General features: G+C 72.5%; 98 protein-coding genes, 2 tRNA genes and 1 pseudogene (2 of these 101 only partly in view). 53 read left to right on the top strand and 48 right to left on the bottom strand.

The genetic code is table 11. The annotated features are described in order from the left end of the window. The 3 genes from J7W19_RS10940 to J7W19_RS10950 all read left to right on the top strand — a co-directional run. Positions 1-308: the 3' end of a VWA domain-containing protein gene (locus tag J7W19_RS10940; protein ID WP_004950111.1), read on the top strand. The gene continues 1,015 nt to the left of window position 1, outside the view; the window shows 308 of its 1,323 coding nt (coding positions 1,016-1,323); the start codon falls outside the window, past its left edge; its stop codon occupies positions 306-308. A gap of 70 nt (positions 309-378) precedes the next feature. Beyond that, on the top strand, positions 379-1,275 hold the full coding sequence (locus tag J7W19_RS10945) for an FHA domain-containing protein (protein ID WP_004950112.1): 897 nt from the start codon (positions 379-381) through the stop codon (positions 1,273-1,275). 79 nt (positions 1,276-1,354) lie between these two features. After that, complete coding sequence (locus J7W19_RS10950) at positions 1,355-1,759, top strand: globin (RefSeq protein ID WP_004950114.1); 405 nt, start codon at positions 1,355-1,357, stop codon at positions 1,757-1,759. A gap of 109 nt (positions 1,760-1,868) precedes the next feature. Here the strand turns inward: J7W19_RS10950 and J7W19_RS10955 are convergent, their stop codons facing one another. The 7 genes from J7W19_RS10955 to J7W19_RS32855 all read right to left on the bottom strand — a co-directional run bounded on the left by J7W19_RS10955 (position 1,869) and on the right by J7W19_RS32855 (position 11,201). Then, a complete protein-coding gene (locus tag J7W19_RS10955; RefSeq protein WP_004950116.1) occupies positions 1,869-2,567 on the bottom strand; it encodes a hypothetical protein in 699 nt (232 codons plus the stop codon). Between the two features lie 47 nt (positions 2,568-2,614). Continuing rightward, positions 2,615-3,070 (bottom strand): acyl-CoA thioesterase, encoded by a 456-nt coding sequence (locus J7W19_RS10960; protein ID WP_004950118.1) that lies wholly within the window; start codon positions 3,068-3,070, stop codon positions 2,615-2,617. Between the two features lies 1 nt (position 3,071). After that, a complete protein-coding gene (ettA, locus tag J7W19_RS10965) occupies positions 3,072-4,736 on the bottom strand; it encodes an energy-dependent translational throttle protein EttA (protein ID WP_004950119.1) in 1,665 nt (554 codons plus the stop codon). Between the two features lie 178 nt (positions 4,737-4,914). Then, complete coding sequence (locus J7W19_RS10970) at positions 4,915-6,429, bottom strand: thioester domain-containing protein (RefSeq protein WP_004950122.1); 1,515 nt, start codon at positions 6,427-6,429, stop codon at positions 4,915-4,917. 223 nt (positions 6,430-6,652) lie between these two features. Continuing rightward, complete coding sequence (locus tag J7W19_RS10975; RefSeq protein ID WP_004950123.1) at positions 6,653-7,222, bottom strand: single-stranded DNA-binding protein; 570 nt, start codon at positions 7,220-7,222, stop codon at positions 6,653-6,655. 308 nt (positions 7,223-7,530) lie between these two features. Further along, the gene (locus tag J7W19_RS10980; RefSeq protein ID WP_004950125.1) at positions 7,531-9,546 is read right to left on the bottom strand and encodes a GTPase; all 2,016 of its coding nucleotides are present in this window, start codon (positions 9,544-9,546) and stop codon (positions 7,531-7,533) included. Further along, the gene (locus tag J7W19_RS32855) at positions 9,543-11,201 is read right to left on the bottom strand and encodes an ATP-binding protein (RefSeq protein WP_004950127.1); all 1,659 of its coding nucleotides are present in this window, start codon (positions 11,199-11,201) and stop codon (positions 9,543-9,545) included. Before J7W19_RS32855 ends, J7W19_RS10980 begins: the two co-directional genes overlap by 4 nt. A gap of 308 nt (positions 11,202-11,509) precedes the next feature. Here J7W19_RS32855 and J7W19_RS10985 point away from each other — a divergent pair. Both J7W19_RS10985 and J7W19_RS10990 read left to right on the top strand, forming a co-directional pair. After that, positions 11,510-11,582, top strand: a tRNA-Arg gene (locus tag J7W19_RS10985). A gap of 147 nt (positions 11,583-11,729) precedes the next feature. Then, positions 11,730-11,951 carry a hypothetical protein gene (locus tag J7W19_RS10990; protein WP_040891400.1) on the top strand — a complete coding sequence of 74 codons (222 nt, stop codon included), beginning with the start codon at positions 11,730-11,732 and terminating at the stop codon, positions 11,949-11,951. 366 nt (positions 11,952-12,317) lie between these two features. Here J7W19_RS10990 and rfbB read toward each other — a convergent pair whose 3' ends face one another. Further along, a complete protein-coding gene (rfbB, locus tag J7W19_RS10995) occupies positions 12,318-13,370 on the bottom strand; it encodes a dTDP-glucose 4,6-dehydratase (protein WP_004950131.1) in 1,053 nt (350 codons plus the stop codon). A 584-nt stretch (positions 13,371-13,954) separates the two neighbouring features. Between rfbB and J7W19_RS33465 the strand changes: the two genes are divergently transcribed. Further along, entirely contained in the window at positions 13,955-17,278 is a 3,324-nt protein-coding gene (locus J7W19_RS33465) for a DEAD/DEAH box helicase (RefSeq protein ID WP_210455322.1), read from the top strand. After that, positions 17,275-18,123 (top strand): SWIM zinc finger family protein, encoded by an 849-nt coding sequence (locus J7W19_RS11005; RefSeq protein ID WP_004954927.1) that lies wholly within the window; start codon positions 17,275-17,277, stop codon positions 18,121-18,123. The genes J7W19_RS33465 and J7W19_RS11005 overlap by 4 nt, the downstream gene beginning before the upstream one ends. Positions 18,124-18,144: 21 nt before the next feature. Here J7W19_RS11005 and J7W19_RS11010 read toward each other — a convergent pair whose 3' ends face one another. After that, positions 18,145-19,956, bottom strand: a complete 1,812-nt coding sequence (locus J7W19_RS11010) for a serine/threonine-protein kinase (protein WP_063825831.1) — start codon at positions 19,954-19,956, stop codon at positions 18,145-18,147. 311 nt (positions 19,957-20,267) lie between these two features. Between J7W19_RS11010 and J7W19_RS11015 the strand changes: the two genes are divergently transcribed. Together J7W19_RS11015 and J7W19_RS11020 are read left to right on the top strand one after the other, a co-directional pair. Further along, positions 20,268-21,164, top strand: coding sequence for a metallophosphoesterase family protein (locus tag J7W19_RS11015; protein WP_004954933.1), 897 nt, complete (start codon positions 20,268-20,270; stop codon positions 21,162-21,164). Beyond that, entirely contained in the window at positions 21,161-21,901 is a 741-nt protein-coding gene (locus J7W19_RS11020; protein WP_004954939.1) for a 4'-phosphopantetheinyl transferase family protein, read from the top strand. The genes J7W19_RS11015 and J7W19_RS11020 overlap by 4 nt, the downstream gene beginning before the upstream one ends. Positions 21,902-22,034: 133 nt before the next feature. Here the strand turns inward: J7W19_RS11020 and J7W19_RS11025 are convergent, their stop codons facing one another. Continuing rightward, positions 22,035-22,274, bottom strand: a complete 240-nt coding sequence (locus J7W19_RS11025) for a chaplin (protein WP_004954941.1) — start codon at positions 22,272-22,274, stop codon at positions 22,035-22,037. 251 nt (positions 22,275-22,525) lie between these two features. Here J7W19_RS11025 and J7W19_RS11030 point away from each other — a divergent pair, with 251 nt between their 5' ends. The 4 genes from J7W19_RS11030 (at position 22,526) to crcB (J7W19_RS11045) (ending at position 24,970) form a co-directional block, all read left to right on the top strand. Next, the gene (locus tag J7W19_RS11030) at positions 22,526-23,782 is read left to right on the top strand and encodes a styrene monooxygenase/indole monooxygenase family protein (RefSeq protein ID WP_004954954.1); all 1,257 of its coding nucleotides are present in this window, start codon (positions 22,526-22,528) and stop codon (positions 23,780-23,782) included. Positions 23,783-23,850: 68 nt separating this feature from the next. After that, on the top strand, positions 23,851-24,291 hold the full coding sequence (gene crcB / locus J7W19_RS11035; protein WP_004954956.1) for a fluoride efflux transporter CrcB: 441 nt from the start codon (positions 23,851-23,853) through the stop codon (positions 24,289-24,291). Then, positions 24,288-24,620 (top strand): DUF190 domain-containing protein, encoded by a 333-nt coding sequence (locus J7W19_RS11040; protein ID WP_004954959.1) that lies wholly within the window; start codon positions 24,288-24,290, stop codon positions 24,618-24,620. The genes crcB (J7W19_RS11035) and J7W19_RS11040 overlap by 4 nt, the downstream gene beginning before the upstream one ends. Further along, positions 24,617-24,970, top strand: coding sequence for a fluoride efflux transporter CrcB (gene crcB / locus J7W19_RS11045; protein ID WP_004954964.1), 354 nt, complete (start codon positions 24,617-24,619; stop codon positions 24,968-24,970). Before J7W19_RS11040 ends, crcB (J7W19_RS11045) begins: the two co-directional genes overlap by 4 nt. 2 nt (positions 24,971-24,972) lie before the next feature. Here crcB (J7W19_RS11045) and J7W19_RS11050 read toward each other — a convergent pair whose 3' ends face one another. Beyond that, positions 24,973-25,863, bottom strand: coding sequence for a LysR substrate-binding domain-containing protein (locus J7W19_RS11050; RefSeq protein ID WP_210455323.1), 891 nt, complete (start codon positions 25,861-25,863; stop codon positions 24,973-24,975). Between the two features lie 87 nt (positions 25,864-25,950). On the opposite strand from J7W19_RS11050, the gene J7W19_RS11055 reads away from it, so the two are divergent. The 5 genes from J7W19_RS11055 (at position 25,951) to J7W19_RS11075 (ending at position 31,170) form a co-directional block, all read left to right on the top strand. Next, entirely contained in the window at positions 25,951-26,688 is a 738-nt protein-coding gene (locus tag J7W19_RS11055; RefSeq protein ID WP_004942942.1) for a succinate dehydrogenase cytochrome b subunit, read from the top strand. 1 nt (position 26,689) lies between these two features. After that, the gene (locus J7W19_RS11060; protein WP_004942944.1) at positions 26,690-28,675 is read left to right on the top strand and encodes a fumarate reductase/succinate dehydrogenase flavoprotein subunit; all 1,986 of its coding nucleotides are present in this window, start codon (positions 26,690-26,692) and stop codon (positions 28,673-28,675) included. Then, a complete protein-coding gene (locus J7W19_RS11065) occupies positions 28,672-29,421 on the top strand; it encodes a succinate dehydrogenase/fumarate reductase iron-sulfur subunit (RefSeq protein ID WP_004942946.1) in 750 nt (249 codons plus the stop codon). Before J7W19_RS11060 ends, J7W19_RS11065 begins: the two co-directional genes overlap by 4 nt. Positions 29,422-29,554: 133 nt before the next feature. After that, entirely contained in the window at positions 29,555-30,157 is a 603-nt protein-coding gene (locus J7W19_RS11070) for a DUF1707 SHOCT-like domain-containing protein (RefSeq protein WP_004942948.1), read from the top strand. 185 nt (positions 30,158-30,342) lie between these two features. Next, a complete protein-coding gene (locus J7W19_RS11075; RefSeq protein WP_040889226.1) occupies positions 30,343-31,170 on the top strand; it encodes a DJ-1/PfpI family protein in 828 nt (275 codons plus the stop codon). 16 nt (positions 31,171-31,186) lie between these two features. Here the strand turns inward: J7W19_RS11075 and J7W19_RS11080 are convergent, their stop codons facing one another. Then, positions 31,187-31,522 carry a hydrophobin family protein gene (locus J7W19_RS11080; RefSeq protein ID WP_004942951.1) on the bottom strand — a complete coding sequence of 112 codons (336 nt, stop codon included), beginning with the start codon at positions 31,520-31,522 and terminating at the stop codon, positions 31,187-31,189. A gap of 254 nt (positions 31,523-31,776) precedes the next feature. Here J7W19_RS11080 and J7W19_RS11085 point away from each other — a divergent pair, with 254 nt between their 5' ends. Then, positions 31,777-33,006: a glycosyltransferase gene (locus J7W19_RS11085; RefSeq protein ID WP_004942952.1), complete on the top strand. Its 1,230-nt coding sequence runs from the start codon at positions 31,777-31,779 to the stop codon at positions 33,004-33,006. Between the two features lie 80 nt (positions 33,007-33,086). After that, the gene (locus J7W19_RS11090) at positions 33,087-34,379 is read left to right on the top strand and encodes an RICIN domain-containing protein (protein WP_004942954.1); all 1,293 of its coding nucleotides are present in this window, start codon (positions 33,087-33,089) and stop codon (positions 34,377-34,379) included. On the opposite strand, the gene J7W19_RS33810 is transcribed toward J7W19_RS11090, so the two are convergent. Beyond that, positions 34,345-34,641, bottom strand: a complete 297-nt coding sequence (locus J7W19_RS33810) for a DUF6255 family natural product biosynthesis protein (RefSeq protein ID WP_358620041.1) — start codon at positions 34,639-34,641, stop codon at positions 34,345-34,347. The genes J7W19_RS11090 and J7W19_RS33810 overlap by 35 nt on opposite strands. Next, positions 34,641-34,808 carry a hypothetical protein gene (locus J7W19_RS11095; RefSeq protein WP_158688761.1) on the bottom strand — a complete coding sequence of 56 codons (168 nt, stop codon included), beginning with the start codon at positions 34,806-34,808 and terminating at the stop codon, positions 34,641-34,643. Before J7W19_RS11095 ends, J7W19_RS33810 begins: the two co-directional genes overlap by 1 nt. Positions 34,809-34,930: 122 nt before the next feature. On the opposite strand from J7W19_RS11095, the gene J7W19_RS11100 reads away from it, so the two are divergent. The 5 genes and pseudogenes from J7W19_RS11100 to J7W19_RS11115 all read left to right on the top strand — a co-directional run bounded on the left by J7W19_RS11100 (position 34,931) and on the right by J7W19_RS11115 (position 41,487). Then, positions 34,931-35,752, top strand: a complete 822-nt coding sequence (locus tag J7W19_RS11100) for a helix-turn-helix domain-containing protein (protein WP_004942955.1) — start codon at positions 34,931-34,933, stop codon at positions 35,750-35,752. Continuing rightward, a pseudogene (locus J7W19_RS33645) lies at positions 35,749-35,805 on the top strand (DUF397 domain-containing protein); the annotation flags it as partial. The gene J7W19_RS11100 and the pseudogene J7W19_RS33645, both read left to right, overlap by 4 nt. A 21-nt stretch (positions 35,806-35,826) precedes the next feature. Beyond that, positions 35,827-36,030 (top strand): DUF397 domain-containing protein, encoded by a 204-nt coding sequence (locus J7W19_RS11105; RefSeq protein ID WP_411848856.1) that lies wholly within the window; start codon positions 35,827-35,829, stop codon positions 36,028-36,030. 157 nt (positions 36,031-36,187) lie between these two features. Beyond that, positions 36,188-40,924 (top strand): DUF6531 domain-containing protein, encoded by a 4,737-nt coding sequence (locus J7W19_RS11110; protein ID WP_078587929.1) that lies wholly within the window; start codon positions 36,188-36,190, stop codon positions 40,922-40,924. A gap of 23 nt (positions 40,925-40,947) precedes the next feature. Continuing rightward, complete coding sequence (locus J7W19_RS11115) at positions 40,948-41,487, top strand: SMI1/KNR4 family protein (protein WP_040889233.1); 540 nt, start codon at positions 40,948-40,950, stop codon at positions 41,485-41,487. A gap of 318 nt (positions 41,488-41,805) precedes the next feature. On the opposite strand, the gene J7W19_RS11120 is transcribed toward J7W19_RS11115, so the two are convergent. From J7W19_RS11120 to J7W19_RS11150, 7 genes are all read right to left on the bottom strand, one after another. After that, complete coding sequence (locus J7W19_RS11120) at positions 41,806-42,603, bottom strand: alpha/beta fold hydrolase (protein ID WP_004942966.1); 798 nt, start codon at positions 42,601-42,603, stop codon at positions 41,806-41,808. A 29-nt stretch (positions 42,604-42,632) separates the two neighbouring features. Next, positions 42,633-43,871 carry an MFS transporter gene (locus tag J7W19_RS11125; RefSeq protein WP_078587926.1) on the bottom strand — a complete coding sequence of 413 codons (1,239 nt, stop codon included), beginning with the start codon at positions 43,869-43,871 and terminating at the stop codon, positions 42,633-42,635. Between the two features lie 420 nt (positions 43,872-44,291). Next, the gene (locus J7W19_RS11130; RefSeq protein ID WP_004942969.1) at positions 44,292-44,678 is read right to left on the bottom strand and encodes a hypothetical protein; all 387 of its coding nucleotides are present in this window, start codon (positions 44,676-44,678) and stop codon (positions 44,292-44,294) included. A gap of 518 nt (positions 44,679-45,196) precedes the next feature. After that, positions 45,197-47,101 (bottom strand): sigma-70 family RNA polymerase sigma factor, encoded by a 1,905-nt coding sequence (locus J7W19_RS11135; RefSeq protein ID WP_004942971.1) that lies wholly within the window; start codon positions 47,099-47,101, stop codon positions 45,197-45,199. Between the two features lie 141 nt (positions 47,102-47,242). After that, positions 47,243-47,590 carry a VOC family protein gene (locus J7W19_RS11140; RefSeq protein WP_004942974.1) on the bottom strand — a complete coding sequence of 116 codons (348 nt, stop codon included), beginning with the start codon at positions 47,588-47,590 and terminating at the stop codon, positions 47,243-47,245. 94 nt (positions 47,591-47,684) lie between these two features. Beyond that, complete coding sequence (locus tag J7W19_RS11145; RefSeq protein ID WP_004942976.1) at positions 47,685-49,319, bottom strand: PH domain-containing protein; 1,635 nt, start codon at positions 49,317-49,319, stop codon at positions 47,685-47,687. After that, the gene (locus J7W19_RS11150) at positions 49,316-49,852 is read right to left on the bottom strand and encodes a PH domain-containing protein (RefSeq protein ID WP_004942978.1); all 537 of its coding nucleotides are present in this window, start codon (positions 49,850-49,852) and stop codon (positions 49,316-49,318) included. Before J7W19_RS11150 ends, J7W19_RS11145 begins: the two co-directional genes overlap by 4 nt. A gap of 100 nt (positions 49,853-49,952) precedes the next feature. Between J7W19_RS11150 and J7W19_RS11155 the strand changes: the two genes are divergently transcribed. Both J7W19_RS11155 and J7W19_RS11160 read left to right on the top strand, forming a co-directional pair. After that, on the top strand, positions 49,953-50,600 hold the full coding sequence (locus J7W19_RS11155) for a TetR/AcrR family transcriptional regulator (protein ID WP_004942980.1): 648 nt from the start codon (positions 49,953-49,955) through the stop codon (positions 50,598-50,600). A 195-nt stretch (positions 50,601-50,795) separates the two neighbouring features. Continuing rightward, positions 50,796-51,785, top strand: a complete 990-nt coding sequence (locus J7W19_RS11160; protein ID WP_004942982.1) for a serine/threonine dehydratase — start codon at positions 50,796-50,798, stop codon at positions 51,783-51,785. Positions 51,786-52,257: 472 nt separating this feature from the next. Here the strand turns inward: J7W19_RS11160 and J7W19_RS11165 are convergent, their stop codons facing one another. Beyond that, on the bottom strand, positions 52,258-54,381 hold the full coding sequence (locus J7W19_RS11165) for an FUSC family protein (RefSeq protein WP_004942984.1): 2,124 nt from the start codon (positions 54,379-54,381) through the stop codon (positions 52,258-52,260). A 76-nt stretch (positions 54,382-54,457) separates the two neighbouring features. Then, complete coding sequence (locus J7W19_RS11170; RefSeq protein WP_004942986.1) at positions 54,458-55,672, bottom strand: PucR family transcriptional regulator; 1,215 nt, start codon at positions 55,670-55,672, stop codon at positions 54,458-54,460. Positions 55,673-55,885: 213 nt separating this feature from the next. Between J7W19_RS11170 and J7W19_RS32865 the strand changes: the two genes are divergently transcribed. Genes J7W19_RS32865 through J7W19_RS11185 form a run of 3 tightly spaced genes read left to right on the top strand, consistent with a single transcriptional unit; the run spans position 55,886 to position 58,649 of the window. Then, positions 55,886-56,638, top strand: a complete 753-nt coding sequence (locus J7W19_RS32865) for a hypothetical protein (RefSeq protein WP_233478089.1) — start codon at positions 55,886-55,888, stop codon at positions 56,636-56,638. Between the two features lie 23 nt (positions 56,639-56,661). Then, positions 56,662-57,966: a sensor histidine kinase gene (locus tag J7W19_RS11180; protein ID WP_004942989.1), complete on the top strand. Its 1,305-nt coding sequence runs from the start codon at positions 56,662-56,664 to the stop codon at positions 57,964-57,966. Beyond that, positions 57,963-58,649: a response regulator gene (locus tag J7W19_RS11185; protein WP_004942992.1), complete on the top strand. Its 687-nt coding sequence runs from the start codon at positions 57,963-57,965 to the stop codon at positions 58,647-58,649. Before J7W19_RS11180 ends, J7W19_RS11185 begins: the two co-directional genes overlap by 4 nt. Here J7W19_RS11185 and J7W19_RS33815 read toward each other — a convergent pair. Further along, positions 58,618-59,124 carry a helix-turn-helix transcriptional regulator gene (locus J7W19_RS33815; protein WP_411848832.1) on the bottom strand — a complete coding sequence of 169 codons (507 nt, stop codon included), beginning with the start codon at positions 59,122-59,124 and terminating at the stop codon, positions 58,618-58,620. The two genes, J7W19_RS11185 and J7W19_RS33815, sit on opposite strands and share 32 nt — an antisense overlap. A gap of 379 nt (positions 59,125-59,503) precedes the next feature. Here J7W19_RS33815 and J7W19_RS11195 point away from each other — a divergent pair, with 379 nt between their 5' ends. Beyond that, positions 59,504-60,205 carry an esterase/lipase family protein gene (locus tag J7W19_RS11195; protein ID WP_004942995.1) on the top strand — a complete coding sequence of 234 codons (702 nt, stop codon included), beginning with the start codon at positions 59,504-59,506 and terminating at the stop codon, positions 60,203-60,205. Between the two features lie 62 nt (positions 60,206-60,267). Here the strand turns inward: J7W19_RS11195 and J7W19_RS11200 are convergent, their stop codons facing one another. The 5 genes from J7W19_RS11200 to iolC all read right to left on the bottom strand — a co-directional run bounded on the left by J7W19_RS11200 (position 60,268) and on the right by iolC (position 67,009). Continuing rightward, a complete protein-coding gene (locus J7W19_RS11200) occupies positions 60,268-61,773 on the bottom strand; it encodes a CoA-acylating methylmalonate-semialdehyde dehydrogenase (protein WP_004942997.1) in 1,506 nt (501 codons plus the stop codon). Positions 61,774-61,840: 67 nt separating this feature from the next. Continuing rightward, entirely contained in the window at positions 61,841-63,724 is a 1,884-nt protein-coding gene (iolD, locus tag J7W19_RS11205) for a 3D-(3,5/4)-trihydroxycyclohexane-1,2-dione acylhydrolase (decyclizing) (protein WP_004943000.1), read from the bottom strand. Next, the gene (gene iolB / locus J7W19_RS11210; protein WP_004943001.1) at positions 63,721-64,596 is read right to left on the bottom strand and encodes a 5-deoxy-glucuronate isomerase; all 876 of its coding nucleotides are present in this window, start codon (positions 64,594-64,596) and stop codon (positions 63,721-63,723) included. Before iolB ends, iolD begins: the two co-directional genes overlap by 4 nt. A gap of 314 nt (positions 64,597-64,910) precedes the next feature. Then, complete coding sequence (locus J7W19_RS11215) at positions 64,911-65,816, bottom strand: Cgl0159 family (beta/alpha)8-fold protein (RefSeq protein ID WP_004943003.1); 906 nt, start codon at positions 65,814-65,816, stop codon at positions 64,911-64,913. Further along, the gene (gene iolC / locus J7W19_RS11220) at positions 65,813-67,009 is read right to left on the bottom strand and encodes a 5-dehydro-2-deoxygluconokinase (protein ID WP_004943004.1); all 1,197 of its coding nucleotides are present in this window, start codon (positions 67,007-67,009) and stop codon (positions 65,813-65,815) included. The genes J7W19_RS11215 and iolC overlap by 4 nt, the downstream gene beginning before the upstream one ends. Positions 67,010-67,196: 187 nt before the next feature. Here iolC and J7W19_RS11225 point away from each other — a divergent pair, with 187 nt between their 5' ends. The 4 genes from J7W19_RS11225 to J7W19_RS11240 all read left to right on the top strand — a co-directional run bounded on the left by J7W19_RS11225 (position 67,197) and on the right by J7W19_RS11240 (position 70,086). Beyond that, a complete protein-coding gene (locus tag J7W19_RS11225) occupies positions 67,197-68,090 on the top strand; it encodes a sugar phosphate isomerase/epimerase family protein (RefSeq protein WP_004943007.1) in 894 nt (297 codons plus the stop codon). A 218-nt stretch (positions 68,091-68,308) separates the two neighbouring features. Then, a complete protein-coding gene (locus J7W19_RS11230; protein ID WP_004943008.1) occupies positions 68,309-69,334 on the top strand; it encodes a Gfo/Idh/MocA family protein in 1,026 nt (341 codons plus the stop codon). Between the two features lie 214 nt (positions 69,335-69,548). Next, positions 69,549-69,755, top strand: a complete 207-nt coding sequence (locus J7W19_RS11235; RefSeq protein WP_004943009.1) for a MerR family DNA-binding transcriptional regulator — start codon at positions 69,549-69,551, stop codon at positions 69,753-69,755. 97 nt (positions 69,756-69,852) lie between these two features. Then, entirely contained in the window at positions 69,853-70,086 is a 234-nt protein-coding gene (locus tag J7W19_RS11240) for a heavy-metal-associated domain-containing protein (protein WP_004943011.1), read from the top strand. 615 nt (positions 70,087-70,701) lie between these two features. On the opposite strand, the gene J7W19_RS11245 is transcribed toward J7W19_RS11240, so the two are convergent. Together J7W19_RS11245 and recD2 are read right to left on the bottom strand one after the other, a co-directional pair. Then, entirely contained in the window at positions 70,702-71,991 is a 1,290-nt protein-coding gene (locus J7W19_RS11245; RefSeq protein ID WP_004943013.1) for a citrate synthase, read from the bottom strand. 168 nt (positions 71,992-72,159) lie between these two features. After that, entirely contained in the window at positions 72,160-74,382 is a 2,223-nt protein-coding gene (gene recD2, locus J7W19_RS11250; protein ID WP_040889239.1) for an SF1B family DNA helicase RecD2, read from the bottom strand. A gap of 293 nt (positions 74,383-74,675) precedes the next feature. Between recD2 and J7W19_RS11255 the strand changes: the two genes are divergently transcribed. Then, complete coding sequence (locus J7W19_RS11255) at positions 74,676-75,473, top strand: sugar phosphate isomerase/epimerase family protein (RefSeq protein WP_004943017.1); 798 nt, start codon at positions 74,676-74,678, stop codon at positions 75,471-75,473. A gap of 7 nt (positions 75,474-75,480) precedes the next feature. Here J7W19_RS11255 and J7W19_RS11260 read toward each other — a convergent pair whose 3' ends face one another. Continuing rightward, positions 75,481-76,104: a LysE family translocator gene (locus J7W19_RS11260; RefSeq protein ID WP_004943019.1), complete on the bottom strand. Its 624-nt coding sequence runs from the start codon at positions 76,102-76,104 to the stop codon at positions 75,481-75,483. Between the two features lie 33 nt (positions 76,105-76,137). After that, on the bottom strand, positions 76,138-77,067 hold the full coding sequence (locus tag J7W19_RS11265) for an EamA family transporter (RefSeq protein ID WP_004943021.1): 930 nt from the start codon (positions 77,065-77,067) through the stop codon (positions 76,138-76,140). Between the two features lie 92 nt (positions 77,068-77,159). Here J7W19_RS11265 and J7W19_RS11270 point away from each other — a divergent pair, with 92 nt between their 5' ends. After that, positions 77,160-78,059 (top strand): LysR family transcriptional regulator, encoded by a 900-nt coding sequence (locus tag J7W19_RS11270; protein WP_040889278.1) that lies wholly within the window; start codon positions 77,160-77,162, stop codon positions 78,057-78,059. Positions 78,060-78,335: 276 nt separating this feature from the next. On the opposite strand, the gene J7W19_RS11275 is transcribed toward J7W19_RS11270, so the two are convergent. From J7W19_RS11275 to J7W19_RS11290, 5 genes are all read right to left on the bottom strand, one after another. Continuing rightward, complete coding sequence (locus tag J7W19_RS11275; RefSeq protein ID WP_004943027.1) at positions 78,336-79,769, bottom strand: prolyl tri/tetrapeptidyl aminopeptidase; 1,434 nt, start codon at positions 79,767-79,769, stop codon at positions 78,336-78,338. Positions 79,770-79,880: 111 nt separating this feature from the next. Then, entirely contained in the window at positions 79,881-81,044 is a 1,164-nt protein-coding gene (locus J7W19_RS11280) for a methyltransferase domain-containing protein (protein WP_004943029.1), read from the bottom strand. A gap of 15 nt (positions 81,045-81,059) precedes the next feature. After that, entirely contained in the window at positions 81,060-81,191 is a 132-nt protein-coding gene (locus J7W19_RS33470; protein ID WP_267939136.1) for a hypothetical protein, read from the bottom strand. 305 nt (positions 81,192-81,496) lie between these two features. Then, positions 81,497-81,721 carry a hypothetical protein gene (locus J7W19_RS11285; protein WP_004943030.1) on the bottom strand — a complete coding sequence of 75 codons (225 nt, stop codon included), beginning with the start codon at positions 81,719-81,721 and terminating at the stop codon, positions 81,497-81,499. Continuing rightward, positions 81,714-81,899, bottom strand: a complete 186-nt coding sequence (locus tag J7W19_RS11290) for a hypothetical protein (protein WP_106429586.1) — start codon at positions 81,897-81,899, stop codon at positions 81,714-81,716. Before J7W19_RS11290 ends, J7W19_RS11285 begins: the two co-directional genes overlap by 8 nt. A 202-nt stretch (positions 81,900-82,101) precedes the next feature. Between J7W19_RS11290 and J7W19_RS11295 the strand changes: the two genes are divergently transcribed. Both J7W19_RS11295 and J7W19_RS11300 read left to right on the top strand, forming a co-directional pair. Further along, positions 82,102-83,298, top strand: a complete 1,197-nt coding sequence (locus J7W19_RS11295; RefSeq protein ID WP_040889245.1) for a helix-turn-helix domain-containing protein — start codon at positions 82,102-82,104, stop codon at positions 83,296-83,298. 102 nt (positions 83,299-83,400) lie between these two features. Then, positions 83,401-83,943, top strand: a complete 543-nt coding sequence (locus tag J7W19_RS11300; protein ID WP_004943037.1) for a DUF5753 domain-containing protein — start codon at positions 83,401-83,403, stop codon at positions 83,941-83,943. 209 nt (positions 83,944-84,152) lie between these two features. On the opposite strand, the gene J7W19_RS11305 is transcribed toward J7W19_RS11300, so the two are convergent. The 5 genes from J7W19_RS11305 to speB form a co-directional block, all read right to left on the bottom strand. Further along, a complete protein-coding gene (locus tag J7W19_RS11305; RefSeq protein WP_210455324.1) occupies positions 84,153-86,774 on the bottom strand; it encodes a fibronectin type III domain-containing protein in 2,622 nt (873 codons plus the stop codon). A gap of 335 nt (positions 86,775-87,109) precedes the next feature. Next, positions 87,110-87,745, bottom strand: a complete 636-nt coding sequence (locus tag J7W19_RS11310) for a hypothetical protein (RefSeq protein WP_051072556.1) — start codon at positions 87,743-87,745, stop codon at positions 87,110-87,112. Positions 87,746-87,804: 59 nt separating this feature from the next. Continuing rightward, positions 87,805-91,563 carry an ABC transporter ATP-binding protein gene (locus J7W19_RS11315; RefSeq protein WP_210455442.1) on the bottom strand — a complete coding sequence of 1,253 codons (3,759 nt, stop codon included), beginning with the start codon at positions 91,561-91,563 and terminating at the stop codon, positions 87,805-87,807. A gap of 157 nt (positions 91,564-91,720) precedes the next feature. Continuing rightward, the gene (kdpB, locus tag J7W19_RS11320; RefSeq protein ID WP_040892585.1) at positions 91,721-93,862 is read right to left on the bottom strand and encodes a potassium-transporting ATPase subunit KdpB; all 2,142 of its coding nucleotides are present in this window, start codon (positions 93,860-93,862) and stop codon (positions 91,721-91,723) included. Between the two features lie 251 nt (positions 93,863-94,113). Further along, positions 94,114-95,091: an agmatinase gene (gene speB / locus J7W19_RS11325; RefSeq protein ID WP_004954642.1), complete on the bottom strand. Its 978-nt coding sequence runs from the start codon at positions 95,089-95,091 to the stop codon at positions 94,114-94,116. A gap of 161 nt (positions 95,092-95,252) precedes the next feature. Here speB and J7W19_RS11330 point away from each other — a divergent pair, with 161 nt between their 5' ends. After that, on the top strand, positions 95,253-96,050 hold the full coding sequence (locus J7W19_RS11330) for a phosphatase (RefSeq protein ID WP_004954638.1): 798 nt from the start codon (positions 95,253-95,255) through the stop codon (positions 96,048-96,050). 71 nt (positions 96,051-96,121) lie between these two features. Here the strand turns inward: J7W19_RS11330 and J7W19_RS11335 are convergent, their stop codons facing one another. The 4 genes from J7W19_RS11335 to J7W19_RS11350 form a co-directional block, all read right to left on the bottom strand. Further along, positions 96,122-96,325: a hypothetical protein gene (locus J7W19_RS11335; RefSeq protein WP_004954636.1), complete on the bottom strand. Its 204-nt coding sequence runs from the start codon at positions 96,323-96,325 to the stop codon at positions 96,122-96,124. Positions 96,326-96,374: 49 nt separating this feature from the next. Then, positions 96,375-97,277 carry an acyl-CoA thioesterase gene (locus tag J7W19_RS11340; RefSeq protein WP_004954634.1) on the bottom strand — a complete coding sequence of 301 codons (903 nt, stop codon included), beginning with the start codon at positions 97,275-97,277 and terminating at the stop codon, positions 96,375-96,377. 27 nt (positions 97,278-97,304) lie between these two features. Next, positions 97,305-98,462 (bottom strand): acyl-CoA dehydrogenase family protein, encoded by a 1,158-nt coding sequence (locus J7W19_RS11345; RefSeq protein WP_004954631.1) that lies wholly within the window; start codon positions 98,460-98,462, stop codon positions 97,305-97,307. Between the two features lie 133 nt (positions 98,463-98,595). Continuing rightward, positions 98,596-99,225, bottom strand: a complete 630-nt coding sequence (locus J7W19_RS11350) for an SACE_7040 family transcriptional regulator (RefSeq protein WP_004954629.1) — start codon at positions 99,223-99,225, stop codon at positions 98,596-98,598. 128 nt (positions 99,226-99,353) lie between these two features. On the opposite strand from J7W19_RS11350, the gene J7W19_RS11355 reads away from it, so the two are divergent. The 7 genes from J7W19_RS11355 (at position 99,354) to glmS (ending at position 108,834) form a co-directional block, all read left to right on the top strand. Beyond that, complete coding sequence (locus tag J7W19_RS11355; RefSeq protein WP_004954627.1) at positions 99,354-100,985, top strand: carboxyl transferase domain-containing protein; 1,632 nt, start codon at positions 99,354-99,356, stop codon at positions 100,983-100,985. 14 nt (positions 100,986-100,999) lie between these two features. Beyond that, positions 101,000-103,456 (top strand): acetyl/propionyl/methylcrotonyl-CoA carboxylase subunit alpha, encoded by a 2,457-nt coding sequence (locus J7W19_RS11360; protein WP_233478092.1) that lies wholly within the window; start codon positions 101,000-101,002, stop codon positions 103,454-103,456. Then, complete coding sequence (locus tag J7W19_RS11370) at positions 103,453-104,403, top strand: hydroxymethylglutaryl-CoA lyase (protein WP_004953572.1); 951 nt, start codon at positions 103,453-103,455, stop codon at positions 104,401-104,403. Before J7W19_RS11360 ends, J7W19_RS11370 begins: the two co-directional genes overlap by 4 nt. Positions 104,404-104,409: 6 nt before the next feature. Then, positions 104,410-105,570, top strand: a complete 1,161-nt coding sequence (locus J7W19_RS11375; protein ID WP_040892320.1) for an acyl-CoA dehydrogenase family protein — start codon at positions 104,410-104,412, stop codon at positions 105,568-105,570. 84 nt (positions 105,571-105,654) lie between these two features. Beyond that, positions 105,655-106,554 (top strand): DUF4429 domain-containing protein, encoded by a 900-nt coding sequence (locus J7W19_RS11380; RefSeq protein ID WP_004953566.1) that lies wholly within the window; start codon positions 105,655-105,657, stop codon positions 106,552-106,554. An 87-nt stretch (positions 106,555-106,641) separates the two neighbouring features. After that, positions 106,642-106,917, top strand: a complete 276-nt coding sequence (locus J7W19_RS11385; RefSeq protein WP_040892316.1) for a hypothetical protein — start codon at positions 106,642-106,644, stop codon at positions 106,915-106,917. A gap of 96 nt (positions 106,918-107,013) precedes the next feature. Next, entirely contained in the window at positions 107,014-108,834 is a 1,821-nt protein-coding gene (glmS, locus tag J7W19_RS11390; protein WP_004953559.1) for a glutamine--fructose-6-phosphate transaminase (isomerizing), read from the top strand. Between the two features lie 368 nt (positions 108,835-109,202). Here glmS and J7W19_RS11395 read toward each other — a convergent pair whose 3' ends face one another. Continuing rightward, positions 109,203-109,724, bottom strand: a complete 522-nt coding sequence (locus J7W19_RS11395; RefSeq protein WP_004953555.1) for a universal stress protein — start codon at positions 109,722-109,724, stop codon at positions 109,203-109,205. 462 nt (positions 109,725-110,186) lie between these two features. Between J7W19_RS11395 and J7W19_RS11400 the strand changes: the two genes are divergently transcribed. From J7W19_RS11400 to J7W19_RS11425, 6 genes are all read left to right on the top strand, one after another. After that, positions 110,187-110,630, top strand: a complete 444-nt coding sequence (locus tag J7W19_RS11400) for a hypothetical protein (protein WP_004953552.1) — start codon at positions 110,187-110,189, stop codon at positions 110,628-110,630. A 367-nt stretch (positions 110,631-110,997) separates the two neighbouring features. Beyond that, positions 110,998-112,377 (top strand): GlxA family transcriptional regulator, encoded by a 1,380-nt coding sequence (locus J7W19_RS11405; RefSeq protein WP_004953549.1) that lies wholly within the window; start codon positions 110,998-111,000, stop codon positions 112,375-112,377. A gap of 5 nt (positions 112,378-112,382) precedes the next feature. Next, positions 112,383-112,988 (top strand): oligoribonuclease, encoded by a 606-nt coding sequence (orn, locus tag J7W19_RS11410; RefSeq protein WP_004953545.1) that lies wholly within the window; start codon positions 112,383-112,385, stop codon positions 112,986-112,988. 174 nt (positions 112,989-113,162) lie between these two features. Further along, positions 113,163-113,235, top strand: a tRNA-His gene (locus J7W19_RS11415). 284 nt (positions 113,236-113,519) lie between these two features. After that, positions 113,520-114,833, top strand: a complete 1,314-nt coding sequence (locus tag J7W19_RS11420) for an ABC transporter substrate-binding protein (protein ID WP_004953536.1) — start codon at positions 113,520-113,522, stop codon at positions 114,831-114,833. Further along, on the top strand, positions 114,830-115,343 hold the 5' portion of the coding sequence (locus tag J7W19_RS11425; protein WP_004953534.1) for a carbohydrate ABC transporter permease. Its footprint extends 494 nt past the window's final position; only the first 514 of its 1,008 coding nucleotides appear in the window; it begins with the start codon at positions 114,830-114,832; the stop codon falls past the right edge of the window. The genes J7W19_RS11420 and J7W19_RS11425 overlap by 4 nt, the downstream gene beginning before the upstream one ends.

Below are 115,343 nucleotides of genomic sequence, written 5' to 3' on the forward strand. Positions count from 1 at the left end.
TCGCCGCCTCCACGACCATCAACCCGCAGGTCGCCCATTACACCGGCCAGGCCGAGCTGGCGCAGGCCATCCAACAGGGCCTGGAACTGCGCAAGTCCGGCGACCTGGACGGCGCCACGGCCAAGCTCGGCCGGGCCGTGCAGCTCGCCAGCCGCTCCGGCAACGAGGACACCGCGAAACTGCTGGCCAAGGTGGTGGACGTGGTGGACGCCGTGAACGGTACTGTGCGGCTGAAGGCCAAGGTCTCGGCCGAGGCGGAGAAGACATTGGAGACACGCTCGACCAAAACGGTCCGCGTGAAGAAGTAGCACGCCGGCCGGGCGAACACCGCAAGGTCATGGGAACACCGGAAACGGCGCAAGAGGGGGAACGACCGACATGCCGACCTGCCCGAACGGTCACCAGTCGGTGGCCGACGACTGGTGCGAGGTGTGCGGCCACCGGATGACCGGGGTCTCCGCGCCCACGGGTGCCGTCCCTCCGCCACCGCCCGCACCGCCTTCCTACCCGGGAGGCACGGCCGAGGCCACCATGCAGGCGGAACTCTGCCCGCAGTGCCGCACACCCCGCGAGGCCCAGGCGCCGTTCTGCGAGGAGTGCGCGTACAACTTCCTGACCGGGACCGCCTCGCCGTACGTGACCCCGCCGCAGCCGCACGGGTTCCAGTCGGCCCCTCCCCCGCCACCGCAGCCCACCCCGCCGCACAGCTTCGACTACCACGGCTCCCGCCCGTCGCGGATCAACCGCGCGGCGGAACCGCTGACCCCGCAGCACACGTCGGCGGGGCCGGCCGGTGACGACGACTGGATGCTGCCCCCGCCGGCCCCCGCGCCGGACAACCCGTACGCCTACGAGCCGCCGGCGCCGCCGGCCGGCTGGGTCGCGGTGATAGCTCCCGACCGCGACTACTTCCGGTCGATGATGAACCGCAGCGGCCCCGAGGCGGCGGGCCTCAACCTGCCCGCCTACTCACCCGAGCAGCAGTGCCGCCTCACCGGCCCCCAGGTCACCATCGGCCGCCGCCGGCACAGCACGGGCGAGTCCCCCGACATCGACCTCTCCCGCCCGCCGGAGGACCCGGGCGTCTCCCACCAGCACGCCGTGCTGGTGGAGCAGCCGGACGGCGGCTGGGCCGTGGTCGACCAGGACTCCACCAACGGCACGACGATCAACGGCTCCGAGGAGCCGATTCAGCCCTACGTCCCGGTCCCGCTGCACGACGGCGACCGGGTCCACGTGGGCGCCTGGACGACGATCACCGTCCGCCGCGGCTGAGCCGGCACCGGCCGCCCGCTTCCGGCCGAGGAGTCCTACGACGGGAGTCCTCGGCCGGGCCGTCTGCGACCATGGAGGGGTGAAAGAGATTCCGCGCGGCACGCTTCAGGAGCAGACCTTCTACGAGCAGGTCGGCGGCGAGGAGACCTTCCGGCGCCTGGCCCACCGCTTTTACGAGGGAGTGGCCGAGGACCCCCTGCTCCGGCCCATGTACCCCGAAGGCGACCTCGGTCCCGCCGAGGAGCGCATGGCCCTCTTCCTCATGCAGTACTGGGGCGGCCCCCGCACCTACAGCGAAAACCGCGGCCACCCCCGCCTCCGCATGCGCCACGCCCCCTTCACCGTGGACCGAGCCGCCCACGACGCCTGGCTCCGCCACATGCGGGACGCGGTGGACTCCCTGGACCTTTCGGAGGCGCACCGGGACGAGCTGTGGCGCTATTTGACGTACGCGGCGGCGTCGATGATCAACACCCCCGACTAGCCCGTCCGGCGTTTGAGGACAGCGCCCGCAGGGCGCTTCGGGGGTGCGGGGGCGCAGCCCCCGCAGGAAACGGTGAAAGGGCGGGACAGGGGCACCTCTCACAAACCCGTCACGCAGGCGTGACGGTCAACCCCCCGACCCCACCGGTCCGCACCACAACGGACCCGTAAGGCGTCCGCAACCGCAACCACCCGCCAACGGCGAAAAGCGCCAACGCCTCAGGCGCACCGGGATCCTCGACGCCCGCCGCGACAGCGACCCGCACAGGCCGCAAAAACCCGAGCGCCTGAGCCGCGTGCACAGCACGCAGCGGCACCCCCGTCTCCCCAAGCGTCCGCGACCAGATCTCCCGCCCGATGCGATCCCGCTCGGCCCGGTTCCGCCGCTGCGCGGGCAGCGCCTCGTCGCGCGCCCGGAACTCCCCGACGGCCGCGGCGACGACCCCGCGCACCTCTTCGACCGAGGGCAGCCCGGGCACCCGGCGCCAGCCGCCGCGCGGCGGCAGCACGCCGGCCCACGGCGGCCCGGTGACGGTCTCGGGGACGGCGACGTCGAGCCCGCCCCCGACCGGGACACCGGCATCGATCTCGTCGGCCAGCCGCCCGGCGGAGACGGTCACATCAAGCGTGCCCTCGTCGCCCAGCCGGGCCGTGCGGATGGCCAGCACCTCGAAGGACGGCGGGCGCCCGAAGACACCGAGCACCCCGCCGCCCACCTGCAGCCGCACCGCGGCCGCCCGGTCGTAGTGGATCAACCGGGCCAGGAAGGCGGCCAGGTCGGCGGCCTCCCGGGCGTCGGCGAACCGCAACCGCGGCCCCCGCGAAGAGGGGGCCGGAGGCGGAACCGGGGACGCCGTCATACGGCGACGGCCCCCTCGACGGCGTCGGCCTGGTCAGCGGCCGGCTCGTCGTCCCGGTACGCGGCCAGCAGCTCCCGCTCCTCGTCGGAGATCCGCCGAGGCCGCCCGGTCTCCCGGTCGATCGGCACGACGACCGTGGAGGCCCGGGCGTACACCCGCTCCTCGTCCTTGATCTCGTAGGAGACGGTCAGCGAGGCGCGGGAGACGTGCGTCACCCAGCTCTCGATGACCACCGGCTCGGGCCGGTGGACGAGCGGCCGGAGGTAGTCGATCTCGTGACGGGCCACGACGGACCCGTCGGAGAACGAGTGGTTCCCCTTGCCGAACTCGGAGCCGAAGAGGAAGTCGATCCGCGCTTCCTCCAGGTAGCGGAGGAAGACCGCGTTGTTGACATGGCCGAAGGCGTCCATGTCCGACCAGCGCAGCGGGCAGGCGTAGATGTGGCGTGCCACGTCAGCCCCGGGTGAGCTTCTTGTAGGAGGCGCGGTGCGGACGCGCGGCGTCCGGACCGAGCCGCTCGATCTTGTTCTTCTCGTAGGACTCGAAGTTGCCCTCGAACCAGAACCACTTGGAGTCGCCCTCGTACGCCAGGATGTGGGTGGCCACACGGTCGAGGAACCAGCGGTCGTGGGAGACGACCACGGCCGCGCCGGGGAAGTCCAGCAGCGCGTTCTCCAGGGAGGACAGGGTCTCGACGTCGAGGTCGTTGGTCGGCTCGTCGAGGAGCAGCAGGTTGCCGCCCTGCTTGAGGGTGAGCGCCAGGTTGAGGCGGTTGCGCTCACCGCCCGAGAGCACACCGGCCGGCTTCTGCTGGTCCGGGCCCTTGAAGCCGAACGCCGAGACGTAGGCGCGCGAGGGCATCTCGACCTGGCCGACGTTGATGTAGTCCAGCTCGTCGGAGACGACGGCCCACAGCGTCTTCTTGGGGTCGATGTTGGCGCGGCTCTGGTCGACGTAGGAGATCTTGACGGTCTCGCCGACCTTGATGGTGCCGGAGTCCGGCTTCTCCAGGCCCTGGATCATCTTGAACAGGGTCGTCTTGCCGGCGCCGTTCGGGCCGATGACGCCGACGATGCCGTTGCGCGGCAGCGTGAAGGACAGGTCGTCGATGAGGACCTTGTCGCCGAACGCCTTGGAGAGGTTGCTGACCTCGACGACGACGCTGCCCAGGCGGGGGCCCGGCGGGATCTGGATCTCCTCGAAGTCCAGCTTCCGCATCTTGTCGGCCTCGGCGGCCATCTCCTCGTAGCGGGCCAGACGCGCCTTCGACTTGGCCTGGCGGCCCTTGGCGTTGGAGCGGACCCACTCCAGCTCTTCCTTGAGCCGCTTCTGGCGCTTGGCGTCCTTCTGGCCCTCGACCTTCAGACGGGCGGCCTTGTTCTCCAGGTAGGTGGAGTAGTTGCCCTCATAGGGGTGGGCGCGACCGCGGTCGAGCTCCAGGATCCACTCGGCGACGTTGTCGAGGAAGTACCGGTCGTGGGTGATCGCCACGACGGTGCCCGCGTACTTGGCGAGGTGCTGCTCCAGCCAGTTCACGGACTCGGCGTCGAGGTGGTTGGTGGGCTCGTCGAGGAGCAGCAGGTCGGGGGCCTCCAGCAGCAGCTTGCAGAGGGCCACGCGGCGCTTCTCGCCACCGGAGAGGTTGGTGACCGGCCAGTCGCCGGGGGGGCAGCCCAGGGCGTCCATGGCCTGCTCCAGCTGGGCGTCGAGGTCCCAGGCGTTGGCGTGGTCCAGCTCCTCCTGGAGCTTGCCCATCTCCTCCAGCAGCGCGTCGGAGTAGTCGGTGGCCATCAGCTCGGCGATCTCGTTGAACCGGTCGAGCTTGCCCTTGGTCTCGGCGACGCCGTCCTGGACGTTCTCCAGCACCGTCTTGGCCTCGTCGAGCTCCGGCTCCTGCATGAGGATGCCGACGCTGTAGCCGGGCGACAGGAAGGCATCGCCGTTGGAGGGCTGCTCCAGACCGGCCATGATCTTCAGGACGGTGGACTTACCGGCGCCGTTCGGGCCGACCACACCGATCTTCGCACCGGGCAGGAAGCTCAGCGTCACGTCATCGAGGATGACCTTGTCGCCGTGCGCCTTGCGCGTCTTGCGCATGGTGTAGATGTACTCAGCCAAGAGAAACCGTCCGGCATTCGAGAAGGGCCAATGTGCGGCTCCGCCGCGTGAGGGCAGACACACCCATCTTGCCGTACCGGCGGCCCGGGGCGAAAACGCGATTCGCCGCGGGCGGGGGCGGCACGCGGCCCCGCCACACCGGGAGGCGCGGCCGGTGCCCGCCCGCGCCCGCCCGGCGTCACTCGTCGGCGGCTCCCGCGGCGGCGTTCCTGCGGCGCCGCAGCAGGAAGACGGTCGCACCGCCGACCACCACCAGGCCCGCCCCGACGCCCACCGCCGTCGGCGTGCTGCCGCTGCCGCCGGTGCTCGCGAGATCGCGGTCCGCGGCGGGCCCGCCGGGGCCACCGCTCCCGGGCCCTGATCCGCCGCTCGACGCACCCGGCGCGGCCGTCGTGCCCGGCGTACCCGACGTGCCGGACGGGGAGGGCGGCAGGCCGGCGGCCGTGGCGTCCTTCGTCCCCAGGCCGTCCCGGCCGGCGGAGTCGCCGGTCCGGCAGTCGAACACCCCCGAGACGGTGGTAGAGGACCCGTCGGGTCCGTCGACGGCGATCCGGTACGCCTGGTCCTCGGCGACCTTGACCAGGACCGTCTCGGACGCGTTCGGCTTCACCGTGTGCGGCGCGCCGGCTATCCGGAAGGCGTAGGGCGCGTCGCCCCGGTTGGTGACGGTGATCTCGACGCCGCCCTTGGCGCAGTTCTTCCGGGCGGACACCGCGGGGGCGGCGCCCTTGTCCGCCCACACGGCGACGGCGCCGGCGGTGGCGGTGCTCCGGCTGGAACCGGCCAGGATCATGGTCTGCGTGCGGACCCGGTCGCCGGTGAACACCCGCCCGACGGGGACCTGCGTGTTGGCGGTGGCGGTGACCCCGGCCGCCCCGGCCCGGGCGCCGGCGGGCACCCCGAAGTAGAGCTGTCCGCCGTTGCCCAGCGTGGTGAGGGGTTTACCCGCCTTGTCCACGATGCGTATGTTCCGGGCCACCGCCTCCGCGGTGGGCGTGAGGGTGACGCTGTCCGCGGTGGTCCGGACGGTGACCGGACCGATCCGGCCGCCGGACCGGCCCGACACGGCGAGCGTGTCCAGGGAGAGGGACGCCTTGGGCTCCGCCAGGTCCTCGGCGTTCTTGTAGAGGTAGTCGGCGAGCTTCGCGGCGGCGGGATGGTCGGCGGTGACGTCGGTTCCGCCCGAGTAGCGCCAGATGGCGACCTGGGTGCCGGCGGCGGCGAGCCCGGGGTCGAGGGTGCCGGTCCCGGCCTTCTCGGCGAGCGCGGCGAGGTCGTCGACCTGGGGGTAGGAGTTCTGCAGGATCCACCGGATCCGGCCCGCGTTCCGGTTGCGCTGCAGCGAGGACTCGCTCCAGCTCACCTCCCGGTACTTGGCCCCGTTGACGGTCGCCGCCTCGGCGTCGACGCAGTAGGTCTGCACCGTTCCGCCGCCGTCGACCTTCATCTCGTAGAGCCCGGCCGTGACGGGGGTCGACGTGCCGCCCTTCTTGAGGTGCGCCCCGGATCTGGCGGGCATCTCGCCGCCCAGCACCGCGCTGACGCCCCCCGAGTGCTGCGGCGCCTCCGCCGCCACCGCCGCGTCGGCCGCGGACGCAGCGCCGGCCGCCGACACCGCACCGGCCAGGGCGAGGACCCAGGCCAGGACGGCCGCGGCGGAGCGCGCGGGCCACCGCCTCGTTTCAGAGCTCATGGACTTCCTTTCGGGCGCGCGCGAGCCGTCGCGGGGCTTCACGCGACACGCCGGGCCATTCAAAAGCGGCAGCCCCCGTTGGTACGTGTGGGGGATCCTATGAAGCGCCCACGACGCGAACGCCGCACACGCCTGCCGGGCGGACGATCCGAATCGGAATCGTTATCGGGACCAGGTTTTCGGTCCGGGTTTATCGACAAATCACCGGGGCAAACCCCGCACTTCAAGGGGCGCTTGGCACCAACGAGCCATCACGACTTCCCGCGCTCCCGGGTTCCGAGACACCGTCAGGAGGCCCAACGGCCTTCACCGCCCCGACCGGCAGCGCCTCCACCCCGCCCACGACCGCGCTCATCCGCGCCGCCTCCACGTCCGCGGCCACCTTCCCCATGGCACCCGCCAGGCGCACCGGTTCGACCGGCAGCGGCCGGGCCGGCGACACCCTGCGGAACGCCGATGTCCCGCGCGCGAGATCGTGCCCGATCGCCACCGCGTCGATGTCCGCGGACGTCCACCGTCTCCCGTCCCGCTCCTGGGTGTTGATGCGCAACCTCCCCTGGACGAGCACCGGTTCGCCGATCGTCACCGAGGCGACCACGTTGTTCGCCAGCGAGCGCCACGCCCATACCGAGTAGAAGCTCGTGTAGGCGTCGGCCCACTCCTCCCGCCCGCGGTCCCAGCGGCGCACCGTCGCGGCGAGCCGGAACCGGGCGAGGGCCGCTCCGTTGGCGGCCTCCCGGAAGTCGGGCTGAGTCGCCACATTGCCCACGACCGTCACCAGTGTCTCGTTCATCGCGCTGCCTCCCCCGTCTCCACGACAGCCAGGACCGTGCGCGCGGCACGGCACGCCCCCAGCACGGGCGGTGAAGCCGCCCGTGACCTCATCGTGCACGCGGCGGGGAAGCCCCGTCGGGGCCTGTGGACAACGAGCAAGCGCGCGGAAGAAACCCGTCACTCACAGGAGCGCACAGCCGCCCCTCTGCTCGCTCCCCTCCCCATGAAGCTCGCATCGACGGGCTTTTCCACAAGTCAGGCCACGTGGGCGCACCGCTCGAACCCATAACGCCGTCCGGGTCCCCCGGACCGACCACACCCCCGACCTCACCCCTCCCCCGCCGCCACCACGTACTGCCCCCGCAGTTCCCGATACCGCAGCAACTCCGCCGCGACCGGCTCCAGCACCCGTTCCCGACCGCAGGCCGCCGCGGCGTTCCGCAGCCGGCGCTCCGTCTCCAGCCCGTACCCCCGAGCCGGCCCACGGGCGGCCATCCGGCAGCCCCAGGACAGCAGCGGCGCCCCCGCCGCAGCACCCGCCGTCAGCCCGCCGGGGACCCACAAGGGCACCTCCGTGCCGCCGCAGAGCGCCGTCGCCAGCCACACCAGTCCACCCAGTTGCAGCAGCACCAGCATCACCTGGACAGCCGTGGCCAGGGCCCACCACCGGGGCCGCACCAGCCGGGGCGCGCCGCCACCGCGCGTCCGCCCGACACCCGTACGCCGTCCTCCGGTCCGCCGGCCCCCGGTCCGCCGGTCGCCGGTCCGCCCGCCGCCGGTGCCCCACCCGCCCGCGCCCTCGCTCGTCCCCCCGCCGGAAGCGCGCCGTCCGCCCGTCCTCGTCCCCTCCGCCCCGCCGGGGGAGGCGCCTCCCGCCCGTCGCCCGCCCGTCCACCGGACGCCGGACGCGCCCCGGCGCGCGGTGGGCAGGGAGGCCGCCGCACCGGCCTCGTCCAGGGCCTCGGGCAGCCCTTCGGCACCGTTGACAGCGGCCTCGCGGACGGCCAGGGCCCATGGTTCCGGCAGCCCGGCGGACGCCTCGTGCACCAGCGTGCGCACCGCCTGTTCGACGAGTGGCCGGGAGGCCGTACGCCGCTGCGGCGGCGCCACGTCCGTACCACTGCTCGCACCGGCCTCACCCGTCCGCGCCTCCCGGGTCTTCCGGTAGTGCCGCCAGGCGTGGCCCCAGACCGTCCCGCAGGCGCGTTCGGCGCCGCGCAGCCAGGTCCGTTCGGCGCGCAGCCCGGACGCGCGGGCGCCGACGGCCTCCGCCAGCCGGTCCTCGAAGTCCAGCCGCGCCCCGTCCGTCAGCCCGGGCCGGCCCTCGGCGACGTAGACGGGGCGCAGCCGTGCCGAGGCGCCGTCGACGTCGGCGGTGAGGCGCAGTTCGGCGGCCTTCCTGCGGGTGACGAACTGGCCGAGGACTTCACGCAGTTCGCCGAGGCCCTCGCCGGTCAGCGCGGACAGGGCCAGGACCGCCGCCCCGGGTTCGCCGTGCTCGCCGAGGGCCAGGCCGTCCTCGTCGAGGAGCCGCCGCAGGTCGTCCAGGACCTGGTCGGCGGCGTCCCCGGAGAGCCGGTCGAGCTGGTTGAGGACGACGAAGGTGACCTCCGCGTAGCCGGCCAGCGGGCGGAGGTAGCGCTCGTGCAGCACCGCGTCGGCGTACTTCTCCGGGTCGACCACCCAGATCACCGCGTCCACCAGCGCCAGCAGCCGGTCGACCTGCTCGCGGTGGCCGGCCGCCGCCGAGTCGTGGTCCGGGAGGTCGAGGAGGACGAGTCCGCCGAACGCGGGATCGCGGGGGCGCGGCGGCCTGCGGCGCGCGCCCTCCGGGATCCCCAGCCGGTCCAGCAGCCCGTCCGCGCGGTCGGTCCAGGCGCAGGCCACGGGCGCGGAGGTGGTGGGCCGGCGCACCCCGGCCTCGGAGAGCTGGGCGCGGGCGAGGGCGTTGAAGAGGGTGGACTTGCCGCTTCCGGTCGATCCGGCGATGGCCACGACCGTCAGGTCGAGCGGGTGCCGCTGCCGGACGGCGGCCTCCTCCAGCACGCGTCCGGCCTCGTCGAGCGTTCTGCCGTCGAGCCGGGCCCGGGAGAGTCCGACCAGTTCGCGGAGGGCGTCGAGGCGGGTGAGGAGGGGGCCGCCGAGGACGGTGGCGACGTTCGGCGCCGGGCGCGCGGGGGCCGCCGCGCGCTCCCGCTGTTCCTGACGCGCCTTGTCCGGTTGCGCACGCTCCGGGCGCGCGCGGCGGGCGATGAGTCCGTCGTCCCAGGAACGGTCGACGGCGTCGGACGCGGGCGGCCTCCCCGGCCCGCGGCGGCTGTCGGCTGAGTGCACCGCGGTCACCTTTCCTTCTGCAACACGGACAGCGCGGCGATGAGTTCGACCTGGTGGTCGGGGGTCACGTCGAGGGCTTCCAGGGGGGCGGTCCGACGGTCGCGCTCCGTCTCCAGGACGCGCTCCACACACGCGTCGAGCAGCGCGCCACCGCGGTCGCGCAACCGGAGCGCGCTCCGGGCGCCGAGCGCCTCGGCGAGCGCCTCGCTCGCGGACTGCGCCCGCCGCCCGCCCAGCAGCGCGGCGGCGAGCAGCGCCGTCACCCGGTCCGCGTCGGGAAGACCACCGCGTTCGGAACCCGGTGCATGCCCGGCCCGCCGCACCTCCCGTGCCCCGCGAACCTCACGCACCTCCTCCTCCGCGTGCTCCTCCAGGCAGCGGCGCCAGTAGCGCACGGCCACCCCGATCCGGGCGGCGGCGCCTTCCGCGTCGCGCGGTGCCAGTGCGGTGGCGGCGGCCGGGTCGCCGGCGCAGGCGGTGGCGATCTCCTCGTCGGCGGCGTCGACGGCGCAGGTCAGCAGGGCGATGAAGGCGTTGGTGAGGGCGGTCAGCAGTTCGTCGGAGGTGCTGTCGCGCGGGTGGCCGCGCCAGTGCGTGAGCGCGTCGCCGGCCAGCGCCTCACCACCGGCCGCGTCCCGCCGGACCCGGTCCGCGGCCCGGGCGTACGCGTCCTCGACCCGCTGGAGCAGCCGCACCGCCGCCGAGTGCTGCCCCGCCGCCGCCCCTGCCAGCCCCGGCAGCCGCGAACCGAGCGACGCCAGCACGCCGTTGGCGGTACGGGCCCGGGCCACCGTCCGCGAGGCGGGGTCCTGGGCCCGCTGGATCAGCCAGGCCCGCAGCCCCGCCACGGCCGTGACCGGCAGCAGCCCGCTCCCGCCGGCCACCGACTCGGGCAGCTCGGGAATGGTGAACCGGGGGACGTCCCCCAGCCCCGCCGCCTCCAGCAGCGCCCCGAACTGCCGCGCCACCTCCCCCGTCACCTGGTGCGGCACCCGGTCCACGACGGTGACCAGCGTGACGTCGTACTCCTTGGCCGCCCGCAGCAGGTGCCACGGCACCGCGTCCGCGTACCGGGTGGCCGTGGTGACCAACACCCACACGTCCGCCGCGCAGATCAGCTGCGCGGCCAGTTCCCGGTTGCGCTCCACGAGGGAGTCGATGTCGGGCGCGTCCAGCAGCGCCAGTCCGCGCGGCAGCGCCCGGTCGGTCTCCAGCCGCAGCCCGGGCCGGTCGTCGTCCTCGTCACCCGTAGGGGTCACCTCTACGGGTACGTCGTCCAGCAGTCCGTCGCGCCCGGGCACCCAGACCCTCCGCAGCGCCGGCAGCACCCGCGGTCCCGCGAACCAGTGGTGATCGTCCGGATTGCAGACGAGCACCGGCACCCGCGTCGTCGGCCGCAGCACCCCCGCCTCCGTCACCCGCCGCCCCACCAGCGAGTTCACCAGCGTGGACTTCCCCGCCCCGGTGGATCCCCCGACCACCGCCAGCAGCGGCGCTTCAGGGGCGCACAACCGGGGCACGAGGTAGTCGTCAAGCTGCGCCAGGAGCTCGACCCGGTTGCGACGGGCGCGAACGGCGCCGGGAAGGGGGAGCGGAAACCGAGCGGCCTCGACGCGGTCCCGCAGTGCGGACAGCGCGTCGATCAGCCGGGGCCGTACGTCCAAGGTCGCCACATGTGCAGAATGCCCAATTCTGAGGCGTTTTTGAAGCGTATAGACCATGCCGCGCGGGGCGTGGCGAGTGGGGCCCGGGCATAACGAGTACACAACACCCGCCGCAGGAGGCGTCAAAAACGGTGCACGATTCGCACTCGCCTGCGATTATCAGGACCGCTTCACCGAACCTCCACATCGTGTCACGGAGGTGAAGCAACCGGGACGAGGTACGCGGAGCCCTATCCTTGTCCCCGGCAAGGTCACGGCACCACCGAGCCCGGGGCTTCAGCCGTCCGCGATACCGCCGTACCACACCGGCCCCCGTAGCTCAGTGGATAGAGCAGGCGCCTTCTAAGCGCTTGGCCGCAGGTTCGAGTCCTGCCGGGGGCGCATGGCGAGACCCTCCCGATGGGAGGGTCTTTTTGCTGGTCAGGGCTGGGGTGGCCGGGGGGCGGGGCGGCTGGGGTTTGTGGTCTGTGTCGGATTCGACGTGGATGGCGGACCCCAGGGGGCGGTCGCGGGCGCATACTGGGGGCAATGACAAAGCCTGCTGCACTGAAGCGTCATCTGCCCACCAGCCCCTTCGCGGCCAAGGCCACGCCGGCTCCCAAAGACTTCGCCCTGGGCGACCAGGTAACTCATGACATGTACGGACTCGGCCGGGTGATCGGTGTCGAGGACGGGATCGCGGTGCTCGTGGATTTCGGTTCCACGGAAGAGCGGATCCTGAGCCCGTACGCCAAGATGACCAAACTCTAGGCCGCTGTGCCGTGTTGCGGCACGCCGGCCCCCGGTGGGTCGGCAACGCAAAGGGAGATCTCTCATCGACTCGACCTCGCTGTTCTCCGCCCCCGAGGGGGCGGCCCGTCGCTCGGGCCTCGAACCGCCGCCTCCGACGACGCATCCCTTCCAGGCCCCGGACTTCGGGGAGGACGAGGCCGTCGCGCCCGACGATCCGTTCGCGAGCGCGCCGCTCTGACGTCCAGCCCCTTCTTCCGGCCTCACGCCCCTTCTTCGGCTTCTTCGACAGGAGGGGCGTTTCTTGTGAGGCGGACGAGCATGGGGGGGACCGTGCCCGTGAAGCCTCCCGCCCCTTCTCCGAGAGCGGGAGGCTTCCGGGATAGGTCAGGTGGTGTGTGGCAGCAGGGCTGCTCGTTGTTTGAGTGGCTCCCACCAGGCGCGGTTGTCCCGGTACCAGGCGACCGTCTCCGCCAGCGCCTCCTCGAAGTCGCGGACCGGCCGGTACCCCAGTTCGTCGCGGATCTTGCTCCAGTCGAGGGAGTAGCGGCGGTCGTGGGCCTTGCGGTCCTCGACGTGCCGGACGAGTGACGGCTTCGCGCCGACCGCCTCCACCAGCATGTCGGTGAGCTCCCGGTTGGTCAGTTCGGCGCCGCCGCCGATGTGGTAGATCTCGCCGGCCCGGCCGCGGGTGCGGACGAGCTCGATGCCGCGGATGTGGTCGTCGATGTGCAGCCAGTCGCGGACGTTGCGCCCGTCCCCGTAGAGCGGCACCTCCAGGCCGTCCATCAGGTTGGTGACGAACAGTGGTATCAGCTTCTCGGGGAAGTGGTGGTGGCCGTAGTTGTTGGAGCAGCGCGTGACGCGGACGTCGAGGTCGTGGGTGCGGTGGCAGGCGAGGGCGAACAGGTCGCTGGACGCCTTGGCCGCCGCGTAGGGCGAGTTGGGGGACAGCGGCGCGTCCTCGGTCCAGGAGCCGTGGTCGATGGAGCCGTAGACCTCGTCGGTGGAGATGTGCACGAAGACCCGGACACCGTTGTGCAGCGCCGCGTCGAGGAGTCTCTGGGTGCCCAGGACGTTGGTACGGACGAAGGCGTCCGCCTCCCGTACGGAACGGTCGACGTGGGACTCGGCGGCGAAGTGGACGATCTGGTCGTGCTCGGCGGCCAGCCGGTCGACCAGGTCGGTGTCGCAGATGTCGCCCTGGATGAAACGGAAGCGGTCGGAGTGGCGGACGGGGTCGAGGTTGGCCGGGACGCCGGCGTAGGTGAGCTTGTCGAGGACGGTGAGGTACGGGCGCTCCGGTCCGTCCCCCGCCAGCAGGGTGCGGACGTAGTGGGAGCCGATGAACCCGGCGCCGCCGGTGACGAGGATCCTGGGAGCGGCGGCGGTCTTCTGCGCGTCGGTGCGCGTCTCCGTGGTGCGCGTCTCAGTGCTCATGGGACACCTCTACCGTGCCGTGATCGCCCAGTACCAGGCGGTGGGCGGGCGGAGAATCGGGGCCGGTGCCTCCGGATCGCGGCGGTGATCTTCGATTTCACCGCACGGGAGAGGCGCTCGCGGCGATCGGGGAGGGGAAGTCCGGCGCGCTTGACGAAGCGCTGAATTCATGTCCCGGGAATTATCGCCCAAGCCATTTGACATCGCGGAGAAATTCGCTCTCGGAATGCCTTCGGATAAATTGCGGCCGAAAAGGGGCGGGATGGCCGGATTTCGACGACCGGCGCCTCCAGGCGTCTCCAGGTGTCTCCAGGCGTCTTCCGGCGACTCCATGCGTCTTCCGGCCTCTTCCCGGCGCCCCAAGGGCGCTGTCCTGCGCGGTCCATGCGGGGTGGGGCGGTCGCCGGCCATTCCGTCCGGCGACCCTCAGGGAGATCCCGACTGGCTACTGCGGACGCGCGGGAACGCGCCTTGAAACATCTTCCGGAATATGCCCATGATCGACCTCATGTGAAATTCCTGCATGGCGTGGTTATGCTGTCCGCTTCCTGAAGTCCGTATTACCGAACAGAGGGGACCGTTGTATGGGCACGCCGGAGTTTCCCGGCCGCTTGCAGGCGACGTTCGTTCCGGACACCGACGCGCCGGGGTGCGGGGCCATGGCCTTCTGGGGCACCCCCGACCCCGTGGCGGAGGCGGCGACCCTCGGTCTCCCGGCCGCCGCCGGCACCGCGGGCCCCCGGCTCCCGGCTCTCGCCACTCTTCCCACCCTCCTGCCGCACCGCGGCTCCCTGGTGGACGTGGACGTTCCCGCGCTGCTGGTCCCGGTCGGCGAGGCGGTCGGCGCCCTGGCCGCCCTGGCAACAGGAACCACAACGGGAATCGCCACGGGCACCACAACCGGAACCGGAACCGAGGACGACGCCGAGAACGCGGCGGAAGTCTCCGCCCCCGACCGTCCCTTGGGCCACTCCGTCCACGCCTGGGCCGTCGCCGCCCGGCTCGCCCTGGAGCACGTCACCGCCGGCCACCTCGTCCCCGTCCTGCGTGAGGCCGGCGAGGGCCTGGTCCGCGCCCACTGGCGGGCCGCGACCGACGGCGACCCCCGGCTGGCGGCCCTCGCCGCGGCGCTGCCCGCCGCCGCCCACGCCCTGCGCGTCCACGCGCCGGCCCCCATGGACCCACCAAGCGCACCCGCTCCGGCCGGTACCGACGCACCGACCGCCCCCGTACCACCCCGCCTCGACGCACCGCGCACCCCCGCACCCACCGCCGTCGACGCACCGCGCACCCCCGCGCCCTCCCGCACGGCCCCGCCGAGCACCCCCACTCCGGCCCGCATCAACACCCCGCGCACCCCCACCCCCACCGGCATCGACGCACCCCCCACCCCCACCCGAGTCTGGTCTGCCCCAGCCCTCCTCAGCGCCTTCTGCGACGCCGTGGCCGACGCCTGCGCCCGCGCCGCCGCTCCCACCGCCGCCGCTCCCACCGCCGCCCCGCCCACCTGGACAACCGCCCTCGTCACCGCCTCCGCCTCCCCCGCACTCCCCACCCCTACCGCCCCCGCCCCCGGTCTGCTCGCCGACTGGGCCCTGGCGGGCAGCGGCGACCGGGCCGCCGTTCGGCTCCTCCTCCGCCTCGGCACGCCCGCCGGGCCGGACGCGCTCTGGCCGCTGTCCTTCCACCTGGAGGCGGTGGACGAGCCGGGCGCCCTCGTCTCCGCCCACCGCGTCTGGGAGACCGGCTCGGCTCCCCTCTCCCTCGGCGGCCGGGTCCTGGACGGTCCGCAGGAGGCGCTGGTCGAGGGGCTGGGCCGCGCGGCCCGGGTGTTCCGGCCCCTCGCCGCCTGCCTGGAGGAGAGCCGGCCCACCCGGGTCCTGCTCAACCCCTTCCAGGCGGCCCGGCTGTTCGGCGACACCGCGACCGCCCTGCGCACCGCGGGCATCGGCCTCACCGTCCCGGACGAGCTGAGCGGCGACGAGCCGGACAGCAAGGACCCCACGGACCGCAAGAGCGGCAACGCCCTCCTCCCCCGCCTCCGCGTCGGCACCCGCCGGACCACACGAGGGAAGAGCGGCAAAAGCACCACCCCCCACCCCCGCACCGTCACCTACCGCTGGGAGGCCGTCGTCGGCGACGAGGTGGTGACCCCCGACGAGGTCGCCCTCCTCGCCTCCCGCGGTGAACCCCTCGCCCCCTGGCGGAACACCTGGGTCCGCCTCGATCCCGACCGGATCGGCGAACTGGCCGCCCTCGTCGGCACGTCGGGGCGGCTCTCGACCGCCGAGGCGCTGGCCATCGCGCTGTGCGGACGCCACCACACCGAGGAGTTCGGCGAGGTGGCGGCGGTGGCCGACGGCTCGGTCGCCGACCTCGTCGGCCGGCTGCGCGAGGCGGGCGGGCGCACCGAGCCCGATCTCACCGGCGTACGCGCCGACCTCCGCGACTACCAGCGGCGCGGCGTCGCCTGGCTGCAGTCCCTCACCGACCTGGGCTTCGGCGCGCTGCTCGCCGACGACATGGGTCTCGGCAAGACCCTCCAGACCATCGCGCTGCTCGCCGGCCGCACCGGCGACCGGCCCCGCCTCGTCGTCTGCCCGACCTCCGTCGTGAGCAACTGGGAGCGCGAACTGGCCCGGTTCGCGCCCGGTCTCACCGTGGTCCGCCACCACGGCGCACGGCGCGCCACCGAGCCGGCCGCGTTCCCGCCGGGCGCGGTCGTCGTCACGAGCTACGCCCTGCTGCGGCTGGACACCGAGTTGCTCGCCTCCGTCGGCTGGGACCTCGTCGTCCTGGACGAGGCGCAGCAGATCAAGAACCACACGGCGCAGACGGCCCGCGCGGCCCTGCGCCTGGAGGCCAGGGCCCGGGTCGCGCTGACCGGCACCCCGGTCGAGAACCGGCTGTCGGAGCTGTGGTCCATCGCGCACTTCGCCAACCCCGGTCTGCTGGGCTCGCACCGGCGGTTCAGGGAGCGGTTCGCCGGGCCGATCGAGCGCGACGGCGACCGGGAGGCGGCCGAGCGGCTGCGCGCCGTCGTCTCGCCGTTCGTGCTGCGGCGGATGAAGAGCGCGGTGGTGGACGAGCTGCCGGCCAAGCTGGAGACCACGGTCCCCTGCGACCTCACCGCCGAGCAGACCCGGCTCTACCGGGCCGCCGTCGCGGACGCGCTCGACGGCGACGACGGGCTCGGCACCGGCGTCCGGCGGCAGGGCAACGTCCTGCGGCTGCTCACCCACCTCAAGCAGATCTGCAACCACCCGGTCCAGTACCTGGGCGAGGACCCGGCGTCCGACAACGCGCTGGCGGGCCGCTCCGGGAAGCTGATGCGGGCGACCGAGATGCTGGGCGAGGCCGTCGCGGCGGGCGACCGGGCCCTCGTCTTCACCCAGTACCGCGTCATGGGGGAGCTGCTGGCCCGCCACCTCGCCGCCGAACTCGGCCTGGACGACGTACCGTTCCTGCACGGCGGCACCCCGGCCGAGCGGCGCGACGCGATGGTGGACGCGTTCCAGCACGACGACACGGCGTCCCCGCTGCTCATCGTCAGCCTCAAGGCGGGCGGCTTCGGCCTCAACCTCACCCGCGCCTCGCACGTCCTGCACTACGACCGCTGGTGGAACCCCGCCGTCGAGGACCAGGCCACCGACCGCGCCCACCGCATCGGCCAGACCAAGACCGTGCACGTGCACAAGCTGGTCACCGCCGACACCTTCGAGGAACGCATCGACGCGCTCCTGGAGAGCAAGCGCTCGCTCGCTGATTCCGTCGTCGGCACGAGCGAGACCTGGCTGTCCGAACTCGACGACGACGCCCTGCGCGCCCTCGTCCGCCTCGCCGACTCGGAGGAGTCCACGAGCGCGGGCGCCCCGACCCCTCCCGCAGCCACAGGAGAGACGGTATGACCAGCACCGCGACCCGCCGCGCCACGGCTCCCCGCCGGACAGCCTCCACCCGCCGGAAGCAGCCCGCCCCGGACAGCACCTGGTGGAGCAGGCGCTGGACCCGCGCCCTGGAGTCGCTGGGCGCCACCTACCCCAACCCCCGCCTCCCGCGCGGCCGTACGCTGGCCCGGCAGGGCGCGGTCCAGGGCCTGACGGTCCGTCCGGGCGAGGTCATCGCCCGGGTGGAACTGGCCAAGACCGGCTACGACGTGACGCTACGACTGCCGGTCTTCGACGACGACGAGTGGTCGGCCGGCGTCCGGGTGCTGGCCGGGCAGCTCCGGCACGCGGCGTCCCTGCTGGAGGGCCGGATGCCGGAGGACATCGACGACACCCTCGGCAAGGCCGGGCTCGCCCTCTTCCCCCGGCGCGGCGAACTCTCCTCCCACTGCGACTGCCGGGACGGCGGTTACCCCTGTTCCCACGGTGCGGCCGTCCACTACGCCTTCGCCGACGCCCTCCAGGACAACCCCTTCCTGCTGCCCGCCCTGCGCGGACGCAGCGGGGAGCGGCTGCTGGCCGAGCTGCGGGCCGCCCGTTCCGGCGGCTCCGCCGACGCGTCCACCGACGCCTCCACCGCGCCGGAGACCGTCACCGCCTCGGAACTCCCCGCCTCCGCCACCTACTTCACCGGCGGCGACCTCTCCACCGTCCCCCTGCACCCCCAGCCGCCCGCCGACCCGGCCCGTCGGCTGCGCCGGCTCGGCCCGCCGCCGGGCGGCTCTCCGGCCGACGCCGAGCTGCTGGCCGCGGCGGTGGAACGGGCCGCCGCCCACGCGTGGCGCACGGCGGAAGGGAGCGCCTGAACGCACGCGGAAGCCCCGGCCTCACTTCTCCTTCAGCTTGAGGTACCGCAGCACTTCCTTGTACAGCTTGTCGCCGTCCGCCCGCGCCTTGCCCTTCTCCGGCATCGTCACCTCCAGGTACCAGGCGGTGTCCTTCGCCTTGTCGACGATGACGCGGGTGCGGCGGACGGCCTTGGGGTCGTCGTCGCCGGAGCCGGACTTCCGGTAGACGGTCGTCATCTCCACCGACTCGCGGCCGTCGAAGGAGGGCGCGGAGCCGATCGACACCCTGGCGTCGGCGACCCCGGAGATGTCGCCCTTCTCCAGCCGCGTCTTGCGCTTGGCGGCCTGGGTGCGGGCCGACTCGACCTGCTTGTCCTTGTCGGACGCGTCGGACGAGCCGGCGGGCGGGTCGTTGTGGGTGAACAGGGAGACCTTGTAGACCCCGCCGGGGTCGTTGAAGAGCACCAGATGCTCGTCGGGCTTGATCTCCTTGACGTAGTCCTCCGGCACCGCCAGCGACGCCTTGACGACCTCAGGCTCGTCGACGACCTTCCAGTGCAGCGGCGTCGCCGGCCCGTACCCGAACGGGTTGATGGCGAACAGCGCCACGGCCGCGCCCACCACGACGGTCCCGACGCCCAGGGACCACTGCGTCTTCCGCTTGTGGTGCAGCACCGGCGGGATCCACCGGCTGCCGGTGACCGCCGGCGTCGGTGCCGTGTTCACCGGCGCCACGGGCGCCGGGCGCGCCACCTCCTCGAGGACCGCGCGGATCCGGGACGTCGTCGGCCGGGCGGACGGCTCCTTCCGCAGCAGCCCCATCACGAGGTCCGCGTACGCCGCCGGGCCCCGGGTCGGACGCGGCGGTTCCGCGGAGAGGACGGCCTGCATCGTCGCCTGCGTGTTGGAGCGGCGGAACGGGGACATGCCCTCGACGGCCGCGTACAGCACGACGCCCAGCGACCACAGGTCGGACGCGGGCCCGGGCCGCTGCCCCAACGCCCGTTCCGGCGCCACGAACTCGGGCGAGCCGATGAAGCCGCCGGTCTCCGTGAGGCCCTGCTCGCCCTCGATCTGCGCGATGCCGAAGTCGGTGAGCACCACCCGGTCGTGCCGCCCGAGCAGGACGTTGTCCGGCTTGACGTCCCGGTGCAGCACCCCGGCCTCGTGCGCCGCCTCCAGCGCGCCCAGCACCGCGAGACCGACGCGGGCGGCCTCGCGGGCGTCCAGCGTCCCCTCGTTCAGCCGGGCGCCCAGCGACTGCCCCTTGACCAGCTCCATGACGATCCAGGGCCGGCCCTCCTCCACCACCACGTCGTGCACGGCGACGACGGAGGGGTGCGCGACGCGGGCCGCGGCGCGGGCCTCGCGCTGCATCCGCAGGTGGATGTTCTGCCGCATGGAATCCGGCAGGTGGTCCGGGACGCGCGGCTCCTTCACGGCGACCTCGCGGTCCACGACCTCGTCGTGCGCCCGCCACACCGTGCCCATGCCGCCGTGGCCCAGCCGCGACCGGAGCAGGTACCGGCCGCCCACCCGCCGTCCGGCGCCCGGCTCCCCGGCAGCCGTCCCCGAACCCGCGGCCGCACCCGATCCCGTAGCCATCCCCGAACCCGCGGACGCCCCCGGCCCCCCGACCGGTCCCGTCCCGCCGGACGCCACGCCAGGCATCGCGCCGGACGCCACGCCAGGCATCACACCGGGAGCCGCTCCGGGCGCGACGGCCATCGCGGCCGGATCCTGGGTCACCGGCGCCGCCGCCGGGTCCGCGTACGGGTTCGGCCAGGCCGGGGCCGGCGGCCGCAGGTCGTAACTGGTGGGCTGATGCGCCCTTCCCCCGTCGTTGGTCATGCCCCCATCATCGGCCACGCGCGCCGAGCCCCGTAATCACCCGTGTATTACCCCTCGGCGCACCCTCACCGTCCGCCTCCGCCCCGGGACCACACGCCCCCGAGCCTCGCGCCCCACCCGCCCCTACCGTCCCGAACAGGGGTTCCGTCCGGCCGGACCGCCGTATTAGCGTGAGGGGCCGGGCGCGGGACGCGGGCCTGGAACGACGGAACGGCCGCCACCGGCCGGAAACCGGCGAGCAGTTCACGAGTACGACGGAACCCACGAGTACGACGGACGACGGACGAGCGAAGAGCGAAAAGGACCCAACCGTGCCCCACCCGCAAGCCGCACCCCCCTCGCAACCCGCGCCCCACCCGGCCGGAAGGCTGCTCGCCGTCAGCGACCTCCACATCGCCCACGCCGAGAACCGCGCCCTCACCGAGACCCTCCGCCCCACCCACGACGACGACTGGCTGATCGTCGCCGGCGACGTCGCCGAGCGGTACGACGACGTCGAGTGGGCCCTGCGGCTGCTCGCCGGCCGGTTCGCCAAGGTGATCTGGGCACCCGGCAACCACGAGCTGTGGACCCCGCCCAAGGACCCCTGCGACCTGCGCGGCGAGAAGCGCTACCTGCGCCTGGTGGAGCTCTGCCGCGAACTCGGCGTCGCCACGCCCGAGGACCCCTATCCGGTGTGGGAGGGCGACGGCGGCCCGGTGGCCGTCGCGCCGCTGTTCACCCTCTACGACTACACGTTCCGCGTCCCCGGCGCCGACACCAAGGAGGAGTCGCTGCGCCGGGCCTACGAGGCGGGCGTGGTCTGCACCGACGAGCACTTCCTGCACCCCGACCCGTACCCCACCCGTGACGACTGGTGCCGGGCGCGCGTCGCCTACACCGAGCGCCGGCTGGCGGAGCTCGACCCCGGCCTGCGGACGGTCCTCGTCAGCCACTGGCCCCTGGTCCGCGAACCCACCCGGATCCTGCGCTACCCGGACTTCGCCCAGTGGTGCGGCACCGAGCTCACCGCCGACTGGCACGTCCGCTTCCGGGCCGCCGCCGCGGTCTACGGGCATCTGCACATCCCCCGCGTGACCCGGTACGACGGCGTCCGCTTCGAGGAGGTGTCGGTCGGCTACCCGCGCGAGTGGCGGCCCCGGCCGCCCCGCGAGCCGCTCCGGCAGATCCTGCCCCAGCCCGTCGACGAGCCGGGAGCCCTCTGGTGATCGCCGCCCTCCTGCCCTCCTGGGCCGTCACCGAACACGCCTTCACCGACGCCCCGGACGACCCGGTGAGCCTCCTCTTCCCCGAGGAGGCCGCCCACGTCGCCCGCGCCGTCCCCAAGCGCCTGCACGAGTTCGCCACCGTCCGGGTGTGCGCCCGCGCCGCCCTCGGCCGGCTGGGCCTCCCGCCCGGTCCGCTGCTGCCCGGCCGACGGGGCGCGCCGAGCTGGCCGGACGGGGTGGTGGGGAGCATGACGCACTGTCAGGGCTTCCGGGGCGCCGCGGTCGCCCGGGCCGCCGACGCCGCGTCGCTCGGGATAGACGCCGAGCCGAACGGGCCGCTCCCGGACGGCGTCCTCGCCATGGTCTCGCTGCCGTCCGAGCGCGAGTGGCTCGCCGGACTGGCGGCCCGCCGGCCGGACGTGCACTGGGACCGGCTGCTGTTCAGCGCCAAGGAGAGCGTCTTCAAGGCGTGGTACCCGCTGACCGGCCTGGAGCTGGACTTCGACGAGGCCGAGCTGGCCGTCGATCCGGACGCCGGGACGTTCACGGCCCGGCTGCTGGTGCCGGGACCGGTGGTCGGCGGCCGTCGGCTGGACGGGTTCGAGGGGCGCTGGGCGGCGGGCGAGGGCCTCGTCGTCACGGCCATCGCCGTCGCGGCGCCGGCCGGTACCGCGGAGGAATCGGCGGAAGGGGCCGGGAAGGAAGCGACTGCGGACGACCGGACCGCCGTCCCGTAAACCGCCCCGAACACCGGCGTGGCGCCCGCCGACCGTGTCGGGGGCGCCACGAACGGGCGCCGGCCCGGCGGGCCCTCCGCCGTGCGGAGCGGAGGCCCGGCGCGGACGCGCCCGGTGTCGTCGGATACGTGCGTCAGTCGGCGACGCAGACGTTGCCGTTGGTCGAGTTGAGCAGCCCGACGATGTCGATGGTGTTGCCGCAGAGGTTGATGGGGATGTGGACGGGGATCTGGATGACGTTGCCCGAGACGACGCCCGGGGAGCCGACGGCCGCCCCCTTGGCGTTCGAGTCGGCGAGGGCGGTGCCGGAGACGCCGGCGAGCGCCGTGCCCACGGTGGCGGTGAGGGCCGCTGCCTTGGCGATTCGTGACATGGGGTGACACCTTCGTTCGGTCTGACAGGGTCGAGCTCACGGCCTCTGACGGCCGGGAGCCCGGATCAACGCCCGATCACCCCGAAGGTTTCGAATCGTGCGGCGGACGGGTGACCGGCGGCCGAACGGCCTCGCCGGGCCCCCGGAAGGTGCCATGACGTCCGTGCGCCATCTGTACAGCCCGGTCCCGCGCCGCGTACAAGGGACGGACGGACGGCCGGTGGACGGACGACCGGCGGGGAGGGGAGGCCATGAGCCGGATCGCGATCGTCGGGGCGGGTCAGGCCGGACTGCATCTGGCGCTGGGGCTGCTGGGGACGGGGAGCGGCTCTTCCCGTCACGAGGTGCTGCTCGTGTCCGACGGGACGCCGGACGAGATCCGCGCCGGGCGGGTGCGGTCGACGCAGCAGATGTTCGGCCCGGCCCGGGCCCTGGAGCGGGCGGCCGGACTGAATCTGTGGGACGCCGAGGCGCCCTGGATCACCGGCGCCCGACTGACCACCGCCGAGCCCCCGGGCACGGTCCTCCGGGCGTTCGGCGGGACGCTGGACGAGCCCGCGCAGTCGGTGGACCTGCGGCTGAAGACCGCCCGCTGGCTGGAGCTGTTCGAGGAGCGCGGCGGGCGGGTCGAGTACCGCTCGCTGTCCGCCGCCGACCTCCCGGACCTCGCCGCCGCCCACGACCTGACCCTGCTCGCCTCCGGCCGCGGCGGGCTCGGGTCCGTCCTCGGCCGCGACGCCGGGCACAGCCCCCACGACCGGCCGCGGCGCGCCCTCGCCGTCGTCTACCTGCACGGCGTCGCCCCGCACCCGGAGGAGCCGGGCCGGCTGCGGATGACGACCGTGCCGGGCGTCGGCGAGCTGTTCGCGCTCCCGGCCCTCACCCTCTCGGGACCCTGCACGATCCTGATGTGGGAGGCACTGCCGGGCGGCCCGTTCGACCGCTGGCGGGACTCCCCCGGCCCGGCGGAGCTCCTCGCCCGTTCGCTGGAGCTGATGCGCGAATACGTCCCGTGGGAGTACGAACTGTGCGCCGACGCCGAACCGACGGACGCGGGCGCCGCGCTGACCGGCGCGGTCACCCCCGTCGTCCGGCACCCGGTGGCGGAGGTGGCGCCCGGGGCGTACGTACTGGGCATGGCGGACGCCGTGGTGCTCAACGACCCACTGGCGGGGCAGGGTTGCAACAGCGCCGCGCACTGCGCCGACCGGTACCTGCGGGCGATCGAAGACCGCGGCGACCGGCCGTTCGACCACGCCTGGATGTACGGGGCGTTCGCCTCCTGGTGGGAGCACGCGCGGCACGCCGTCGCGTTCGGCAACCTGGTGCTCGACCCGTTCCCGGACCACGTGCGGCGCGTCGTCCACGCGGCGGCGGAGCACCCGGAGGTCGCGCACCGCTACGTCAACGGCTTCGCCGACCCGGCCGGCTACCGCGACTGGCTGCTGGACGCCGACCGGGCGGACGCGTACCTGGCGGCGGTCCTGGGCCGGCCGGCCCGGGACTGACCGGTGGGTCCGGCCGGTGGCGGCGGTCCCGGCGGGTGGCCGTCCGGCCCGTGCGTTAGCGTGACCGGGTGAGCACGACACCGGCCGCCCCGGCCACCGCACGGCACCGCCCCGGCCAGGGGCCCGTCGTCGCCGCGGTCTCCCTCGGCGGCGGGCTGGGCGCGGCGGCCCGCTACGGGGCCGGCCTCCTGTGGCCGACGCCGGACGGCGCCTTCCCCTGGACGACGTTCCTGGTCAACGCGACCGGCTGCGCGCTGATCGGCGTCCTGCTGGTGACCATCGCCGAACGGGGTTCCCCGCACCGGCTGCTGCGCCCCTTCCTCGGCACCGGAGTGCTCGGCGGCTACACGACGTTCTCCACCTACGCCGTCGACGTCCGGCACCTCCTGGCGGACGGCCGGACGGCGACCGCGCTGCTCTACCTGGCCGCGACGCCGCTCGCCGCGCTCGCCGCGGTGTGGGCCGCGTCCGCCGCGACGCGCCGGCTGGCACGGGGAGGCCGACGGTGATCCCGCGCGGTCCGGCGCTCCGGCTGACGGTGTACCTCGGCGAGTCCGACACCGCGCACGGCCGGCCGCTCGCCTCCGAACTCGTCCACCGCGCCCACCGGGCCGGGCTGGCGGGCGCCAGCGTGTTCCGGGGCGTCGAGGGCTACGGCGCCTCGTCCCGCGTGCACACCGCGCGGCTGCTGTCGCTGAGCGAGGACCTGCCGGTGGCGGTGGTGATCGTGGACGTGCCGGAGCGGGTACGGGCGTTCCTGCCCGTCGTCGACGAGCTGCTGGACGAGGGGTCCGGCGGGCTCGTCACCCTGGACGAGGTCGAGGTCCACCGGGGGTGACCTGGCTGTTCGTCGTCGCCGGCGCCATGGTCGGCGCTCCGCTGCGCTACCTCGCCGACCGGGCCGTCCAGGCGCGGCACGACTCGGTGTTCCCCTGGGGGACGTTCACGGTCAACGTCGTCGGCTGCCTGGTGCTGGGGGTGGTGACCGCCGTCGCCCCGGAGGACGTCCGGCTGGGGCTGGGCACCGGGCTGTGCGGGGCGCTCACCACGTACTCGACGTTCTCGTACGAGACGCTGCGGCTGGCGGAGGACGGGGCGCGGGGGCTGGCGGCGCTCAACGTGCTGGGGAGCGTGGCGGCGGGGCTGGGCGCGGCGTACGCGGGGGTGTGGCTGGGCGGGGCCGTCTGAGGTCATCCCGCCTCCCCCAGGTGCTCCAGCAGTACCCCCCACAACTCCCGTGCCGCGCGCGGCGGGGGCGTGTCCTTGCGGTGGGCCACCGCGACCGTCCGCCGCATCCGGTCGCCCTCGAACGGGGTGACGCGCAGCCCCGAGCGGGCGGCGACCATGCCGGGGACGACGGCGACGCCCAGCCCGGCGCGGACGAAGCCCAGGACGGCGTCCATCTCGCCACCCTCCACCGTGAACGACGGTTCGAAGCCGGCCGCCCGGCAGGCCGCGATGGTCATCTCCCGCAGGTCGTAGCCCCGCCGGAACATCGCCATCGGCAGCCCGCGCAGATCCTCGATCCGGATCCGGGCCCGGCGGACCGGCGGCGGGGCGGACGGGGACGAGACGACGACCAGGTCCTCGTGGAGCAGTTCGGTGGTGGTCAGGGCGGGGGCGCCGACGCCCAGCGGGGTGATGATCAGGGCCAGGTCGAGGGCGCCGGCGGCCAGGTCGCGGACCAGGTCGCGGGAGCCGCCCTCGTCGATGAACAGCTCGATCCCCGGGTAGCGCGCGTGGTAGGCCCGCAGCACGTCCGGGACCAGGCTGGCGCACAGGCTCGGCGGCGCGCCGAGCCGTACCCGGCCGCGCCGCAGCTGGGCGACCTCCTGGACCTCGCGCCGCGCGGTGTCGGTGTCGGCGAGGATGCGCCGGGCGAGGGGCAGCAGCGCCTCGCCCGCGTCGGTCAGCGTGATGTTGCCGCGCGCCCGGTGGAACAGGTCGGCGCCCAGCTCCCGTTCGAGCGCCCGGATCTGCTGGGAGAGCGACGGCTGGGCGACGTGGAGGGCCTCGGCGGCGCGGGTGAAGTGACGTACTTCGGCGACCGTCGCGAAGTAGCGGAGCTGCTGGAGTTGCACGCCGATCAGGATAGATAGGCGCCGCCTATGGAAACCAGGTCTGCCATGTCTTGGACGCATGAATCTTGCCGACCTACTGTCGGCGGCATGGCACTGGCGACCCGGACGGAGCGATCCCCGTCCCCCACCGAGCCGCCCACCGGGCGTTCCCCGTCCCTCCTGGGCCTCCTGTGGCGCTCGACCGTCGGCAAGAAGGCGGTCATGGCGACCACCGGGCTGATCATGCTGGCGTTCCTGGTCGGCCACATGATGGGCAACCTCAAGGTCTTCTTCGGCCCCGGGGAGTTCAACCACTACGGGCACTGGATCCGCACCATCGGCGAGCCCTTCCTGCACCGCACCTGGTTCCTGTGGCTGCTCCGGGTGGTGCTCACGGCGTCCGTGGTGCTGCACGGCGTGGCCGCCTACCAGTTGAGCCGCCGGGACCTGGCCGCCCGCCCGGCGAAGTACGAGCGGAGGCGGGCCCGGGCGAGCTACGCCACCCGGACCATGCGCTGGGGCGGGGTGATCCTCGGATTGTTCATCGTCTGGCACATCCTCGACCTCACCACCCTCACCGTGAACCCCAACGCCGAGGAGGGACACCCGTACCAGAACCTGGTGGCGTCCTTCGACCGCTGGTACGTGAGCGCCTTCTACATCGCCGCGATGCTCGCCCTCGGCCTGCACATCCGGCACGGCTTCTGGAGCGCCGCCCAGACGCTGGGCGCCAACTCGCCGCGCCGGGACCGGGTGTTCAAGGCGCTCGCCAACGGGCTGGCCGCCCTGCTGACCCTCGGCTTCCTCGCCGTCCCGATCGGCGTGCTGACAGGAATCGTGAGCTGACATGTCCCACCACGAGGACCACGGCGTCCGTCGGACCACCGGCGACGTCCACGCCCGCTGGACCACCGGCGACCCGATCGCCGACACCAAGGCCCCCGACGGGCCGATAGCCGAGCGCTGGGACCGCCGCCGGTTCGAGGCCAGGCTCGTCAACCCGGCCAACCGCCGCAAGCAGACCGTCATCGTCGTCGGCACCGGCCTGGCGGGCGGCGCGGCCGGCGCCACCCTCGCCGAACAGGGCTACCACGTCGTCCAGTTCTGCTACCAGGACTCGCCGCGCCGGGCGCACTCCATCGCCGCCCAGGGCGGCATCAACGCGGCGAAGAACTACCGCAACGACGGCGACTCCGTCCACCGCCTCTTCTACGACACCGTCAAGGGCGGCGACTTCCGGGCCCGCGAGTCCAACGTGCACCGCCTCGCCCAGGTCTCCGTCGAGATCATCGACCAGTGCGTGGCCCAGGGCGTGCCGTTCGCCCGCGAGTACGGCGGCCTGCTCGACACCCGCTCGTTCGGCGGCGTCCAGGTGTCGCGGACGTTCTACGCCCGCGGCCAGACGGGCCAGCAGCTGCTGCTCGGCGCGTACCAGGCGCTGTCCCGGCAGATCACGGCCGGGAACGTCGAGATGCACCCGCGCACGGAGATGCTCGACCTGATCGTCGTGGACGGGCGGGCGCGCGGCATCGTCGCCCGCGACCTGATCACGGGCGCGGTGCGCACGTACTCCGCCGACGCCGTGGTCCTGGCCACCGGCGGCTACGGCAACGTCTTCCACCTCTCGACGAACGCCAAGAACTCCAACGCCACGGCCATCTGGCGGGCGCACCGGCGCGGCGCGTACTTCGCCAACCCCTGCTTCACCCAGATCCACCCCACCTGCATCCCGCGCTCCGGCGACCACCAGTCCAAGCTGACGCTGATGAGCGAGTCGCTGCGCAACGACGGCCGGATCTGGGTGCCGAAGGCGAAGGGCGACACGCGCCCGCCGGCGGAGATCCCGGAGGACGAGCGCGACTACTACCTGGAGCGGATCTACCCGTCCTTCGGCAACCTCGTCCCGCGCGACATCGCCTCGCGCGCCGCGAAGAACGTCTGCGACGAGGGGCGCGGCGTCGGCCCGGGCGGGCAGGGCGTCTACCTGGACTTCGCGGACGCGATCCGGCGGATGGGCCGGAAGGCGGTGGAGGCGAAGTACGGCAACCTCTTCGAGATGTACGAGCGGATCACCGCCGAGGACCCGTACGAGGTGCCGATGCGCATCTACCCGGCGATCCATTACACGATGGGCGGTCTGTGGGTCGATTACGACCTCCAGACGACCGTTCCGGGGCTGTTCGCGATCGGCGAGGCCAACTTCTCGGACCACGGCGCCAACCGGCTCGGCGCGTCCGCCCTGATGCAGGGCCTGGCCGACGGCTACTTCGTCCTGCCGTCGACGATCAACGACTACCTGGCCCGGCACCCGCACGCCCCCGTCCCCGAGGACCACCCGGCGGTGACGGAGGCGGTGGGCGAGGCGACGGACCGCCTGGCCCGCCTCCTGTCCGTCGACGGCGACCGCACTCCGGACTCGTTCCACCGCGAGCTGGGCGAACTGCTGTGGGACGAGTGCGGCATGGCGCGCACGGAGAGCGGCCTGCGCAAGGCGCTGGACCGCATCCCCTCGCTGCGGGAGGAGTTCTGGCGCCGGATCAAGGTCCCCGGCACGGGCGAGGAGCTCAACCAGTCCCTGGAGAAGGCCAACCGGATCGTCGACTACCTGGAACTGGCCGAGCTGATGTGCCTGGACGCGCTGCACCGCACCGAGTCCTGCGGCGGCCACTTCCGCGAGGAGAGCCAGACGCCAGAGGGGGAGGCCGCGCGCAGGGACGACGAGTTCTCGTACGCGGCCGCCTGGGAGTTCACCGGGACGGGTGCCCCGCCGGTGCTCCACAAGGAAGAGCTGACCTTCGAATACGTCCACCCCACCCAGCGGAGCTACGCGTGAACCTCACCCTGCGCATCTGGCGCCAGCGCACCCCCGAGGAGCCGGGCGCCATGCGGACCTACGAGGTGAAGGGCATCAGCGAGGACATGTCCTTCCTGGAGATGCTCGACCACCTCAACGAGGAGCTGATCCTCGCCGGCGACGAACCCGTCGCCTTCGACCACGACTGCCGCGAGGGCATCTGCGGCGCCTGCGGCATGGTCATCAACGGCGCGGCGCACGGCCCGGAGCGCACCACGACCTGCCAGCTCCACATGCGCCACTTCTCCGACGGCGACACCATCGACGTCGAGCCGTGGCGGGCCGCCGCCTTCCCGGTCGTGAAGGACCTGGTCGTCGACCGCTCGGCGTTCGACCGCATCATCGGCGCCGGCGGCTACGTCTCCGTCCCCACCGGCTCCGCCCCCGAGGCCCACGCCACCCCCGTCCCCAAGCCGACCGCCGACCTCGCCTTCGAACACGCCGAGTGCATAGGCTGCGGCGCCTGCGTCGCCGCCTGCCCCAACGGCTCCGCCATGCTCTTCACCTCCGCGAAGGTCGTCCACCTCAACGTCCTCCCCCAGGGCGCCCCGGAGCGGGAGTCCCGCGTCCTCGACATGGTCGACACCATGGACGCCCAGGGCTTCGGCGGCTGCACCAACACCGGCGAATGCGCCACGGCCTGCCCCAAGGGCATCCCCCTGACGGCGATCGGCCGCATGAACCGCGAGTACTTGCGGGCTTCGGTGAAGGGGCGGGGGAGGTAGGGGGGAGCGGTAGGGGGCGGCGCCGGGTGGGCGAAACGGCCGCCGTGGCGCGGGTCCGTCCGACGGGCTTCCGGGATGCGAACCGGTTCGTTCGCCTCTTAGGGCGGCGGTGTGGGTCGCTTAGCATGGGTGTATGAGTGAGCTGCCGCCGGTCTCCGGCGATGACGGGTCCGTGCGTGCCTCCCACCGTGAGCGGGACGCGGTCGTGGAGCGGTTGAACGAGGCGGCGGCCGAAGGGCGGTTGGACTTCGCCGAGCTGGCCGAGCGGGTGGAGCGGGCACTCGGCGCGCGGACGCACGGCGAACTCGCCGCGCTCACCGCCGACCTGCCCGTCCTGCCGGGTGCCGACCCCGCCAGGCCGCTGACGCTCAAGGGCGGTCTCCACGGCGCCAAGCGCGAAGGGCGCTGGCAGGTGCCCGCGCGGATCGTCGCCCACGGCGGCATGGGCGGCGTCGTCCTCGACTTCACCGCGGCCGAGTGCCGGCTGCCGGAGGTCGCGGTGGAGGCGGAAGGCGGCATGGGCGGCGTCGTGCTCATCGTCCCCGAGGGCTGGGGCGTGAACACCGACGGCATGGAGGGCGGGGTCAAGGACAAGACCGCGACCACCCCTCGCCTTCCCGGGACCCCGCTGATCCGCGTCAGCGGGACGCCGGGCATGGCGGGCGTCGTCGTCCGCCACCCCAAGCGGCGCGAACTGCGGCGGAGCAAGCGGCGCGCGGAGCTTGCGCAAGGGTGAGGCCGCGCACGGTGCGCGGAGTGCTTCCCGTGACCGTGACCCTGACCGGGTGAGCTATGGCGTCGGCTCCGTGGCGCCTTCGGGGCCGGGTGATTCCCCAGCGGCCGGTGGGCCGGGCCGGGAACCCGGGGCCTTCCCCGCACGACTCCCTTGAAGTCCACTGATCGTCAAGGGGGTTGGTTCGGATGACTTCGGCAGTACAGCCGACGCGTCGCGGGGTGCTGGGGGCGGCGGGCGCGGGGGCCCTCGCCGTGGGGCTCACCGGGGCGGGCGGGTCGGCCGCGGCCGTCTCGTCGTACCGGGGGAACCGGGGCGACCGGAGCGACCGCGGCGATGGCCGTCCGGCGGACGGCGGCCGAGGCAGAACGGTCGCGATCCTGCTCTACGACGGCTTCACCGCGCTGGACGCGGTCGGCCCCTACGAGATGCTCTGCCGCCTGCCCGGCGTCCGTGTCGTCACCGTCGCCCACCGCCCGGGTCCCGTGCGCACGGACACCGGGCAGCTCGCCCTGACCGCCGAGCGGGCCCTCGCGGACGTACGCCGCGCCGACGTCCTCCTCGTCCCCGGCGGCGGCAACCGCGGCACCGTCGCCACCATGGAGGACCGGGCGGTCCTGAACTGGGTCCGCCTCCTGCACCGCCGTACGACGTGGACCACCTCCGTCTGCACCGGCTCGCTGATCCTCGGCTCCGCCGGGCTGCTGAAGGGGCTGCCCGCGACGACGTACTGGGCCTCGCGCCCCTACCTGGCGAAGCTCGGCGCCGTCTGGACGCCCGGCCGCTTCGTCGAGGCGGGCCGGATCATCACGGCGGCCGGCGTCTCGGCCGGTCTCGACATGGGCCTCCACCTCGCCGCCCGCCTCTGCGGCGACGCCACCGCCCGGGCCACGCAGCTCGCCGTCGAGTACGACCCGCACCCGCCGTTCGACTCCGGCAGCCCGGAGAAGGCGGACGAGACGACGCGGCGGCTCGCGCTCAAGCTGATCGACGACGCGGTGGTCCCGGCGGCCTGACCGGGGCATGGGCGCCTCAGGGGCAGGTGTGGCCCATGGGGCGGCGGCCGATGACGGCGATGCCGTGGACCGGGTCCTTGCCCGCGCAGAAGTTGACGTCGGGACCGCCGTTGCGGGTGGGAGTGCACGACAGGCCGACCGGAGTGTCCGGGTTCTGCAGGTGGACGCCGAGGGGCTGGAGGACGGACGCCACGTCGGCGTCCCGCGCGGTGCCGACGCTCCGGCAGCGCATGGGCGTCGTGGAACCGTCGGCCGCGAGCGCCTGCCCGGCGACGAGCGGGTGCAGGAGGAGTGCGGTGGCGGCCGAAAGGCCGGCGAGGCGGCCTGCGGTCATCTTCTTCTTCAGGTCCACGGGAGTCCTTCGAGCGGCGGCTGGGGGGGGTGACGCGTTCCTCGTTCAACCGTTGCTCCGCCGACAGGCAAACAACCCGCCCGTACGCGGGAACCACTCGATGGGGTAAACCCGGGGCTTCCGGACCGCCTCCCCGCATTTCCACCATAGGGCCGGAAGGGGGAGTTGCCGCAAGGCCCGGGCCGTACCGCACAATCGGCCGTCCGGCCACGTCCGTCGGCCGGAACCTGACCGAGCGACGGGGGGGCATCGCGATGCGCGTACTGCTGTCGACCATCGGGACGCGGGGCGAGGTGCAGCCGATGGTGGCGCTGGCCACCGCGCTCCGGGCGCTCGGCGCGGAGGCGCGCCTGTGCGTGCCGCCGGACTTCCGGGAGTGGGTGGAGGGGCTGGGGTTCCCCGTGGTGCCCATCGGTCCCGCGTTGCGCGGCACCGCCTCCGGCCACGGCTTCCGCCCCACGCCGGAACGGTTGCGGGAGCTGGCGGAGGGCACGGTCGTCACGCAGTTCGCCACGCTGCCGGAGGCGGCGCGGGGCTGCGACGCCGTCGTGGCGGGCGGGGGTCTGCAGTTCGCCGCCCGCTCGGTGGCGGAAGCGGCCGGCGTCCGCTACGTCCACGTCTCGTACTGTCCGGTGACCCTCCCCTCCCCGCACCACGCCCCTCCCCCGCTGGCCCTCCAGGGCAGGCCGCTCGCCCCGGACACCGCCGACCGCCGCGCCCTCTGGGCCGAGGACGCCGACCACGTCAACGCCACCTTCCGCAAGGCCCTCGACTCCGGCCGGGCGGAGGCGTTCGGCCTGCCGCCGGTCGGCGACGTACGCGGGCACACGCTCGGCGACCAGCCGTGGCTCGCCGCCGATCCGGTGCTGGGGCCGTGGCCCGGCGGGGACGTCCTGGGTACGGCGGGCCCGCCCTGGCAGCCGGGCGCCTGGCTGCTCCCCGACGACACCCCGCTCTCCCCCGCCCTGGAGGACTTCCTCGCCGCCGGCGAACCACCCGTCTATTTCGGCTTCGGCAGCATCCGCGCCACCCCCGGCCTCCCCGAGGCGATGATCGGCGCGGCCCGCGCGGTCGGCCGGCGGGCGCTCGTGTCGCGCGGCTGGGCCGGGTTGTCCCTCGTGGACGACGCCGAGGACTGCTTCCTCGTCGGCGACGTCAACCAGCGCGCCCTGTTCCCCCGCGTCGCGGCCGTCGTCCACCACGGCGGCGCGGGGACGACCACGGCCGCCGCGTCGGCCGGGGCGCCCCAGGTCGTCGCCCCGCAGATGTACGACCAGCACTACTGGGCCCGTCGCGTCCACGAACTCGGCGTCGGCGCCGCGCACCCGCCCGCCCCGCCGACCGCCGGCTCCCTCGCCGCCGCCCTCCGGCACGCCCTCCACCCGGACACGGCCGCCCGCGCCCGTACCGTCGCCGCCGCGGTCCGCGCGGACGGCGCCCGGCGCGCGGCGGAATGCCTGCTGGCGGGGGCGGAAGGGGAGTGAGGGGAGTGAGGGGCACGGGGTGCCGACTTCGGCCCGTTCCTCCCTTCCCCGGCTGAGACCGTGCCGGAAAGATTCACGGCATGTCCGTGACATTCTCCGAGAGAACCCCGGCCCTCCTCGCGCGCCGCCTCGGCGCCCTCCTGCTGGCCGGGATCCTCGCCTGCGCGCTGCTCCTCACCGGCGGCGGCCCCGCGGCCGCCGCCGACCCCGACACCCACCGCCTGGCCACCTGGAACATGCAGGTGGGCAGCGACCGTTGGAACGGTGTACGGACGCTCGCGCGCACCTTCGACGTCGTCGCCCTCCAGGAGGTGCCCGGCAGCGCACCCGGCGGTTCGCGCCTGATCAGCCGGAACGGCAACCTCCACTCGTACCGGTGGGACCTCGGCCGCGGGCAGGTCCGCTACCTGCACATCCTCATCCAGGGCTCCCGCAACCTCGGCCTCGTCACCTCGTTCTACCCGGACTCCGTCCGGGAGCTGAGCGGCGGCTACCGCTCGGCGCTCGCCGCCGTACGCCGTGAGGACCGGACGGTCTTCGCCTCCGTCCACGCCGCGTCCAACGGCGGACGGCCCAACGACGCGGCCTCCCTCATCCGCCGCGTCGCCGGGTACGCGTCCGGCAACGGCATCGCGAACTGGGTCGTGCTCGGCGACTTCAACCGCTCCCCGCAGGCCGTCGCCAACGACGGCGTCCCGCTGAACACCCGCATCTACAACAGCGGCCAGGCCACCCAGCAGAGCGGCAACGAACTCGACTTCGCCGCCTCCAACGTCAACACCCAGAACTGGCACGCCGCCGTCAACCCCAACTACGGCAGCGACCACTGGCCGGTCGGCTTCTCCGCCCTGCGGGCGTCGGGAAGCCCGCGCGACCTGACGATCCACGCGGACAACAGCGACCGCCTCCTGGACGTCTACAACGGCCAGAACGCCAACGGCAGCCACGTGATCATCTACCACGCCAACGGCGGCGCCAACCAGCGCTGGCGCCTGCTGCCCGTCGGACGGCCCGGCGACTCCGGACAGCCGCTCTACCGCCTCCAGAGCCTCAGCAGCGGCAAGTGCCTGGACGTCAACCGGGGCCAGAAGAGCGGCAACGGCGACTTCCTGAACATCTGGGACTGCCACGGCCCCAACGGCGAACCCGACCCGGGCGGCTACCAGCACGACACCCAGAACTTCACGCTGGAGCACCCGAACTGGCGCTTCCCCAACCTCACCGTGCTGCGCGACAACGGCACCCACCAGTTCGTGAACGTCGACCACAACCGCACCGGCGACGGCACCTGGCTGATCCAGTGGCCGTACCAGCGGAACCCCAACGGCACGCCGGTCATCAACGAGACGTTCTACTTCCACCCGCGCTTCTGAGCGGGGGTCGTCCCGTGGGCAAGGGGGAGGCGCCGGCCGCGAGGGAGCGGCCGGCGCCTCCCCCGCCGCCGTCCCGCCGGGCCCGCAGCACGCCCGTCCCTCGCGCGGACGCCGTCGGTCCGGACACCGCCCGGCCCGGCACCTCGCGCCACAGCGCCGCGTACGCGGTGAACCGCCGCACCCCGCAACGGCAGCAGGTCGCGACCCCGCTCCGGGCCACCACCCACTCGGCGGCCGGATGCCCGCACCCCGTCGCCGCCATCAGTGCACCCACCGGTGGTGCCGCCCCATCGCGACGATCCACCCCTGCGCGGCGCCCCGGTCCCCCTGCCGCGAAGCGGCGTAGTACGCCTCCCGGATCCGCCGGCATTCGGCACAGGGCACCGGGCGGCGCGAGGCGGGCGGTGGGGGGACGGCGGTTTCGGGCATGGGGTACCCCTTCCGGAGGCCAATTACCTGGTGTGCTTTCAGGGTTGCGCTCCGCGAGTACGCTCCGGAAGAGGAGCGGCCATAACTCCGCGAGAGTTATGCACGAAGGGGATATATCGGGCATGACCACAGAAGACGACTCCCTGCCGGACCCGACTTCGTCGATGCTCGCCTTCTTCGGCTCCGAACTGAACCGGATCCGCAGGAAGGCGGGGAAGTCGCAGACCCAGGCAGCCGAAATGGCCCACACGACGCAGGCGATGATCAGCTACGTCGAGCGGGCCAAGCGGGTGCCGTCGGAGCCGCTGGCGCACGATCTCGACTCGGCGTTCGGGACGGACGGGCACTTCGGGCGGCTGCATCCGCTGGTGATCAAGTTCGCTTATCCGAGCTGGTTCCTGCCGTACGTGGAGATGGAGCGCGAGGCCGTCAGGCTGGACATTTTCAACAACCAGCTGATCCCCGGTCTGTTGCAGACCGAGGAGTACGCCAGGGCCGTGCTGGCCGGAGGGAGGCCGGACAGCCTGGAAGACCTGGTAGCGGCTCGCATGACCCGCCAGGACATCTTCGAGAAGGCAACGCCGCCGCACGCCTGGTTCGTGCTGGACGAATACGCGCTCGCTCGGCCATACCCGGGGCCCGCCGCCATGAGGGAGCAATTGCAGCACTTGCTGACGGCCGGGGAGCGCCCACGCACTGTCATCCAGGTCATCCCCCGGGATGCCCCGCCGCATCCCGGCCTGGACGGATCGTTCGACATCCTGAGTTTCGAAACCGGGGCCAACATCCTGCACGTCGATGGCGTCTGCCAAGGCCACATGACCGCCGACCCGGTCCAGGTGCTCGCCGCTTCCCGCTCCTATGATCTGATCAGGGCAGTTGCGCTCTCACCGCGGGAATCCGCTGACATGATCCGAACGTACCTGAAGGAGCTGGCGAAGTGACACCCAGGCGCGCTCTACCGATCAGTTGGCGGAAGAGCAGCTACAGCAGCAACAACGGCGGCGCATGCATAGAAGTGGGCGACTTGATACGCACTCCCTGGATCAAGTCCAGCCACAGCGGCCCTAATGGCGGCGACTGCCTGGAGTGGGCTCCCACCCATGCCCGCACAGGCGCCGTCCCCATAAGGGACAGCAAGAACCCCGAGGGCCCGGCCCTCCTCCTCCCCGCCCCCGCGTGGACCGCGTTCCTGCGCCTGGTCGCGACGCCGGGCGACTGAATTCAAGGCTCGGCGTCCCAGTTATGCCCAGCGCTCGGCCAGCAGACCATAACCAAGGGACACAGGGCGGTGCTTGCTGACGACATTGAGCAATCGGCCTCACCCACCTAGGGTCATATCGTCGTAACACTGATATGCCATGACAGAGGTGGGGAAGTTGGGTGTCGTCCTACCGGGCAAGTTGGCCCTCGCGCTGGACCTGATCGGCGTCAACTGGCCAAATGTGGACGAAGACGACTACCGTGATATGGCCAGATCGCTCCGCAGCTTCGCCAGCGACGTGGATGCCGGTCGCGGCAATGCCAACGTAGCGCTCAACCGCCTCCTCTCCACCAATCGTGGCGCAATGACGGAAGCGATCGAAGCGCATGTCAAGAAGCTCAACGCGAAGCATCTGCACAATCTTGCCGAGGGCGGCCGCTTACTGGCCGGTGGCCTGGACGCAGCGGCAGCAGTAGTCGCAGGCGCCAAGGGCGCGGCCATAATCCAGCTTGGCCTACTGGCCAGCGAGATTGCCGCTGCCCAAGCGGCCGCACCCATCACCCTCGGCTTCTCTGAACTCGGTGCGCTGGGCGGCGTCGCTGCTACGCGAACGGCCGTCAAGCGCATCCTCAAGGAGGCCGCCGAGGCCGCCGCGCAGGAAGTCCTGTCGATCGTGACCGGTCCGGTCTTTGCGGCCCTGGACGCCATGACCACGGACCTCGTCGTCCAGGTCGTCTCTGACGGTCTCGGGGCCCAAGACGGCATCCACCTCGGACAGACGCTCCAAGCAGGTAAAGACAATTTGCGGATCGCCTCGGCAAGCGGCACGAGCGGCCTCGTGCTGGCCGGCGCCAGCGGAGGTGGCCCTGGCGGCGACCTTGTCTTCGACGAGCACGAGCACAACACGTTCACGAGCAAGGTGCATGAGCACTCGATGCACTTGGGTGAGAAGGGCGGCAAACGACTACACGTTACCCGGAGCCACTTCAACCGCACACGAGGCCGCGGCTCCCTCGCGAAGGTCATCGAAGAGGTTACCGAGAGAGCGATGAGCTCTCTCGACAAGGCACAAAACGAGCTGACGAAGCATCTGGGCGACGTCGGCAAGGGCTTGGCACAGGCCGGCCGTGCACAGAAGAAGCAAGACCAGCACGAACGCGACAAGTTCCGGCACACCAAGAGCAAGGACTTCGGGAGCGCCCCGCACACGAGCGGAGGAACGGGCCCTGCTTCAGGCATCAAGCCCGATCCGCTTCGTCATGCCAAGGGTGACGCACGTCGCCACAGCATCCCGCTTGACAAAAAGACGTGCGTCACAGACCCAGTGGACGTGGGCACAGGAGAGTTGGTCCTCGCCCAGACGGACCTGTCCCTTCCCGGAGTGCTACCGCTGATCCTACGTCGCACGCACCTGTCCAAGTACCGCTTCGGTCATTGGTTCGGGCGCAGTTGGGCGTCCACATTCGATGAACGTTTGGAGGTCGACACGGCCGACGGCAGTGCACTGTGGGCACGCGACGACGGGTCGATCCTCATCTACCCGCGGCTTCCACGCATTGCAGAGGAAACGATCCTGCCATCGGAGGGTACCCGCCTCCGTCTCACCCAGGATGCGCACAACGGCCCGGACACCACGTACCGAATATCTGACCCTGATTCGGGAATATCGCGATTCTTCACCTACAGCCCTTACGGAGGTTCTTCCTCTTACTGGTTGACCGGCGTCGAGGACCGCAATGGGAATCGCATCGAGTTCGGCCGCCAGCCTGACGGGACACCGATTGACGTCTTGCACAGCGGTGGGTACCAGGTTCAGTTGATCACCACCAGCGGGCGAATACGCCGGTTGTCTGTGCGTACGGCCGACGGATCAGCCACCGTAAGCAGTTACGGGTACGACGGAGCGGGAAATCTCGAAACGGTTATCAACTCCTCGCAGACGCCCCTGCGTTTCACCTACGACGTCGAATCCCGCATAACTTCCTGGACGGATCGCAACAATTCCACCTACAGGTACATCTACGACGCTGACGGTCGGGTAGCACGAACGGTGGGGCCTGACGGCTTCCTTTCCGCCACCTTCGAATATGAACGGGAAGGCTCATCCAATCCGCTGGTCACCCGCTACACCAACTCCCTCGGTGCGACGACCTCCTTCCATCTGAACTCCAGGCACCAAATCGTCTCTGTCATCGATCCACTGGGACGCAGCACACACGCGGATTACGACACCTCCAACCGGCTACTGTCATCAACCGACCCTCTCGGGCGAACGACGCAAGTTGTGTACGACGAGAGTGGCAGGCCGATCGAGCTGATACGCCCCGATGGCCACAGGAGTACCGTCACCTACGACAACCAGGGCTTGCCCGAGTCCTTTACCGGACCTGATGGCGCCACTTGGTTGCATTCCTACGACGATCGCGGGAACAGGACCGCCGTAACCAACCCGGCAGGTGAGACAACCACTTACTCATTTGACGCCCGAGGCGCCATCGCCTCCGTCACAGACCCACTCGGTCAGACCGTTCGCATAACCAATTCGCCGGCAGGCCAGCCTCTCACTCTCACCGACCCCTCCGGCTCGGTAACGCATTGTCAGTACGATGCATTCGGTCGAACGATCAGCATCACGAATCCAGTCGGAGGGAAGACCACTCTGACCTGGTCCGTGGAGGGACTTCTCACATCCCGCACCAACCCTGACGGAGGCACAGAGCACTGGGAGTACGACGGTGAAGGAAACTGCACGTCCTACACCGATCCGCTAGGTAGGACCACTGCTTACGAGTACACCCATTTTGATCTCCCCCTGAGCCGAATCACCGCAGACGGAGTCCGTTATACGTTCACCCACGACACCGAGAGACGACTCACGCAGATCATGGGCCCGGATGGGCTCGCCTGGGACTACTTCTACGATTCCGCCGGACAACTGGTCTCAGAAACGGACTTCGACGGGCGTACCCTCTCCTACGGTTACGACGCGGCTGGGAACTTGACGAGTCGCACAAACGCCGAAGATCAGACCACGACCTACTGTTACGACAGCGTGGACAACCTGCTGGAAAAAACAGTGGAAGGTCAAGTATACCGTTATGAACACGATCCGTGCGGTCGTCTACTAAGGGCCAGCGGGCCGAATTCCCTCCTCGCCTACACCTACGATGAGATCGGCCGTGTCGTAGGTCAAAGCATCAATGGACGGATGCTGACCACCACTTGCGACAGCGCCGGCCGCCGGACTCGACGAGTCACCCCGGCAGGTGTCGTCACGACATACGCCTACGATGCGGCCGGCCACCCGGTCAGTCTCACCTCGGCAGGTCGCACGCTCAACTTCGAACATGACGCGATCGGGCGCGAGAACACCCGCTACCTTGCCGGCGCTTTTGCACTCAAGCACGTTTGGGGACCTGCGGGGCAGCTGATTGAACAGTCCCTCGACACTCCTTCGTCTCCACAGCCGGTGCTGCATCGAAACTTTACTTATCGCCCCGATGGGCGTTTGACCTCAATCGCCGACCGTCTGACCGGCCGCCGCACCTTCACGCTGGACGCCTCCGGGCGCGTCGCAGCAGTCGACGCAGCCGGATGGCAAGAAAGGTACGCCTACGACGAACTGGGAAATCAGACTTATGCCGCGTGGCCGGACACTCATCCCAGCGCTGCAGCCCGCGGGCAACGGGCATACAGCGGCACCCGTATCAACCGCGCCGGGCGAGTCCGCTACGAGCACGACCGCGAAGGCCGTGTGGTCATACGTCAGAAGATCCGGCTCTCACGCAAACCTGACACCTGGAAGTACACCTGGGACGCCGAGGATCGACTCATAGGCGTCGTCACCCCTGACGGTATCCAATGGCGATACCACTACGACCCGCTCGGTCGCCGCATCAGCAAACAAAGGCTCGCCGCTGATGGAGAAACGGTTCTGGAGGAGACTCGTTTCACGTGGGACGGCAGCAGCCTTGCGGAGCAGACGACCTCCGCGTCGCGCGCTCACGAGGACCTGACCCTGACTTGGGACCAGATGGGCACCATGCCGTTGACGCAGGTGGAGACCAAGTCCCTTGCAAACGCTCCGCAGAAAATCATCGACCAACGTTTCTTCGCGATGGTCGCCGATCAGATTGGCACTCCTACCGAGCTCGTCGACGAATCGGGCGATATTGCCTGGAGAGCCCGTTCCACACTTTGGGGCAGTACGGTCTGGAACCGGGACGCCAGCGCCCACACTCCCATACGTTTCCCTGGACAGTACTTCGACGCGGAAACGCAGCTTCACCACAATTACTTCCGTTATTACGACCCGGAGACTGCACGGTACCTGTCTCTCGACCCATTGGGCTTGGCTCCCGCACCCAATCCCGCCACTTACGTAGACAACCCCCACACCCTGTCCGATCCTCTTGGGTTGGCGCCGTGCGATGAGAACGACGTCACATGGGGCGGCAGGGTGCGGTACGGCGCGCTGGGACCTGGCAGACGGGCCACCTCCGTGCACGCCACCATCGAGCCGGACATGACGGGCGGAACGACCCGACCTTATCTGCGACCAGAGATTGCCGGCTGGCAGAGCGGTAGGGGATACAACAGAACTCACCTGTTGGGTGCACAAATTGGCGGGTCGAACAGGGACCACAGGAACTTCGTTACAATGCATCGACAAGCCAACGCACCGGTGATGCTGGCCATCGAAAGCCAAGTACGAGCGGCAGTGGATCGAGGGGAGACCATAGAATACAGCGTCACACCCCTATATCGCACGAACGATCCGTCCGACACGATTCCCATCGCTCTGCACATCACAGCCCGAGGGAACCGAGGATTCCAATTCCACCCCTATGGGTCCGATAGCGGTGGCGTCAATGAGGTAACAATCCTGAACGTCCCGAAAAGGAAACCGTAGAATCGGCAGGCTAGGAGGCCACATTGAACGCGTCAATCGCCCACCTGATCCAGTCCGTCCCGCCGCCACAGTCTGCCCAGCCCAAAGACTGGCGCCGTGTCGAAGAGCAGATGGGCACAACACTGCCGACGGATTACAAACAGCTCGTCGACACCTATGGTGGCGGGGTCTTCGATGATGCCATTTGGCTGTTGGAGCCTTGGTGTCCCAACGAGTTTTATGATCTGCTCACCGAGAACGAGGATCGGGCGGACATCCTCGCCCAATTGTGGAAACTAGGGGAGCCGAAGCCCGCCGCGCTCGAAGAAGACGGCAACCGCGTCATCGCGTGGGCTCTCACAGAGAATGGGGACTACCTGTACTGGCTGGCCCGCCCCGAACAAGACCCTGACGAATGGACGGTCATGGTCAAGGAGGGGCGGGGCCCGCTCTGGGAAAGCCACCCCATGGGTTGCGCGCAGTTCATCGAGGCCGCTTTGTTGACCGGTAGCGCGCGGAGCGAAATCTTCGCTGACTATCCACTGGATGAACACCAGTTTCGCTCGAGCGAATCGTTCCTCTAGGAGACCAGCAGGTTCACCCCGGATCCCTGTGATCCAGGTGTGGCCCGGGCAGGACCACATGCCCACCCGATCAGCCCGGCCGGTATCCCCGGAACGCCTCCGGCCGGCCTCCGCTTTATTTCGAACGGTTGACAACCTTGCCGCTGCCGGAATAGGACCCGGCGGGACTGGAGGACAGCAGGCCATCCCGGTGCTCGCTCACGCTGAGCAGCACCCGGCTCCGCTCGTCCGGGAGGTGCGAAATGGCGCCAAGTGCCCCGCGAAAGAGGGTTCCTCGCGAACTGTGCCGAGTTAACGGAACACCCGTGCGGCAGGTGGTCAGCGTGCTGCCTCATCGAGAAAGTGGACCATCAGCTCCAGCCACTCCTGCGGGCGTTCGAAGAACGGCACGTGGCCGGTGGCGAGTTCGGTGAGGTGGGCGCCGGGGATGCCGTCGGCGAGTTGGCGGTGGTGGAAGGGGGTGACCAGGGCGTCCAGGGTGGTGGATATGACGAGGGTGGGGACGGTGACGCGCGGGAGGTCGGCGAGGACGTCGACGCGGTCGGCGAGGTCGAGGTGGTCGGGGGTGCCCGGGGGGACGGAGTCCCAGCCGGCCGCCAGCATGCCGTCGACGTCCGCCTGTGAGAACGCGTCCGCCGTGGGCGCGGCGAAGCCGAGGAGGGCGCCGAAGGCGGTGATGCCGGCCGGATCGTCCGTCTTCTCGATCAGGTCGCGCCAGAGGCGGGTGGCGAGGGCCAAGCGAGGGTTGGGGCGGGCGAAACCGGCGGTGAGGACGAGGGCGGTGACGCGGTCGGGGTGCCGGGTGGCCGCCCGGACGGCGACGGGGGCGCCCAGCGAGTAGCCGGTGACGGCGAACGTCTCCAGCCCTTCCGCGACGGCGGCGGCGACGAGTTCGTCGGCGAGACCGTCGAGGGTGAGGGGCGCGTCCGTGCGCGGGCTGCCGCCCGTACCCGGGTAGTCGGGGCCGACGACGGTGAAGTGCTCGGCGAGACCGTCCATGATCGGGCCGTAGTTGGGCTGGATGCCGCCGCCGGCGCCGTGGGCGAGGAGGAGGCCGGGGCCCCTGCCCCGTACGGTGCGGGCGAGGGTGGGGGTGGGGAGTTCTGTGCGGGACATGATTCCTGCTCTCTCTGGGTGTGGGTGGTTCAGGACGTGGGGTGCGTCGTCGGCCGGGTGAAGGCCGCGAGGGCGGCGGCGGCCGTGACGACGAGCGCGCCGAGCCAAGGGAGGTCGTGAAGGCCCAGGCCGGAGCCGAGGGCCTGGCCGCCGAGCGCTGAGCCGCCGGCCGTGCCGAGGTTGAAGGCGGAGGCGGTGACGGCGGTGATCAGGGTGGGCGCTCCGGGGGCGGCGGCGAGGGCGCGTTCCTGGAGCAGCGGGATGAGGACGGCGGTGACCAGCCCGAGGAGGGGCACGGTGAGCGCGGCGGTCGGGCGGGTGTGGCTGGTCAGGGTGAGGGACGCGAGGACGGCGGCGAGGACGAAGAGGGTGGTGCGGAGGGCGCGTTCGGGGGCGCGGTCGGCGAGCCGGCCGCCCAGGACGTTGCCGAGCAGCGCGCCCGCGCCGAAGGCGGCGAGGAGGAGGGTGACCGCGTTCGCGGAGAAGCCGCTCACGTCCCCGAGGAGCGGGGAGATGTAGGTGTGGACGGTGAAGAGTCCGGCTTGCGCGAGGACGGTGACCGCCAGGACGCGGGCCGGTCCGCGGCCGAGCAGCGCGCGGACCTCCGCGCGGGGCGCGGGGCGCGTCCCGGGGTCGGGGGGACGGACGAGGGTGGCCACCGCGAGCAGGACGAGCGCGCTGAGAACGGTGATCCCCCAGAACGTCGCCCGCCAGCCGTACCGGCCCCCGATCCAGGTGCCGAGCGGGGCACCGAGGACGGTGGCGAGGTTCCATCCGGCGGCGACCACGGCGATCGCCCTGCCGCGGTGGGCGGCGGGGGTCGTCGAGACGGCGATGACCAGGGCGGTCGCGAAGGCGGTGCTGTGCGTGAGGGCGGTGGCCATGCGGGCGGCGGCGAGGGTTCCGAGCCCGTCGGCCAGGGCGGCCGCCGCGTTGCCGGCGATGAACAGGCCGAGCAGCGCGAGCAGCGCCCGGCGCCGGGGCAACCGCAGCACGGCGACGGTGACGACCGGCCCGGCTACCGTCACGACCAGGGCGTACCAGGTGACCAGCGAGCCGACGGCGGGAAGCGGCTGCCGCAACTCGGCGGCCAGCCCGGGCAGCAGCCCGACCATGACCCACTCGCTGGTCCCTACGAGGAAGACGCAGGCGGTGAGGGTGGCGAGGACGGCGGCGGGGTGGGGCTGGGAGCGGCGGCTGTTTGGGGGCTGGACTGGTGGTGCCGGAGTTGGGTGAGGGACCGTCCCCGGTGGAGTGCTTGGGGCCATGTCGCGACGCTAAGGTCTGACATCGGTGTGAGAGTCAAGTGCGGGTGGGGGAGGCAGGGGGATGATGTGTCGCCGACTTCATCGGAATAGGCGCGCCGCGCGGTATGACGGTTCTGCCGGATCCCGAGCAAGTGAGTAAAAAACCGGGCCTGACTGGCTAAAACACCAGGTGGCGCCCTGCGGTCCCCGCGTGCGCGGGGGTGGCCCCGGCCGCCGGCCCAGGAACCGCCGGGTCCCGCCGTGGTCCCCGCGTGCGCGGGGGTGGTCCCAGCCCAGGAGCCTGCTCCGGGTCACGGACGACATGGTCCCGCCCGCGCGAGGCCAGCAAGTCGGCGCCGCCGCCCGGCCCTCGGATCCAGCAGGCAGGCGGCGGCACCCTGCGCGGTCGCGGGCACGTGCCCGCGACCGCACCGCGATCGACTACTTCAGCGCCGCGTCAGCCGTGCTGGAGACGCCCGACGTGGCGGACTGAGCCGTGGAGTTGGCCGTGTCCTTCAGGGCGGTCACCGGGCCCGGCTCAGGGGTGGAGGGGGCGGAGGAGCCGGAAGACGGCGGCTGCTCCTCCGAGGAGGACGAGCTGGACGAGCCGCCCTTGGGGTCGTACTTGTAGGTGTCGGTGACCTTGTGCTCCTTGGTGATCTGCCCCGGGGCCGGGGAGACGATCGCCACGGGCAGGGAGCCCAGGCCGTGGCCCTCGTGGTGGCGGCCGTGGTGGTCGTCCGCCATGGCCGTACCGGCCTGGCCAAGCACCATGCCACCGGCCAGCAGGGCCAGCGCCACGCCAACAACGCGGTTGCGCATCGACATCTTCGGATCTCCTTGGGAGAGGGGGGACGGTGACGCCGCCCCGAGACGGAAGCGGCGCCGTGTGCTCGGCGGGGCACTGCGGTGTTCCCGGGCCGGACGTGGCCCGTGCCACCGGGGGTCGGATAAATGGCACGGGCCACCGGCCGGGAAGGCCGCCCCTGCCGAGGCAGCAGAGAACTATCGGTGTGATCAGCAGCCCGTCAAAACATCCGACCGGAAAGCCGCACCCACACGTCGAACATCTCAGTGAGTGGTGAACGACCATTCCCAGCACCGTCGTTGTCGACGCCTCTCCTACGTCCCGTACGTCACTTCAAACGCGCGCCGCACCCCCCGATGCGGTGACCCGCATCCGTCCCTCCTGACGGCTGCCACCTGAACGGAGGACGATTTCCCGCCGACCGCTCCACTCCCCGTATCGGCAGCGCCCGCGCGTCATCGAGTTGACCACCCGCCCACATCTCGGCGCCGTGGAACGCGTCGGGGCATGGGCGGGGAGGTCACGCGGTGGCGAAACGTCACCGCGCCCCGAAGACCTGCGTCCAACGCGGGCCGCCGGGCGCGTTGTTGATGCCGACGCCTATCTCGTCGAACGAGCAGTTGAGTATGTTCGCCCGATGCCCGGAGCTGTGCATCCAGGTGTCCATCACGGAGGCGGGGGTCTGCTGGCCGTACGCGATGTTCTCGCCGTACGTGCTCCACCGGTAGCCGACGGCGGTGATGCGGTCGCCGGGGCCCTTGCCGTCCGGGTTGGTGTGGTCGAAGAAGTTGCGGGCGGCCATGTCGTCGGAGTGGCCCTGGGCGGCCTGGGTGAGCAGCGCGTTGAGGCGTACGGGCGAGCAGCCGGCCTTGGCGCGCTCGGCGTTGACGATGGCCGTCACCTGCTGCTGGAGCGAACCGCCCACGTCACCCTTGGAGGGGGCGGGAGCCTTGGCGGCCGACCTGGCGGTCGTACGGGCGGAGTCGGACGTCCGCGAGCCGTCCTGCCGCCCTCCGGAACCGGCCCCCGATCCCGAGCCGGAGCCGGAGTCCGATGCAGACGAGGAGGGAGCGGCGGAACGTTCCTGCGTCGCCGTCTCCTCCTTGCCCGCCTTCTCCTTGTCCTTGCTCTTATCCCCTTCCTTCCCCTTGTCCTTCTTCTCCTTCTTGTCGTCCTTGCCGTCCTTCGTGGCCTTCGCCGAGGCGGACGGGCGGGCGCTCGGGGAGGGATCGGCGGTGGCCGCCCGGTCGCCGAGGGGGACCGCCGCGTCGCCGGTGGTGACGCGGGTGCTCGCCTCGGTGCCGGAGGACGAGTCGGAGAAGAACTCCGTCCCCCCGATGATCGCGCCGCCCGCCACGACGGCGAGGGCGGCGGCGCCGATCGCGACCCGCTTGCCCTTCGTGCCGTGCTTCGCCTTCGCCCTGGGGTTGTTCCGCTTCGCGTGGGTCACGCCGTGTTTGCCTTTCGTCGTCATCGGGTTCGCCGGATGGCTGTGCTGCTGCGCGGTGTTCGTGGTGCCGCCGCCGCCGACGCGAGTGTCGTGAGCGGTGCGCGGTGCGCCGGCCCCCTGGCCGGAGAGCCCGCCGGCGTCCGGGCCGGGCACGTCCCCGTACCCGCCCGGGCGCACGGCGGCCACCGCCTCCGTCCGCAGCACGGTGGCGCTGCCCCACCAGTCGAGGAGGGCCCCGGCGACGGGGACCAGGCCGAAACCGACCAGCAGCCCCTCGGCCGGGACGAGCGACGTCCACGCGCCGCCGCAGGCGCCGCACCCGCGCGCGTGGCGGGCGACGCGCTTGCGCCAGAGGGCGGAGGGGGTGCCGTCCCACGTCGCGACGAGCCCGTCGAGAGCCGGGCAGCGCGGCGAGGCGCCGAGGGCGCGGACGACACCGCGGGCCGTGTCGAGCCGCTCCTTGATGCGCTGGACGCGGACGGCGGTGTGCTGCGGCGTGAGGCCGAGCGCGGCGGCGACCTCGGCGCGGGTCAGTTCGCCGGCGGCCTCCAGCCACCACAGGGAGAGCACCTCGCGCTCTCCCTCGTCCAGCCAGCGCGTGGCCTCGGCGACCTCCTTGCGCTGGCCTTCCAGGCCGAGCCGCTCGATGGTGACGGCGACGAAGTCGGCCGCCGGGTCGGGGACGTCGGCGCCGGTCCCGGGGAGCCCGTCGAGGGGGGTCTCCGGGCGGCGCTCGCGCCAGTGGGTGCGGAGCTGGTTGGTGGTGATCGCCACCAGCCAGGAACGGAAACCGGCCGGGTCGCGCAGCTCCCCCAGCCCGTTGATGACGCGCAGCATCGTCTCCTGCACGACGTCGTCGACGTCCGCGTGCCCGTTGAGGGCGCGGCCGACGATGTTGTAGACGAGCGGCAGGCAGGCGGCGACGAGTTCGTCCTGTGCCGCCGTGTCCCCGGCCCGCGCGGCCTCGACCAGCGCAGCGTTATCGGTTCCCACGCCTCACGCACCTCTCTCCGTTCGCATCCGACACCTGGGAGACGGGGTGCTCCCGACCGGATAACAAAAATTGCAAGATTCTTGCATCACGGGAGAGGGACCGGGTGAGGGCGGGGTGGGTCGGTGTGGGCGCGGCTCGCCTCAGCGGTGGCCGAGGACGTTGACCACCCGGCCGTCGGGGTCGCGGACGAAGAAGCGCCGCACGCCCCACTCCTCGTCCTGCAGGACGTGGACGATCTCCGCGCCGCTGTCCCGCACGGCCGCGTAGGCCGCGTCCACGTCGTCCACCTCGATGCTCAGATCGGGAACGACCGGGGCGGTCTTGTCCCGGGCCATGAAACTGACCTGCGCCGCCGGGTCGGAGGCGGAGGCGAGCGTCATGATCCAGCCGTGGTTCATGACCTCCTCGAAACCCAGGAGGCCGTAGAAATCCCGGTTTTCCTGTACGGACTCGGTCTGGACGTTGGGGACGACGCGACGCACGGCCATCGATGACTCCAGGTGCTCCAGGTGGGGACGGGCTGGTCCTTCCGGCCCCCACAAGTACTACGGCGCGACCGCCCCCGCACTCGTTTTTGGGTCCCTACCGCCCCTCCCCCACCGGCACCAGGAACTCCCGCAGCATCCCGGGGGTCGCCGCGTTCGCGAAGGCCGCCGCCTCCGCGGCCGCCATGTCGCGGATGCGGTACGCCTCCTCGCCGGCCGCGACGGCGGCCGTCGCGGTGACGACGCCGGCGCGCCGGGCGAACGGGGTGCGAGTGAAGGTCCAGGCCAGGACCGCGCCGCGGTCGAGGAGGACCGTGTCGCGGGTGAGGCTGCCGGAACGGATGACAAGCCAGCGGCCGCGGAGGGCGTGGCCGAGGGCGCGGTAGGCGTCGTCGGCGAGGGCGCAGGCCACCGGCGTGGAGACGAGCAGCCAGCCCAGCGCGCAGTACAGGAGCACCGGGGTGAGCAGGGCGCCGAGGACGGCGAGGACGACGGTCGGCGGCAGGACGCACCACAGCAGGACGCGGACGACGCGGCGGCGCCGGGCGACGGGTGGGTGCGGGCGCAGGCCGTCCGTGTCCACGTGTTCGCCGAGGACGCCGGCGCAGACGCGTTCGCCCTCGGAGCGGGGGGCGGGCGGGAGGAGGGTGCTGCGTTTGCGGTTCTCCTCGCGGTCGCCGAGTCCGCCGGCGACGGCGCGTACGGTCGCGCCGCCGCCGGTGCGGAGGAGCAGCGGTTCGCGGAGGACGACGCCGCGCAGGCGGGCGCGTTCGATGGAGACGGACCGGGTGGTGAGCAGGCCGTGGCGGACGCGGAGGGTGTCCGCGTCCGTCCGCTCCAGCCGGTACCGCCACCACGTCTCGGCGTAGAGGACGACGGACCCGATCGTGCCGAGGACGGTGACGGCGAGGATGAGGAGGGGGACGGTGACCCAGAGGGCGCTGTTGCCGAACTCGTCGAACGCGCGCCGGACGAAGCCGATCCGCCACGGTTCGACGCCCATCCCGTCGAGCACCCGCCAGACCGCGCCGGCGGCCGCGAGGACGCCGCCGAACACCCAGAAGGTAAGCGGCGCGTACCGCAGCCAGCGGGGGTCGGCGGTCGACAGGACGGGGTCGTCGGCGTCCGTTCGCCCGGCGCGGGCGAGGAGTTCGGCGCGCAGCCGTTCCGCGTCGGCGCGGGACAGGGCGTCCAGCGACACCTGACCGTGCCCGCCGGTGCCGGCACGCAGCACGACGAGGCCGAGGGCGCGCTGGACGGGGTGAGCGGTGAGGTCGACGTTGCGGACGCGGTGCAGGGGGACGGACCTGGTGCGCCGGGTGAGCAGGCCGGTGCGGAGTTCGAGCGCGTCCGCGGTGACGCGGTAGTGGGTGCGGAGCCAGGAGAGGGAGCCGAGGGCGGTGAGCGTCGCGAAGACGACCGCGACGACCGCGAGGCTGATCCATACGCGGGCGCCGGGGCGGCCTCCGGTGGCGAGCACGGCGAGGACGAAGGAGCCGAGGGGGGCGCCGAGCCAGGAGCAGTGGGAGAGAAGGGTGCGGGGGGACGGGCGGTGCCACGTGTCGGTGGCGGGGGGTGAGGAGGGGGGCGTGTCGCGGGCGACGTGGCGGCCTGAGGGGCGGGCGCCTGGGGCCGGTGTGTGGGGGTGGGGCGTAGGGGGGTGGGGCGTACCGCCGTCGTGCCCGCCGGGGTTCCCCTGCCGCCACCGTCCGTGGTCTCCGTCGTGCCTCATGCCGCGTCCTCCCGGACGTGGCGGACGGCACGGCCGACGTGTTCCGCCATCCTCCGGGCGTCGTCCTGCGCCAAGCCGGCGATCTTCAGGGCACCCGCCGTGGAGGCGGTGGTGACGACGACGGTGGCGAGTCCGTAGCGGCGCTGGAGCGGGCCGATCGCCGTGTCCACGGTCTGCACCCGCGAGAGCGGCGCGATCCGGCTGCGCTGCCAGAACCAGCCGTTCGCCGTGTAGACGGCGGTCTCGCCGACCTCCCAGGCGTGGATCCGGTAGCGCCAGGCGGGCATGGCGAGTTGGTAACCGAGCGCGGGCGCGACGAGCACGACCGCGAGGAGGGGGACGAGCCAGGGCAGGGCACCGGGGAAGAAGAGCACCGACAGCACGAGCAGCGTCGCCGCCGTCAGGAGCAGCGGACCGCTGACGGTCAGCAGCGCCTGCACCGCCCACCAGCGGCGGGCCCGGGGGTCGACGCGGTGGCGCGGTGGCCGGAGGGTGACGGGCGGGCCGTCTCCGGCCGTGCCTGCGGTGTGCATGGAATGCCCCCTGGGACCGGGACCTTTCCAGGTCAGTCGTTTCAGGTCAGTCGTATTGAGACGTCACCGGTAAGGTATGGCAATACGACCGACTTGTAAAATGGAGGTGACCGTCGCGGTGCCGAAGCGGGTGGATCACGAGGAACGCCGACGCCTGATCGCCGAGGCGCTCTGGCGCATCGCGAGCTCGCGCGGGCTGGAGGGCGCGAGCCTGCGCGACGTCGCCGCCGAGGCGGGCATCTCGCTGGGGCAGTTGCAGCACTACTTCTCGGGCAAGGACGAGATGCTCGTCTTCGCGCTGGAGCACATCACCGTTCTGGCGGAGGCGCGGATCCGGGAGCGGATCATGGCCCTGTGGAGACCCGGGGGCGGCTCCGGGGCCGGCTCCGACGGTCCCTCCCCCCGGACCGTCCTGCGCGAGTGCGCCGCCGAGATGCTGCCCCTGGACGAGGTGACCCGTACCGGACTCCTCGTCGGCATCGCCTACTTCGTCCGCGCCATCAACGACGAGCGCATCCGGCGCCACGCCAAGGAGGGGCAGCCGAAGCTGCGCGCCTTCTTCGCCGAACAGTTCCGGGAGGCCGTCGAGCGGGGGGAGGCGGTGCCGGGGCTGGATCCGGAGATGGAGGCGATGCTGCTGATCGCTTTGACGGACGGGTTGACGAGTTCCGCGTTGATGGAGGTGATCACGCCGGGGGAGGCGATGGAGTTGGTGGATCGGCATTTGGGGCGGTTGTTCGTGCGGTGAGTTTTGGTGTCGGCGGGGGTGCCCCGGACCCTCCCCCAGAGGAGGCACCCCCATTTCACCGTTTCCGCGGGGGGTGCCCCGCGCCCCCTTCACGCGTACGCGGCCGGGGGTCCGCTGCCGACTCCCACGCGCCGGAGCCCGTCCGGGCCGTCCAAGTCAGAATGGCCCTACCGAACCACCCCCGGGAGGGACGAAGTGCACCGACTCACCTACGGCGACATCGAGTCCGCCGGTCGCCGGATCGCCGGGCGCGTCCGCCCGGTCGCCCTGGCACCGGCGGACCCCGACGCGGCCGACCCGGCCGGGCAGCCCTGCGAGCTGTGGCTGGCGCTGGAGTTCATGCAGCACACCGGCTCGTTCAAGGCCCGCGGTGCCCTCAACTTCCTCCAGGCCCACCTCGACGCCGGCTCCCTCCCCGACGCCGGGGTCACCATCGCGTCCGGCGGCAACGCCGGGCTGGCCTGCGCCTGGGCCGCCCGGCGGCAGGGCGTGCGCGCCACGGTCTTCCTGCCCGCCAACGCGCCGGCGGTGAAGGTCGCCAGACTGCGCGGGTACGGGGCCGAGGTGCGGCTCGTCGGCGACGAGTACGCCGAAGCGGCTTCCGCCTGCGCGGAGTTCGCGGCGACGACCGGGGCGCTCGCCTCGCACGCCTACGACCATCCGCTGATCGCCGCCGGTGCCGGCACCCTGCTGGACGAGATCCGCCACCGGATCCCCGACCTGGACACCGTGGTCGTGGCGGTGGGCGGCGGCGGCCTGTTCGCAGGAGTCGCCACCGCGGCCCGGGAGCACGGCATCCGCACGGTCGCCGTGGAACCGGAGCACTCCCGCGCCCTCGCCGCCGCCCTCGCCGCCGGACGCCCCGTCGACGTCCCGATCGACTCCGTCGCCGCCGACTCCCTCGGCGCCCGACGCGCCTCCGCTCTCGCCCTCCAGGCGGCGCAAGGGGGCGACGTCCACTCCGTCTTCGTCCCGGACAGCGAAATCGTCCGCGCCCGGCAGGGGTTGTGGGACGAACGCCGCATCGCCGTCGAACACGGCGGGGCAACGGCGCTGGCGGCGATGACGGCGGGGGAGGCGGACTCCGACCGTTACGGATACCGGCCGGGGGAAGGCGAGAAGGTGTGCGTGGTCCTGTGCGGCGCCAATACGGATCCCGCTACGCTCGCGGGACTGGCGGGCTGACTGTCGCGGGGCGACGGCTCTGTGGGCGGGCCACCGCGTTGCCGGTAGCGACTGGGGTTGCCTGGCAACTGCCGCCGAACGGAGGGGGGTAGAGGATGCCCGGCAAGTCCGCTTTGCCGGTTTCCGTGGAAGCGAATAAAAACGCCACCCCCTACGGATAAACCCGCAGGTCGCGCTGTGTGGTCCCCGCGCACGCGGGGGTGGTCCGAGAACTCGGCCGTCACGTCCCGCGGATACCAGGTGGTCCCCGCGCACGCGGGGGTGACCCCGGGCCGAAGGACCGCGCGCTGTGTGACATCACGCGTTCCCCGCCCCACGCGGGGATGGTCCCGCCTCTCGCATGCGCTCAGCCACAGTGTCCTCGTGCTCCCCGCGATGCGGGGGTGACCCCGGCACTCCGGCGCTCGACACGACCGTCGGAAGGAACGCCGTTACCCCGGCCCATCCCAGGCGCCAACACCAGCACCACCCCTCACCCCGCCCTCCGAGCCGCCCTGTTCCTCCCGCCCGGCCCCGGCGACAGCGCAGCCGCGAGCTCATCCAGGGCATCCGTCAGGAGCTCAGCTCCCCGCACCGTCACCCCCGTGTCCCCCTCCTCCGCGGCCCAAGCCGCCGCCCGCAGCCTCAGCGGCGTCCAGTCCAGGGGGCGGCGCTCACGCAGCGCCTCGACCGCGTCCGGCAGCAGCTCGCGCAGCGTGGCCGCGAAAGCCGCGGCCCCGGGAGACGGCGGAGCGTCCGGCTCCGGCAGGTGGGCTTCCATGAGCATGGTGACGCGGCCCATCGTCGCCAGGGCGGACTCCGCCGCCCGTTCGGCGCTGCGGGAGAGGCCGCGGTGGCGGACGGGTTCCTTCTGGGCTCGTTCGGCCGTGTCCTCCCATTCGCGCCTCGCCGCGCGCGCGTCCAGCAGCGCCTCGCGGACGTGGCGGGGGCTGCGGCCGGCCGGTTCCGCGTGGGCGGTGAGGACGGCGAGGGTGTACTCGCCGTTGGCGCGCAGCCATTCGGCGAGGCGGTCGCGGAGGCGGCGGGTCTCCCAGACGGGGAACAGGGCGTACGCCGCCATCGCCAGCAGCCCGCCCAGCAGCGTCAGCGCCACCCGCGCCTGGACCGTCTGCGACCAGCCCTCCCCCACCACCCCCAGCAGGAACACCACATACCCGCCGATACACGCCGACGCCACGATGTAGCCGGTCCCCGTGAACAGGTACAGCAGCCCGACGCAGATCACCGCCAGTGCGGCGCACACGTACGGGTCCGGGTGCAGCAACGCCGTGATGGCCGCGCCCGCCAGGACGCCCACCACCGTGCCGACGAAGCGGGCCACGCCCCGCGAGTACGTCTGCGCGAAGTCCGGGCGCATGATCATCACGGAGGCCATGGGGGCCCAGTAGCCGTGTCCCCACGGCAGCGCCGTGCCCACCACGTACCCGAGGCTCGCCACCGCCGACACGCGGACCGCGTGCCGGCCGATCGGCGACGACCAGCGCGCCTCCCGCCGTACCGCCCGGACGGCGAGCGGGATCAGCCGCTGGACGGTCGGGCGGAGGAGGTGGCGGTACGGCTCCGGCGGGCGGTCCACGGGCGGGGTGTCCGTCGCGCGGCGCGCCTGCCGGACCGGCTCGTCGCTGCCCTCGACCGCGTCGCCGAGCAGGGCGATCAGCCGGTACGCGGAACGGCGCGCCGGGCCCGTGAGTATCGGGCCGGACTCCGGCACCCGGAGCACGTCCAGCGCCTCGGGCGGCAGCCGGACGGGGCCGCCCCGGCGGACCGAGCGGGCGACCGCGTCGAGGACGGTCGCGGCCGCGCCCAGCAGGTCGCGGACGCGGTCGCGTTCCGGGCCCTCGGGCGGCGCGCCGACGACCGGGTCGGCGAGCGCCGCCAGCACCGGACGGAGTCGTTCCGCGAGTCCGCGCGGACCGCCGAGCTGGCGCGGGCGGTTACGGGCCTGACGCGGCGTGACCGCGGCGGCGCTGCGCGCCTCCATCAGCGGCTGCGGATCGAAGTGCGCCACCGGGTCGTGCCGCAGCCGGCGCGCGTAGTCCGCCTCGGCGGCCAGCGCGTCGGCGAGCGCGTCCCGTTGCCGCCCCCACGGCCTGATCGGGAACACCACGATGAGCAGCGCCTGCACCAGGCCGCCGACCGCGATCAGCCCGGCGTGCTCGGCGGCCCCGGCGACGGACGTCGGCAGGGTGACGGTGATCAGCATCACCGCGACCGTCTGCGTGGCCACCAGCCCCGACACCGGCCCGACCGCCCACGCCATCCCCGCCAGCAGCGTCCAGGCGGCCAGCAGCAGGAGGAACAGGACGTGGCTATAGGCCGCCAGGTAGCCCAGGAACGTGCTGGCGGCCAGCCCGACCGCCACCCCCAGCGCCAGCACCGGCCGCGGCCGCCAGCTGCGCTGGAACGTCGCGAGGCCGGCGGCGAAGGCGCCGAACGCGGAGGAGACGGCGAGGGCGGGGCTGCCGAAGGTGAGCATGAGGGCCATGACGATCGCCACACCCGCCGTGCTGCGGACGGCCAGGAGGGGTTCCGGGGCCGCCCGCTCGATCGTCAGGCCGGCGCGGGCCGTGTCCTTGAGGGCGCTCAACCAGGGCATGATCTTGAGCTTACGTTCCGGCGGAGAATTCGGAAGGGCGGGTTCCGGGGGGCGCGTCCGCTCCCGCTCGGCAGCCTCAGCTCCCCCCGCCCCCCAGCGCCTCCTCCGGCAGCACCCGCAGGGCCCGCAGCGCGGCGCCCAAGTCGGCGACCGCGCGCGGATCCTGCAGCGACCGGCCGGTCAGCTCCTCCAGCCTGCGCAGCCGGTAGCGCACCGTGTTCGGGTGGCAGTACAGCCGGCGCCCGGTCTCCGCCGCCGACCCGCCCGCCGCGAACCACCGTTCCAGCGTGCCGAGGAGCCGCTCGCGCTCGTCCGCCGGCAGGGCCAGCACCTCGTCGAACACGGTCCTCGCGATGTGCCCGGCCTCCGCCGGCGCCGCCGCGACCAGCATCGCGAGCGGATCGTCGTCGAAGTGGACGACCCCGGCCCCGGCCCTGGGCAGCGCGGCCAGCGCCAGCCGCGCGTACCGCAGGGCCTGCGGGGTGTCCCGCAGCGAGTCGTACGGCGGGCTGACGCCCACGCGCGCCTCGCTCCGCGCCAGGATCGCCAGCGCCGCGGACCGGACGTCCGGCAGCAGCACCGACATCACCCCGATCTGCTGCCCCGGCAGCAGCCGCCAGGCGGACGGCACCCGGCCGGCCCGCAGCGTCGCCTCGATCCGGGGCAGCGCCGAACGGCCCGGCGCGGGGACGTCGGCGGCCACGACGATGAACGGCCCGCTGCCCGGCAGCCCCAGCGCGCGGGCCGCCTCCCACATCGTGCTCCGGTCGGTGATCGCGCCCGTCAGCAGTGCCTCCACCAGGGCCGACCGCTCGTGCTCCCGCTGGGCCGCGAGCTCCGCGGCCGTCTCCCGGTACGCCGCGGCCATCGCGTCGGAGTACGCGCCGGCCAGCCGCCAGACCTCCGACGACAGGGTCAGCAGCGTGTCACTGGTGATGTCGTGCGCCCGGCGGGCCTCGGCGGCCAGCTCCGCCCACAGCAGCTCGAAGCCGATCCGGAAGGCGTGCAGCGTACCGGCCAGCGGCACGTCCTGGAGGGCCCGTTCCCGTCCGGTCTCCCGCGCCGACGACAGGTCCGCGGGCCCGGCCCGGCCCGCCAGGCACAGCAGCGGAAGCCGGAGGTTCTCCACGCACGACCGGTGCAACGGCGCGTCGGGAAGCAGGCGTTCGTCCCCGTACGGCTCGACCTCGGCCCGCACCCGGCGCGCCAGCAGCCCGCCCAGGGCGGAGACCCGCTCCAGCAGGGTTTGCGCCACCGGGACGATCTCCTCGCTCGGCGCCGGCCGGTTCATCCGCGCAGCGTACTGCGGGGTCCGCTGTGCGCGGGGACAAGGCGGCGGGCTCCGGGCTGTGCGCCACACCATGCCCAGCGCCGCGCGAGAACGACCGCGCGGAAGCGACCACGGGCAACCGGCCGCAAGCCAGGCCGTACGACCACGGTCCGACCCGCAAGTGTGGACCACGCTCCGACGACGCGGCACGCGCGCCGGCGGCATCGTTCCCCCATGACCCCCATGACCCCCATGACCGCCGCTCCTCCGCCGACCGCCACTCCCCGCCCCGCCTTTCCGGGCCGCTGGGTGGGCGGCGCCTCCCTCGTCCTCGGCCCTCTGCTGCTGCTCACCGGCGTACTGCTGCGCCTGCGCTTCGACTTCTTCTTCCCCGCCCAACTGGGCGCCTACGAACATCATCCGCACCTCATGACGGCCTCGTACGGCTGTGTGTCCGCCGGGTGGGTGCTGCTCTGGCCGGGAGTCGCGCTGCTCGCCGCCCGGATCGGGGAGAGGTCCCCGGAACTCGCCCTGTGGGGCGGCGTACTGACCGTCCTCGGCCTCTTCGCCCGCACGTTCCACGCCGGCGTGGACCACCTGGCCTTCCGGCTGGCGGACGTCCAGGGTGCGGCGTCGGCGACGCGGACGGTGAGCGAGACCTACGGCGCGTTCCACATCTTCAGCACGCTCAACGCGGCCGTCATGGGGGGCTGGCTCCTGCTGGCCGTCGGCGCCTGCCGCTCCCGTGTGCTGGGGCCGCTGCGCGCGGTGGCTTTGGCTGCCGCGTCGGCGATGCCGCTGGGGGTACTGAAGGGCACGACCCCGCTGTCGGTCGCCGCGGCCGCGGGCCTCTGCGCCGCGCTCGTCCCCCTCGGCGTGGCCGCGTTGCGCGAGGGGCCGGCCCCACGGGCGGCCGCGGTCTCCGGAAGGCTCCTCCTGACGGTCGCCGCGGGTACCGCGATGTACTTCTTCGGACAGGCCGGATGAACGGGCGTCGGTATCGTCGGACGATGCGCGGACCGAAGTGGCACCTGCGGACAGGCCCCCACCTGCTGGCGATCGACGCCTGTGTGGCGGCCGTCGTGACGGCCGGGTACGCGGCCCTGGCCGGCCAGAACGCCTCGGACGGCCTGCCGGGGTTCTCCGGCCCGTGGTGGCTGGGCCTGCCGGTGGCCGCCGGCGTCGGCGCACCCCTGGCCGTCCGGCGCCTGTGGCCCCTGCCCGTCCTGGCCGTGGTGCTGGGCGCCTCGGCGACGGCGACCCTGCTCGACATCACCCGCGACCCCTACGTCTCCGTGGCCCTGGCCGGCTACGCGGTGGCGCTCACCGAGCCGGTCCGCCGGGCCTGGCCGGCGTTCGTCCTGACCCTCACCGTCTCGGCGGCCGCGGTCGTCACCGGGGAGGCGGTCCTGACGCCCTCCGGACCGTGGACGGAGGCCGCCGGAAAGGCTGTCCTCGTCTGGCTGGCCGTCGGGGCGGCGTGGACCGCCGGCCGGGTCGTCCGGGCGCGGCGGGCCCGGGCGGCCCGGAGGGACCGCCGCCTCGCGGAGGAGGCCCTGGCCGAGGAACGCCTGCGCATCGCCAGGGAGCTGCACGACATCGTCTCGCACAGCCTCAGCGTGATCGTCGTCAAGGCGGCGGTCGCCGACCATGTGGCCGAGGCGCGCCCCGAGGAGACGCGCGACGCGGTCCGGGCGATCGAGCAGACCGGCCGGGAGGCGCTCACCGAGATGCGCCGCGCCCTGGGCGTGCTCCGCGGCGACACCCCCGGACGGCATCCACGGGCACCCGGCTCGGCGGAGACGGCTCCCCCGCCCGGCCTGGACGACCTGCCGGACCTCGTCCGGCGCGCCGAGCGGGCGGGGATCCGCACCGAACTCCGTACGCGGCCGGCCGCCGGCCTCCCGGCGGGGACGGCGCTGACCGTCTACCGGATCGTGCAGGAGTCGCTGACGAACGTGGTCAAGCACGCCGGCAACGGGACGCGCTGCCAGGTGGCGGTCACCGTCGACTCGGACGGAGGCGTGCGCGTGGAGGTGGCGGACGACGGGGCCGGGGACGCGGTCGCGTCCGAGCGGGCGGAACTTCCGGGCGGTCACGGGCTGGTGGGGATGCGCGAACGCGTGATGATGTACGGCGGGGTGCTGGCCGCCGGGCCGCGGCCCGGCGGCGGGTTCGCCGTGTCGGCCCGTCTCCCGCCCACGGCCGCGCCCGCGTCCACGCCCGCGCCGGAACACGAACACGTAACCGCACCCGCACCCGCACCCGCACCCGCACCCAGCATGCCCCCCGGCCTGGAGGAGAGAACCGCGTGACCGAACCGATCCGGGTACTCGTCGCCGACGACCAGCCCCTGCTCAGAGCCAGCTTCCGGGTGCTCATCGACACCACCCCCGGGCTGACCGCGGCGGGCGAGGCCGGCACCGGGGCCGAAGCCGTCGAGAGCGCCCGGCGGCTCCGCCCGGACGTGGTGCTGATGGACATCAGGATGCCCGGCATGGACGGCATCGAGGCGACCCGGCACATCGCCGGCTCCCCCGAGACCGCCGGGACGCACGTGCTCATCCTCACCACCTTCGACCTCGACGCGTACGTGTACGGCGCGCTGCGTGCCGGGGCGGCGGGTTTCCTCCTCAAGGACACCTCTCCCGACGTGTTGTTGGCGGGCGTTCGCACGGTCGCCGCCGGGGAGTCCCTGCTCGCCCCGTCGGTCACCCGCCGTCTGATCGCCGAGTTCGCGCGTCTTCCCCATCCGCGCCATGCGCCGGACCCCTCCCTGGAGGACCTGACGGAGCGCGAGCGCGAGGTCCTCGTGCTCGTGGCGCGCGGCCTCTCCAACGCCGACATCTCCGCGTACCTCCACCTCAGCAACGGCACCGTCAAGACCCACATCGGCCGGCTGCTGAGCAAGCTGCGCGCACGGGACCGCGCGCAACTGGTGATCAGCGCCTACGAGTCGGGGCTCGTCAGCGCCGCGCCTCGGCCGGCCGGGGGCTGAGCGGGATCAGCGCGTGCACCAGCTGGACGCGTGAGCGGATGCCCAGCGCCGCGAAGACGTTCCGCAGGTGGTGGTCGACGGTGCGGTGGCTGAGGGCGAGGACGGCGGCGACCTCCCGGTTGGTGAGGCCCTCGGCGACGTGCCGCGCCACCCGCAGCTGCTGCGGCGTCAGCGCGGACAGCGGACCCGGGGCGACGGCGGCCACCTCCCGAGCGTCAAGAGCCATCTCCCGGGCCTCAAGAGCAACTTCCCGAACCTCTGGAGCCACCTCCCGGGCCTCAGCCACCTCCCGAACCTCAAGAGCGGCCGCCCGGGCCTCCAGCTCCGCCGCCCGGCGCGTCAGCCCGGCGCACCGGGCGTGACCGGCCGCGGCCGACAGCCGGGCGGCGCGGGCGGCGCCGTCCTCCGCCCGGTCCGCCGCCCGTGCGAGGGCGGCTGAGCAGCGCAGGTGCAGTCGCTGTACGGGATCGCGCACGGTTCGTCCCTCCTGGTGCCGACGGGTCCGGGCGGACGGCGGCTCCGTGCCCGGGCAGCGAGGAAGTTACCGGCCGGTCAGCCTCTCCGACAGGGGAGCGGCACGCGCGCCCGGCGGCGCGGCCCGCCCGGCCCGGAGGCCCGCGGGCGCCGGGGTCCCTGGTGGCGAGGGGGTCGGCGACGCGCCCGTGGGCCGCTGTTGTCCGGCCGTCCGGTTCCACGGCGGCACGCTTTGTCCGTGGCGACAACCCGTCGGAACACCGGTGGTTTCACCGATGCGCGGACACCCACCGCGACCGCATGCTCCCCGCAGCCGGACGTCCCGGCCGCCGTCGGCACCCGCCGCTCCCGGCGCCGGTCCCACCCTCGGAGGTACGCACATGAAGCGCAGGATCGTCGGCACGTTCGTCGCGGCGGCCACCGCGACGGCCACCGCGGCCGCTTCCCTCGTGGCCGGGGGCACGGCCACGGCCGCCCAGCCGGCCGCGCACCGGGCGCCGGTCGTCTTCGTCCACGGCTACCTGGGGTCGGATCCCATCTGGGCGCCGGCGAAGGCCGCGTTCCTCGCCAACGGCTACCGGAGTGACGAGCTCTTCGGCTTCGTCTACGACTACAACACGTCCAACGAGACCAGCGCCCGCGGCCTGGCCGCCTTCGTCGAGAAGGTGAAGAAGGACACCGGGGCGCCGAAGGTCGACATCGTGAACCACTCCATGGGCGGCATGGTCTCCATGTGGTACGTCAAGGAGCTCGGCGGCTCGTCGAGCGTCGGCCACGTCGCCTCGCTCGCCGGCGCCCACCACGGCACGGACGTCGCGGCGCTGTGCACCGTCATGTCGCCGTCCTGCGAGGAGATGAAACCGGGTTCGGCCTTCCTCAAGAGACTGGCCTCCGGCGACGAGACGCCCGGCGACACCCGGTACCGGACCTGGTACTCGCCGTGTGACGGCGTCATCAGCCCGTTCTTCAGCACCCGGCTGAGCGGCGCGGAGAACACACTGGTCCCCTGCGTCAACCACGTCGCGTTCCTCACGGACGGCGGCGTGCTGTCCCAGGTGGCCGCCTTCACGAAGGGGGAGTGAGACCGCGCGCGGTTCCTAGAGGCCGGCCCGCACCCCCCGGGTGCGGGCCGCCCTCCGGGAACCTACTTGTGGCTCGGGAACCCCAGATCCACCCCGCCGTCCTCCGGGTCCGGCCAGCGCGTCGTCACGACCTTGCCCCGCGTATAGAAGTGGACGCCGTCGTTCCCGTAGATGTGGTGGTCGCCGAAGAGCGAGTCCTTCCAGCCGCCGAACGAGTGGTAGCCCACCGGCACGGGGATCGGCACGTTCACGCCGACCATCCCCGCCTGCACCTCCAGTTGGAAGCGGCGGGCGGCCCCGCCGTCGCGGGTGAAGACGGCGGTGCCGTTGCCCCAGGGGGAGGCGTTGATCAGGGCGACCCCCTCCTCGTACGTCTCCGCGCGCAGCACGCACAGCACCGGGCCGAAGATCTCGTCGCGGTAGGCGTCCGACTCCGGGGACACCTTGTCGAGCAGCGACAGGCCGATCCAGTGGCCCTTCTCGTACCCCTCGACCGTGAAACCGGTGCCGTCGAGGACGACGTCCGCGCCCTGCGCCGCCGCGCCCGCCACGTACGAGGCGACGCGGTCGCGGTGCTCGGCGGTGATCAGCGGGCCCATCTCGGACGTGGGGTCGGAACCCGGCCCGATCTTGATCTTCTCGGCCCGGTCGCGGATCTTCGCGACCAGCGCGTCGCCCGTGTCGCCGACCGCCACCACGGCCGACACCGCCATGCAGCGCTCCCCCGCCGAGCCGTACGCGGCCGACACCGCGGCGTCGGCGGCGGCGTCCAGGTCGGCGTCGGGCAGGACGAGCATGTGGTTCTTGGCGCCGCCGAGCGCCTGGACGCGCTTGCCGTGCGCGGAGGCGGTGGCGTGGATGTGCCGGGCGATCGGGGTCGAGCCGACGAACGAGACGGCGGCGACGTCGGGGTGCTCCAGCAGCCGCTCCACCGCCACCCGGTCGCCGTTGACGACGTTGAGGACACCCTCCGGAAGCCCCGCCTCCGCGGCCAGTTCGGCCAGCAGCAGCGCCGCCGACGGGTCCTTCTCGCTCGGCTTGAGCACGAACGTGTTCCCGCACGCGATCGCCAGCGGGAACATCCACATCGGCACCATCGCCGGGAAGTTGAACGGCGTGATGCCCGCGACCACGCCCAGCGGCTGCCGGATCGCGGCGACGTCCACCCGGTTGGACACCTGGGTGGACAGCTCGCCCTTGAGCTGGGTCGTGATGCCACAGGCCAGTTCCACGATCTCCAGGCCGCGCGCGACCTCGCCCAGCGCGTCCGCGTGCACCTTGCCGTGCTCGGCCGTGATCAGCCGGGCCAGCTCCTCGCGGCGCGCGTCGAGCAACGCGCGGTAGGCGAACAGGACGGACGTGCGGGTGGCCAGCGAGGACGTCCCCCACGAGGCGTACGCGTCCTTCGCCGCCGCCACCGCGGCGTCCACCTCCTCGGCCGACGCCAGCGCGACCCGGGTGGTCACCTCGCCCGTCGCCGGGTCGGTCACCGGCCCGTACGCGCCCGAGGCGCCCTCGACGGCCCGGCCGCCGATCCAGTGGCCGACGGTCCTCGTTTCCGACGTCATCTCCACGTCTCCTTCTTCGTCTTCGGGCGTCCCTCGACAAACCGATCCGGCCCGGTCCCGACGCGCCTCACAGATGGCGGCGGCGCCCCGCGGCCCCCCGCTCGTACTCCTCCAGGGCCCGCACGGCGGCCGGGCGGGTCGCGGTGCGGGCGACGGGCACATCCCACCACGCCTGGGCGGGCGGCGCGCCCGGCACACTGTCGGGCGTCGCGGTCTCCACGTGGACACATGTGGGCCGCGTCGCCGCCCGCGCCGCCGCCAGCGCCTCGTCCAGCTCCCCGGCGGTGCGGACGCGGAGGACGTCGAGCCCGAGGGAGGCGGCGTTGGCGGCGAGGTCGACCGGCAGCGGGTCGCCGGTGTACGTGCCGTCGGGCGCCAACTCCCGGTACGCCGTGCCGAATCCCTCGGCCCCCACCGCCCGCGAGAGACCGCCGATCGACGCGTAGCCGTGGTTCTGGAGGATCACCACCTTGATGTCCAGCCCCTCCTGCACCGCCGTCACCAGCTCCGTCGGCATCATCAGGTACGTGCCGTCGCCCACCAGCGCCCACACCGGGCCGCGGCCCGCCAGCCGGACGCCGATCGCGGCCGGGATCTCGTAGCCCATGCAGGAGTAGCCGTACTCGACGTGGTAGTCGCCGCCGCGCGGGCGCCACAGCCTGTGCAGGTCGCCGGGGAGCGAGCCGGCCGCGTTGACCAGCACGTCCGTCCCGTCGGCGAGGCGGTCGAGCGCGCCGAGGACCTGGGCCTGGGTCGGGCGGGCGGACGGGTCCGGGGGCGGCGCGAAGGCCCGTTCCACCTCCCGGTCCCACGCCGCGCGCCCCTCGGCGTACTCCCGCGCGTACTCGTCCGGCACCCGGTACCCCTCCAGCTCCCCCGCCAGTGCCTCCAGCCCCGCCCGCGCGTCGGCCGTCACGGCGAGGCCGGCGAGCTTGTGGGCGTCGGCGGACGAGAGGTTGAGGTTGACGAAGCGGACGCCGGGGGCGGCGAAGAGGGTGGACGAGGCGGTGGTGAAGTCCGTGTAGCGGGTGCCGACGCCGACGACCACGTCCGCCGTCCGGCCCAGCGCGTCGGCGACGGCCGTACCGGTGTGCCCGATGCCGCCGACGTCGGTGGGCGTCTCGTGGTGCACGGCTCCCTTGCCGGACTGGGTGAAGGCCATCGGGATGCCGGTGGTCTCGGAGAGCGCGCGCAGCGCCGCCTCGGCGCCGCTGTGCCGGACCCCGCCGCCGCAGACCAGCAGCGGTCGCCGGGCCGACCGGATGACGTCCGCCGCCTCCGCGACGGCCGCCGGGTCAGGGGCCGGCCGGCGGACGTGCCAGACCCGGTCGGCGAAGAACTCCTCGGGCCAGTCGTGCGCCTCCGCCTGCACGTCCTGCGGCAGGGCGAGGGTCACCGCGCCCGTCTCCACCGGGTCCGCGAGCACCCGCATCGCCTGGAGCGCGGCCGGAACGAGCGCCTCGGGCCGGGTGATCCGGTCGAACCACCGCGACACCGGCCGCAGGCAGTCGTTGACGGACACGTCCCCGGCGCCCGGGTGTTCGAGCTGCTGGAGGACGGGGTCGGCGGGCCGGGTCGCGAACGTGTCGCCCGGGAGCAGGAGCACGGGCAGGTGGTTGACGGTGGCGAGGGCGGCGCCGGTGACGAGGTTGGTGGCACCCGGGCCGATGGAGGTGGTGACGGCGTGCGTGGACAGCCGGTCCGCGGTCCGGGCGTGGCCGACGGCCGCGTGGACCATCGCCTGTTCGTTGCGCCCCTGGTGGAACGGCATCCGGTCGCGGCCGGTCTCCAGCAGCGCCTGCCCGACGCCGGCGACGTTGCCGTGCCCGAAGATGCCCCAGCAGGCGGCGATCAGGCGGCGGCGCTCGCCGTCCCGTTCGGTGTACTGGTGGGCCAGGAACTCCACGAGGGCTTGGGCGACGGTCAGCCGTCGGGTCCCTGAAGTCTTCATCGGGCGTCTCCCGCCGGGTAGAACGGCAGCCGGGGGTCGGCCGGCTGCCGGGGCCAGGTGGCGCGGATCCAGGCGTGGTCGGGGTGGTCGCGGATCAGCCACTCCCGGGGGCCGGGGCCCGCCATGACGTTGAGGTAGTACATCGGGTGGCCGGGCGCGGCGACGGACGGGCCGTGCCAGCCGTCGGGGATCAGCACCGCGTCGCCGGTGCGGACCTCCGCGAGGACATCGGTTCCCCCGGCGCGGGAGGGCGACACCCGCTGGTAGCCGAGACCGGGTTCGCCGCCGGGGCCCGGGGCGATCTCGAAGTAGTAGATCTCCTCCAGCCGGGACTCCTCCCCCGGCCGGTCCTCGTCGTGCTTGTGCGGCGGGTACGAGGACCAGTTGCCGCCCGGGGTGAGGACCTCGACGGCGATCAGCCGGTCGCAGGCGAACACGTCCGCCGCCGCGAAGTTGTTGACCTGCCGCGAACAGCCGCCCGCGCCGCGCAGTTCGACGGGGACGGCCGGGGCGGGCCCGTACCGGGCCGGGAAGCGGTGCTCGCACCGCGCCCCGGCGAGCGCGAACCGCCCGCCGGCGGGTGCGGTGACGGTGACGCGGGCGTCCCGTGGGACGTACGCGAAGTCGGTGACGGCCGTGAACACACTGTCCCGCCCGCGGAGCGTGAACGTCCCCCCGTCGAGGACGCGGACCGTGCAGCCGCCCGCCAGCGGCAGCACGATCCACTCGCTGCCGCCGGTGGCGAAGGCGTGGCTGCCGCCGGGCGGGAGGCTGAGGACCCGCAGCGACGACCGGTCCCAGCCGGCGCGGGCGGGATCGACGTCGAGGGAGTAGGGGCCGCGGGCGGCGCTGCCGGCGGGGAGGTGGGTCATGGCGCGGGCTCCTGCGGGGTCTGGGGCGGGGCCGGGCGGGATCTGGTGGGATCTGGCGGGATCTGGCGAGGCGGTATCGGGCGGGACGGGATCGAGCGGGGCGGGATCGGGCGGAACGGGCCGGGTGGAGCGAGGGCCTGGGTGTTCCCGGCCTCCCCTCCTCCCTTCCCCGGGCCGCGGACGGGGACGCGTGGGCACGTGGGACGGGGGTGATGCAGGGGCCGTGCCCCCGCACCCCCGGCAACCCGAGCACCGCGCGGTCGTCCTCAAACACCGGGCCGGCTGGTTCGGCACGTGCCGGCGGGCGCGCGGCCTCATCCGCATCCGACCAGCCCCGCCACCCGGTCCACCGCCCCCGCCACGTCCCCGTCCGGCGGGTAGAGCAGCGCCCGTCCCGCGACCATCCCCCGTACCCCCGGCAACCCGAGCACCGCGCCCCACCGTTCGTAGGCCCGCTCGGCGTCGTCGGGACGGGTGCCCGCGTCGCCGCCGAGGAGGACGACGGGGAGGGTGGTGGCCCGCAGCACGTCGGCCATGGCGTCGGCGTCCTCGGTGACGGGGACCTTGAGCCAGGTGTAGGCGGAGGTGGCGCCGAGGCCGGAGGCGATGGTGAGGGAGGTGGTGACGGCCTCGGCGGTGAGGTCGGTGCGGAGCGGGCCGCCGGGGTCGCGGCGGCACAGGAACGGTTCGACGAAGACCGGCAGCCGGCACGCGGCCATGGCGTCGACGGCCCGGGCGGCGGACTCCAGGGTGCGCAGCGAGCCGGGGTCGTCCGGGTCGATGCGGAGCAGCAGCTTCCCGGCGTCGAAGCCGCGTCGGGCGAGGTCCTCTGCGCTCGGACCGGTGAAGCGGTCGTCGAGCTCGAAGGAGGCGCCGAAGAGGCCGCCGCGGTTCATCGACCCCATGACGACCTTGCCGTCGAGGACCCCGAGCAGCAGCAGGTCGTCGAGGATGTCGGAGCTGGCGAGCACGCCGTCCACGCCCGGACGGGAGAGTGCCACGCAGAGACGTTCCAGCAGATCGGCGCGGTCGGCCATGGCGAGGCGGCGGCCACCGGCGGAGAGGGCGCCGCGCGCGGTGTGGTCGGCGGCGACGACCAGCAGCCGCCCGGACGGCCCGAGCAGCGGGCGGCGGGGGCGGCGCGCGGCGGCCTCGGCGATGGCCTCGGGGTGCCGGCTGCGGACGGTGGTGAGCTCGGAGATGCGCACGCGCGGGGTCACGGCCGTTCGTCCTCTCGCGTGGCGGGCCGGGTCTCTTCGGACCCGTACGCCTCGGACCCGTGCGTCCCGGACCCGTACGCCTCGGGACCCCGCGCCTCGCGCCCGTGCGCCTCGGAACGGACCGCCTCGGGCCGAGGCCGCCCCACCATCCCGTAGCCGTCAGACCGAACCGCCTCGACGCGGCCCGCCAGCAGCGCCTCCACCTCCTCCGGCCGCGGCATCGCCGACGAGCAGGCGAGCCGGGAGGCGACGAGGGCGCCGGCGGCGTTGGCGTAGCGGAGGACGTCCGGCAGGGGGCGGCCGGCGAGGAGGCCGTGGCAGAGGGCGCCGCCGAACGCGTCGCCGGCGCCGAGGCCGTTGAGGACCTCGACCGGGACGGGCGGCACCTCCGCGCGGGTGCCGTCGCGGTGCAGGGCGAGGACGCCGTCGGGTCCCCGCTTCACGACGGCGAGTTCGGCGCCCGCGGCGAGCAGCGCCCGCGCGGCGGCCTCGGGTTCGCGCTCGCCGGTGGCGACCTCGCACTCGTCGAGGTTGCCGACGGCGACGGTCGCGTGCCGCAGGGCCGCCGCGTAGTGGGGGCGCGCGGCGCCGGCCGCGGCGGCGCCCGTCCGGCCACCCGCGCCGGAGGCGCCGCCCTCGCCGCCCCAGAACAGCGGTCGCCAGTCGAGGTCGAAGACGGTGTGGCCGCGCCGCTCGCGGGCCGCGAGCGCGGCGAGGGTGGCGGACCGGCTGGGCTCCTCGCACAGGCCCGTGCCGGTGACCCAGAGGATCCGGGCGGCGCGGATCGCCGCCAGGTCCAGCTCCTCGGGCCGGATTTCCAGGTCGGGCGCCTTGGGGCGGCGGTAGAAGTACAGCGGGAAGTCGTCGGGCGGGAAGATCTCGCAGAACGTGAGGGGGGTCGGATAGGCGGGGACGGGCGTCACCCAGCGGTCGTCGACGCCGAAGCCGCGGAGTTCGGTGTGCAGGTAGGCGCCGAAGGGATCGGCGCCGGTACGGCTGATCAGGGCCGTGCGGCGGCCCAGCCGGGCTGCGGCGACGGCCACGTTGGCCGCCGAGCCGCCGAGGAACTTCCCGAAGGCGTCCACCTCCGCCAGCGGAACGCCGGCCCGGAGCGGATAGAGGTCCACGCCGAGCCGTCCCATGGCGATCAGGTCGTAGGCGTAGGGGGGCTGCGGTCCGTCCGGCTCGCTCATGGGGTCAGGTGTAACCGGGGCCGCCGAACACTGTCAAGGATTTGTCCTTACATATTGACGTGCCATGCGGACAGCTTGACGTTACGTCCGTATGTCCTGTCGAAGCCTTGACACCCCCTCACCGGCCCAGGAAGCTACGGACATCCCCCGGTGAGACCTCGTCCGACTCGTCCGAGAGGAGAGCCGCATGCTCGACCGGATCCGCGTCGGTTCGGCGCCCGACTCCTGGGGCGTCTGGTTCGCCGACGATCCCGTGCAGGTGCCCTGGCGGCGCTTCCTGGACGAGGTCGCCGACGCGGGCTACCGCTGGATCGAGCTCGGCCCGTACGGCTACCTCCCCACCGACCCCGTCCGGCTGCGCGACGAGACCGCCCGGCGCGGCCTGAGCGTCTCGGCGGGGACGGTCTTCACCGCACTGCACCGCGGCCCGGCCGTCTGGGACGCGACGTGGGAGCACGTCTCCCGGGTCGCCGCCCTGGCCCGCGACACCGGCGCCCGCCACCTCGTCGTCATCCCGTCCTTCTGGCGCGACGACCGCACCGCCGAACGCCTGGAGGACCCCGAACTGACGCCCGAGCAGTGGCGCCTGCTGGCCGCCGGCATGGAGCGGCTGGCCCGCGAGGTCCGTGACGCGTACGGGCTGGAGATCGTCGTGCATCCGCACGCCGACACCCACATCGACACCGAGGAGCACGTCACCCGCTTTCTGGACGCGACCGATCCGGATCTCGTGCGGCTGTGCCTGGACACCGGGCACTACGCCTACTGCGGCGGCGACAGCGTCCGGCTCATCGAGACGTACGGGGAGCGGATCGGCTACCTCCACCTGAAGCAGGTGGATCCCGACGTGCTCGCCGACGTCGTCGCGCGGGGGACGGCGTTCGGGCCGGCGGTACGGCAGGGGGTGATGTGCGAGCCCCCTCGCGGGGTGCCCGCTCTGGGACCCGTGCTCGCCGCCGCGGCGCGGCTCGACGTCGACCTGTTCGCGATCGTCGAGCAGGACATGTATCCCTGCGCGCCGGACGCCCCTTTGCCCATCGCCCGGCGGACGCGCGCGTTCCTGCGCTCGTGCGGCGCGTAGCGCCGCGGTGTTCGAGCCCCGGTCCCACCCTTTCACCGTTTCCTGGGGGCAAGCCCCCAGACCCCCATGTCCTCAAACGCCGGACGGGCTGAAATCAGCCCGTCCGGCGTTTGAGGACAGCGCCCGCAGGGCGCTTCGGGGGTGCGGGGGCGCAGCCCCCGCAGGAAACGGTGGAAGGGCGGGACCGGGGCAAACCCACCCACCCACAAGGAAGCACCATGAGAGACCTCCGCATCGCCCTCCTCGGCGCAGGCCGCATCGGCTCCTTCCACGCCGCCACCCTGGCCCGCACGGACGGCGTCGGTGACATCCTGATCGCCGACGCCGACCCGCCCCGCGCCGCCGCCCTCGCCGCGCGGACCGGCGCGAAAGCCCTCGACTCGCCAGAGGAGGCGTTCGAGGCGGGCGTCGACGCCGTCGTCATCGCCACCGCGACCGCGTCCCACGCCGACCTGATCACCCGAGCCGCCCGCGCCGGCCTCCCCGCCTTCTGCGAGAAGCCGATCGCCGTCGACCTCCCGGGCACGGCCCGGGCCCTGGCCGAGGCGGAACGGGCGGGCACCCTGCTCCAGATCGGCTTCCAGCGCCGCTTCGACGCCGGCTACCGCGCCGCCCGCGAGGCGCTGCGCGCCGGGCGCCTGGGCCGGGTGCACACCATCCGGGCCGTCACCTCCGACCCGGCGCCGCCACCGGCGGAGTTCCTCCCGCTCTCCGGCGGCCTCTTCCGCGACTGCATGGTGCACGACTTCGACACCGTCCGGTGGCTGACGGGACGGGAGGTGACCGAGGTCTACGCCCGGGGCACGGACGCGGGCGCGCCGGCCTTCCGGGAGCACGGTGACGTGGACACCGCCTGCGCGCTGCTCACCCTGGACGACGGCACGCTGGTCTCGGCCACGGCCACCCGCTACAACGGCGCGGGCTACGACGTCCGTACGGAGCTGTGCGGGGACCGCGACCAGTGGGCGGTGGGCCTGGACGCCCGGACGCCGCTCACCTCCGCCGAACCGACCGGCCCGGGAGGCCCGGAGCACCCCTGGCCCGGGTTCCTCGAACGCTTCGAGAGCGCGTACCGCGCCGAGCTGGACGCCTTCGCGCGCGCCGTGCGCGGCGCGCTGGACAGCCCGTGCCCCGGCCGTGAGGGCCTGAACGCCCTGCTGATCGCCGAGGCGTGCGAGCTGTCCCGCCGGGAGAACCGGCCGGTGGCACCGGCCGAACCGGCCGCGGCGGCCGGGCTCGGCTGACCGTACGGGCGCACGGCCGCCCGAACACCACGTCGCCACCGGGTTACGAGCGTCACGGCCCGGTCAGTCTTCCTCGACAGCCATTCCACAGCCCCGCCCGCCCGGGTGGCCCGGGCCGCCGCCCGGGCAAGGCTGCTTGATCGAGAACGGCAGCGTCGCGGACCCCCCGACGGAACCCCCTCCGTGGCCGCGGCGCAGTGGAGAGGCGCGAGAGATGACCGACCGTCGACTCTGGTCCTACAAAGAGATCGCCGCACACATCGGGGTGCAGACCGATACGGTGCGGTCCTACCGCAAGCACGGTCTGCTGCCGTCGCCCGACCTCACCGAGAACGGGAAGCCGTACTGGTTCGCCGACACCATCCGGTTGTGGGTCGCCGAACGCCCCGGCAACCGGGCCCGGCGCGCACGCCGGGGCTGAACCGCCCCGGGGGCCCGCCCCAAGCCCGATCGGATACCCCGGGGGGGTACGATGGCGGCGCAGTCGCCAACCGGTCCACTTCACCGAGGAGCACAGCATGACGCACGGAACGACCGCCGGGACCACCACCGTCTACCAGGTGACCGGCATGACCTGCGGCCACTGCGAGAGCGCGGTCGGCAGCGAGCTCTCCGCGCTCGACGGGGTGACCTCCGTCAAGGCCGAGGCGTCCGCCGGCCGGGTCACCGTGGTCTCGGAAGGCCCGCTGGACGACGAGGCCGTCCGGGCCGCCGTCGACGAGGCGGGATACGAGCTGGTGGGCCGCGCCTGATCCGGCTCCCGAGCACAACCCCGACAAGGGCCCTGATTTCCGTTCAGGGCCCTTGCCCTTTGCCGCCCCCTTTGTCACCGCCGACGCCACCCGAAAACAAGAGACCTAGATCACAGCAATTCCGGGGTAACCATTCCGTGCATGGATTGGTCTAACCAGGCAGTGCTGGATCGTCTTGGGGGACGGGCCGGCCACGCGTGGCCGGGACACGTACCCGGGGAGCTTTGAGCGGCCCTCCCGTCCGTACGTTGTCCCGGCAGATCGCGTCCGAGGGGCGGCGCACCCCGGTGCGCCGCGGGAACGGTGAGCGCGCGGCGCGCATTCGGACTCCCGGGCGGATCCCGTGGGGGGAATCCGCTTCGGGACGGAAAGCGCCCCGCTCCGACCCGTGGGGGGATCGGAGCCGGGGCGCTTTTCATTGATGCCATGTACAACTTCCTGCGTTGCCATGTACATGTGCTACGTACATCATTTTTATTAGGGGTAACCGCCGGTATCACCTTGACAGGCCGGTGACGTCCGATTCGACCCCTGATACGCCAACGGCGCCCCCGCCGTCCCCCGAAGGGGAGGCGAGGGCGCCGTACGCGCGGACCGGACGGGCCGGCGTGAGGGTCAGCGGGCCTCGACGGGCACGAAGTCGCGCTCGACGACGCCGGTGTAGATCTGGCGCGGGCGGCCGATGCGGGAGCCCGGCTCCTTGATCATCTCGTGCCACTGGGCGATCCAGCCGGGCAGCCGGCCGAGCGCGAACAGCACGGTGAACATCTCGGTCGGGAAGCCCATCGCCCGGTAGATGAGACCAGTGTAGAAGTCGACGTTCGGGTAGAGGTTGCGCGAGACGAAGTAGTCGTCGCTGAGCGCGTGCTCCTCCAGCTTGAGCGCGATCTCCAGCAGCTCGTCGTCCTTGCCCAGGGCGGAGAGGACGTCGTGCGCCGCGGCCTTGATGATCTTCGCCCGGGGGTCGAAGCTCTTGTAGACGCGGTGCCCGAAGCCCATCAGGCGGACGCCGTCCTCCTTGTTCTTCACCTTGCGGATGAAGGCGTCGACGTCGCCGCCGGAGTTCTTGATGGACTCCAGCATCTCCAGGACGGCCTGGTTGGCGCCGCCGTGCAGGGGGCCCCACAGGGCGTTGATGCCCGCGGAGATGGACGCGAACAGGTTGGCCTGCGAGGAGCCCACCAGGCGCACGGTCGAGGTGGAGCAGTTCTGCTCGTGGTCGGCGTGCAGGATGAGCAGCTTGTCCAGGGCGCTCACCACGACCGGGTCCAGGTCGTACTCGGCGGCCGGCACCGAGAAGGTCATGCGCAGGAAGTTCTCGACGTAGCCGAGGTCGTTACGCGGGTAGACCACGGGGTGGCCGACGGACTTCTTGTACGCGTAGGCCGCGATCGTCGGCAGCTTGGCGAGGAGCCGGATCGTGGAGAGATCGCGCTGCTTCTCGTCGAAGGGGTTGTGGCTGTCCTGGTAGAACGTCGACAGGGCGCTGACCACGGACGACAGCATGGCCATCGGGTGGGCGTCGCGCGGGAAGCCGTCGTAGAACCGCTTGACGTCCTCGTGCAGCAGGGTGTGCCGGGTGATCTCGTCCTGGAAGCGCGACAGCTCGTCGGCGGTCGGCAGCTCGCCGTTGATCAGCAGGTACGCCGTCTCGAGGAACGTGCTGCGCTCGGCCAGCTGCTCGATGGGGTAGCCGCGGTAGCGCAGGATGCCCTGCTCGCCGTCCAGGTAGGTGATGGCGGACTTGTAGGCCGCCGTGTTGCCGTAACCGGAGTCCAGGGTCACCAGACCGGTCTGGGCGCGCAGCTTGCCGATGTCGAAGCCCTTGTCACCGACGGTGCTGTCGATCACCGGGTAGCTGTACTCGCCGTCCCCGTAACGCACTACTACAGAGTTGTCGCTCACGTCATCCCTCACCGACGTTGTGCCTCTTCTTCGAGGTGCCCTGACTACCCCTACCTTCCCCCATTTGGACGCGGTCCGTGCACTCGGGGTCGGCCATAGGGCCCAAGAGCGGCACTGAGTGCCGTCCAGCGTGCCATCCTGCCCCCTTCGCCCCGATTGGTAAACCGCTCAGAGACGAACACCACCTCCCGTGGCGAGCCGGTGATCGAGCGCGGTGCAGCGCCGGCCCGCGCCGACGGTCCGCACGGCCTGACCGAGGGCGCGCCGCGAGCCGACCAGCACGACGAGGCGCTTTGCCCGGGTTACCGCCGTATAGAGAAGGTTGCGCTGGAGCATCGTCCAGGCGCTCGTCGTCACCGGGATGACCACCGCCGGGTACTCGCTGCCCTGCGAGCGGTGGATCGTCACGGCGTAGGCGTGGGCGAGTTCGTCGAGCTCCGCGAAGTCGTAGCCGACCTCCTCGTCCTCGTCGGTGCGGACGGTCAGCCGCTGCTCGACCGGGTCGAGGCCGGTGACGACACCGACCGTGCCGTTGAAGACGCCGTTCGCCCCCTTCTCGTAGTTGTTGCGGATCTGCGTCACCTTGTCGCCGACCCGGAAGACCCGGCCGCCGAAGCGGCGCTCGGGCAGGTCGGGGCGGGCCGGGGTGACGGCCTGCTGGAGGAGCGCGTTGAGGGCGGCGGCCCCCGCCGGGCCGCGGTGCATCGGGGCGAGCACCTGGACGTCCCGGCGCGGATCCAGGCCGAACTTGGCCGGGATGCGGCGGGCGGCCACGTCCACGGTGAGCCGGCCGGCCTCCTCGGTGTCCTCCTCGGCGAAGAGGAAGAAGTCCGCGAGGCCCGTGGTGAGCGGCGGGACACCGGAGTTGATGCGGTGGGCGTTGGTGACCACGCCCGACTGCTGCGCCTGCCGGAAGATCCGGGTGAGGCGCACGGCGGGGACCGGACTGCCCGCGGCCAGCAGGTCCCGCAGCACCTCGCCCGCGCCCACCGACGGGAGCTGGTCGACGTCCCCGACGAGCAGCAGGTGGGCACCCGGGGCCACGGCCTTGGCCAGCTTGTTGGCCAGCAGCAGATCGAGCATGGACGCCTCGTCGACGACGACCAGGTCGGCGTCGAGCGGCCGGTCCCGGTCGTACGCGGCGTCGCCGCCGGGCTTGAGCTCCAGCAGCCGGTGGACGGTGGACGCCTCGGCCCCGGTGAGCTCGGCGAGGCGCTTGGCGGCCCGGCCGGTGGGCGCGGCGAGGACCACCTTCGCCCGCTTGGCGCGGGCGAGTTCGACGACGGACCGGACGGTGAAGGACTTGCCGCAGCCGGGGCCGCCGGTGAGGACGGCGACCTTGCTGGTGAGCGCCAGCCGGACCGCCTCCCGCTGCTCCGGCGCCAGTTCGGCGCCGGTCCGGCCGGCGAGCCAGGTCAGGGCGCGGTCCCAGTCGACGTCGCGGAAGGCGGCCAGCCGGTCCTCGTCGGCGCGCAGCAGCCGGGACAGCTGGGCGGACAGGGAGAGTTCGGCCCGATGGAAGGGGACGAGGTAGACGGCGGTGACCGGCTGCCCGTCCTCCGGCCCCGGGACCGTCTCGCGCACCACGCCCTCCTCGTCGGCGGCGAGTTCGGCCAGGCACTCGATCACCAGACCGGTGTCCACCTGGAGGAGCTTCACCGCGTCGGCGATCAGCCGCTCCTCGGGGAGGAAGCAGTGCCCCTGGTCGGCGGACTGCGAAAGGGCGTACTGGAGGCCCGCCTTGACGCGCTCGGGGCTGTCGTGCGGGATGCCGACGGACTGGGCGATCCGGTCGGCGGTGAGGAAGCCGATGCCCCACACGTCGGCGGCCAGCCGGTACGGCTCCTTCTTGACGACGGAGATGGAGGCGTCGCCGTACTTCTTGTAGATGCGGACGGCGATGGAGGTGGAGACCTCGACGGTCTGGAGGAAGAGCATCACCTCCTTGATGGCCTTCTGCTCCTCCCAGGCGTCGGCGATCTTCCGCGTCCGCTTGGGCCCGAGGCCGGGGACCTCGATCAGCCGCCCGATCTCCTCCTCGATGATCCGGAGGGTGTCCGTGCCGAAGTGCTGGGTGATGCGGTCGGCGAAGACCGGGCCGATGCCCTTGACCAGGCCGGACCCCAGGTAGCGGCGGATGCCCTGGACGGTGGCGGGGAGCACCGTCGTGTAGTTCTCCACCGTGAACTGGCGGCCGTACTGCGGGTGGGAGCCCCAGCGGCCCTCCATCCGCAGCGACTCGCCCACCTGGGCGCCGAGGAGCGACCCGACGACGGTGAGCAGGTCGCCGGCGCCGCGGCCGGTGTCCACCCGGGCGACGGTGTAGCCGTTCTCCTCGTTGGCGTAGGTGATGCGCTCGAGCACCCCTTCGACCACTGCCGGTTGTGCCATGGGGTGACGGTACCGCCGGGGTCCGACACTCCCCGTCCCGCCCCGGGCCCGGGCCCGATTCGGTGCCCGGCGCGAAACGGCCCCGGGCACGATTCGAGGGGCCCGGTCCCTGACCGAGCCCCTCGTTTCCCCCCGGCCGGCTCCCCCTTGATCCCCCCGGATACCTCCCCCGGGAAGCCGGATGCCACATACGACAACCCTCGGGCCCCGGAGGTTGCGGCCCCTTCGAAGCGTTATCGATCCGTTACCGGAAGTGGCGGGAAGTCCGTTACGCACGGGGAAGCCGGTTCTCTGTGAAACTCGCTTTCTCCACTCTCGGTGTCCCCGGTCTCCCCCTCCCCGACGTCTCCCGGCTCGCCGCCGCGCACGGCTGGGACGGCGTCGAGCTCCGCGCCCATCCCGAGGAGCCCCTCCATCCCGGCAGCGGCCCGGCCGAACGCGCCGACGCCGTGCGGCGGTTCGCGGCGGACGGGGTGCGGATCCTGGGCGTGGCGGGCTACGCGCGGGTGGCCGGCCCCGGACCCGACGAGCCGGTGTTCGACGAACTGGACGCGCTCGTCCGGCTCGCCGCCGACCTGGGCGCGCCGTTCGTCCGGGTGTTCCCCGGCGCCGGGGAGCAGCCGGCGGAGGAGGCGGAGGCCGCCGCCGCGCGCCGGCTCGCCTGGGTGGCGCCGCTCGCCGCCGACCTGGGCGTCCGGGTGCTGCTGGAGACCCACGACTCGCACCCGCGCGCGCAGGACGCGGTCCGGGTGCTCGGCCCGGTCGGGCACCGGAACGTCGGCGCCCTCTGGGACCTCCTGCACACCTGGCGGAACGGCGAGCCCCCCGCCGTCACCCTGCCCGCCCTCGCCCCGCACCTCGGATACGTCCAGGTCAAGGACGTCGTCTCGGCGGAAGACCTCACTCCGCTGCCGCTGGGCGCGGGCGCGGGCGCGGTGCCGATCGCGGCCTGCGTGGCGGAACTGCTCGCGGCCGGCTGGGACGGCTGGCTGTGCTGGGAGTACGAGAAGCGGTGGCACCCCGAGGCGCCGGACTTCGCGGGGCTCGCCGGGCCGGGGCGGGAGTACCTGGCCGGGCTGCTGCCGCGCTGACGGGCGTTCAGTCGGCCGCGACCGTCACGGCGATGCCCGCGAGGGCCGTCCCCGTCACGTACCGCTGCACGCGCAGCCAGCGGGGGCGGCGGCCGAGGAACGAGGCGACGGACCCGGCCGTGACGGCGATCAGGCCGTTGACGGTGAGCGCCACGGCGACCTGCGTGAGCCCGATCAGCAGGCTCTGGAGGGGGACGGAACCCCGGTCCGGGTCGACGAACTGCGGCAGCACGGAGACATAGAGGATCGCGATCTTCGGGTTGAGCAGATTGGTGACGAAGCCCATCGCGAAGAGGCGGCGGGCCGGGTCCGGGGGCAGCGGCTTGGGGTCGAACGCCGACGTGCCGCCCGGCCGCAGGGCCTGCCACGCCAGCCAGCCGAGGTAGCCGGCGCCGGCGAGCTTCACCGCCGTGTAGACGGCCGGGACCAGCGCGAAGAGGGCGGCGATCCCGGCGACCGCGGCCAGCAGGTACACGACGAAGCCGGCGGCGACGCCCAGCAGCGAGATCAGCCCCGCGCGCCGCCCCTGCGTCACCGAACGGGACACCAGGTACATCATGTTGGGCCCCGGGGTGAGCACCATGCCCAGGGCCACCAGGGCCATGCCCGTCACCGCGTGCCAGGTGACCACGGAGAACTCCTTTTCGCGCAGGGGGTCAGGGGATCACTGAGTGGCGCTTGAAGGGGCGGCGGCCGGTCCGCCCCCGCCCGTCCGCGCCACCCGGCGGAAGGCCGGCCGTCCCGCCCCCGCCAGGGACGCCACCGCGATACCGCCGACCAGCAGCACCGCCGCGCACCACCGCAGCGGGCTCACGTCCTCGCCGAGCAGCAGAGCCGCCGACGACATCCCGAAGACCGGCACGAGGAGCGAGAAGGGCGCCACGGCCGACGCGTCGTAGGTGCGCAGCAGGTGGCCCCAGAGGCCGAAGCCGAGCACGGTGCTGATCCAGGCGACGAACAGCAGCGCCCCGACGCCGCTCCAGTCGAGGGAGCGCAGCGCCTCGGCGTCGGCGCGCGGGCCCTCCACGACGAGGGAGAGGAGGAGCAGCGGCAGCACCGGGACGACGCTGACCCAGACGATGAACCGGAAGGCGTCCGGCGCGGCGGCCTTGCGGGTGAGGATGTTGGAGACGCCCCAGAAGGCCGCGGCGGCGACGACGAGGGCGAAGCCGAGGAACGGCCCGGACGGCCCCTCGTCGACCGCCGCGACCACGATCCCGGCGACCGCCACGGCGAGGCCGGCCGCCCGCGCCCCGCGCAGCCGTTCGCCCAGCGCGACGACGGCGAAGAGGGCCGTGAACACCGCCTGCGCCTGGAGGACCAGCGAGGACAGCCCGGCGGGCATCCCCGCGCGCATGCCCACGAACAGCAGCCCGAACTTGCCCACGCCCAGCGCCAGTCCGACCCCGGTGATCCAGCGCCACCGCACCGGCGGCCGTCCGACGAGGAAGACCGCGGGGACGGCGGCGGCGAGGAAGCGCAGGGCGCCGAAGAGGAGGGGCGGGAAGTGGTCGAGGCCCACGTCGATGACGACGAAGTTGACGCCCCACAAGGCGGCGACGAAGACGGCGAGGAGGAGGTGGTGCGGACGCATGGGATCAGCATCACGGGCGGGAACCGTGCAGCACCAGTTCACCTTCCTTCACTATGGGATGGAGCGATGCTTCAACGTCGGAGGTGGGGAACGTGCTGGACCTGTCCCGGATGCGTGCCCTGCACGCCGTGTCCGTCCACGGCTCGGTGAGCGCGGCGGCGATCGCCCTGGGCTACACCCCGTCCGCCGTGTCCCAGGCCATCGCCAAGCTGGAACGGGAGACGCGGACGCCGCTGCTGGAGCGGCGCGGCCGGGGCGTGGTGCTCACCGACGCCGCCGTACGGCTCGCGGACACCGCGCGGGAGCTGCTGGCCCTGGTCGAGCGGGCGGAGACCGAACTGGACGAGCGCCGCGGGCTGCCCACCGGGCGGCTGACCGTCGCGGCGTTCCCCACGGCCGCCCGGGACCTGCTGCCGGGTGTGCTGGCGCGGCTGGCGCGGGAGCATCCGACCGTGGACGCCCGGATGTCGGAGGTCGATCCGCACCTGTCGGTGGGGCTGGTCGCGCGCGGGGCGGTCGACCTGGCCGTGGCCCACGACTGGGACATCAACCCGCTGCCCGCGCCGGAGGGCATGGAACGGGCGGCGCTGGGCGAGGACCGGTGCGACGTGATCGTCCCCCGGGGCCACCGGCTGGCCGGCCGGGACGTGATCGTCGCGACGGACCTGGTCCACGAGCACTGGATCTGCCAGCCGCCCGGCACCGTCTGCCACGACTGGCTGGTACGGACCCTGCGGGCGACCGGCCACGAGCCGGACCTCGCCCATCAGGTGGCCGAGTTCCAGACCCAACTGGCCCTGGTGGACGCGGGGCTGGGCATCGCGCTCGTCCCCCGGCTGGGCCGCGGGGTGCTGCCGTCCGGTGTGGTGGCGCTGCGGCTGGACCCGGTGCCGGTACGGCGGTTGTACGCGTACTGGCGGGTCGGCGCGGCCCGGCGGCCCGCGATCACCGAGACGGTACGGCTGCTGCGCGCGGCGGCGGCGGGCGCGTAGCCCGGGAGCAGGGCGAAGCGGCGGAAGGCGCCGAGCCCCGGGAACCAGGCGACCGGTCGGGCCGTCCAAGGGCCGTGCCGTCGGCGAGTCCCCGCGGTGTGGTGCCGGGGCCGTCGCGCGCCGCGTCGTCCGGCCGCCCTCCCACCGGCCGCGGCCGCGGCACGCCGCCGCCTGTGCGCGCCCTCCCGAAGCACCGGCGGCGGCACCCGGGGCCTTCCGGAACGCGACGGCGGGCGCCCCTCGCCGGGAGCGCCCGCCGCCTTACGCACTGGGTCCCTACGGACGCAGCGCGCTCTGCTTGTCGTTCTTCACGCGGTCGAGCTTGGCGTCGAACGGCGCGAGCGGCTTGGCGGCCTTCTCGTCCTTCTGGACGGCCTGCGGCGCCACACCGGCCCACTTCAGGACCTCGGCCGTGGCCTTGGCCCGCTCGTCGGCCACCAACTGGGCGATGTTGGAACCGTGGTTGCCGCCCGGGGCGTAGAAGCGGTAGTCGTGCCGGGCGGCGGCGCCCTTGCCCAGGCGGAACGGTTCACCGCTCCACGGGTCGTTCTGCCCGTACACGAAGAGCATGTTCCGGCTGTCCTCGCGCACCCAGCGGTCGACGTCCGCCATCGCGCCGGGGCGGAAGGTCATCGGGATGTCGCGGGGGACGTACGAGCGCGGCTGGTTGATGCCGGGGTACCGCAGCACGCCCTTGAGGTGCGGGTTCTTCACCGTAGGGGCGCCGAGCTGGGTGCCCGCCTGGTAGTAGTACGGGGTGAAGCGCTCCAGGCCCTGGTCGGTGTAGCCGTCGAAGCCCGAGATGTCGTCGATGAACTTGTACAGCTCGTCGGTGGACGCCTTGGTGGCGGGGACGGAGGCGCAGTCGCTCTGCAGGTGGTACTGCCAGAAGGACCAGACCAGGTCGAGGACGACGTTCTCGTACGCCTTGTCGGCGCTGCCGACGACCTTGAACGTCTTGCCGTTCTCCTTAGCCCACTTCTCGTAGCGGGCGACGATCTCGTCGCGGCGGACGAGCGCCTCGCGCTGCACCGAGTTGAGCTGCGTGCGGCACGCCTTGTCGCCGACGTTCTGGAAGAACTTGTCGTACGCCGAGTCTTCCTTGTCGTTCACGTCGTTGGGCGCGACGTAGGCGACCGTGCCGTTCATGTCGTTCGGGTAGAAGCGGCGGAAGTAGGTGGCCGTCATGCCGCCCTTGCTGCCGCCCGTGGCCAGCCAGTTCTTCCCGTAGACCGGCTTCAGCGCCTGGTACAGGCGGTGCTGGTCACTCGCCGCCTGCCAGATGTCCAGCTTGGACCAGTCGGCGGGCTGCGGCCGGGACGGCGTGAAGAACCGGTACTCCATCGACACCTGGTTGCCGTCCACGATGCGCGTGGGCTCGCTGCGGCTGGGGTTGGTGGAGACGTTGTAGCCGGACGTGAAGAACACGGTCGGCCGGTCGGTGTCCTTGTGGAGCAGGGTGAAGCGCTGCTCGAAGGTCCCCTTGCCGGGATTGCGGTGGTCCACCGGCTGCCGGTACGTCATCACGAGGTAGCGGTAGCCCTGGTAGGGCTTCTCCTCGACGAACTTCATCCCGGGAATCTTCAGGATGCGGTCCTTGATGTCGGCCTGCGGGGCGGTGATCGACGCCGCCTCCGCCGTGGCGCTGCCGGCGCCGATCGCTCCTATGAGCATCGACGCCGCCAGCAGCGATCTGAGAGCCTTGCGCATGCGCCCTCCCCTGGGTTCGCAAAGGTCGCGGCGAACTTATCTGGGGTGACATGCGTTGCGCCAGACCCTTTGTCCTCGCAGTTCACACGGCTTGGGCTCTTTTCGGGCCTTTCACGGCCGCACGAGCGGCACGGGCCGACCGGGCTCGTCCAGCCACACGCGCTCGCCGTCGGCGTCGACGGTCAGACCGAACCGATCGAATCCGGGCCGCCCCTGAGCGTCCCACCAGTGGTAGGCCGCCCTCACCTCTGCCCACAGCTTCCGGGGCCCGGACTGCCACACCTCGTACTCGTCCCTCCCCGGCTCGTAGTCCACCGTCGCCCACGACGTCACGGCGGTGTCGCGCAGCCACAGCGTGTAGGAACCGTCTCCGTACACCTCCGCCCACGGGAACGCTCCCGGCACCTGAACGCCGATCGCGAACATCACGTGCCAGTCGGCCACCGCTTCCGGAGACAGGTCCGTGACGCTGCGCACGCCGTCCGCCGGCCACTTCCGGCCCCCGAGGTACTCCCGGACGTGCGTCCGAGCGGTGCGCTGCGCGCGCAACCGCATGAACGCGGACGACCCGACGAACCGGCCGGACGCCGTCCCGTCCCCCGCGACGGTGAGGCGGACCACCGCTTCCCCTCCGTAGACGGGCCCCCAGGGGGCGACGATGACGCCGCCGGGCTTCGTCTGCCCGATCCACGCCCGGGGCAGGCTGCCGACGGAACACGTGGCGATCACCCGGTCGTACGGCGCCCGGCCGGGAAATCCCTCGGCTCCGTCCCCGACCACGGTGAGTGGCTCGTACCCCGCCGCGTCCAGCCGGGTCCGCGCTGCCCGCGCGCTGGTCGCGTCCACCTCCACCGTGACGACGTTCGCGGCGCCGACGCGGTGGGAGAGCAGGGCGGCGTTCCAGCCGGTTCCGGTGCCGATCTCCAGCACGCGGTGCCCTTCTTCGACGCTCAGCGCGTCGAGCATCGAGAACACCATGGTGGGCATCGAGTTGGAGCAGGACGGCACCTTTCCCTTGCCCGGCCCCGTGTACGTACCGTCGTCCCACTGGGTGGTGATCGGCGCGTCCCGATACACGGCGGCCCACCAGGCTTCGGGCTCGTCACTCCGAACCACCCGGTCACTTTGCCGGTTCATGCCGGCGCGGCCGGGCCAGATGACGTCAGGCACGAAGAAGTGCCGGGGCACGGCCTCGAAGGCGGGCAACCAATCGCTGGTCAGCGCTCCGGACGCCAGGAGCGCGGAGGCGAGCCCCTTCGGACCCGCCTCCTCCATACCATCGGCGTTCACTCAGCTGCCGTCCGCCGGGTTCTTGCCGTCGTTGGTGTTGCCGCCCTCGTCGGACCCACCGCCGCCGTGCTTGTTGCCGCTGTCGCTGTCGTCTTGCGGGTTGCCGTCGACCATCGTCTGCCACCGGGGCATGGGTCCTCCTAGGGTGAGTGGTGCGGGTGGGGTGTCTCCCCACGCCGCCGTACGGTTGCGCTCCCGTCCGGCCGGACGGGAGTCTGCGGGGGCCTACGCGCCCCAAGGGGTCGAAGGGCCCCAGTGCGTTGCGTACAGGTGCAGCCCGCGAACGGCCATCACCCGTTCGCCCTCGCCGCGATCTCCGGCGCCGAGCGCCCGCCCGAACTCGACCTTCAACCGGGCGCACTCGGGGCACTCATTGCGGACCCAGCCGCTCGGCGCGCTGCTCACCGGCGGGGAATCACCACCGCTCCCTGCGGCGGTCACCATCCCCGCCGCCCCTCCCGATTCAGCTCGCTCACGCGGGCGCGAAGCTTGTCGGTGGTGGTGGCGCGGCGGTAGCGCGTGGGCCGCCAGGTCCGGCCGCCGCCGAGGGGGCGGAGGGTGATCTGCCGGGTGTCCTGATCCCACCCGACGACGACGCCGAACCGGTCGAGCTCGGTGTCGAGGATGAGTTCGAGCGGTTGAGGAATCCAGTCGTCAACCACGGTGCACCTCGTCCCCGTGCCGCAGCCCCTCCCGACGCAGCAGTTCCACGCGCTTCCATTCACCCACGCGCTCGGCGGCATACCGCGCGTCGGCGATCCGCGTGCATGCCGCGCACGGCACGCGCGGGTTGGGCACGAGCGCGGGCCGCGCTCCGACCCCGAAGGGCATGTGCGTCATACGTTCGAACCTCCGCAAGACCTGCTCGTGGGCGCTCATCAAACGACAGAGTCACCGTCGGTGATCGGGCACTGTCAGGTTGGACCTGTGTAACGTCGGAGGACAGGGGTTTGGGGTACCCAGCGGGTACCCAAACGCCTTGCCAGGGGCGCCCGTTGTTGGATCATGGCAACGGCGAACGTCGATTCGAAAGCCGGGCAATATGAGCGCGATCATTGAGGTTCCGGGGCCGGGAGCGAACGTGAGGATGCTCCGGGACGAACGCGGCTGGAAGCAGGAGGAACTGGCACGGCGCGCCGGGCTGTCCAGGCCGCATATCGGAAAGATCGAACGCGGCGAGCGGACGCTGACCCAGGGCGTGGCTGCCGCGCTGGCGCGCGCATTCGGCGTCAGCCTTGAAGTGGTCCTGGGATCCACACCGGTTGTCGGCGCCGAGGACTCACTGAAGGCCCTGAATTCGGCAATTCGACGATTCGATCTCCCGGCCGAGTCCACTGCGAGTCCGGAGCAGCTCAAGGCAGCGTTGGCCGAGATGGCCGAGATCCGCGGGAAGGCCGACCTGACCCAGGTGTTGCTGAAACTCCCGCCGCTTGTGTCGGAGGTGACGAACCACGCGCACAGGATGGGAACTCCGGAGGCGTGGGCCATGGTGGCGGAGGCATACTCGTGCGTCTACTGGCTTGCCGCACGTCACCGTTGGATGACCCTGGCCGACCTGGCGGTCACCAAGCAGAAGATCGCCGCACAGCAAGCCGACCCGGTGACACTGGCGGTCGCCGCCAGGGACGAAGCCGGGGTCTATCTGAATCACGGAGAATTCGAAGACGGCCTGGCCGTCGTGGACCGCGCCATCACTCAAGTGGAGCGGGGAGACGCCACCGGGTTCGAGCGCTCCTACGCGCTGGGAACCCTGCACCTTCGGGGACTGACACTGGCCGGGCGATTGGGAGACAAGCGTACGGCCGACCGCCACATCGACAGCGCTTGGGTTCTCGCCGAGGATTTCGACCGGGATGTCTGCCGCGCCGGCGGGATCGGCGGGATCCACTTCGGCCCGCAGAACACCGCCATCCACGTCGTCGCGACGTGCAGTGACCTCCGGAGGTACGCCGACGCCATCGCGGTCATGCGGGACCTCACCAAAGACCCGGCACGACGGCCCTTGAGGCTTCCCGCCACGCGCACCAGCCCGATGTACATGAACACCGCTCGCTCCAAATTGGCGTTGGGCGACCGGGACGGAGCCCTTGAGGACCTGGAGAAGGCTTGGAGCATCGCTCCCCAGATGGCGAAAGTGCACCCCACCAGCCAGGAACTCATCCGAGTCCTGACGACGCTGCACAAGCGGAGCAACCCGCGGCTCGTCAGGCTCGCTCAAAAGGCCGACATCGAATTCTGACCGCCCCGCGGCGGACTCACGAGCCACGTAGACCCTCAACCCACGACCGAAGGGCATTCCATGCGGCGCCAACTCGCAGCGGGCCAACGTGCAGTTCAGGAAGTGCACAATGAGGCACAGGCGAACTCGGCCGTTCTGCGCGCCTGGGAATCGTCCTGGATCGTAGGAGTCCTCCAGACGCCCGACTACGCACGAGCCATTCTGACCAGCTTCACCGAACTCCACCGGTCCCAGCGCAACGTCGAAGAGGCGGTACAGGCCCGCATGAATCGACAGTCGGGGCTCTACGACTCGGGCAAGCGCTACCACGTACTGCTATGGGAGGCGGTACTGCACACCCGAATCTGCCCGCCCTCCGTCCTTGCGGGCCAGCTCGACCGGCTCCTGGAGGTCGCCGGACTCGACACGGTCGAACTCGGGATCGTGCCTCTCAGAGCAACTCTGAAGGTCCCGCCCGGGGTCGGTTTCTGGATCTACGATGACCGCCAGGTGATCGTAGAGACCTGGGACGCGGAGCTATGGCTGGACGACACCGACAGTCTCACCACTCACCTACGCACCTGGCGCACGCTGCGTGAGTCCGCAGCGTTCGGATCCGACGCGCAGCGGCTCATCAGTCAGGCGCGGCACGCCCTGAGCACGTGATCGCCATAGCCGCTCGGTGCCCATCCGAGCGTACGAGACGCCTCCTGCGACCGAGCTGAAGGCAGAGGGGCGGTATCACTACTTCCCAAGGACGACGGCCGCAAGGGCTCCGCGCGGTTGTCCTCGAACGCCGGGCGGGATGAATCGTGCGCCCAGGCGCAGGATTCACCCCGCCCCGGTGGGCGCGGCAGCCGTCTCGTCCGGTGGGGCTACCCGGCCGACGCGGCCGGGGTCCGGGGTGCCCGGATCAGGGCGGAGAGTGGGTTGCCCGGCTTCTTGGGGGCCGTTGGCGAGGCCGTGGCCTTGTCTTTCGATGGAGGCCGCGGCGCGATCACGCAGTTGGACTTGCCGGACTCCGCTTCGCCGTTGATGGCGGTGACGCAGAATTCGTAGTTCCAGACGCCGGGGAACAGGTAGGCGATGCCCCGGCTGGTCTCGTTGGTGACGTACTCGTCGGCCTTGGACGGGCTGTCGCTGTTGATGTTACGGACCCAGACGCGGTAGCCGGCGGCCTGGCGGGACCCGGCCCAGGTCAACTGCACGGTGGTGGGGTCGGTGGAGGTGACCTTCAAGTCGCCGGGGGCCGGTGGTGTCCCGGCGCCGACGGTGACGGAACGGGCGACGCCCGGCATCCCACCGCCGGCGGCGTTCCACGTGACCACCGCGACGAGGTAGTGGTGGCCCGGGATCAACCCGTCGATGTGCGCTGAGGTCCCCCTGACCGCGGTGCTGTTGATGAACGCCCCGGGGGTGTCCCTGTCCCAGGTGATGATCTCGTACCGGTCGATCGAGTCGGTGTACGGGCCGGTCGGCGCGTCCCAGGAGACGTCCACGCCGGTGGCGGCGGCGCGGGTGACGATCTTCTTCGGCGCCGGGGCGGTCTTCGGGTGCGCGGTGGCGCTGAACGTCCCGGACCACCCGGACTTCCCGTCGTCCGCGTTGTCGGTGCGGACCTGGTATTCCCACTCCCAGCCGTCGAGGGTCCAGGTGGTGTCGAAGCGGGGCGCTCTGACCGGCGTCTCGTTCCAGGTGCCGGAACCCTTGATCCGGTGCCGGACGGTGTAACCGCGGGCGCCGTAGACCGGTTTCCAGTTCAGGGTGATTCCGCTCGGTCCGGAGTCGATCCAGATCGTGCCCGGCGCGAGCGCCGGCCGTTCGGGGATGTGCGTGGGGAAGCTGACCAGTTCCCTGCCGAGACCGTAGCTGTCGTGCAAGGTGCGCACGAATGCCTGGGCGATCTGGTATTCGCCCAGGGCGTTGGGGTGCAGCCCGTCGTAACCGGCATGGCATCTGTCCCTGTCGCAGCTGTAGTTGCGGGCCCAGTCGACCAGGGCCACGCGGGACTTGTCGGTACTCCACTTCGGGATCGCGGCCGCGAGCATGCTGTTGTATTTGTCGGTGTTCACCGGCAGGTCGTCCCGGCCGCCGATGAACGTCCGCTGCGGAACATTGGCCAGGGCGAAATTGAGATCCGGTTTGACGGCGCGGGCCTGGTCGACCAGCGTCCGCATACTGTCCAGCGTGCCTTCCGGGCCACTGACGAACCAGCCCATGTCATTGAATCCGAGCCCCACCAGCAGCATGTCGGGCTGGTATTTCGCCACCTGCTCGGCGATCAGCTTCTTGTCCTGCGCCGCCTGACGGCCCCAGACCGCGAAGTGGTCGGTGTCGAAGTCCGGCGCGACCCCGGCGGCGTACCCGCCCGTAGTGATCGGAGCGCTCTCGGCCGGCGGCTGGGGTTCCCCCTGGAGTCGCGGCACGGACGGGGCCTTGGGGGCCTCCTGCGGCCGGGTTCCCTCGTACGGGCCGACGAAGTCGACGTCGATGTGCTCCTTCTTGAACCATTCCCACAGGCGGTAGCGCCAGGTCCAGTCCCCTTCGTAGCCCTGGGTCATCGAATCGCCCACCACCATGACCTTCAGCGGCACCTTGGACTGTCCGACGCCGCGGGAAAGCCTTTGCAGGTTCTCGAGCAGTCTCGGCGCCATGCCCTCGATTCGGTCGGCCATGAAGCCGAGGACATTGCCCATGTTCCCCAGCTTCGTCATCAAGCCTCGCAGGCTTCTCTGCGCATTCGTTATCAGGGAAGTGGTTCCCGTGGAGGCCCATTTCAGCAGCTGGCCGCCGAGGCCGCCGCTGACGCCGCCCCACATCGCGACGGCGAGCGCCTCCATCCACACGTCGGCGTCGCCCAGCGAACGGCCGTCGAAATAGGCGTTCATCAGCTCACCGACGAGTGAGCCCAGCGCCCCGCTCACCGCTCCGCATACCGGGGCCGCCGCCGGAGCCCCCACGTTGAACGCGAGCAGGCACGCGGCTCCGGAGACAATGGTGACGCCGAGAGCGACACCACTGGCTATCCATTTCTGCCACCAGTTCGCCGTGGTACCGACCTTGTCCCTGGCGATCACGAACACGAGGCTGTCCTCGACGGAGACCACGCGCCCGTCGAGGTCAGTGGTGGCGCTCCAGTCCTTCGGGGGGTAGATCCCCACGCTGTTCCGCTGGAGCCGCTTGGCCACCGACTGGCCCACGGTCATGCCCGCGTCCTGGTCGGCACGGATCGAGTCGGCCCAGTCCGACTTGACCTTGTCCAGCCGATCCTGGCCCTCGGGGGGAACGTGGAAATCGAGGGCGATGATCAGGTCGTCATCGTTCTTCCCCAGCGTCCGGAGCATCCCGGCGTCACGGGCGCAGCCCATCCGGAGCGTCACGGGCGCGTTCTGTTCGACGGTGAAGGACGTGGCGTGCGCGCCGCACGCCTCACCGGATGTCTCGGCGCGCCCCAGCGCCACGGCGGGTTCCGCGGCCCCGCCCACTATCAACGCCATCGCCAAGGCGAACGCGACGAGGTAATTGCCGCGCAAGCGTCTGTGCCGTCCGCGCCCGCCGGGACGTGTTCTCGCCGTTCCTAAACCGCGCATGCTGCCCATCACTCCTCATCAGCGAAGGATTCCCGGAGACACGAAGTCGCGTGTCAGGGCGGCGCTTTGGGACCTCCGCACCGCCTGAGGGGCGAAGAGCGCCCATTGGGCGATCATGGCGTACCGACAGAGTGCCTACAAGAGGTGAATTGCCGGGCCTGTGCCCCACCCCCGATCCACGATCTCCGGTAATCCTGCGGATAGTTCGGAAGACGGGCCTCCGCTTCCCCGGCTCGTCGCCCTCAGGCGCCGGCCAACCTCCGCATGGTCGCCAGGAGTTCCTCCGGCGGTCGGATCGAGAACTGCCGTGTGTCGTGGTCGATCACGGTCAGCGAGGTCAGGACGCCGTCCCGCCACCAGTAGACGCGCGGCGAGAGGCACGTGTCGGGGTTGTCCTGGTACGCGCCGAGGCCGAAGGCCGCCAGGTCGTTGACGGCGCTGACCACCGTCCCGTCCACGACCGGGTGGAAGGCGAGGTTGTGCCGGCTCGGCACGGTCACCAGGACGCCCCCGGGCGGCGGCGCCTGCCCGGTCACCTCGCGGACCAGTTCGTCCAGGACGAGGATCTTGCTCGCGGCGTGCGGCGAACCCGCGCCCACGATGTACAGGACCGTCCCGTCGGGGCGGTCCAGCCGGTCGTGGCCCATCGGGAGCGCCGCGAGGTTGGCGCGGGCCGCCGCGCGCAGGGCCGCCGGGTCGCCGTCCGCCGCCACGCCCTTGTCGTCCAGGAGCACGACCGAGTCGGGGGTGTCGAGGGCGATGCCCTCCACCAGCCCCTCCGCCACCGGGCGGAGGTACCCGAAGGCGTGCCGGACTTCGGCGGGGACGTGGGTGTCGGACAGCAGGCGCAGCAACGGCTGGTGCGGGTGTGACGTCATGGCGTCAGCCTAGAGGCGACGCCATGACGCCCTCCGATCCATAGAGGCCGTCAAGCCCGTCAGGCCCCCACCCCCAGCGCCTCCTCCCGGCCCGCGCCGCCCGCGAACGTGCGCCACAGCTCCGCGTACCGGCCGCCCAGCGCCAGCAGTTCGGCGTGCGTGCCGTCCTCCACGACCCGGCCCCGGTCCAGGACGACGACCCGGTCCGCCCGCGCCGCCGTCGTCAGGCGGTGGGCGACGACGAGCGTCGTCCGGCGCCCCGCCAGGCGGTCCGTGGCCTCGTTGACCAGCGCCTCCGTGGCGAGGTCGAGGGCGGCCGTCGCCTCGTCCAGGAGCAGGATGTCCGGATCGACGAGTTCCGCACGCGCCAAGGCGATCAACTGGCGCTGACCGGCGGACAAGTTGCGTCCGCGCTCGGCCACCGGATGCAGATAGCCGCCGTCCAGTGTCGCGATCATCGGATGGGCGCCCACCGCCCGTGCCGCCGCCTCCACCTCCGCGTCGGTCGCGTCCGGCCGGCCGTAGGCGATGGCGTCCCGGACCGTGCCGGGGAAGAGGTAGGGCTCCTGCGGGACGACGCCCAGCCGGTGGTGGTACGCCACCGGGTCCAGGTCCCGCAGGTCGTGGCCGTCCACCAGGACCGCCCCCGACGTCGGATCGTAGTACCGCGCGACCATCTTCACCAGCGTGGACTTGCCCGCGCCGGTCTCGCCGACGAACGCGACGGTCTGCCCGGCCGGGATGGTCAGGCGGATGCCGCTGAGGGCCTGCGCCCTCTCACCGGTCCCGTCCGCCGAGCCGTAGCGGAAGTGCACATCGTCGAAGGCGATCTCCCCGCGCAGCCTCCCCACCGGACGCGGATCCTCCGCCGCCGGCGTGGACGTCCGCTCCCGCAGCAGCGCCTGGATGCGGCCCAGCGAGACCGTGGCCTGCTGGTAGCCGTCGAAGACCTGCGAGAGCTGCTGCACGGGGGCGAAGAAGAGATCGATGTAGAGGAGGTACGCGACCAGCGCACCCGTCGTCAGCGTCCCGTCGTCCACCCGGCCCGCGCCGACGATCAGTACCGCCGCCGACGCCACCGACGACAGGAGCTGGACGAAGGGGAAGTAGACCGAGATCAGCCACTGCCCGCGCACCCGCGCCCGCCGGTAGCCGTCGCTCCGCTCGGCGAACCGGTCGGCGCCCGCCTCCTCGCGGCGGTACGCCTGGACGATCCGCAGCCCGGCGACGCTCTCCTGGAGGTCGGCGTTGACCAGGCCGACCCGCTCCCGGGCGAGTTCGTACGCCTTGACGCTCTGCCGCCGGAAGAAGACCGTGCCCACGACGAGCAGCGGCAGCGTCGCGAAGACCACCAGGGCCAGCTGCACGTCGATGACGAGCAGCGCGACGAGGATGCCGAGGAAGGTGAGGACGGAGACGACGGCCGTGACGAGACCGGTCTGGAGGAACGAGGACAGGGCGTCCACGTCCGTCGTCATCCGGGTCATGATCTTGCCGGTGAGTTCCCGCTCGTAGTAGTCCAGGCCGAGGCGCTGGAGCTGCGCGAAGATCTTCAGCCGGAGGCTGTAGAGGACGCGTTCGCCGGTCCGGCCCGTCATCCGGGTCTCGCCGACCTGGGCCGCCCACTGGGCGACGACGACCAGCAGCGCCAGCCCGGAGGCCGCCCACACCGCGCCGAGCGCCATCCGCTCCACGCCCTGGTCGATGCCGTGCCGGATCAGGACCGGCAGCAGCAGCCCCGCCACCGCGTCCACGGCCACCAGCAGCAGGCTCAGCGCCAGCGGCGCGCCGAAGCCGCGCAGCAACTGCCGCAGTCCGTACGCCTCCTCGGGCCGGGCGGCCCGCTCCTCGTCGATGTCCGGGGTGTCGGTGGCCGGCGGCAGGGCCGCGACCTTGGCGAGCAGTTCGGGGGTGGCGGGCATGCCGGTGAGAGAGCCGTGCGGATCGTCCTCGTCCGCCAGGCCGTCCCGGTTCCACAGCGCGGGCGTGACGCCGTCCACCCGGCCGTCCACCGCGTCCTCGACGGTGTCGACGGGCGGTTCCGTCGCGCCCGCCGGGTCCTTGGCGACGCCGCCCAGCTCGTCGGGGTCGGTCAGCAGCCGCCGGTAGAGGGCGCACCGCTCCTGGAGCTCGTCCGCCGTGCCGACGTCCACCAGCCGGCCGCCGTCCAGCACCGCGATGCGGTCGGCGAGGCCGAGGGTGGACGCCCGGTGGGCGATCAGCAGCGTCGTCCGGCCGGCCATCACGCCGCGCAGCGCCTCGTGGATCTCGTGCTCGACGCGGGCGTCGACCGCCGAGGTGGCGTCGTCGAGGAGGAGCAGCCGGGGGTCGGCGAGGATCGCGCGGGCGAGGGCGATGCGCTGCCGCTGGCCGCCGGAGAGGGTGAGTCCCTGCTCGCCGACCTTGGTGTCGTAGCCCTCCGGGAGCGCGGAGATGAAGCCGTCGGCCTGCGCGGCCCGGGCGGCGGCGCGCACCTGCTCGTCGGTGGCACCGGGGAGGCCGTAGGCGATGTTGTCGCGGACGCTGTCGGAGAACAGGAAGCTGTCCTCCGGCACCAGGCCGATCGCGGCCCGCAGCGAGGCGTGGGTGAGGTCGCGGACGTCGTGCCCGCCGATCCGGACGGCGCCGGACGTCACGTCGTAGAAGCGCGGGAGCAGCAGGGACAGCGTGGACTTGCCGCTGCCGGAGGCGCCGACGACGGCGACCGTCTCGCCGGGCTCGATCCGCAGGGTGACGCCGTCGAGGACGGGCCGCGCGGGGTCGTAGCCGAACGAGACGTCGTCGAACTCGACGGTCGCGGGGGCGTCGGCGGGCAGTTCGTGGGCGTCGGGGCGCTCGTCGATGACGGGCTCGGTGTCGATCAGTTCCAGGACGCGTTCGACGCCGGCGCGGGCCTGCTGGCCCACGGTGAGGATCATCGTCAGCATCCTGACCGGGCCGACGAGCTGCGCGAGGTAGGTGGAGAAGGCGACGAACGTGCCGAGGGTGATCTGCCCGCGGGTCGCCAGCCAGCCGCCGAGCGCGAGCATGGCCACCTGGCCGAGCGCGGGGACGGCCTGGAGGGCCGGGGTGTAGCGGGAGTTGAGCCGGACCGTGCGCAGCCGCCCGGCGAACAGCCGCCGGCTGACCTTGCGGAGCTTCCCGGCCTCCTGGGCCTCCTGCCCGAAGCCCTTGACGACCCGGACGCCGCCGACCGCGCCGTCCACCACGCCGGCGACGGCGGCGGCCTGCCCCTGGGCGTACCAGGTGGCGGGGAAGAGCTTGGTACGGCTGCGGGAGGCGAGGAACCACAGGGCGGGGGCGACGGCGAGGGCGACGACGGTGAGCAGCGGCGAGAGGACCGCCATCACCACGAGCGAGATCAGGAACAGCAGAACGTTGCCGATCATCATCGGCAGCATGAACAGCAGGCCCTGGATCAGCTGGAGGTCGCTGGTGGCCCGGCCGACGACCTGGCCGGTGGAGAGCTCGTCCTGCCGCTTGCCGTCCAGCCGGGCGATGGACGCGTACATCTCGGTGCGCAGGTCGTGCTGGACGTCGAGGGCGAGCCGGCCGCCGTAGTAGCGGCGGACGTAGGTGAGGCCGTAGACAACGGCCGCGGCGACGATCAGCAGGGTGGCCCAGGGGGCCAGGGAGCGGTGGTGACCACCGATGACGTCATCGATGATCACCTTGGGTATGAGCGGGACGAGCGCCGTGACGGCCATGCCGCCCAGCGAGGAGCCCAGGGCCAGCAGCACCGCGCGCCGGTACCGCCAGCAGTACCCGGCGAGCCGCCTGGCCCAGCCCGGCCCCTCCGTCCGTCCCTCCGCGCGTATGTCCGCGCGTCGCTCCGCCTTCTCCGCCACCCGGGTCCTCCCGCCTCGTACGCCTTACCGAGAGGCGCAAACGCCGGGGGCGGCGGATTTCATCCCGCCGCAACAAAGGGACCGCGCGAAGGGACCGGCGAAGGGACCGGCGGGGGACCGACGGGGATCACATGCCCGGCACGTACTGGATCAGCAGGTCGATGGCCTTGATGCCGAGGAAGGGGGCGACGAGGCCGCCCAGGCCGTAGATGCCGAGGTTGCGGCGGAGCAGGTCGTGTGCGGACGAGGGGGCGTAGCGCACTCCGCGCAGGGCCAGCGGAATGAGCGCGACGATCACCAGGGCGTTGAAGACGATCGCCGAGGCGATGGCCGAGGACGGGCTGTGCAGGCCCATGACGTTGAGGTGGCCCAGCCCCTCGTAGCCCGCCGCCCCGCCGAACATGGCGGGGACGATCGCGAAGTACTTGGCGACGTCGTTGCAGATGGAGAAGGTGGTGAGGGCCCCGCGGGTGATGAGCAGCTGCTTGCCCGCCTCGACGATCTCGATCAGCTTGGTGGGGTTGGAGTCGAGGTCCACCATGTTCCCGGCCTCCTTGGCGGCGGAGGTGCCGGTGTTCATGGCCACGCCGACGTCCGCCTGGGCCAGCGCGGGCGCGTCGTTCGTCCCGTCGCCGGTCATCGCCACCAGGTTGCCGCCCGCCTGCTCCTCGCGGATGCGCGCCAGCTTGCGTTCGGGGGTGGCCTCGGCCAGGTAGTCGTCCACGCCGGCCTCCGCCGCGACCGCCTTGGCGGTGAGCGGGTTGTCCCCGGTCACCATCACGGTCCTGATGCCCATGGCACGCAGTTCGGCGAAGCGCTCGGCGATGCCCGGCTTGACGACGTCCTTGAGGTGGACGGCGCCGAGGATCCGCGTCCCGCCCTGGTCCTCCAGGGCGACGAGCAGAGGGGTGCCGCCTCCGGCCGCGATGGAGTCGGCGATCCAGCGGGCGTCGGCGGGGACCTCGCCGCCGCGTCGGACGACCCAGTGGATGACCGCCGAGGCCGCGCCCTTGCGGATGCGGCAGAACTCGCCGTCGTGGGCGAAGTCGGCGCCGCTCATCCTCGTCTGCGCGGAGAACGGCACGAACCGGCCGTGCGCGAAGTCGGCCTCGTCGCGGTGGACGCCCTGCCGCCGCGACAGCTCGACGATCGAGCGGCCCTCCGGGGTCCCGTCGGACAGCGAGGCGAGCTGGGCGGCGTCGGCGAGCAGCTCGCGGGGGACGCCCTTGACGGGGACGAAGGAGTCCGCCCGCCGGTTGCCGAGGGTGATGGTGCCGGTCTTGTCGAGGAGCAGGGTGTTGACGTCCCCCGCGGCCTCCACGGCCCGTCCGGACAGGGCGATCACATTGCGCTGGACCAGCCGGTCCATGCCCGCGATGCCGATCGCGGAGAGCAGTGCGCCGATGGTGGTGGGGATGAGGGTGACCAGGAGGGCGACGAGCACGGTGATGCTCTGCTCGGCGCCCGCCCAGCCGGCCATGGGCTGGAGGCTCACCACCGCGAGGATGAAGATGACCGTCAGGCACGCGAGCAGGATGTTGAGGGCCAGCTCGTTGGGGGTCTTCTGCCGGGTGGTGCCCTCGACGAGCGCGATCATGCGGTCGAGGAAGGTGTGTCCGGGGCGGGAGGTGATCCGGACGACGATCCGGTCGGAGAGCACCGTCGTACCGCCGGTGACGCCCGAGCGGTCGCCGCCGGCCTCGCGGATCACCGGGGCGGACTCGCCGGTGACCGCCGACTCGTCGACGGCGGCGACGCCCTCGACGACCTCGCCGTCGCCCGGGACGGTCTCGCCGGCCTCGACCACCACGAAGTCCTGCGGCCTCAAGTCGGCCGCCGGAACCCGCTGTTCCTCCCAGTCGTCCCGGCCCATGCCGACACGCCAGGACCGCAGCCGGCGGGCGACGGTCGCGCTCCGGGTCCGGCGCAGGGTCTCCGCCTGCGCCTTGCCACGCCCTTCGGCGACGGCCTCGGCGAGGTTGGCGAAGACGACGGTGAGCCACAGCCAGCAGTTGATCAGCCAGGCGAAGACCGACGGGGAGAGGACGGCGGAGAGTGTGGTGAGGACGGAGCCGACCTCCACCACGAACATCACCGGGTTACGCACCATCACCCGGGGGTCCAGCTTGCGGACGGCGTCCGGGAGGGAGGCGAGCAGCTGCCGCGGTTCGACGGCGCCCCCGGCCACCCGCCGGTGCCGGCGCCGCCCTCCCGCGGGCGGGGCGGGGCACGGTGGGGTGACTTCCTGTTCGGGGAGCAGGCGCAGCATCAGAGGGGTGGCCTTCACGGTCGCGGCGGGGTGGACGACCACCCACCCAACCGGGTCGGACACGCCGGGTGACCGCTCCCTTACGGGCTCTTGTCGCCCGGCGGGTCCTGTCTTACGCCGCTTTTACGCCGCTCTCGTGCTATCGGGCGGCGGCGGTGGTACCGCCGCCGCCCGATGGGCCGCTCCTCGTTACGCGTCCGGCCGGGCGGCCGGGCTGCGCCTACCGACCCGGCCTGGCGGCCGCACTGTGCCTACCGACCCGACCTGGCGGCCGCGATCTGCCGCGACATGATCGTCGTCAGCTCGTACGCGGTGTGGGACGCGGCCACGGCCGTGATCTCGGCGTGGTCGTAGGCGGGCGCGACCTCGACGACGTCCGCGGAGACCAGGTTGCAGGAGGACAGGCCGCGCAGGATCTCCAGCAGCTCGCGGGAGGTCATGCCGCCGGCCTCGGGGGTGCCGGTGCCGGGGGCGTGCGCCGGGTCGAGGCAGTCGATGTCGATCGAGATGTACAGCGGGCGGTCGCCGATGCGCTGGCGGAGCTGGTCCGCGACCTCGTCGGCGCCGCGGCGGTAGACGTCCGCGGAGGTGACGATGCCGAAGCCCATCTTCTCGTCGTCGGTCAGGTCCTGCTTGCCGTACAGCGGGCCGCGGGTGCCGACGTGGGAGAGGGCGGACGTGTCGAGGATGCCTTCCTCGACGGCCCGGCGGAACGGGGTGCCGTGGGTGTACTCGGCGCCGAAGTAGGTGTCCCAGGTGTCCAGGTGCGCGTCGAAGTGCAGCAGCGCGACCGGGCCGTGCTTCTTGGCGACCGAGCGCAGCAGCGGCAGCGCGATGGTGTGGTCGCCGCCGAGCGTCATCATGCGGGCGCCGGTGCCGAGGATGTCGTCGGCCGCGGCCTCGATCGTCTCGACGGCCTCGTTGATGTCGAACGGGTTGGCGGCGATGTCACCGGCGTCCGCGACCTGCGCGAGGGCGAACGGCGACGCGTCCTGCGCCGGGTTGTAGGGGCGCAGCAGCCGGGACGCCTCGCGGATGGCGTTGCCGCCGAAGCGGGCGCCGGGGCGGTAGGAGACGCCGGTGTCGAAGGGCACGCCGACGACGGCGACGTCGGCCGTGCCGACCTCGTCGAGCCGCGGCAGCCGGGCGAAGGTCGCCGGCCCGGCGTAACGCGGGATGCGGGACGAGTCGACGGGGCCGCGCGGTTCACGGGGGGCGTCGGTGGTCATGCGGGGAGCCTCTCGGATCGCTGCCTGGGACGTTCCCGAGGGTAGGCAGGGGCCGGGGTTCCGCACATGTACGGAATTGTGGGTCCGGGTGCCGCTTATGGACACGACGTCCATCGCGGGCGGGGGGAGACGGGGGCTCGGCGGGCGGGAAGAATGCAGCCATGCCGACGCCGCAGACCGTACCCAGCCGAGCCGAGCTGTTCGACCACCTCGTCCGGACGCGCATCGCGGGAGTCGTCGCGACGCCCCGCCAGAACAGCCTCGACCACTACCGCAAACTCGCGCACGGCGACCGGTCGTACTGGCTGGGCGTGGAGCTGGGCGACCGCTGGAAGGACGAGCAGGACGTGCTGGCCGTCATGGCCGAGCGCTGCGGGGTCAGCGACGACCCCGCGCTGCGGACCGGGCAGGACACCATCGACCCGGAACTGACGATCGCCGCGCTGGAGCGGGCGGCCTCGTTCCTGCGCAAGGCGGCGGAGGCGCGGCAGCGGGTGCTGTTCGCCACCGGCCACCCCGGCGGCCTGCTGGACGTGCACCGGGCGACGGCCGCGGGCCTGCGCGCCGCCGGCTGCGAGATCGTCTCCGTACCCGGGGTGCCGCGGGCGGACGAGGGCGCGGTGTACCAGGTCGCGGACGTGGCGGTGTTCGAACGCGGGGCCACGCTGTGGCACACCCACTCCCCCGCCCCGATGGCGGCGGTCCTGGACGCGCTGGCGCGCGAGGGCCGCCCACTGCCCGACCTGGTGGTCGCCGACCACGGGTGGGCCGGGTGCGCGGCGCAGTACGGCATCGACACGGTCGGCTTCGCGGACTGCAACGACCCGGCGCTGTTCCTGGCGGAGGCGGAGGGGCTGCTGAGGGTGGCGGTACCGCTCGACGACCATGTCGTCGACCCGCGGTTCTACGAGCCGATGACGGCGTACTTGCTGGACGCGGCGGGGGTGCGGGCGGTGTGAGCTTCCCCGGTCCCTCCCCCAGAGGGGGTGCCCCCTCTGGGGGAGGGACCGGGGCCAAGTCCCCACCGCGGTCAGGCCGTCCGCCCGTTCCAGCCCCGGACGCACAGCCACGACCCCCCGTACAGCGCCCCGAACTCGAAGGCGCGCCCGGCGAGGCCGAAGGCGAACCGGGAGCCGCCCGTCTGGTCCACGAGCCACTGGTGCCAGAAGAACATCACCAGGACCGTCAGGACGATGACGACGGCTCCCGCGGCCATCAGCAGGATGTTGCGCATGAGTTCTCCCCTCCTACGCCGAAGAGCGTACGGGGAAACCGACGGCGCCTCAGTCCCACGTCCGCGGAATCCGCACCAGCCCCTCCTGGATCACCGACACCGCCAACTCCCCGCCCTCCGTGAAGATCCGGCCGCGGGCCAGCCCCCGACCGCCCTGGGAGGTGGGGCTCTCCTGGTCGTAGAGCAGCCACTCGTCCGCGCGGAACGGCCGGTGGAACCACATGGCGTGGTCCAGGCTGGCGCCGACGACGTCGCCGACCACCCAGCCGCCGCGGCCGTGGGCGAGCAGGACGGAGTCGAGCAGCGTCATGTCGGAGACGTAGGTGGCCAGGCAGACGTGGAGCAGCGGGTCGTCGGCGAGTTTGCCGTTGGTGCGGAACCACACCTGCGACCGCGGTTCGCGCGGCTCCCCGTACCGGGCGAACGGCGGGTCGCCGACGTACCGCAGGTCGACGGCGGCCCGGGCCTCCAGCAGCCGCTCGACGACGTCCGGGCCCGCGAACCGGTCGGCGTACCGGGGCAGCAGCTCGGCGGCGGTCGGCAGGGTGAGCGGGTCGGGCGCGGGCGGGGCCGGCTCCTGGTGCTCCAGCCCCTCCTCGTGGAGCTGGAAGGACGCCGAGAGGTGGAAGATCGGCCGGCCGCGCTGGACGGCCACCACGCGGCGGGTGGTGAAGGAGCGGCCGTCGCGGATGCGGTCCACCGTGTAGACGATGGGCGCGCCGGGGTCGCCCGCCCGCAGGAAGTAGGCGTGCAGGGAGTGCGGGAAGCGGTCGTCCGGGACCGTCCGGCCGGCCGCGACCAGCGCCTGGGCGGCGACCTGGCCGCCGAAGACGCGGGGGATCAGGGCGGGCCGGCTGGTGCCGCGGAAGATGTCCTCCTCGATCCGTTCGAGGTCGAGCAGGTCGAGGAGGTCCTGCAACGGGGCGGGGGCCGGGGCCGGGGGTTCGTTCACGTGCGGTGCCGTTCCGTTCTCACAGGGTCAGAGGCCCATCGACTTGGCGACGATGGAACGCATGACCTCGCTGGTGCCGCCGTAGATCCGGCTGACCCGGGTGTCGGCGTACAGCCGCGCGATGGGGTACTCCATCATGTAGCCGTAACCGCCGTGCAGCTGGAGGCACTTGTCGATGACCACGGCGGCGCGTTCGGTGGTGAAGAGCTTCGCGGACGCGGCGTCGGCGGCGCTCAGCTCGCGGGCGTCGTGCGCGTCCAGCGCCCGGTCGACGACGGCCTGCATGGCGTCGACCTCGGCCTTGCAGTCGGCGAGGACGAACTTGGTGTTCTGGAACGACGCCACCGGCTGCCCGAAGACCGTGCGCTCGGCCACGTACTTCCGCGCGAACTCCACGGCGGCGGCGGACTGCGCGTACGCCGAGAAGGCGATGCCCAGCCGCTCCTGCGGCAGGTTGTGCGCGAGGTAGGAGAACGCCTTGCCCTCCTCGCCGAGCCGGTCCTCGACGGGCACCTTGACGTCGGTGAAGGAGAGTTCGGCGGTGTCGGAGGTCTTCAGGCCCAGCTTCTCCAGCTTGCGGCCGACCGCGTAGCCCTCGGAGCGGGTGTCGACGAAGAGGAGGGTGATCCCGCCGCGCCGGTCCTCGGGGGTGGGCGGGGCGGTGCGGGCGCAGACGATCACCCGGTCGGCGAGCACGCCGCCGGTGATGAAGGTCTTGGCGCCGTTGAGGACGTAGTGGCTGCCGTCGGCGGACAGCTTGGCCGTGGTCTTCATCCCGGCCAGGTCGGAGCCGGTGCCCGGCTCGGTCATGGCGATGGCGGTCATCATGTCGCCGCTGACGAACGGCGGCAGCCAGCGCCGCTTCTGCTCCTCGGTGGCGTACTTCAGCAGGTACGGAAGGACGAGCGCGGTGTGCACGCTGCTGCCGCCGAAGCTGACGGCCGCGCGGGCGCACTCCTCGGTGATGACGGCCTGGTACTTGAAGCTCGCCTCGCCGGCGCCGCCGTACTCCTCGGGGACCTCGATGCCGAAGACGCCCAGCTCGCCGAGCTTCTTGTAGAAGTCGCGCGGCGCCTGCCCGGCCTCGCGCCACTCGTCGTAGTACGGGGTGACCTCCGCGGCGATGAAGGCGCGGATGGTCTCCCGGAACGCCTCGTGGTCCTCGTTGAACACCGTCCGACGCACAACTACCCCCTCGGCGGGGCCGGTTCCACCGTCCCCCGGTCGGCTGAGCGCTTGCTCAGCGAAAGCTACCCGGCGGTCTCCGGGACTGTCCAGATCCCGCCGGGGGCCGGTCGTGTCGGTGACGTGAGTGACTTCAGGGGCGGGCGGGACCGCTGAGGGCCGCGAGCGCGCCGTGCGCCAGCCGGCGGAGCAGCGCGGCGGTGGCGTCGCGGCCGGGCAGCCCGCCGGAGCGGCCGAGGTGCGGGGTGGAGTTGAGCAGGCCGAACACCGCGTGGACGGCGGCCCGGGCGTCGTCCTCGGTGACCCCGGGGTGCAGCGCGCGCACGACCTCGACCCACAGCTCCACGTACTGCCGCTGGAGCGAGCGGACCTGCTTGCGGTCGACGTCGCGGAGCTGGCCCAGTTCCCGGTCGTGCAGGGTGATCAGCGCCCGGTCGTCCAGGGCGAAGTCGATGTGCCCGTCGATGAGCGAGTCCAGGACGGCGGCGGGACCGGCGTCCGCCGCCTCCGCCGCGGCCCGGCGCTCCCGCCCGCTCGCCAGCAGCCGGCCGCTGATGCCCACCAGCAGCTCGGCGAGCATCGCGTCCTTGCCCGCGAAGTGGCGGTAGAGCCCGGGACCGCTGATGCCGACCGCGGCCCCTATCTCGTCCACCCCGACGCCGTGGAAGCCGCGCTCGGCGAAGAGGCGGGCGGCCTCGCGCAGGATCTGCTCGCGGCGGGTGGGGGCGGCCGGGGCGGCGGGGGCGGTGGGCGCTGGGTTCACAGGGGTCACCGAACAAATTGTAGACAGCGCCGTTAGCGGCCGTTAACCTGAAAAGGATCTGTTAACGGTTATTAACCGCAACGGTCGGTTCACCGCACGTGGCACGGGAGCAAGGGAGCTTCGAGTCCATGCAGCAGGCACCGGCGCTGGTCAGCGCCGCAGATCCGGCGTCCGAAGGCTGGCGCGGCAACGAGGCCGCGCACCGCGAGCTCGTCGCGCGGCTGCGCGAGAAGCTGGCGGCGGCCCGGCTGGGCGGAGGCGAGCGCGCCCGCGCCCGGCACACCGCGCGGGGCAAGCTGCTCCCCCGGGACCGGGTGGACGCCCTGCTGGACCCCGGCTCCCCCTTCCTGGAGCTGGCCCCGCTGGCCGCCGACGGCATGTACGGCGGGGCGGCCCCCGCCGCCGGGGTGATCGCGGGCATCGGCCGGGTCTCGGGCCGCGAGGTGGTGATCGTCGCCAACGACGCGACGGTCAAGGGCGGCACCTACTACCCGATGACCGTCAAGAAGCACCTCCGGGCACAGGAGATCGCCCTGGAGAACCGCCTCCCCTGCCTCTACCTGGTGGACTCCGGCGGCGCCTTCCTGCCCATGCAGGACGAGGTCTTCCCGGACCGCGAGCACTTCGGGCGGATCTTCTACAACCAGGCCCGGATGTCCGGCGCCGGAATCCCGCAGATCGCGGCCGTCCTCGGCTCCTGCACGGCCGGCGGCGCCTACGTCCCGGCGATGAGCGACGAGGCCGTGATCGTCCGCGACCAGGGCACGATCTTCCTGGGCGGCCCGCCGCTGGTGAAGGCCGCGACGGGCGAGGTCGTCACCGCCGAGGAGCTGGGCGGCGGCGAGGTGCACTCCAAGGTCTCCGGCGTCACCGACCACCTCGCGGAGGACGACGCGCACGCGCTGCGGATCGTCCGCACGATCGTCTCGACGCTCGGCGACCGCGGGCCGCTGCCCTGGCGGGTCGAGCCCGTCGAGGAGCCCAAGGCCGACCCCGCCGGGCTCTACGGCGTCGTCCCGGTCGACTCCCGCACGCCCTACGACGTCCGCGAGGTCATCGCGCGGGTGGTGGACGGCTCGCGGTTCGCCGAGTTCAAGGCCGAGTTCGGGCAGACGCTGGTGACCGGCTTCGCCCGGATCCACGGCCACCCGGTCGGCATCGTCGCCAACAACGGCATCCTCTTCGCCGAATCCGCCCAGAAGGGCGCCCACTTCATCGAGCTGTGCGACCAGCGCGGCATACCGCTGGTCTTCCTCCAGAACATCTCCGGCTTCATGGTCGGCCGGCAGTACGAGGCCGGCGGCATCGCCAAGCACGGCGCCAAGATGGTGACGGCCGTGGCCTGCGCCCGCGTCCCCAAGCTGACGGTCGTCATCGGCGGCTCGTACGGCGCCGGCAACTACTCGATGTGCGGCCGGGCCTACTCGCCCCGCTTCCTGTGGATGTGGCCCAACGCCAAGATCTCCGTGATGGGCGGCGAGCAGGCCGCCTCCGTCCTCGCCACCGTCAAGCGCGACCAGTTGGAGGCGCGCGGCGAGGAGTGGAGCGCGGAGGACGAGGAGGCGTTCAAGGCGCCCGTCCGCGAGCAGTACGAGACCCAGGGCAACGCCTACTACGCGACCGCGCGGCTGTGGGACGACGGCGTCATCGACCCGCTGGAGACCCGCCGGGTCCTCGGCCTCGCCCTCACCGCCTGCGCCAACGCCCCCCTGCCCGAACGCGACCCGAACGCGCCCGGCTACGGCGTCTTCCGGATGTGAGAGGAGACGTGACGATGTTCGAGAGTGTCCTGGTCGCCAACCGAGGCGAGATCGCCGTCCGGGTCATCCGCACCCTGCGGGAGCTGGGCATCCGCTCGGTCGCCGTGTACAGCGACGCGGACGCCGACGCCCGGCACGTCCGCGAGGCCGACACGGCCGTCCGCCTGGGCCCGGCCTCCGCCGCCGAGAGCTACCTGTCCGTCGAACGGCTGCTGGCCGCGGCGGAACGGTCCGGCGCCCGGGCCGTCCACCCCGGCTACGGCTTCCTCGCCGAGAACGCGGCCTTCGCCCGCGCCTGCGCCGACGCCGGACTGGTCTTCATCGGCCCGCCGGCCGACGCGATCGACCTCATGGGCGACAAGATCCGCGCGAAGGAGACGGTCCGGGCGGCGGGCGTCCCGGTCGTCCCCGGCTCGTCGGGCAGCGGCCTGACCGACGCCCAACTGATCGACGCGGCGCGGGAGATCGGCATGCCGGTGCTGCTGAAGCCGTCCGCGGGCGGCGGCGGCAAGGGCATGCGGCTGGTCCGCGACGAGGCGCTGCTCGCCGACGAGATCGCGGCGGCCCGGCGCGAGGCGCGCAGCTCCTTCGGCGACGACACGCTGCTGGTGGAACGGTGGATCGACCGCCCCCGGCACATCGAGATCCAGGTCCTCGCGGACGGCCACGGCAACGTCGTCCACCTCGGCGAGCGCGAGTGCTCGCTCCAGCGCCGCCACCAGAAGATCATCGAGGAGGCGCCGAGCGTCCTCCTGGACGAGGCCACGCGCGCCGCGATGGGCGCCGCCGCCGTCCAGGCGGCCCGCTCCTGCGGCTACACGGGCGCGGGCACGGTCGAGTTCATCGTCCCCGGCGGCGACCCGTCCGCCTACTACTTCATGGAGATGAACACCCGCCTCCAGGTCGAGCACCCGGTGACCGAGCTGGTGACCGGCCTGGACCTGGTGGAATGGCAGCTCCGCGCGGCGGCGGGCGAACGCCTGTCCTTCACGCAGGACGAGGTGACCCTCACCGGCCACGCCATCGAGGCCCGCGTCTGCGCCGAGGTCCCGGCCCGCGGCTTCCTCCCGTCCGCCGGCACGGTCGTGGCCCTGCGCGAACCGGAGGGACCGGGCGTCCGCGTCGACTCCGGCCTGCTCCCGGGCACGGAGGTCGGCACCGACTACGACCCGATGCTCGCCAAGATCATCGCGTACGGCCCCGACCGCGCGACGGCCCTGCGCCGCCTCCGCGCCGCCCTGGCGGACACGACCATCCTCGGCCTGGAGACCAACACCGGCTTCCTCCGCCGCCTCCTGGCCCACCCGTCGGTGGTCTCGGGCGACCTGGACACGGGCCTGGTCGACCGCGACGGCCCGTCGCTGCTGACGGACACGGTCCCGGCCGAGGTCTACACGACGGCGGCCCTGACCCGGCAGGCGGCCTTGTCCCCCGCCTCCGCCCCCGCTTCGTGGACGGACCCGTTCTCCACCCCGGACGGGTGGCGCCTGGGCGGCACCCCCGCCTGGACACCGCACCACTTCCGCGTCCCCGGACACGACCCGGTCACGGTCCGGGTCCGGACGACGGCGACGGGAACGGGGACGGAGGTGCTGGTGGACGCGCCTGAGGGCGCGGGGGCGCCTGAGGCGGCGGCCGGCGCGGCAGCGGGAGGCGCGACGGCCGGCGCAAGCGGCACCCAGGCGTCCGGAAGCCCGGCGCCGTCGGCGCCGGGCGGGATGGCCGCCGCTCCGACGGGCAGCCCGACGGACCGTGCGGCGCACGGGACCACCGACGCACCCGCTCCGGCGGCGGGCGGCGCCGAAGGCGCCACGGCCGGCGGGCAGCGCGTGGGCGACGCAGGCGCTCCGCGCGCCGGCGTGGCCGCCGCGGACGACGCCACTGCGCCCGGCGGCCGTACGGCCGGCGCGGCAGCGGCCGGCCCGAGCACCGCCCGCGTGACGGCGCCCGCCGCCGGCCTGCCCGCGCAGCAGAGCGCGGCGACCGGGGGGTCCGGGGGCTTGCCCCCGGTTTCGGGAAGGGGCGGGATTGGGGAACAGCCCGCCGCAGGCGCCCCCCGCCGCGCCCGCCTCCTCCCCACCGCCCCCCACCACCTCACCCTCGACCTCGACGGCCGCACCACCCCCTTCGTCATAAGCCCCGACGGAGCCTGGCTGGCCCACCAAGGCGACACCTGGCACATCCTCGACCACGACCCCGTAGCCGCCGGAGGCGCGAGCGCCGCCGCGCACGCCGGAGCGCTCACCGCGCCCATGCCCGGCACGGTCACCGTCGTGAAGGCGGCCGTCGGGGACACGGTCACCGCCGGCCAGAGCCTGCTCGTCGTGGAGGCGATGAAGATGGAGCACGTCATCGCCGCCCCGCACGACGGCACGGTCACGGAACTGGACGTCACCCCCGGCAGCACGGTCGCCATGGACCAGGTCCTGGCCGTGGTCGCCCCGGACCAGCCCGCCCAGGAGGAAGCATGACGACCGACGGCCTGCCCATGCCCGTACGGGACCCCGCCCTCCCGGACCGCGTCCGGATCCACGAGGTGGGCCCCCGCGACGGTCTGCAGAACGAGAAGGCGATCGTCCCGGTCGAGGTGAAGGCGGACTTCGTCCGCCGCCTCGCCGACGCGGGCCTGCGCACGATCGAGGCGACGAGCTTCGTCCGCCCCGAGTGGGTGCCGCAGCTCGCGGACGCCGAGGAACTCCTGCCCCTGGTCGAGGGGCTCGCCGAAAACGGAGTCCGCCTCCCCGTCCTCGTCCCCAACGAGCGCGGCCTCGACCGCGCCCTCGCCCTGGGCGCCCGCGAGGTGACGGTCTTCGCCAGCGCCACCGAGTCGTTCGCCAAGGCCAACCTCAACCGCACGGTCGACGCGTCGCTCGCCATGTTCGAGCCGGTGGTCCGCCGCGCGAAGGACGAGGGCGCCCGGGTCCGCGGCTACCTCTCCATGTGCTTCGGGGACCCCTGGGAGGGCCCGGTCCCGATCGAGCGCGTCGCGGACGTCGGCCGCCGCCTGTACGAGATGGGCTGCGACGAGCTGAGCCTCGGCGACACCATCGGCGTCGCGACCCCGGGCCACGTCACGGCCCTCCTCACGGCGTTCACCGCGGCGGGCGTCCCCACCGACCACCTCGCCGTGCACTTCCACGACACCTACGGCCAGGCCCTGGCCAACACCCTCACGGCCCTGCGCCACGGCGTGACCACCGTGGACGCCTCCGCGGGCGGCCTCGGCGGCTGCCCGTACGCGAAGAGCGCCACCGGCAACCTCGCCACCGAAGACCTCGTCTGGATGCTCCACGGCCTCGGGATCGAAACCGGGGTCGACCTCGGCCGGCTCACCGCCACAAGCGTGTGGATGGCCGCCCACCTGGGACGGCCGAGCCCGTCCCGTACCGTCCGCGCCATCTCCCACCAGGAGTCCTGAGCCATGCTGGACCACCGCCTCACCCCCGAGCACGAGGAACTCCGCCGTACCGTCGAGGAGTTCGCCCACGACGTGATCGCCCCGAAGATCGGGGACTTCTACGAGCGCCATGAGTTCCCCTACGAGATCGTCCGCGACATGGGCCGCATGGGCCTCTTCGGCCTCCCCTTCCCCGAGGAGTACGGCGGGATGGGCGGCGACTATCTCGCCCTGGGCATCGCCCTGGAGGAGCTGGCCCGCGTCGACTCGTCCGTGGCGATCACCCTGGAGGCGGGCGTCTCCCTGGGCGCGATGCCGATCTTCCGCTTCGGCACCGAGGAGCAGAAGCGCGAGTGGCTGCCCCGGCTGTGCGCCGGCGAGATACTGGGCGGCTTCGGGCTGACGGAGCCGGAGTGCGGCTCGGACGCGGGCGGCACCCGGACCACCGCCCGGCTGGACGAGGCCACGGACGAGTGGGTCATCAACGGCACCAAGTGCTTCATCACCAACTCGGGCACCGACATCACCGCCCTCGTCACCGTCACCGCGGTCACCGGCCGCACGCCGGACGGCAAGCCGCTGATCTCCTCGATCATCGTCCCGTCGGGCACCCCCGGCTTCACCGTCGCGGCCCCCTACTCCAAGGTCGGCTGGAACGCCTCGGACACCCGTGAGCTGTCCTTCTCCGACGTCCGGGTGCCGCGCGCCAACCTGCTGGGCGAGGAGGGCCGCGGGTACGCCCAGTTCCTGCGGATCCTCGACGAGGGCCGGATCGCGATCTCCGCGCTGGCCACCGGCCTGGCGCAGGGCTGCGTCGACGAGTCGCTGACGTACGCGCGGACGCGGCGGGCCTTCGGCCGGCCGATCGGCGACAACCAGGCGATCCAGTTCAAGATCGCCGACATGGAGATGCGCGCCCACACCGCCCGCCTCGCCTGGCGGGACGCGGCCTCCCGGCTGGTGCACGGCGAGCCGTTCAAAAAGCAGGCGGCGCTGGCCAAGCTCTACTCGTCGGAGATCGCGGTGGACAACGCCCGCGAGGCCACCCAGATCCACGGCGGCTACGGCTTCATGAACGAGTACCCGGTGGCCCGGATGTGGCGCGACGCCAAGATCCTGGAGATCGGCGAGGGCACCAGCGAGGTCCAGCGGATGCTGATCGCCCGGGAGCTGGGGCTCGTGGGCTGACGTGGGGTGGCGGGGGTGCGGCGCGTACCGCCCGCGCCCCCGCCCGGCCTGCCCAAGCCGCCCCCCGCCTGCGAGAATTCGCCCATGGCAGAGATCTTCCAGAAGGACGGCACGTGGACGTTCGACGGGGACGCGATACGCATCGTCCCGGGCCGGGAGCGCGGGGTCCATCTGGTCCGCCAGACGCTGGGTGAGCTGACCGTGCCGCTGGAGGCCGTGGCGGGCATCTCCTTCGAGCCGGGCCGCAAGGCCGGCCGGCTGCGGCTGCGGCTGCGCGAGGGGGCCGACCCGCTGTCCCAGGTGACGCGCGGCCGGATGGCCGACGCCATCGACCCGTACCAGCTCAAGACGGAACCGGACCGGGCCGGTGTCGCCGAGTACTTCGCGGAGGAGGTCCGTACCGCCCTGCTGCTGGAGCAGGTGCCGGACGGCCCGACGGACCGCTATCTGCTGCCCGGCCCCGCCGTCCCGCTGGCGGTCGGCGCCGGGGACGGCACCGCCTCCTTCGACGGCGAGAGGGTCCGGCTGGAGTGGAACTGGGTCACCGACGACGGCAAGGCGTCGGGCGGCCCGCGGGAGCTGGCGCTGGCCGACATCACGGGCGTGGAGTGGCTGCCGAGCATCGGGCTGGAGAACGGCTACCTGCGGTTCCTCGTCCGGGGCGCGCCCACGAAGACGCCCGCCAAGCACGACCCGAACGCCATCGAGCTGTTCGGCTTCAAGAAGGACGGGCTGATGGCCCTGCTGGGCGCCGCCGTCACGGCCCGGCTGCCGCACCCCGCCGCCCCGGTGCACGAGGTCCCGGCGGTCACCGCGCCCGCCCCGGCCGCCGCGCTCGACCGGGCGCCGTCCGACGCGCCACCGGCCGACGATCACGACACCCTGCTCCGCCGGCTGCGGGAGCTGGGCGAGCTGCACCGCTCAGGGATCCTCACGGACGAGGAGTTCGCCGCCGCGAAACAGGCGATTCTCCAGCGTTTCTAAGCAAAACGATCAACACTTCGCCACCACTCTTGCCCGAAATCGGGCAGGATTCTTGCGAAACGCTCCGCCACCCCTCAGTATCGACGGGTGCTCGAACGCCGTATGCCCCATGACGACCTGGTGGACCACCTGGTGCGCAGCACGCCGCTCCAGCGCGGCGAGGCCGCCCGGGTGGTCCTGGACGTCCTGGCGTACTTCGACGAGACGGCCGAGGAGTTCGTCCGCCGCCGCCACCGCGAACTGCAGTCCGGTGGCCTGGCGAACGCGGAGATCTTCGAGCGGATCGCGGCGGAGCTGCCGCACCGCGCGGTCGCCCCGCCCCCGCTCTCGCTGCGCCAGCTGCGGCGCATCGTCTACGGCTGAGGCGGACCGGGGTCCGGGACGGAGCGTCCCCGGCAGGACGGCGGCTGCTGCCGCCCGCGGGCATCATCGATCGTTTGTCAGGGAGGGTCATACCTTATGTGCGGAATCGTCGGTTATATCGGGAAGCGCGACGTCGCCCCGCTGCTGCTGGAAGGGCTGCAGCGGCTGGAGTACCGCGGCTACGACTCCGCGGGCATCGCCCTGCACGCGAGCGGCAAGGCCGGCGGCCTGAAGACCGCCAAGGCCAAGGGCCGCGTCCGCGAGCTGGAGGCCCGCCTCCCCAAGCGCTTCAACGGCACCACCGGCATCGCGCACACCCGCTGGGCCACCCACGGCGCCCCCAACGACGTCAACGCCCACCCGCACGTGGACGCCGAGGAGAAGGTCGCCGTCGTCCACAACGGCATCATCGACAACGCCTCCGAGCTGCGCGCGAAGCTCACCGCCGACGGCGTGACGTTCCTCTCCGACACCGACACCGAGGTGCTCGCCCACCTGATCGGCCGCTCGCAGGCCGCCACGCTGGAGGAGAAGGTCCGCGAGGCCGTCCGGCACATCGAGGGCACCTACGGCATCGCCGTGCTGCACGCCGACTTCCCGGACCGCATCGTCGTCGCCCGCAACGGCTCGCCGGTCGTCCTCGGCATAGGCGAGAAGGAGATGTTCGTCTCCTCCGACGTCGCCGCCCTGGTCAGCCACACCCGCCAGGTCGTCACCCTGGACGACGGCGAGATGGCCACCCTGAAGGCCGACGACTACCGCACCTACACCACCGAGGGCTCCACCACCTCGTCGCAGCCCACCACCGTGGAGTGGGAGGCCGAGTCGTACGACATGGGCGGCCACGACACGTACATGCACAAGGAGATCCACGAGCAGGCCGACGCCGTGGACCGCGCGCTGCGCGGCCGCATCGACGACCGCTTCTCCACCGTGCACCTCGGCGGGCTCAACCTGGACGCCCGTGACGCCCGCGCCGTGCGCCGGGTGAAGATCCTCGGCTGCGGCACCTCGTACCACGCCGGCCAGATCGGCGCCCAGATGATCGAGGAGCTGGCCCGCATCCCCGCGGACGCCGAGCCGGCCTCCGAGTTCCGCTACCGCAACCCGGTCGTGGACCCCGACACCCTCTACATCGCGGTGTCCCAGTCCGGTGAGACCTACGACGTGCTCGCCGCCGTCCAGGAGCTCAAGCGCAAGGGCGCCCGCGTCCTGGGCCTGGTCAACGTGGTCGGCTCGGCGATCGCCCGGGAGACCGACGGCGGCATCTACGTGCACGCCGGCCCGGAGGTCTGCGTCGTCTCCACCAAGTGCTTCACCAACATGGTGGTCTCCTTCGGCCTGCTCGCCCTGCACCTGGGCCGCACCCGCGACCTGTCCGTCGCCGACGGCAAGCGGATCATCGAGGGCCTGCGCAAGCTGCCCGGCCAGATCGAGGAGATCCTCGGCAACGAGGCGGAGATCGAGAAGCTGGCGGCCGAGTACGCCGACGCCAAGTCGATGATGTTCATCGGCCGCGTCCGGGGCTACCCGGTGGCCCGCGAGGCGTCCCTCAAGCTCAAGGAGGTCTCGTACATCCACGCCGAGGCCTACCCGGCGTCGGAGCTCAAGCACGGCCCGCTGGCCCTGATCGAGCCCGCCATGCCGACCGTCGCCATCGTCCCCGACGACGAGCTGCTGGAGAAGAACCGCGCCGCCCTGGAGGAGATCAAGGCCCGCAGCGGCCGCATCCTCGCCGTCGCGCACCAGGAGCAGGAGAAGGCCGACCACACCATCGTGGTGCCGAAGAACGAGGACGAGCTGGACCCGATCCTCATGGGCATCCCGCTCCAGCTCTTCGCCTACTACACGGCCAAGGCCATGGGCCGCGACATCGACAAGCCGCGCAACCTCGCCAAGTCCGTCACGGTCGAGTAGTCGACACCGGCGGGCCGCTCCGCCGACGGCGCTCCCCGCGCGTGCCACCGGGCGCGCGGGGAGGACCGCCTCCCCGGTGCCGGCGCCGCCCTCGCGCCGGCGGTGATGCCACCGGCCCGGGAACCGTCACCTCCCGCCCGGCGGCACGTTCGCTCACCGGTCTTGTACCCGGGGGAGGCGGCTTTCGCACACCTGAGCAGGCGCGCGCTTGCTCATTGCGGGGGCGCGCGCCGGGTCACGTCCGCCGGTGATGTCGGCGCGCACCACCCGCGTGGGACAAGGGAGTTGAGCGCCAGGCGACGGGGGACCTCCCAGACGTCCCAGACGCCTCCGTCGTCACGTCCGCCTCAGGGACGGCCACCACGGCCTCAGGGGATGACCACCACGGGCCGCTGCGCCCGTCGGGCCAGCCGTCCGGCCACCGAGCCGAAGATCCGGCCGACGATCCCATGGGTGGAGCCCACCACGATGGCGTCGGCCGCGTACTCCCGCCCGACCTCCTCCAGCTCGTGGCAGATGTCCCCGCCCCGCTCGACGAGGATCCAGGGCACCTCGGAGAGGTGGTCGGCGCAGGCCAGTTCCAGGCCCAGGACCTCGGTGCGGTGGTCGGGGACGTCCACGAAGACCGGCGGTTCACAGCCCGCCCAGACGGTCGTCGGCAGCCGGTTGGCCACATGGACGATGATCAGGCCCGAGCCGGAGCGCCGGGCCATGCCGATTGCATAAGCAAGCGCCCGTTCGCTCGACGTGGAGCCGTCGAAGCCCACCACGACACCGTGCCGGAACGCGGGATCGCAGGAATGACGTGGTTCTTCCGCCGCTTCGGGAAGCGCCGTCTGATCGGCGATCCGCTTGCGGTCCGCGGGTTCGGAGAATTCGTGACCGGCCATCGGTGTCTCGGCGAAGGAAGTCCTCTTGCGGAGGGTCGGCGGTGGGCTGCGGTGGACGGAAGGGGCATTTCCCGCCGTAGAGGACATCCGCGCGGGCGCATGGCTGTCAATACGGCGACAAAAATCCGTCCGGGATTCATCTTTTCAAGGACTTACCCCCCAGGGTACGGCCCCGCCCGCCGGGTGCCCAGAGGCCGGCCCGCCGAACGGGGCCGGAAGACGCCGGCGTCCACACGCCCCCGACGGCCGCCCCCGACGGGCGGACGTCCGGACGACGGGTGCGACACGCAGTGTCCCCTCGACGGGTGTGACGGCTGACGGGTGAGCGTTCCCCGGAGCATGCACGAGGGCCGCCCCGAGCGCAATGCCCCGTGTGTCCCTACCCCTGCCCGTTCGCCGAGTGACCCACACGCCGGACCGGCGTTGTACTACCGCCAGCAGCCGCCACCAGGGAGCCGCTCCGTGCCCGGAACCCGCGACGACGCCCACGCCGCCGAACCCGACCGGGAATCGCCCGATCCGGTGAGCGACGTGGTGCGCTGGGCGGCGTTCAGCTGCGCCCTGGTCCCCGTCGTCCTGCTGATGTGCGGCCGGTCCTTCGGCGGGGCGGCCGGCAGCGCCGCCGGCCTGGTGGCCCTCACCTGCGCCTGCCACACCCTCCTCCGCCGCTCCGAACGGGCCGCCGGGCGCGCCCCGAGGGCCGTCGGCCGGACCGCCGCGAGCCTGCGGCCCGGTCGGCCCGGACGGACCTCCGGAGCACTCGAAGAGGACCTGGAGGAGGCCCTCGAAGGGGCACTCGAACGAGTCGCGGCACCGGTCTCCCCGCACCGCGGCCGGCACGGTCGCACCGGTACCGGTACGCACCGCGGCGCACGCCATCCGGGCGCCAGTACGTACGTCGACTGATTTTTCGTACGCCCACACCCGTATGTTTTCGGCCAACTTCAGGCCGAGGGCCTTCGCTTGGCCTGACCAGCCCCCAACAGCCGGGCGACCAGCAAGGAAAGGACCGCTGAGGGCGGTTGATCCCTACGGCGCGGGGGCAGTGGCGAGAGGCGTACTTTTCAGCGGGGCCTGCAAGTGCAACGCTTCGTGATCGAACGCTTCGCGCCAAGTTGTCATGTCGACATAGAGCCGGATGGTGAACTGGTCACCGCGACTACATCCGACACAGTAGATTCGATCTTGGCCATGACCGGCGGGGGAACCGTTCAGGACCGAGGGGAAACGTGCAGGACCGAGAGGACTCGACCGCCGAGGGGGGCTTAGCGCCATGAGCCAGGACTCCACGACCGTACCGGAGACCGTGCGCAAGCTCTCCGGACGCCGCCGCCGGGAGATCGTCGCCGTACTGCTCTTCAGCGGCGGCCCGATTTTCGAAAGCTCCATTCCGCTCTCCGTATTCGGGATCGACCGGCAGGACGCCGGGGTTCCCCGTTATCGCCTGCTCGTCTGCGCGGGCGAAGATGTGCCATTGCGAACGACCGGCGGTCTGGAACTGACCGCGCCGTACGGCCTGGAGGCGCTCTCCAGGGCCGGCACCGTCGTCGTACCGGCCTGGCGGTCCATCACCCAGCCACCGCCACCCGCCGCCCTCGACGCACTGCGCCGCGCCCACGAGGAAGGCGCCCGCATCGTCGGGCTGTGCACCGGGGCCTTCGTGCTGGCCGCCGCGGGACTGCTCGACGGCAGACCCGCCACCACCCACTGGATGTACGCGCCGACGCTCGCCAAGCGCTACCCCTCGGTCCATGTGGACCCACGGGAGCTCTTCGTGGACGACGGTGACGTCCTGACCTCCGCGGGCACCGCCGCCGGCATCGACCTGTGCCTGCACATCGTCCGCACCGACCACGGCGCGGACGCCGCCGGGGCGCTCGCCCGACGCCTCGTCGTACCGCCGCGCCGCAGCGGCGGCCAGGAGCGCTACCTCGACCGGTCTTTACCCGAGGAGATCGGCGCCGACCCGCTCGCCGAGGTCGTCGCCTGGGCGCTGGAGCACCTCCACGAGCAGTTCGACGTGGAGACCCTGGCCGCCCGCGCCTATATGAGCCGCCGCACCTTCGACCGCAGGTTCCGTTCGCTCACCGGCAGCGCGCCGCTCCAGTGGCTGATCACCCAGCGGGTGCTCCAGGCGCAGCGGCTGCTGGAGACGTCCGACTACTCCGTGGACGAGGTCGCGGGACGCTGCGGTTTCCGTTCCCCCGTCGCCCTGCGCGGCCACTTCCGGCGGCAGCTGGGGTCCTCCCCCGCCGCCTACCGGGCGGCCTACCGGGCGCGGCGGCCCCAGGGCGGCCCCGACGGCCGGCCGGACCGGCCCGAGCGGCCGGACCGCGACGGGCGGGGTGACCGCTTCGGCGGCCCGGACCCGCTGGAACCCCGGTCCGGGGAGCCGGCGGTCGTCGGACTGAGACGGACGGCCCTGGCCGCCGCGCACGCCGCGGCCGGTCCGCTCGGCGGTCCGCCGCACTCCGGTGGGCACGGTGGACACGGCGGGCATCCCGGACACGGGGTGCCCCTGGGGCACGGGCCGGGGAACCCGGGGTTCGGCCATGGACCGGGACACGGTCCGGGCGCCGTCGAACCGGGCAAGCCGGAGACCGACCTGTACAGCCCGCACCTGCCCGGCCAGCGGGAACGCCCCGTAGGGTGAGTTCCATGAACGATCGCATGGTGTGGATCGACTGCGAGATGACCGGGCTCTCGCTGTCGACCGACGCGCTCATCGAGGTGGCCGCCCTGGTGACCGACTCGGAGCTGAACATCCTCGGCGACGGTGTGGACATCGTCATCCGCCCGCCCGCCGAGGCCCTGACCACCATGCCCGAGGTGGTGCGCCAGATGCACACGGCCTCCGGGCTGCTCGACGAACTGGACGGCGGGACGACGCTCGAGGAAGCGGAGCGGCAGGTCCTGGCGTACATCCGCGAGTACGTCCCGGAGCCCGGCAAGGCCCCGCTGTGCGGAAACTCGGTCGGCACCGACCGCGGCTTCCTGCTGCGGGACATGCCGGAGCTGGAGAAGCACCTGCACTACCGCATCGTCGACGTCTCGTCGGTGAAGGAGCTGTCCCGGCGCTGGTTCCCCCGGGCCTACTTCGCCAGCCCGAAGAAGGCCGGCAACCACCGGGCCCTCGCCGACATCCGCGAGTCGATCGCCGAGCTCCGCTACTACCGCGAGGCGATCTTCGTGCCGCAGCCCGGTCCGGACTCCGACACGGCGAAGGCGATCGCGGCCAAGCACGTCCTTCCTGTTCAGTCGTAGTCCGGTCGTCGTCCGGGCGCCGTCCGGTCGTGGTCCCCGCGGTGCTTCCGCGGGGATTCCGGCGGAGTGACGCAGGTCGCTCCCGGCACGGCGAAAGGCGGGAGCGAGCACCCCTCCGGACCCTGTACACTTTTTCTCGGCCGGTGGGAAACACGGAAACGAACGCCGGATGTGGTGGGTATAGCTCAGCTGGTAGAGCACCTGGTTGTGGTCCAGGATGTCGCGGGTTCGAGTCCCGTTACTCACCCTCAGGGTGAAGGCCCCTGATCTGTGAAAACAGGTCAGGGGCCTTCGTCGTGCCGCCAGGTGGGCCAAACAGCGGCCAAACGGCCCCCACCCGCCACGACACGCCGAAGCGCCTCCCGCGCCCCTTTCACCCCCCAGGCCACGTCACGCAGCGCGTCCTTGACACTACGCCAGGTTGCGGCAAGTCTCGGGGCAGTCCCGCACCCCCAATGCTCCGGTCCCGCGCGCCCTTTGGCGGACCTCCCCGGTGGGCCGGCGGGGTGGGCACGGCATCAGGAGGAGGCATTGCGCGGCGGCACCCACGGACGGCGCCCCCGGGCCCGGCGGGCAGGAGCGGCACCGGCGGCACTCACGGCCGGGCTGCTCCTGGCCGCGGCGCTCACCGGCTGCGCGGCCGACGGCGACGGGCGGACCACGCTCTCCGTCGGCACCTTCGGGGTCTTCGGCTACCGGCAGGCCGGTCTCTACGCCGAGTACGAGCGGCTGCACCCGGAGATCCGGATCAAGGAGAACGTGATCGAGCGGAGCGACACCTACTTCCCGCAGTTCCTGACGCATCTGGTGACCGGCAGCGGGCTGGCGGACGTCCAGGCGGTCGAGGTCGGCACCCTGCACGACCTGGCGGCGGGCCAGGGCCGGCGGCTGGAGGACCTGTCCCGGGCGCCGGGCGTGCGCCGGGCCGACTGGCTCGGGTGGAAATGGGCCCAGGCCACCGACCCCGACGGCCGGACGATCGGGCTCGGCACGGACATCGGGCCGATCGCCGTCTGCTACCGCAAGGACCTCTTCCGCCGGGCCGGACTGCCCACCGACCGGGAGGCCGTCGGCCGGCTGTGGGCCGGAGACTGGCGGAAGTACCTCGACGCCGGCCGCGCCTACCGGAAGCGGGCCCCGGCGGGCACGGTCTTCACCGACTCGGCGGCGGGCGTCTACAACGCGGCCGTCCACGGCTATCCGGAGCGCTACTACGACCGGTCCGGCCGCCCGCTGTACACCGGCGGGCCGGCCGTCCGGGCGGCCTGGGACCTGGCGGTGCGGGCGGCCCGCGAGGGGCTGACCGCGCGGCTGAGACAGTTCGAGAAACCGTGGGACCAGGCGTACGCGAACGGCCGCTTCGCCACCGTCGCCTGCCCGCCGTGGATGCTCGGCTACATCAAGGAGAAGTCGGGGGACGCGGGCCGGGGCCAGTGGGACGTGGCAGCGGCGCCCCGGCCGGCCAACTGGGGCGGCTCGTTCCTGACCGTGCCGAAGGCGGCCCGGCACCGGGCGCAGGCCATGGCGCTCGCCGCCTGGCTGACCGCGCCCGCGCAGCAGGCCAGGCTCTTCGCCCGGCAGTCGAGCTTCCCCTCCACCCCCGCCTCGTACGGCATGCCGGAGCTGCGGGACGCGCGGAACCCCTACTTCGGCGGGGCGCCGGTCGCGCGGATCTTCGCCCGGGCCGCCGAGGGAGCGCCCACGCTGGTGATCGGGCCGCACGAGCAGCAGATCGGCACCGCCTTCACCGACGTCGGCATCCCGCAGGTCGAGCAGCAGGGCAGGGACCCGCGGGCGGCCTGGGCGGCGGCCCAGAAGGAGATCCACAACGCGGTGGACGAATGACCTCGGCGCCGCCCACCACCGTCGAGGACCCCGGCGCCGAACCGGCCCCGGGCCCACCGCGCGTCCCGCCCGCCGCCGATCGGGACCGGCGCGCCGCCTGGCGCACCCGCCGTCACCGGTGGGACGTGCGCTGGAGTCCGTACGCGTTCGTGGCGCCGTTCTTCCTGTTCTTCTCCGCATTCGGTCTCTTCCCCCTCCTCTGGACCGGCTGGGCCTCACTGCACCGGCTCGAACTCACGGACATGAGCCGGATGGAGTGGACCGGAGCGCGCAACTACCTCCGGCTGCTGCACGACGAGTTCTTCTGGAACGCCTTGGGCAACACCTTCACCATCGGTGTGCTCTCGACCGTCCCCCAACTGCTGACGGCCCTTTGTCTGGCGCATCTGCTGCACCAGCGGCTGCGGGCCGCCACGTTCTGGCGCGTCGCCCTCCTCACCCCGTACGCCACCTCGGTCGCCGCGGCCACCCTGGTCTTCGTCCTCCTCTACGGGCGGGACTACGGCCTGA

The organism is Streptomyces mobaraensis NBRC 13819 = DSM 40847 (assembly GCF_017916255.1).
In the GTDB taxonomy this organism is placed as follows: domain Bacteria; phylum Actinomycetota; class Actinomycetes; order Streptomycetales; family Streptomycetaceae; genus Streptomyces; species Streptomyces mobaraensis.

What these genes read in the sequence shown, in the direction of transcription:
- J7W19_RS10945 (WP_004950112.1), top strand. Translation starts at nt 379, where the DNA reads ATGCCGACCTGCCCGAACGGTCACCAGTCGGTGGCCGACGACTGGTGC.
- J7W19_RS10970 (WP_004950122.1), bottom strand. Translation starts at nt 6,429, where the DNA reads ATGAGCTCTGAAACGAGGCGGTGGCCCGCGCGCTCCGCCGCGGCCGTC.
- J7W19_RS10975 (WP_004950123.1), bottom strand. Translation starts at nt 7,222, where the DNA reads ATGAACGAGACACTGGTGACGGTCGTGGGCAATGTGGCGACTCAGCCC.
- J7W19_RS10990 (WP_040891400.1), top strand. Translation starts at nt 11,730, where the DNA reads ATGACAAAGCCTGCTGCACTGAAGCGTCATCTGCCCACCAGCCCCTTC.
- rfbB (WP_004950131.1), bottom strand. Translation starts at nt 13,370, where the DNA reads ATGAGCACTGAGACGCGCACCACGGAGACGCGCACCGACGCGCAGAAG.
- J7W19_RS33465 (WP_210455322.1), top strand. Translation starts at nt 13,955, where the DNA reads ATGGGCACGCCGGAGTTTCCCGGCCGCTTGCAGGCGACGTTCGTTCCG.
- J7W19_RS11005 (WP_004954927.1), top strand. Translation starts at nt 17,275, where the DNA reads ATGACCAGCACCGCGACCCGCCGCGCCACGGCTCCCCGCCGGACAGCC.
- J7W19_RS11010 (WP_063825831.1), bottom strand. Translation starts at nt 19,956, where the DNA reads ATGACCAACGACGGGGGAAGGGCGCATCAGCCCACCAGTTACGACCTG.
- J7W19_RS11025 (WP_004954941.1), bottom strand. Translation starts at nt 22,274, where the DNA reads ATGTCACGAATCGCCAAGGCAGCGGCCCTCACCGCCACCGTGGGCACG.
- J7W19_RS11030 (WP_004954954.1), top strand. Translation starts at nt 22,526, where the DNA reads ATGAGCCGGATCGCGATCGTCGGGGCGGGTCAGGCCGGACTGCATCTG.
- J7W19_RS11055 (WP_004942942.1), top strand. Translation starts at nt 25,951, where the DNA reads ATGGCACTGGCGACCCGGACGGAGCGATCCCCGTCCCCCACCGAGCCG.
- J7W19_RS11060 (WP_004942944.1), top strand. Translation starts at nt 26,690, where the DNA reads ATGTCCCACCACGAGGACCACGGCGTCCGTCGGACCACCGGCGACGTC.
- J7W19_RS11070 (WP_004942948.1), top strand. Translation starts at nt 29,555, where the DNA reads ATGAGTGAGCTGCCGCCGGTCTCCGGCGATGACGGGTCCGTGCGTGCC.
- J7W19_RS11075 (WP_040889226.1), top strand. Translation starts at nt 30,343, where the DNA reads ATGACTTCGGCAGTACAGCCGACGCGTCGCGGGGTGCTGGGGGCGGCG.
- J7W19_RS11085 (WP_004942952.1), top strand. Translation starts at nt 31,777, where the DNA reads ATGCGCGTACTGCTGTCGACCATCGGGACGCGGGGCGAGGTGCAGCCG.
- J7W19_RS11090 (WP_004942954.1), top strand. Translation starts at nt 33,087, where the DNA reads ATGTCCGTGACATTCTCCGAGAGAACCCCGGCCCTCCTCGCGCGCCGC.
- J7W19_RS33810 (WP_358620041.1), bottom strand. Translation starts at nt 34,641, where the DNA reads ATGGCGGCGACGGGGTGCGGGCATCCGGCCGCCGAGTGGGTGGTGGCC.
- J7W19_RS11095 (WP_158688761.1), bottom strand. Translation starts at nt 34,808, where the DNA reads ATGCCCGAAACCGCCGTCCCCCCACCGCCCGCCTCGCGCCGCCCGGTG.
- J7W19_RS11100 (WP_004942955.1), top strand. Translation starts at nt 34,931, where the DNA reads ATGACCACAGAAGACGACTCCCTGCCGGACCCGACTTCGTCGATGCTC.
- J7W19_RS11120 (WP_004942966.1), bottom strand. Translation starts at nt 42,603, where the DNA reads ATGTCCCGCACAGAACTCCCCACCCCCACCCTCGCCCGCACCGTACGG.
- J7W19_RS11125 (WP_078587926.1), bottom strand. Translation starts at nt 43,871, where the DNA reads ATGGCCCCAAGCACTCCACCGGGGACGGTCCCTCACCCAACTCCGGCA.
- J7W19_RS11130 (WP_004942969.1), bottom strand. Translation starts at nt 44,678, where the DNA reads ATGTCGATGCGCAACCGCGTTGTTGGCGTGGCGCTGGCCCTGCTGGCC.
- J7W19_RS11140 (WP_004942974.1), bottom strand. Translation starts at nt 47,590, where the DNA reads ATGGCCGTGCGTCGCGTCGTCCCCAACGTCCAGACCGAGTCCGTACAG.
- J7W19_RS11145 (WP_004942976.1), bottom strand. Translation starts at nt 49,319, where the DNA reads ATGAGGCACGACGGAGACCACGGACGGTGGCGGCAGGGGAACCCCGGC.
- J7W19_RS11150 (WP_004942978.1), bottom strand. Translation starts at nt 49,852, where the DNA reads ATGCACACCGCAGGCACGGCCGGAGACGGCCCGCCCGTCACCCTCCGG.
- J7W19_RS11155 (WP_004942980.1), top strand. Translation starts at nt 49,953, where the DNA reads ATGGAGGTGACCGTCGCGGTGCCGAAGCGGGTGGATCACGAGGAACGC.
- J7W19_RS11165 (WP_004942984.1), bottom strand. Translation starts at nt 54,381, where the DNA reads ATGCCCTGGTTGAGCGCCCTCAAGGACACGGCCCGCGCCGGCCTGACG.
- J7W19_RS11170 (WP_004942986.1), bottom strand. Translation starts at nt 55,672, where the DNA reads ATGAACCGGCCGGCGCCGAGCGAGGAGATCGTCCCGGTGGCGCAAACC.
- J7W19_RS32865 (WP_233478089.1), top strand. Translation starts at nt 55,886, where the DNA reads ATGACCCCCATGACCCCCATGACCGCCGCTCCTCCGCCGACCGCCACT.
- J7W19_RS11180 (WP_004942989.1), top strand. Translation starts at nt 56,662, where the DNA reads ATGCGCGGACCGAAGTGGCACCTGCGGACAGGCCCCCACCTGCTGGCG.
- J7W19_RS11195 (WP_004942995.1), top strand. Translation starts at nt 59,504, where the DNA reads ATGAAGCGCAGGATCGTCGGCACGTTCGTCGCGGCGGCCACCGCGACG.
- J7W19_RS11200 (WP_004942997.1), bottom strand. Translation starts at nt 61,773, where the DNA reads ATGACGTCGGAAACGAGGACCGTCGGCCACTGGATCGGCGGCCGGGCC.
- iolD (WP_004943000.1), bottom strand. Translation starts at nt 63,724, where the DNA reads ATGAAGACTTCAGGGACCCGACGGCTGACCGTCGCCCAAGCCCTCGTG.
- iolB (WP_004943001.1), bottom strand. Translation starts at nt 64,596, where the DNA reads ATGACCCACCTCCCCGCCGGCAGCGCCGCCCGCGGCCCCTACTCCCTC.
- iolC (WP_004943004.1), bottom strand. Translation starts at nt 67,009, where the DNA reads ATGAGCGAGCCGGACGGACCGCAGCCCCCCTACGCCTACGACCTGATC.
- J7W19_RS11225 (WP_004943007.1), top strand. Translation starts at nt 67,197, where the DNA reads ATGCTCGACCGGATCCGCGTCGGTTCGGCGCCCGACTCCTGGGGCGTC.
- J7W19_RS11230 (WP_004943008.1), top strand. Translation starts at nt 68,309, where the DNA reads ATGAGAGACCTCCGCATCGCCCTCCTCGGCGCAGGCCGCATCGGCTCC.
- J7W19_RS11235 (WP_004943009.1), top strand. Translation starts at nt 69,549, where the DNA reads ATGACCGACCGTCGACTCTGGTCCTACAAAGAGATCGCCGCACACATC.
- J7W19_RS11240 (WP_004943011.1), top strand. Translation starts at nt 69,853, where the DNA reads ATGACGCACGGAACGACCGCCGGGACCACCACCGTCTACCAGGTGACC.
- recD2 (WP_040889239.1), bottom strand. Translation starts at nt 74,382, where the DNA reads ATGGCACAACCGGCAGTGGTCGAAGGGGTGCTCGAGCGCATCACCTAC.
- J7W19_RS11265 (WP_004943021.1), bottom strand. Translation starts at nt 77,067, where the DNA reads ATGCGTCCGCACCACCTCCTCCTCGCCGTCTTCGTCGCCGCCTTGTGG.
- J7W19_RS11275 (WP_004943027.1), bottom strand. Translation starts at nt 79,769, where the DNA reads ATGCGCAAGGCTCTCAGATCGCTGCTGGCGGCGTCGATGCTCATAGGA.
- J7W19_RS11280 (WP_004943029.1), bottom strand. Translation starts at nt 81,044, where the DNA reads ATGGAGGAGGCGGGTCCGAAGGGGCTCGCCTCCGCGCTCCTGGCGTCC.
- J7W19_RS33470 (WP_267939136.1), bottom strand. Translation starts at nt 81,191, where the DNA reads ATGCCCCGGTGGCAGACGATGGTCGACGGCAACCCGCAAGACGACAGC.
- J7W19_RS11290 (WP_106429586.1), bottom strand. Translation starts at nt 81,899, where the DNA reads ATGACGCACATGCCCTTCGGGGTCGGAGCGCGGCCCGCGCTCGTGCCC.
- J7W19_RS11295 (WP_040889245.1), top strand. Translation starts at nt 82,102, where the DNA reads ATGAGCGCGATCATTGAGGTTCCGGGGCCGGGAGCGAACGTGAGGATG.
- J7W19_RS11305 (WP_210455324.1), bottom strand. Translation starts at nt 86,774, where the DNA reads ATGGCGTTGATAGTGGGCGGGGCCGCGGAACCCGCCGTGGCGCTGGGG.
- J7W19_RS11310 (WP_051072556.1), bottom strand. Translation starts at nt 87,745, where the DNA reads ATGACGTCACACCCGCACCAGCCGTTGCTGCGCCTGCTGTCCGACACC.
- kdpB (WP_040892585.1), bottom strand. Translation starts at nt 93,862, where the DNA reads ATGCTGCGCCTGCTCCCCGAACAGGAAGTCACCCCACCGTGCCCCGCC.
- speB (WP_004954642.1), bottom strand. Translation starts at nt 95,091, where the DNA reads ATGACCACCGACGCCCCCCGTGAACCGCGCGGCCCCGTCGACTCGTCC.
- J7W19_RS11330 (WP_004954638.1), top strand. Translation starts at nt 95,253, where the DNA reads ATGCCGACGCCGCAGACCGTACCCAGCCGAGCCGAGCTGTTCGACCAC.
- J7W19_RS11335 (WP_004954636.1), bottom strand. Translation starts at nt 96,325, where the DNA reads ATGCGCAACATCCTGCTGATGGCCGCGGGAGCCGTCGTCATCGTCCTG.
- J7W19_RS11355 (WP_004954627.1), top strand. Translation starts at nt 99,354, where the DNA reads ATGCAGCAGGCACCGGCGCTGGTCAGCGCCGCAGATCCGGCGTCCGAA.
- J7W19_RS11360 (WP_233478092.1), top strand. Translation starts at nt 101,000, where the DNA reads ATGTTCGAGAGTGTCCTGGTCGCCAACCGAGGCGAGATCGCCGTCCGG.
- J7W19_RS11370 (WP_004953572.1), top strand. Translation starts at nt 103,453, where the DNA reads ATGACGACCGACGGCCTGCCCATGCCCGTACGGGACCCCGCCCTCCCG.
- J7W19_RS11380 (WP_004953566.1), top strand. Translation starts at nt 105,655, where the DNA reads ATGGCAGAGATCTTCCAGAAGGACGGCACGTGGACGTTCGACGGGGAC.
- glmS (WP_004953559.1), top strand. Translation starts at nt 107,014, where the DNA reads ATGTGCGGAATCGTCGGTTATATCGGGAAGCGCGACGTCGCCCCGCTG.
- J7W19_RS11395 (WP_004953555.1), bottom strand. Translation starts at nt 109,724, where the DNA reads ATGGCCGGTCACGAATTCTCCGAACCCGCGGACCGCAAGCGGATCGCC.
- J7W19_RS11405 (WP_004953549.1), top strand. Translation starts at nt 110,998, where the DNA reads ATGAGCCAGGACTCCACGACCGTACCGGAGACCGTGCGCAAGCTCTCC.
- orn (WP_004953545.1), top strand. Translation starts at nt 112,383, where the DNA reads ATGAACGATCGCATGGTGTGGATCGACTGCGAGATGACCGGGCTCTCG.